The sequence below is a fragment of the Chitinophaga niabensis genome (assembly GCF_900129465.1).
Taxonomy (GTDB): Bacteria; Bacteroidota; Bacteroidia; order Chitinophagales; family Chitinophagaceae; genus Chitinophaga; species Chitinophaga niabensis.
Genome location: NZ_FSRA01000001.1, coordinates 2,385,852 through 2,501,194 on the forward strand (window position 1 = coordinate 2,385,852; position 115,343 = coordinate 2,501,194).

General features: G+C 46.9%; 102 protein-coding genes and 1 tRNA gene (2 of these 103 cut by a window edge). 39 read left to right on the forward strand and 64 right to left on the reverse strand.

Features of this window, described 5'->3' with window-relative positions; all coding sequences use genetic code 11:
- The 3 genes in view from BUR42_RS09205 to BUR42_RS09215 are tightly spaced (at most 22 nt apart) and all read left to right on the forward strand, a layout consistent with a single transcriptional unit that may run on beyond the window.
- Positions 1-1,785, forward strand: partial view of a SusC/RagA family TonB-linked outer membrane protein gene (locus tag BUR42_RS09205; RefSeq protein ID WP_200798239.1) — the 3' portion only. Its footprint begins 1,563 nt before the window's first position; the window shows 1,785 of its 3,348 coding nt (coding positions 1,564-3,348); its start codon lies off the left edge, out of view; its stop codon occupies positions 1,783-1,785.
- A gap of 22 nt (positions 1,786-1,807) precedes the next feature.
- Positions 1,808-3,343, forward strand: coding sequence for a SusD/RagB family nutrient-binding outer membrane lipoprotein (locus BUR42_RS09210; RefSeq protein ID WP_074238947.1), 1,536 nt, complete (start codon positions 1,808-1,810; stop codon positions 3,341-3,343).
- Between the two features lie 10 nt (positions 3,344-3,353).
- The gene (locus BUR42_RS09215; RefSeq protein WP_074238948.1) at positions 3,354-5,231 is read left to right on the forward strand and encodes a metallophosphoesterase; all 1,878 of its coding nucleotides are present in this window, start codon (positions 3,354-3,356) and stop codon (positions 5,229-5,231) included.
- 77 nt (positions 5,232-5,308) lie between these two features.
- Here the strand turns inward: BUR42_RS09215 and BUR42_RS09220 are convergent, their stop codons facing one another.
- A complete protein-coding gene (locus BUR42_RS09220; RefSeq protein WP_200798240.1) occupies positions 5,309-5,488 on the reverse strand; it encodes a hypothetical protein in 180 nt (59 codons plus the stop codon).
- Positions 5,489-5,629: 141 nt separating this feature from the next.
- Between BUR42_RS09220 and BUR42_RS09225 the strand changes: the two genes are divergently transcribed.
- Together BUR42_RS09225 and BUR42_RS09230 are read left to right on the forward strand one after the other, a co-directional pair.
- Positions 5,630-6,004 (forward strand): helix-turn-helix domain-containing protein, encoded by a 375-nt coding sequence (locus tag BUR42_RS09225; RefSeq protein ID WP_074238949.1) that lies wholly within the window; start codon positions 5,630-5,632, stop codon positions 6,002-6,004.
- A gap of 88 nt (positions 6,005-6,092) precedes the next feature.
- Positions 6,093-6,848: an SDR family oxidoreductase gene (locus BUR42_RS09230; RefSeq protein ID WP_074238950.1), complete on the forward strand. Its 756-nt coding sequence runs from the start codon at positions 6,093-6,095 to the stop codon at positions 6,846-6,848.
- 313 nt (positions 6,849-7,161) lie between these two features.
- Here BUR42_RS09230 and BUR42_RS09235 read toward each other — a convergent pair whose 3' ends face one another.
- Positions 7,162-7,653 carry a thioredoxin family protein gene (locus tag BUR42_RS09235; RefSeq protein WP_074238951.1) on the reverse strand — a complete coding sequence of 164 codons (492 nt, stop codon included), beginning with the start codon at positions 7,651-7,653 and terminating at the stop codon, positions 7,162-7,164.
- A gap of 62 nt (positions 7,654-7,715) precedes the next feature.
- Between BUR42_RS09235 and BUR42_RS09240 the strand changes: the two genes are divergently transcribed.
- Entirely contained in the window at positions 7,716-8,207 is a 492-nt protein-coding gene (locus tag BUR42_RS09240; protein ID WP_074238952.1) for a hypothetical protein, read from the forward strand.
- Between the two features lie 23 nt (positions 8,208-8,230).
- On the opposite strand, the gene BUR42_RS09245 is transcribed toward BUR42_RS09240, so the two are convergent.
- A complete protein-coding gene (locus BUR42_RS09245) occupies positions 8,231-8,662 on the reverse strand; it encodes a DUF1801 domain-containing protein (protein ID WP_074238953.1) in 432 nt (143 codons plus the stop codon).
- Between the two features lie 218 nt (positions 8,663-8,880).
- Between BUR42_RS09245 and BUR42_RS09250 the strand changes: the two genes are divergently transcribed.
- Positions 8,881-10,455, forward strand: a complete 1,575-nt coding sequence (locus tag BUR42_RS09250) for an ABC-F family ATP-binding cassette domain-containing protein (protein ID WP_200798241.1) — start codon at positions 8,881-8,883, stop codon at positions 10,453-10,455.
- On the opposite strand, the gene BUR42_RS09255 is transcribed toward BUR42_RS09250, so the two are convergent.
- The 7 genes from BUR42_RS09255 to BUR42_RS09285 form a co-directional block, all read right to left on the reverse strand.
- Entirely contained in the window at positions 10,388-11,071 is a 684-nt protein-coding gene (locus tag BUR42_RS09255; protein ID WP_074238955.1) for a GNAT family N-acetyltransferase, read from the reverse strand. The genes BUR42_RS09250 and BUR42_RS09255 overlap by 68 nt on opposite strands.
- 55 nt (positions 11,072-11,126) lie before the next feature.
- Positions 11,127-11,855 carry a bacillithiol biosynthesis deacetylase BshB1 gene (gene bshB1, locus BUR42_RS09260; RefSeq protein ID WP_074238956.1) on the reverse strand — a complete coding sequence of 243 codons (729 nt, stop codon included), beginning with the start codon at positions 11,853-11,855 and terminating at the stop codon, positions 11,127-11,129.
- Positions 11,856-12,304: 449 nt separating this feature from the next.
- Positions 12,305-14,383: a sensor histidine kinase gene (locus BUR42_RS09265; RefSeq protein ID WP_074238957.1), complete on the reverse strand. Its 2,079-nt coding sequence runs from the start codon at positions 14,381-14,383 to the stop codon at positions 12,305-12,307.
- A 145-nt stretch (positions 14,384-14,528) separates the two neighbouring features.
- A complete protein-coding gene (locus BUR42_RS09270; protein WP_234979635.1) occupies positions 14,529-15,128 on the reverse strand; it encodes a DUF4294 domain-containing protein in 600 nt (199 codons plus the stop codon).
- A gap of 38 nt (positions 15,129-15,166) precedes the next feature.
- Entirely contained in the window at positions 15,167-16,165 is a 999-nt protein-coding gene (locus tag BUR42_RS09275; RefSeq protein ID WP_074238959.1) for an alpha/beta hydrolase, read from the reverse strand.
- A 68-nt stretch (positions 16,166-16,233) separates the two neighbouring features.
- Entirely contained in the window at positions 16,234-18,726 is a 2,493-nt protein-coding gene (ccsA, locus tag BUR42_RS09280) for a cytochrome c biogenesis protein CcsA (RefSeq protein ID WP_234979640.1), read from the reverse strand.
- A gap of 65 nt (positions 18,727-18,791) precedes the next feature.
- Entirely contained in the window at positions 18,792-19,193 is a 402-nt protein-coding gene (locus BUR42_RS09285; RefSeq protein WP_074238960.1) for a cytochrome c maturation protein CcmE domain-containing protein, read from the reverse strand.
- Positions 19,194-19,327: 134 nt separating this feature from the next.
- On the opposite strand from BUR42_RS09285, the gene BUR42_RS09290 reads away from it, so the two are divergent.
- Genes BUR42_RS09290 through BUR42_RS09300 form a run of 3 tightly spaced genes read left to right on the forward strand, consistent with a single transcriptional unit; the run spans position 19,328 to position 22,252 of the window.
- Positions 19,328-20,362, forward strand: coding sequence for an agmatinase family protein (locus tag BUR42_RS09290; RefSeq protein ID WP_074238961.1), 1,035 nt, complete (start codon positions 19,328-19,330; stop codon positions 20,360-20,362).
- Positions 20,363-20,364: 2 nt separating this feature from the next.
- Positions 20,365-20,955 carry a hypothetical protein gene (locus BUR42_RS09295; protein WP_074238962.1) on the forward strand — a complete coding sequence of 197 codons (591 nt, stop codon included), beginning with the start codon at positions 20,365-20,367 and terminating at the stop codon, positions 20,953-20,955.
- Position 20,956: 1 nt separating this feature from the next.
- Positions 20,957-22,252, forward strand: a complete 1,296-nt coding sequence (locus BUR42_RS09300; protein ID WP_074238963.1) for a radical SAM family protein — start codon at positions 20,957-20,959, stop codon at positions 22,250-22,252.
- Positions 22,253-22,254: 2 nt separating this feature from the next.
- On the opposite strand, the gene BUR42_RS09305 is transcribed toward BUR42_RS09300, so the two are convergent.
- Entirely contained in the window at positions 22,255-23,490 is a 1,236-nt protein-coding gene (locus BUR42_RS09305; RefSeq protein ID WP_074238964.1) for an MFS transporter, read from the reverse strand.
- A 132-nt stretch (positions 23,491-23,622) separates the two neighbouring features.
- On the opposite strand from BUR42_RS09305, the gene BUR42_RS09310 reads away from it, so the two are divergent.
- The 3 genes from BUR42_RS09310 (at position 23,623) to BUR42_RS09320 (ending at position 27,371) form a co-directional block, all read left to right on the forward strand.
- Positions 23,623-24,510 carry an energy transducer TonB family protein gene (locus tag BUR42_RS09310; RefSeq protein WP_074238965.1) on the forward strand — a complete coding sequence of 296 codons (888 nt, stop codon included), beginning with the start codon at positions 23,623-23,625 and terminating at the stop codon, positions 24,508-24,510.
- Positions 24,511-24,582: 72 nt separating this feature from the next.
- On the forward strand, positions 24,583-26,073 hold the full coding sequence (locus BUR42_RS09315) for a DUF5723 family protein (RefSeq protein WP_074238966.1): 1,491 nt from the start codon (positions 24,583-24,585) through the stop codon (positions 26,071-26,073).
- An 8-nt stretch (positions 26,074-26,081) separates the two neighbouring features.
- Positions 26,082-27,371 (forward strand): bifunctional folylpolyglutamate synthase/dihydrofolate synthase, encoded by a 1,290-nt coding sequence (locus tag BUR42_RS09320; RefSeq protein WP_074238967.1) that lies wholly within the window; start codon positions 26,082-26,084, stop codon positions 27,369-27,371.
- Positions 27,372-27,391: 20 nt separating this feature from the next.
- On the opposite strand, the gene BUR42_RS09325 is transcribed toward BUR42_RS09320, so the two are convergent.
- The 5 genes from BUR42_RS09325 to fbp all read right to left on the reverse strand — a co-directional run bounded on the left by BUR42_RS09325 (position 27,392) and on the right by fbp (position 30,947).
- The gene (locus BUR42_RS09325) at positions 27,392-27,955 is read right to left on the reverse strand and encodes an NUDIX hydrolase (RefSeq protein ID WP_074238968.1); all 564 of its coding nucleotides are present in this window, start codon (positions 27,953-27,955) and stop codon (positions 27,392-27,394) included.
- 14 nt (positions 27,956-27,969) lie between these two features.
- Entirely contained in the window at positions 27,970-28,500 is a 531-nt protein-coding gene (locus tag BUR42_RS09330) for a YfiT family bacillithiol transferase (protein ID WP_074238969.1), read from the reverse strand.
- A gap of 5 nt (positions 28,501-28,505) precedes the next feature.
- Positions 28,506-29,273, reverse strand: a complete 768-nt coding sequence (locus BUR42_RS09335) for an ABC transporter ATP-binding protein (RefSeq protein WP_074238970.1) — start codon at positions 29,271-29,273, stop codon at positions 28,506-28,508.
- A gap of 77 nt (positions 29,274-29,350) precedes the next feature.
- A complete protein-coding gene (locus BUR42_RS09340; protein WP_074238971.1) occupies positions 29,351-29,878 on the reverse strand; it encodes a CAP domain-containing protein in 528 nt (175 codons plus the stop codon).
- A gap of 61 nt (positions 29,879-29,939) precedes the next feature.
- The gene (gene fbp, locus BUR42_RS09345) at positions 29,940-30,947 is read right to left on the reverse strand and encodes a class 1 fructose-bisphosphatase (RefSeq protein ID WP_234979642.1); all 1,008 of its coding nucleotides are present in this window, start codon (positions 30,945-30,947) and stop codon (positions 29,940-29,942) included.
- A 145-nt stretch (positions 30,948-31,092) separates the two neighbouring features.
- Between fbp and BUR42_RS09350 the strand changes: the two genes are divergently transcribed.
- Positions 31,093-32,358 carry an aspartate kinase gene (locus tag BUR42_RS09350; RefSeq protein ID WP_074238972.1) on the forward strand — a complete coding sequence of 422 codons (1,266 nt, stop codon included), beginning with the start codon at positions 31,093-31,095 and terminating at the stop codon, positions 32,356-32,358.
- 401 nt (positions 32,359-32,759) lie between these two features.
- Here BUR42_RS09350 and BUR42_RS09355 read toward each other — a convergent pair whose 3' ends face one another.
- The 33 genes from BUR42_RS09355 to BUR42_RS09520 form a co-directional block, all read right to left on the reverse strand.
- The gene (locus tag BUR42_RS09355) at positions 32,760-33,476 is read right to left on the reverse strand and encodes a LytR/AlgR family response regulator transcription factor (protein WP_074238973.1); all 717 of its coding nucleotides are present in this window, start codon (positions 33,474-33,476) and stop codon (positions 32,760-32,762) included.
- Entirely contained in the window at positions 33,463-34,518 is a 1,056-nt protein-coding gene (locus BUR42_RS09360; RefSeq protein WP_074238974.1) for a sensor histidine kinase, read from the reverse strand. Before BUR42_RS09360 ends, BUR42_RS09355 begins: the two co-directional genes overlap by 14 nt.
- Before the next feature lie 256 nt (positions 34,519-34,774).
- Positions 34,775-38,026 carry a S41 family peptidase gene (locus tag BUR42_RS09365; protein ID WP_074238975.1) on the reverse strand — a complete coding sequence of 1,084 codons (3,252 nt, stop codon included), beginning with the start codon at positions 38,024-38,026 and terminating at the stop codon, positions 34,775-34,777.
- Positions 38,027-38,180: 154 nt separating this feature from the next.
- On the reverse strand, positions 38,181-39,023 hold the full coding sequence (locus BUR42_RS09370) for a ferritin-like domain-containing protein (RefSeq protein WP_074238976.1): 843 nt from the start codon (positions 39,021-39,023) through the stop codon (positions 38,181-38,183).
- A gap of 15 nt (positions 39,024-39,038) precedes the next feature.
- Entirely contained in the window at positions 39,039-39,737 is a 699-nt protein-coding gene (locus BUR42_RS09375) for a ferritin-like domain-containing protein (protein WP_074238977.1), read from the reverse strand.
- Positions 39,738-39,905: 168 nt separating this feature from the next.
- A complete protein-coding gene (locus BUR42_RS09380) occupies positions 39,906-41,480 on the reverse strand; it encodes a RagB/SusD family nutrient uptake outer membrane protein (RefSeq protein ID WP_074238978.1) in 1,575 nt (524 codons plus the stop codon).
- A gap of 9 nt (positions 41,481-41,489) precedes the next feature.
- Positions 41,490-44,837: a SusC/RagA family TonB-linked outer membrane protein gene (locus BUR42_RS09385; RefSeq protein ID WP_084185476.1), complete on the reverse strand. Its 3,348-nt coding sequence runs from the start codon at positions 44,835-44,837 to the stop codon at positions 41,490-41,492.
- A 135-nt stretch (positions 44,838-44,972) separates the two neighbouring features.
- On the reverse strand, positions 44,973-46,127 hold the full coding sequence (locus BUR42_RS09390) for a FecR family protein (protein ID WP_074238980.1): 1,155 nt from the start codon (positions 46,125-46,127) through the stop codon (positions 44,973-44,975).
- 41 nt (positions 46,128-46,168) lie between these two features.
- Complete coding sequence (locus tag BUR42_RS09395) at positions 46,169-46,771, reverse strand: RNA polymerase sigma factor (protein WP_074238981.1); 603 nt, start codon at positions 46,769-46,771, stop codon at positions 46,169-46,171.
- Positions 46,772-46,845: 74 nt separating this feature from the next.
- The gene (locus tag BUR42_RS09400; protein ID WP_074238982.1) at positions 46,846-48,285 is read right to left on the reverse strand and encodes an NADH-quinone oxidoreductase subunit N; all 1,440 of its coding nucleotides are present in this window, start codon (positions 48,283-48,285) and stop codon (positions 46,846-46,848) included.
- A gap of 7 nt (positions 48,286-48,292) precedes the next feature.
- A complete protein-coding gene (gene nuoM, locus BUR42_RS09405) occupies positions 48,293-49,804 on the reverse strand; it encodes an NADH-quinone oxidoreductase subunit M (protein ID WP_074238983.1) in 1,512 nt (503 codons plus the stop codon).
- Between the two features lie 19 nt (positions 49,805-49,823).
- Entirely contained in the window at positions 49,824-51,686 is a 1,863-nt protein-coding gene (gene nuoL / locus BUR42_RS09410) for an NADH-quinone oxidoreductase subunit L (RefSeq protein WP_074238984.1), read from the reverse strand.
- Positions 51,687-51,704: 18 nt separating this feature from the next.
- Positions 51,705-52,010, reverse strand: coding sequence for an NADH-quinone oxidoreductase subunit NuoK (gene nuoK / locus BUR42_RS09415; RefSeq protein ID WP_074238985.1), 306 nt, complete (start codon positions 52,008-52,010; stop codon positions 51,705-51,707).
- Positions 52,007-52,534 (reverse strand): NADH-quinone oxidoreductase subunit J, encoded by a 528-nt coding sequence (gene nuoJ, locus BUR42_RS09420; RefSeq protein ID WP_074238986.1) that lies wholly within the window; start codon positions 52,532-52,534, stop codon positions 52,007-52,009. The genes nuoK and nuoJ overlap by 4 nt, the downstream gene beginning before the upstream one ends.
- 10 nt (positions 52,535-52,544) lie before the next feature.
- The gene (gene nuoI, locus BUR42_RS09425; RefSeq protein ID WP_074238987.1) at positions 52,545-53,060 is read right to left on the reverse strand and encodes an NADH-quinone oxidoreductase subunit NuoI; all 516 of its coding nucleotides are present in this window, start codon (positions 53,058-53,060) and stop codon (positions 52,545-52,547) included.
- A gap of 11 nt (positions 53,061-53,071) precedes the next feature.
- Entirely contained in the window at positions 53,072-54,037 is a 966-nt protein-coding gene (nuoH, locus tag BUR42_RS09430; RefSeq protein ID WP_074238988.1) for an NADH-quinone oxidoreductase subunit NuoH, read from the reverse strand.
- Positions 54,038-54,039: 2 nt separating this feature from the next.
- Positions 54,040-56,754, reverse strand: a complete 2,715-nt coding sequence (gene nuoG, locus BUR42_RS09435; protein ID WP_074238989.1) for an NADH-quinone oxidoreductase subunit NuoG — start codon at positions 56,752-56,754, stop codon at positions 54,040-54,042.
- A 12-nt stretch (positions 56,755-56,766) separates the two neighbouring features.
- The gene (nuoF, locus tag BUR42_RS09440; protein WP_074238990.1) at positions 56,767-58,032 is read right to left on the reverse strand and encodes an NADH-quinone oxidoreductase subunit NuoF; all 1,266 of its coding nucleotides are present in this window, start codon (positions 58,030-58,032) and stop codon (positions 56,767-56,769) included.
- A gap of 1 nt (position 58,033) precedes the next feature.
- Positions 58,034-58,498, reverse strand: coding sequence for an NADH-quinone oxidoreductase subunit NuoE (gene nuoE / locus BUR42_RS09445; protein ID WP_074238991.1), 465 nt, complete (start codon positions 58,496-58,498; stop codon positions 58,034-58,036).
- A gap of 14 nt (positions 58,499-58,512) precedes the next feature.
- A complete protein-coding gene (gene nuoC, locus BUR42_RS09450) occupies positions 58,513-60,252 on the reverse strand; it encodes an NADH-quinone oxidoreductase subunit C/D (RefSeq protein ID WP_074238992.1) in 1,740 nt (579 codons plus the stop codon).
- 85 nt (positions 60,253-60,337) lie between these two features.
- Complete coding sequence (locus BUR42_RS09455) at positions 60,338-61,123, reverse strand: MBL fold metallo-hydrolase (RefSeq protein WP_074238993.1); 786 nt, start codon at positions 61,121-61,123, stop codon at positions 60,338-60,340.
- Complete coding sequence (locus BUR42_RS09460) at positions 61,120-61,758, reverse strand: NADH-quinone oxidoreductase subunit B (RefSeq protein WP_074238994.1); 639 nt, start codon at positions 61,756-61,758, stop codon at positions 61,120-61,122. Before BUR42_RS09460 ends, BUR42_RS09455 begins: the two co-directional genes overlap by 4 nt.
- Positions 61,739-62,185 (reverse strand): NADH-quinone oxidoreductase subunit A, encoded by a 447-nt coding sequence (locus BUR42_RS09465; protein ID WP_074238995.1) that lies wholly within the window; start codon positions 62,183-62,185, stop codon positions 61,739-61,741. The genes BUR42_RS09460 and BUR42_RS09465 overlap by 20 nt, the downstream gene beginning before the upstream one ends.
- A gap of 197 nt (positions 62,186-62,382) precedes the next feature.
- The gene (locus BUR42_RS09470; RefSeq protein ID WP_234979644.1) at positions 62,383-62,799 is read right to left on the reverse strand and encodes a CBS domain-containing protein; all 417 of its coding nucleotides are present in this window, start codon (positions 62,797-62,799) and stop codon (positions 62,383-62,385) included.
- A gap of 171 nt (positions 62,800-62,970) precedes the next feature.
- Positions 62,971-64,785 carry a glycoside hydrolase family 35 protein gene (locus BUR42_RS09475; RefSeq protein WP_074238997.1) on the reverse strand — a complete coding sequence of 605 codons (1,815 nt, stop codon included), beginning with the start codon at positions 64,783-64,785 and terminating at the stop codon, positions 62,971-62,973.
- 33 nt (positions 64,786-64,818) lie between these two features.
- Entirely contained in the window at positions 64,819-66,519 is a 1,701-nt protein-coding gene (locus BUR42_RS09480; protein WP_074238998.1) for a GMC oxidoreductase, read from the reverse strand.
- Between the two features lie 83 nt (positions 66,520-66,602).
- Positions 66,603-68,297 carry a GMC oxidoreductase gene (locus BUR42_RS09485; protein ID WP_074238999.1) on the reverse strand — a complete coding sequence of 565 codons (1,695 nt, stop codon included), beginning with the start codon at positions 68,295-68,297 and terminating at the stop codon, positions 66,603-66,605.
- Positions 68,298-68,328: 31 nt separating this feature from the next.
- The gene (locus BUR42_RS09490; protein ID WP_074239000.1) at positions 68,329-68,901 is read right to left on the reverse strand and encodes a gluconate 2-dehydrogenase subunit 3 family protein; all 573 of its coding nucleotides are present in this window, start codon (positions 68,899-68,901) and stop codon (positions 68,329-68,331) included.
- A 309-nt stretch (positions 68,902-69,210) separates the two neighbouring features.
- On the reverse strand, positions 69,211-70,017 hold the full coding sequence (locus tag BUR42_RS09495) for a L,D-transpeptidase family protein (protein WP_074239001.1): 807 nt from the start codon (positions 70,015-70,017) through the stop codon (positions 69,211-69,213).
- A gap of 339 nt (positions 70,018-70,356) precedes the next feature.
- The gene (locus BUR42_RS09505; protein ID WP_084185479.1) at positions 70,357-70,926 is read right to left on the reverse strand and encodes an ORF6N domain-containing protein; all 570 of its coding nucleotides are present in this window, start codon (positions 70,924-70,926) and stop codon (positions 70,357-70,359) included.
- A gap of 128 nt (positions 70,927-71,054) precedes the next feature.
- A complete protein-coding gene (gene hppD, locus BUR42_RS09510) occupies positions 71,055-72,185 on the reverse strand; it encodes a 4-hydroxyphenylpyruvate dioxygenase (protein WP_074239003.1) in 1,131 nt (376 codons plus the stop codon).
- A gap of 31 nt (positions 72,186-72,216) precedes the next feature.
- Positions 72,217-73,209, reverse strand: a complete 993-nt coding sequence (locus BUR42_RS09515; RefSeq protein ID WP_074239004.1) for an aldo/keto reductase — start codon at positions 73,207-73,209, stop codon at positions 72,217-72,219.
- A gap of 16 nt (positions 73,210-73,225) precedes the next feature.
- Positions 73,226-74,383, reverse strand: coding sequence for a homogentisate 1,2-dioxygenase (locus tag BUR42_RS09520; RefSeq protein ID WP_074239005.1), 1,158 nt, complete (start codon positions 74,381-74,383; stop codon positions 73,226-73,228).
- Positions 74,384-74,999: 616 nt separating this feature from the next.
- Here BUR42_RS09520 and thrA point away from each other — a divergent pair.
- Genes thrA through rpe form a run of 5 tightly spaced genes read left to right on the forward strand, consistent with a single transcriptional unit; the run spans position 75,000 to position 81,207 of the window.
- Complete coding sequence (thrA, locus tag BUR42_RS09525) at positions 75,000-77,441, forward strand: bifunctional aspartate kinase/homoserine dehydrogenase I (RefSeq protein WP_074240518.1); 2,442 nt, start codon at positions 75,000-75,002, stop codon at positions 77,439-77,441.
- Between the two features lie 6 nt (positions 77,442-77,447).
- Positions 77,448-78,386, forward strand: a complete 939-nt coding sequence (locus tag BUR42_RS09530) for a homoserine kinase (protein ID WP_074239006.1) — start codon at positions 77,448-77,450, stop codon at positions 78,384-78,386.
- Between the two features lie 6 nt (positions 78,387-78,392).
- Positions 78,393-79,688: a threonine synthase gene (gene thrC, locus BUR42_RS09535; RefSeq protein ID WP_074239007.1), complete on the forward strand. Its 1,296-nt coding sequence runs from the start codon at positions 78,393-78,395 to the stop codon at positions 79,686-79,688.
- A 19-nt stretch (positions 79,689-79,707) separates the two neighbouring features.
- Positions 79,708-80,523, forward strand: coding sequence for a tetratricopeptide repeat protein (locus tag BUR42_RS09540; RefSeq protein WP_143197396.1), 816 nt, complete (start codon positions 79,708-79,710; stop codon positions 80,521-80,523).
- Positions 80,524-80,550: 27 nt separating this feature from the next.
- Positions 80,551-81,207: a ribulose-phosphate 3-epimerase gene (rpe, locus tag BUR42_RS09545; RefSeq protein ID WP_074239009.1), complete on the forward strand. Its 657-nt coding sequence runs from the start codon at positions 80,551-80,553 to the stop codon at positions 81,205-81,207.
- Here rpe and BUR42_RS09550 read toward each other — a convergent pair whose 3' ends face one another.
- Together BUR42_RS09550 and BUR42_RS09555 are read right to left on the reverse strand one after the other, a co-directional pair.
- On the reverse strand, positions 81,208-81,600 hold the full coding sequence (locus tag BUR42_RS09550) for a response regulator (RefSeq protein ID WP_074239010.1): 393 nt from the start codon (positions 81,598-81,600) through the stop codon (positions 81,208-81,210).
- A gap of 7 nt (positions 81,601-81,607) precedes the next feature.
- The gene (locus tag BUR42_RS09555) at positions 81,608-84,208 is read right to left on the reverse strand and encodes a PAS domain-containing protein (protein WP_074239011.1); all 2,601 of its coding nucleotides are present in this window, start codon (positions 84,206-84,208) and stop codon (positions 81,608-81,610) included.
- A 227-nt stretch (positions 84,209-84,435) separates the two neighbouring features.
- Between BUR42_RS09555 and purE the strand changes: the two genes are divergently transcribed.
- The 5 genes from purE to BUR42_RS09580 all read left to right on the forward strand — a co-directional run bounded on the left by purE (position 84,436) and on the right by BUR42_RS09580 (position 87,666).
- Positions 84,436-84,891, forward strand: a complete 456-nt coding sequence (gene purE, locus BUR42_RS09560; RefSeq protein ID WP_074239012.1) for a 5-(carboxyamino)imidazole ribonucleotide mutase — start codon at positions 84,436-84,438, stop codon at positions 84,889-84,891.
- 100 nt (positions 84,892-84,991) lie between these two features.
- Entirely contained in the window at positions 84,992-85,954 is a 963-nt protein-coding gene (locus tag BUR42_RS09565) for a PhoH family protein (RefSeq protein WP_074239013.1), read from the forward strand.
- 90 nt (positions 85,955-86,044) lie between these two features.
- Complete coding sequence (locus BUR42_RS09570) at positions 86,045-86,506, forward strand: nuclear transport factor 2 family protein (RefSeq protein WP_084185480.1); 462 nt, start codon at positions 86,045-86,047, stop codon at positions 86,504-86,506.
- Positions 86,507-86,745: 239 nt separating this feature from the next.
- Entirely contained in the window at positions 86,746-87,285 is a 540-nt protein-coding gene (locus BUR42_RS09575; RefSeq protein ID WP_074239015.1) for an inorganic diphosphatase, read from the forward strand.
- A 6-nt stretch (positions 87,286-87,291) separates the two neighbouring features.
- A complete protein-coding gene (locus tag BUR42_RS09580; RefSeq protein ID WP_074239016.1) occupies positions 87,292-87,666 on the forward strand; it encodes a sulfite exporter TauE/SafE family protein in 375 nt (124 codons plus the stop codon).
- 58 nt (positions 87,667-87,724) lie between these two features.
- Here the strand turns inward: BUR42_RS09580 and BUR42_RS09585 are convergent, their stop codons facing one another.
- Complete coding sequence (locus tag BUR42_RS09585) at positions 87,725-88,486, reverse strand: C40 family peptidase (RefSeq protein ID WP_074239017.1); 762 nt, start codon at positions 88,484-88,486, stop codon at positions 87,725-87,727.
- A 72-nt stretch (positions 88,487-88,558) separates the two neighbouring features.
- Between BUR42_RS09585 and BUR42_RS09590 the strand changes: the two genes are divergently transcribed.
- The 4 genes from BUR42_RS09590 (at position 88,559) to BUR42_RS09605 (ending at position 91,186) form a co-directional block, all read left to right on the forward strand.
- Positions 88,559-89,113: an RNA polymerase sigma factor gene (locus BUR42_RS09590; RefSeq protein WP_074239018.1), complete on the forward strand. Its 555-nt coding sequence runs from the start codon at positions 88,559-88,561 to the stop codon at positions 89,111-89,113.
- Complete coding sequence (locus BUR42_RS09595) at positions 89,106-90,173, forward strand: tetratricopeptide repeat protein (protein ID WP_074239019.1); 1,068 nt, start codon at positions 89,106-89,108, stop codon at positions 90,171-90,173. The genes BUR42_RS09590 and BUR42_RS09595 overlap by 8 nt, the downstream gene beginning before the upstream one ends.
- A gap of 69 nt (positions 90,174-90,242) precedes the next feature.
- Positions 90,243-90,812: an RNA polymerase sigma factor gene (locus BUR42_RS09600; RefSeq protein WP_074239020.1), complete on the forward strand. Its 570-nt coding sequence runs from the start codon at positions 90,243-90,245 to the stop codon at positions 90,810-90,812.
- A 23-nt stretch (positions 90,813-90,835) separates the two neighbouring features.
- The gene (locus BUR42_RS09605; RefSeq protein ID WP_074239021.1) at positions 90,836-91,186 is read left to right on the forward strand and encodes an anti-sigma factor family protein; all 351 of its coding nucleotides are present in this window, start codon (positions 90,836-90,838) and stop codon (positions 91,184-91,186) included.
- Positions 91,187-91,188: 2 nt separating this feature from the next.
- Here BUR42_RS09605 and BUR42_RS09610 read toward each other — a convergent pair whose 3' ends face one another.
- On the reverse strand, positions 91,189-91,674 hold the full coding sequence (locus tag BUR42_RS09610; RefSeq protein WP_074239022.1) for a nucleoside deaminase: 486 nt from the start codon (positions 91,672-91,674) through the stop codon (positions 91,189-91,191).
- A 475-nt stretch (positions 91,675-92,149) separates the two neighbouring features.
- Positions 92,150-94,750 carry an ATP-dependent chaperone ClpB gene (gene clpB / locus BUR42_RS09615; RefSeq protein WP_074239023.1) on the reverse strand — a complete coding sequence of 867 codons (2,601 nt, stop codon included), beginning with the start codon at positions 94,748-94,750 and terminating at the stop codon, positions 92,150-92,152.
- Positions 94,751-95,004: 254 nt separating this feature from the next.
- Here clpB and BUR42_RS09620 point away from each other — a divergent pair, with 254 nt between their 5' ends.
- Positions 95,005-96,270, forward strand: a complete 1,266-nt coding sequence (locus tag BUR42_RS09620; RefSeq protein ID WP_074239024.1) for an OmpA family protein — start codon at positions 95,005-95,007, stop codon at positions 96,268-96,270.
- A gap of 110 nt (positions 96,271-96,380) precedes the next feature.
- Here BUR42_RS09620 and BUR42_RS09625 read toward each other — a convergent pair whose 3' ends face one another.
- Positions 96,381-98,285, reverse strand: coding sequence for a DUF3857 domain-containing protein (locus BUR42_RS09625; RefSeq protein ID WP_074239025.1), 1,905 nt, complete (start codon positions 98,283-98,285; stop codon positions 96,381-96,383).
- A 2-nt stretch (positions 98,286-98,287) separates the two neighbouring features.
- Entirely contained in the window at positions 98,288-100,318 is a 2,031-nt protein-coding gene (locus tag BUR42_RS09630) for a DUF3857 domain-containing transglutaminase family protein (protein WP_084185481.1), read from the reverse strand.
- A gap of 102 nt (positions 100,319-100,420) precedes the next feature.
- Here BUR42_RS09630 and queG point away from each other — a divergent pair, with 102 nt between their 5' ends.
- Together queG and BUR42_RS09640 are read left to right on the forward strand one after the other, a co-directional pair.
- A complete protein-coding gene (gene queG / locus BUR42_RS09635; RefSeq protein WP_234979645.1) occupies positions 100,421-101,320 on the forward strand; it encodes a tRNA epoxyqueuosine(34) reductase QueG in 900 nt (299 codons plus the stop codon).
- Between the two features lie 13 nt (positions 101,321-101,333).
- A complete protein-coding gene (locus tag BUR42_RS09640) occupies positions 101,334-101,855 on the forward strand; it encodes a hypothetical protein (protein ID WP_074239028.1) in 522 nt (173 codons plus the stop codon).
- Here BUR42_RS09640 and BUR42_RS09645 read toward each other — a convergent pair.
- The gene (locus tag BUR42_RS09645) at positions 101,852-104,296 is read right to left on the reverse strand and encodes an ABC transporter permease (RefSeq protein ID WP_074239029.1); all 2,445 of its coding nucleotides are present in this window, start codon (positions 104,294-104,296) and stop codon (positions 101,852-101,854) included. The two genes, BUR42_RS09640 and BUR42_RS09645, sit on opposite strands and share 4 nt — an antisense overlap.
- A 234-nt stretch (positions 104,297-104,530) precedes the next feature.
- Between BUR42_RS09645 and BUR42_RS09650 the strand changes: the two genes are divergently transcribed.
- Positions 104,531-104,604 (forward strand) — tRNA-Pro (locus tag BUR42_RS09650).
- 492 nt (positions 104,605-105,096) lie between these two features.
- Here the strand turns inward: BUR42_RS09650 and BUR42_RS09655 are convergent.
- The 4 genes from BUR42_RS09655 to BUR42_RS09670 all read right to left on the reverse strand — a co-directional run bounded on the left by BUR42_RS09655 (position 105,097) and on the right by BUR42_RS09670 (position 108,249).
- The gene (locus BUR42_RS09655) at positions 105,097-105,450 is read right to left on the reverse strand and encodes a toxin-antitoxin system YwqK family antitoxin (protein ID WP_074240519.1); all 354 of its coding nucleotides are present in this window, start codon (positions 105,448-105,450) and stop codon (positions 105,097-105,099) included.
- A 42-nt stretch (positions 105,451-105,492) separates the two neighbouring features.
- Complete coding sequence (locus tag BUR42_RS09660) at positions 105,493-106,431, reverse strand: BT4734/BF3469 family protein (RefSeq protein ID WP_143197397.1); 939 nt, start codon at positions 106,429-106,431, stop codon at positions 105,493-105,495.
- Positions 106,432-106,574: 143 nt separating this feature from the next.
- Positions 106,575-107,273 (reverse strand): DUF1826 domain-containing protein, encoded by a 699-nt coding sequence (locus tag BUR42_RS09665; RefSeq protein ID WP_074239031.1) that lies wholly within the window; start codon positions 107,271-107,273, stop codon positions 106,575-106,577.
- 82 nt (positions 107,274-107,355) lie between these two features.
- A complete protein-coding gene (locus tag BUR42_RS09670; protein WP_074239032.1) occupies positions 107,356-108,249 on the reverse strand; it encodes a DUF2268 domain-containing putative Zn-dependent protease in 894 nt (297 codons plus the stop codon).
- Positions 108,250-108,420: 171 nt separating this feature from the next.
- Here BUR42_RS09670 and BUR42_RS09675 point away from each other — a divergent pair, with 171 nt between their 5' ends.
- Both BUR42_RS09675 and BUR42_RS09680 read left to right on the forward strand, forming a co-directional pair.
- Positions 108,421-109,326, forward strand: coding sequence for an SDR family oxidoreductase (locus BUR42_RS09675; protein ID WP_074239033.1), 906 nt, complete (start codon positions 108,421-108,423; stop codon positions 109,324-109,326).
- Complete coding sequence (locus tag BUR42_RS09680) at positions 109,313-110,233, forward strand: helix-turn-helix domain-containing protein (RefSeq protein WP_074239034.1); 921 nt, start codon at positions 109,313-109,315, stop codon at positions 110,231-110,233. Before BUR42_RS09675 ends, BUR42_RS09680 begins: the two co-directional genes overlap by 14 nt.
- Before the next feature lies 1 nt (position 110,234).
- Here BUR42_RS09680 and gap read toward each other — a convergent pair whose 3' ends face one another.
- Positions 110,235-111,245, reverse strand: coding sequence for a type I glyceraldehyde-3-phosphate dehydrogenase (gap, locus tag BUR42_RS09685; RefSeq protein ID WP_074239035.1), 1,011 nt, complete (start codon positions 111,243-111,245; stop codon positions 110,235-110,237).
- A 16-nt stretch (positions 111,246-111,261) separates the two neighbouring features.
- Positions 111,262-112,254: a GlxA family transcriptional regulator gene (locus BUR42_RS09690; RefSeq protein WP_074239036.1), complete on the reverse strand. Its 993-nt coding sequence runs from the start codon at positions 112,252-112,254 to the stop codon at positions 111,262-111,264.
- 154 nt (positions 112,255-112,408) lie between these two features.
- Between BUR42_RS09690 and BUR42_RS09695 the strand changes: the two genes are divergently transcribed.
- From BUR42_RS09695 to BUR42_RS09710, 4 genes are read left to right on the forward strand one after another with little or no spacing between them, the layout of a single operon-like run.
- Positions 112,409-112,786 (forward strand): DoxX family membrane protein, encoded by a 378-nt coding sequence (locus BUR42_RS09695; RefSeq protein WP_074239037.1) that lies wholly within the window; start codon positions 112,409-112,411, stop codon positions 112,784-112,786.
- 7 nt (positions 112,787-112,793) lie between these two features.
- Positions 112,794-113,111: an ArsR/SmtB family transcription factor gene (locus BUR42_RS09700; protein WP_074239038.1), complete on the forward strand. Its 318-nt coding sequence runs from the start codon at positions 112,794-112,796 to the stop codon at positions 113,109-113,111.
- Complete coding sequence (locus tag BUR42_RS09705) at positions 113,111-113,614, forward strand: SRPBCC family protein (protein WP_074239039.1); 504 nt, start codon at positions 113,111-113,113, stop codon at positions 113,612-113,614. Before BUR42_RS09700 ends, BUR42_RS09705 begins: the two co-directional genes overlap by 1 nt.
- Positions 113,615-113,619: 5 nt before the next feature.
- Positions 113,620-114,033, forward strand: coding sequence for an SRPBCC family protein (locus BUR42_RS09710; RefSeq protein ID WP_074239040.1), 414 nt, complete (start codon positions 113,620-113,622; stop codon positions 114,031-114,033).
- 32 nt (positions 114,034-114,065) lie between these two features.
- On the opposite strand, the gene BUR42_RS09715 is transcribed toward BUR42_RS09710, so the two are convergent.
- On the reverse strand, positions 114,066-114,686 hold the full coding sequence (locus BUR42_RS09715; RefSeq protein WP_074239041.1) for a hypothetical protein: 621 nt from the start codon (positions 114,684-114,686) through the stop codon (positions 114,066-114,068).
- 272 nt (positions 114,687-114,958) lie between these two features.
- Between BUR42_RS09715 and BUR42_RS09720 the strand changes: the two genes are divergently transcribed.
- On the forward strand, positions 114,959-115,343 hold the 5' end (the start) of the coding sequence (locus BUR42_RS09720) for a hypothetical protein (RefSeq protein WP_074239042.1). It continues 575 nt past the right edge of the window; the window shows 385 of its 960 coding nt (coding positions 1-385); its start codon is at positions 114,959-114,961; its stop codon lies beyond the right edge, outside the window.

Genomic DNA, 115,343 nt, shown 5'->3' on the forward strand with positions numbered 1-115,343 from the left:
TATAAAACATGGTATGATAACCCTTACCTGATCGCCTATGAAAAATTGAATGCGATAGACCAGAATACTTACAATGCCAGTCTTTCTGCAGGCTATACTTTATTCTCCGGCGCACGCCTGCAATTCAGGAGTGGCATGGATTATTATGGCAATGAAGATACCAAACGCAATCCCATCAATATTAACTCTACCCGTGGCGGATATGAGTCCAAAGGACTGTATATGCTGAGCCAGCTGACTGGTTTCAGTATCAACAACGACCTGCTTTTCACCATCAATAAAAAAGCAGGCAACCTGGGCATTGACGGGCTCGCGGGCGGAACTATCTATTATTTCAGGAACAATGTATTGACGGGTAAAACAAGGGGCGGGCTGTCCATTCCCGGACTTTACTCCCTGGCCTCCTCTGTTGAACGGCCTGATGTAATTGCCGGCCAATCTGCCAAACAGGTGAACAGCCTGTTCGGCAAACTCACCCTTTCCTGGAAGAGTGCGTTCTTTGTGGATGTAACAGGCAGGAATGACTGGAGCTCTACCCTGCCCAAAGCCAGCCGTTCTTATTTCTACCCTTCCGTGGGCGCCAGCACCGTATTATCGGAGCTGTTCAAAATGCCAAAGTGGATGGACTTCTGGAAAGTGCGCGGATCCTGGGCTTTGTCTAAAGGCGACCTGGGCATCTATGCCACCAACAGGACCTATGCTACTGCTTTAGGTGTTTGGGAAGGGCTTAATACCGGTAGTTATCCTACCAATATCTTCGATGGCAGTATCAATCCCAAAACTGCCCGCACCTGGGAAGTGGGTACGATGGCCTATTTCCTGAAGAACCGCCTGCAGGCAGATATTACTTATTACAACAAGTACAGTTATAACCAGCAGACCAATGCGGAGATCTCTTCCGCCTCCGGTTTTACCACTACCCTGGTGAATACCAATGAATCCTATGTACGCCGCGGCGTGGAGATCACCATCGGTGGTACACCTATTGCCAACAGTGTATTGCGCTGGGATGCCATGTTCAACTGGTCCGCCTCACATGAATATTACAAAACACTGGACAAAGATTATTCCTCTGATAACCTGTGGACGAAAGTGGGTGAACGCCGGGATGCTTACGTAACAGAGCCATGGGAAAAAGACCCGCAGGGTAATGTGGTACACCAGGATAACGGCCTGCCACTGATGAGCAAATACCCTGCCCGCATTGGCTACATGGATCCCAGCTGGATCTGGGGCTTTACCAACAGCTTTGCCTACCGCAATTTCATCTTCAGCTTCAGTTTCGACGGCAGAGTAGGCGGCCTGATGTATGAATACATGAATAACAAGATGTGGGATACCGGGGCACATCCAGAGAGCGACAACCAGTATCGTTATGATGAAGTGGTGAACCATAAGATCACCTATATAGGCAATGGAGTGAAAGTACTTTCCGGGGAAATGAAACAGGATAAATATGGCCGGATCATAGAAGATACCCGCGTGTTTGCGAAGAATGATATTCCCGTTTCCTATGAAGCATACTCCCGCGAATTTGCAGATGGTACACCGGGCGGCGCCCTTGACCCTACCTTCCTGAAATTGCGTGAAGTATCCCTTCAATACAACCTCCCCGTGAATGTATTCAGGAAAATAGGTGCGAGTGCTGCTTCCGTTGCTTTAACCGGGCAGAATGTACTGATCTGGCGGAAACAATTCAAGTATGCGGACCCGGACAAAGGCAAGGATGACCTGAACTCTCCTTCCAACCGCTACGTGGGCATGAACATCAAGCTTACATTCTGATCAAAAGACAAACAAGGTAATTATGTACAAGCAATATATAACGATATTATTAGCGGCCATCCTGCTCAGCGGCTGCTCAAAATTTGACGCGATCAATACAGATCCGAACAAAACAACTATAGTGACAGCTGAAATGCTGGCCACTACCCTGCTGCTGGACGTCACCAAAACTACTTTTAAATCAGGTACTGATTTCATGCGCCCACACATGCTGGGCAAATATACCTGCTGGTCTTCCAGCGCAAACGAGGAACAATACAACCGCCTGGGCCGTACGGAGTTCTTCGACCGTTTGGTGGTATTGAACAATATCGAAAAAATGATATCGCTCGCTACCAGTCCTGAACTAAAGAACTCCTATACTGCCCTGGGCCATACTCTCCGGGCCTGGCGCTTCTTTGAACTCACCATGCAGGTGGGAGACATTCCTTATTCACAGGCACTGAAAGGTGAGGCAGAGGGCATTATCAAACCAGGTTATGATCAGCAAAAAGATGTGTTCCTGGGCATTCTGCAGGAGCTGGACAAAGCAGACAGCCTGTTTGCCAAAGGCGTTAATTTCGGCGGAGACCCTGTTTACGGCGGTAATACACTGAAGTGGCGGAAACTGGTGAATACCTTCCAGCTGAAGGTACTGATCAACCTTTTCCGCAAAACAGCGGATACAGATCTGAAAGTGATCTCCCGTTTCCAGAAGATCATGAACGGACTGCCGCTCTTTGAAGGGAATGAAGATAATTTCCAGCTGAAATTCTTCGACAAGTCCGGTGAGAAGTATCCTTTTTATAAGGAAGGCAACCAGTCCTATGTATACATCATGCTGAGCAGTGTGATCATAGACTCCTTAAAATCTTTGCAGGACCGCCGTCTTTTCTACTACACCAATCCTTCCCCGGTAAAGATAGAACAGGGTATGGCCGTGAATAACTGGAACGCCTATATTGGTCTTGATCCTTCCATGTTATATTCCAGTCTTACACAGATCGCGGGATCGCGGGACTACTCCACTATTAACGACCGCTACCTGGAATTAGCAACCGGAGAGCCTATTTACCTGTTGAGCTATGCAGAGCTAAAGTTCATGCAGGCAGAAGCAGCAGTAAGAGGCTGGATCACCGGCGATGCGGCCACTTATTACAACGCAGGCATAACGGCGGCGATGAAGTTTGTAACCGATAACACACCGGATGAAGTGCGGTATCATCACAATATGCAGATCACAAATGATTACGTGCAGAACATCTATTTAAAACAGCCTGCCGTTACATTCTCTGCGCTGCCTGAACAACAACTCAAACAGATCTTCCAGCAAAAATACATTTCCACTTATCTGCAAGACCCCGGCCATGCATTTTATGAATACAGGCGCACAGGCTATCCTGTATTCCCGGTGAATCCGGCCTCTAATATGAATATCCCTTCAGACAAAATTCCCAATCGCTGGATGTACCCGCAAAAGGAACTGGATTTTAACAGCACACATCTCTCGGAGGCTGTACAGCGCCAGTATGGGAACGACGATGTGAATGGGCTGATGTGGTTACTGAAGGCAAACTAAAAGTTATTTTATGCAAAGGATATTGATATTATTGGTATTCTTCCTGGGCAGCAGTGCGTTCAGGGAGAAACCCTACTTCGTTATAAAACCATACGTGCAACTGGCAACGCAGCAAAGCATACGGATACTCTGGGAAACATCTGAGCCAGGCGTATCCTGGGTAGAGTACGGCCCTGCATTATACGGTGTGGAACAGCCGGTACTTACTTTAAAGGCTGCAGCTGCTGATGTAACGGCCATGCACGAGATAACACTAAAAGAACTAACGGCGGAAACCGATTGTTTCTACCGTACGGTCACCGTACTCCGGGGAGGTGATACATTGATCAGTGAGGCCTCCCCCTTTAAAACTGCCGTGAAGGAAAATACACCTATCGGGTTTGCGGTGTTCAGCGATTCCCAGAAGAATGCGCCTGTTTGGGGGAAACTGACCACCCTGGCAGCAAAAGAGCGCCCGAACTTCGCTATTCATGGCGGAGACCTGGTAGATTACGGTTATGTAAAACGCAATTGGGTGGAAGAGTTCTTTGCGCCCTCTTATAACTTCATGCGCAGCTATCCGATCTATACCATTATGGGTAATCATGAACATGGAGCGCCCTATTATTACCAGTACCTCAGCAATCCCGATCCTGAGTACTATTATACTTTCCAATACGGGAACACCCAGTTCTTCCTCTTTGATACAGATCACGATGTGAAGCCAGGCACGGAAGTATATGAATGGCTGGAAAGGGAACTGGCGCGTTCTACCGCTACCTGGAAGATTGCCATGCATCACCATCCGCCTTTTTCATCCGACACGGATGATTTTGGAGAAACTGCGAAGGGTGGCCGTTCTACGCTGGGCGATCCTGACCTGAAGGACCTGCCGCCATTGTATGAAAAGTATGGCGTAGATATAGTTTTCTATGGTCACATTCATACGTATGAACGTACATGGCCCGTCTTAAACGGGAAACCTCAAGGTGATAAAGGCGTACGGTACATTAATATCGGTGGCAGTGGCGGTGATGTGGAACATTCCGCACCTACCCGCTCCTGGTTCACCAATAAAGTGAAAACGGGGTTTCACTTCGGGTATGTAAGGATTGCAGAAAATGTACTGCAGTTCCAGGCGATCGATGAAGACGGGCATGTATTTGATGCTTTTGATCTCACGAAGGGAGCGCCCTGGCACGATGCCTCCTTAGCACGTAAAGTACCGCCTGCACCTATGTTCTCTTCTGCCGCCGATGTTTTCACAGATGAATTGAAAGTAACGCTGGAAGCGGCATTACCGGAGCTGGAGATCCGTTATACCACAGATGGTACCGAACCGGGGAAACGTTCTGCGCTGTATACTGCTCCATTTAATTTAAAGCAGAGCAGCACTTTAAAAGCGGTTGCTTTCAGTAAAGAAGGTGTTAGCCGTGTGGCGGAGAAAAAGTTTGTGAAGCAGGTGCCTTTTGCAGGTGTTGGCAGTGCCGCGTTTTCGCCCGGACTGTTGTACCGCTACGCAGAGGGTACCGTGAAGAGTAAAGCGGACTTTGAGCGGCTTTCTTTTAGCCAGCCGGCTGTAGTAAAAAGTTATGATCTTAAAGAGATCATACATCGCGGGGAAGAATGGGCGGTTGAATTTACGGGATATGTATATGTGGCAGAAGATGGAGTGTATAAATTTAGCGGCCATGCGGAGAACTGGTTGAAGTTCTATGTGCATGATCAGCAGCTGATCGAGGAATATGACCAGGATATTACCATGGGCGGAGAGATTGCTTTGAAGGCAGGATACCATCCTGTGAAGATCATTTACTATGATCTGCGGAGGCCACCTTCTATTGATCTGTACCTACAGCAAACAGGCGGAAAAGTGAGTCCTTTAGCGGATAGTGCTTTATTTCATTAATACAACAAAGGGAAAATGCAAAACGGGCTGTCTTGAATTAAGACAGCCCGTTTTTTTTTATTTCTGCGCTACAGGTTTCAACACTGAGGCGACCAATGTTTAAAGAACTGCAGCACCTTTTTACTGCTATGCCCCTTCCCTTCTTCCAGGTACTCTGAGTTCTGGGTGTGAATGCGCCGGCCTTTCCCGTCCAGGATCACAAACACGGGGAAGCCGAAACGTTCCGGATGGTCCAGGGAGGCAACAGCTTCCAGCATGCGGGCGCCCAAGCCCTGGTTGGCACAGGGATAATCCTATTTGAAAACGCCCTCACAAGCCCAAATGGAAAAATCAGAAAAGTTCACCATAAATAGTTTTTCAAAAAAACACATCTTTGCTATTATTTTTTAATAATACAAATGGACAAAGCAGGACAATTGATATTAAAAAGAAGTAAAGAAATTACCGAAAATTACTTTCAGTTCCTGGACAAACACATTGCTGAGGTTGTCTCTGGAGAAGTGAGCAATTTTATGAAAATAAACCAAATAGCAAGTGAACTATTTATTTCGCATAAACATTTAACCGATACCGTACAAAAAGAGACCGGAAACCACCCTTGCCATTTTTATGACCTCAAAATTATAGATGAAGCAAAAAAGATGCTTTCTGAAACGGATAAATCAGCATCAGAAATTGCAAAAATATTGACTTATGACCCCTCAAATTTTTCAAAATTCTTCAAAAAGTTTGTAGGACAAACACCTGAAAAATTCAGAAAAGCACATAAATAATAAAGTTCCGAAAAGTTCACCATGATATAAATATATAATCTTGTCACCTTTGTAGTATCATTTTTAAAACATTTAAAAATCATACAAAATGGCAAGAAACGATTTAGAAGGAAAAGTAGTATTAATTGCAGGTGGTGCTAAAAATTTGGGTGGTTTATTAAGCCGTAATTTTGCATCTAAAGGGGCGAAAGTAGCAATTCATTACAATAGTGAGAGCACAAAAGCAGATGCTGAAAAAACACTAGCGGATATCACAAATACTGGTGGAGAAGCATTTTTATTCCAGGCAGATTTGACTAAAGTTGAAAACATCGCCAGGTTGTTTAATGAAACAATTGCAAAATTCGGAGGAATTGATATTGCTATCAATACTGTAGGCAAAGTGTTAAAAAAACCTTTTGTTGATACAACCGAAGAAGAATACGACAGTATGAGCGACATCAATTCCAAAGTAGCATATTTCTTTATTCAGGAAGCAGGTAAAAAACTGAACGATAACGGAAAAATCAACACCATTGTCACTTCGTTACTTGCTGCGTTTACGGGATATTATTCAACTTATGCCGGAGCAAAAGCTCCAGTCGAACATTTTACAAGAGCAGCTTCAAAAGAATTTGGTTCACGTGGAATTTCCGTAACAGCAGTTGCTCCCGGACCGATGGATACTCCTTTCTTCTATGGACAAGAAAGTAACGATGCAGTAGCGTATCACAAACAAGCATCAGATTTAGGTGGGTTGACCGACATCAGGGACATTGCACCGCTTGTAGAGTTTTTAGTAACAGATGGTTGGTGGATAACAGGACAAACCATTTTTGCGAATGGTGGTTATACAACAAGATAATTTTTCACGCAAAAAAAAATAATTAAGACCTTCTTAAATTATCTTTTAAATCGAATAAATTTTAAGATCAACAGTATAAATAATAAAGTGAGAAGAAAGGTAGTGTGTGTGTATTTTTTGCTGAAGAAATATGATCAGCCATTCTTCTATGGCTATGGGAGGAAATTCCATTGCCCGGGTCAATGCTTTAATACAAAACGGGGCCGACTCAAAAGTAATTTTACCTGATTTTTATTCGGGTACCTGATGGAGAGAATTTTCGTGTATGCAATTCTCAAGCTCATCAAATTACTTTTGAGTCGCCCCGTTTTGTTTATTTCTGCGCAACAGGTTTCAACGCTGAGGGCGACCAATGTTTAAAGAACTGCAGTACCTTTTTACTGCTATGCCCCTTCCCTTCTTCCAGGTACTCTGAGTTCTGTGTATGGATGCGCTGGCCTTTCCCGTCCAGGATCACAAACACCGGGAAGCCGAAACGCTCCGGGTGACCCAGGGAGGCAAACACCGCTTCGTTCTTGTTCTCCTGGCTGTAATTCACATGTACTACTTCGTAGTTATCCGCCAGGTAGTTTTTCAGGGTATCATTGGATTTAACCAGTTTATCGAAAGCAATGCACCAGCCACACCAGTTTCCACCCATCTGGAGGAAAACGTGTTTGCCGGAGGCTGCTGCCTTCTTTACCGCAGTGGCGATATCCTCTTTTGCATTCGCAGCCGGATCGTAGAGTTTGGGCTGACTGGTGGTTTGAGCAAAGCCTGCAGCAAATATCAGCAGGCAGCTGAGCAGGAGCGTGATCTTTTTCATGTTGGTTTTGATTATGCTTAAAAGTAAGGAAAAAATAGCCTTAATTGCTTATTTTCATATGCATGAACAAGCTAGTATTAGCCCTATTCTTCTCTTTGCCGGCATCCGGGCAGGAGACAATAGTTTTCAAACCAGCTGAAAACTTAACGGTATCCAATGTAAGCGCGATCAAACTCTACGCTTATGATATCAACAAAGGTTGTGACCGGGCCACTCCTGTATCTCTTATCGATAATGACAAAGTAACCCCCTGCTCCCGTTATGTAAAAACCTTTGAAAAGGAAAAAGTAAAACAGATCATCAAATTACTGCGATCTGAAGCAACCTATGGCGGAGAGCCGGCTGCATGTTTTGAAACTAACTATTCGCTGATGATGTTAGATAAAGCAAATGTGGTAATTGGTTATGTGGACATCAGTTTATTCTGTAACCGGCTTATCGCCAATCCACTTATACCTGAAACAGGTAAGAAAAACGGGTTTTCGAAAAAAGGAAAAGAGCTTTTACTGCATACATTAGAACTCGTCAGTGAAGAGGACATCGTAGCGCCCTGAAGAGTAGTGTTCCAGTTTGAAAATTAATTTTCACCCGTAACCTCAACCCCGTACCGTATTGCAGCTTCAAGTACATCCATGTTTATATCTTTCAGCGTTTTGAACTTAATGCAATATCCGGTCACGCTTGCCTTACCTATTTCTTTTCCAAATGTTTGGACTAAGTAAGTTTTATCCCTGATACCAAGGATATAAACAGAGATCCCGGTTTTGTTTGCACTCAAACCAATTTGAAAAAAATCCCTGGTCTTTCCATCAGCATATTTAATAGTATGAAATCCATAGCCAATAGTAGGGTTGCTCACCGTTTTATTTTCACTGTTTTGACCATTGTCGAACCATAATTTACAACCTGGTAAAATCTGAAGGGTGAGATCGTGCAACGCCTGCATATCGCTACGCTTTAGTTCAGGCTGGCTGGAAATATACTTTTCGATCTGTTCCTGTATGTTCATATGGCGAGTTTACTTTGCCTTTTCAAATCTCGCTTTATTTTTAGAAATTTTGAATTATATAAAATAATCCTTTAACTTTGTGGCCATCATGAAGTTATAATATCTCTCATATCGGCTGCCGTTCCGGCAATCCTCAGCGTCTCCTGCTGAATTCTAAACAATTTTCTATTGTACTTTTTTAAATACATCAACCCATGATGTTATTAAATGCTCAACATATGAGGTATTCCCTGCCATCAGGGAAAGTATTATTCCGTGACGTACACTTTTCCATATATAAAGGTGAAAGAATTGGTCTTGTTGGCGATAACGGCATAGGCAAATCCACCCTGCTGCAGATCATTGCGGAGCGTATTCCTGCGCAGGAAGGTCTGCTTATTCCTTCTGTAAAGCCATATTATATACCGCAGCATTTTGGCCAGTATGATCATCTTTCCATTGCTGATGTATTAAATATCAGTGAGCGCTGGCAAGCCTTACAGGCCATCCTGCAAGGCAGTTCAGAGATCGCACACTTTGAAGCGCTGGCAGACGACTGGACGCTGGAAGAGCGCTGCCGGCAGGCGCTGGATCAATGGGGGCTCCCGCATGTTAGCCTGGAAACTTCATTCACGCAACTGAGTGGCGGAGAGAAAACAAAACTCTTCCTCGCCGGTATTACGATCCATCAACCTGAACTGGTACTGCTGGATGAACCTACCAATCACCTGGATACACAGGGCAGGCAGCAGTTGTACGACTGGTTGCAAACCACAGATGCCGGTGTACTGATCGTGAGCCACGACAGAAGCCTGCTGGCGCGCTGTAATCCCATCTGGGAACTCTCTGCTACCGGCATACAGGTATACGGTGGCGATTATGCTTTTTATGAAGAAAGAAAGGCGGAAGAAGAAGCTGCCATCCTGCAAAAGCTGGACCATACAGAACGCAGCCTCCGTGATGCAGGAAGGAAACAGCGGGAAGCGATGGAACGCAAACAGAAAGAAGATGCGCAGGGCGCGCGAAAAAGGAAGAACGGCGGTATGGCAAAGATCATGCAGAACGTTAATCGCAATTGGGCAGAAGGTGCCACTACACGGTTAAAGGATGTGCATGAAGAAAAAGTAGCCCGCCTGCGTACAGAACTGGACCAGCTGCGGGAGCAGGAACCCTGGCATGGGGAAATGCAGACTAATTTCCAGGATGCACGGCTTCATACAGGTAAAATACTGGTGAAAGCTACGGGGTTGAATCATGCTTATAGGGCACAGGCTTTATGGCCTGAGCACCTGGATTTCGAGATCCGCAGCGGAGACCGTATATCCATTACCGGTGCCAATGGCAGTGGTAAATCCACACTCGTGCAACTGATGATGGGAACACTGGAACCTGCCACCGGTGAGCTATACCGTGCCCCTTTCAGTTCACTGCTGCTGGACCAGGAATATTCATTGATAGACAGAAAGCAAACAGTGATCGGGCAGATCGCTTCTTTTAATGAGCAGAAGTTGCAGGACCATGAGTTAAAGCTGCGGCTGAACCGTTTCCTCTTTGATCCGGAGAGCTGGGATAAATCCTGTGCGGTGCTGAGCGGTGGTGAAATGATGCGGCTTTCCCTTTGCTGTATGATGGTGAAGGATAATGCGCCGGATATGATCGTGCTGGATGAACCTACCAATAATCTTGATCTGCGGAATATTAAAATACTCACCCGTACTATGGCGGATTATGCAGGTACGCTCATCGTTATTTCGCATGACCGGATGTTCCTGGAGGAAGTGGGGATTGAAGGGGAGATAGGTCTTGGGGGATAACCACCGAAGTATATAAAGAAGATAATGCCCAGCCAAGCGTTTCATATAATGCTTTGCCTGCTTCCGTTGCCACCAGTACGCCATTTGTTCTGCCTTTTGAAAGGGCAATGTTTTCCAGTGTCTTTAAAACAATTGTTGCCAGTCCCTTGCGGCGGTGCAGCGCATCTGTTTCTATGCGGTCATAGATAACAAGGTCATCAACAAAGACCAGGCGTCCGATAGCAGCCGTGTTCCCGTTGCCGGTGAGTATTTTTGCTATAGAAACCGGCATCTCTTCTTTCACATCCAATGTGTATTCATTCGCCAAACTAATATTCTTTGATAACATAGGCTTAAAGCAGGTCATCATAAAAGCAGGAGGCTGCATCACCCAGCGGGAGGGTAAAAGATCTTTAAAGGCATCCGGGGAGCCACATACCTTAAGAAAGGTCCAGGGCTCGGTAATTGCATTCGCCAGATCCGTAATTTCATGGGTAAAATTTGGGAAAACATAACGGGCTTTTTGCTGAGGCCACCCTACCTCCACCCTGAATCCGCTGCCATACCTGGCAGGTAATGGCAGATCGCGTGATAAAGACCAGCCTTTAAGCCACTTTTCTACAATATTCGGGTCCATATATCATGATTTTAATAAAAAAGGCCATCAATGTATTGACGGCCTTAGCATAATATCAGGTATTCTCATTAATAAAGTCCTTCATACTCCTAACCCCCAGCATCTTTGCAGAAGTATAACCCTCTGCATAAGGCACACCTACCATTTTACCCAGCATTTTAGCCCTGTACAACACGCTTTCAAAGAATTCCGGGGAGGAGATGTACGTTTGCGGCTCATGGTCCTTAGCAGCCAGGAATTGCGTTTTAAAGCATTTGATGGCTTCTATCTTTTTATCGATCACCGGGGTGATGTCTATTACAAAATCCGGCTGATGGTAACGGTCCTGCAGGAAATGGAACACCTGTTTAGGGCGCCATGCTTCCTGGGGTACGCCGTTCTCTTCGGTTTCGATCTTGCGCAAGCCTGCGAGGAAACAACTGTCTGCAATGAGACGGCCGGCACGGCCATGATCAGGATGACGGTCGTCCATGGCATTGGCCAGTACAATATCCGGTTTAAATTTGCGGATAGCACGGATCACTTTTAACTGGTCTTCTTTTGAATTCTGGAAAAACCCGTCTGCGAGGCCCAGGTTCTCCCGCACGTCAAGGCCCATTAATTTACAGGCATCCTGTGCTTCTATTAAACGGCCTTCCGGGGTGCCCCTGGTGCCCAGTTCTCCCTGTGTAAGATCTACGATCCCTACTTTCATCCCCTGCAGCGCATGTACCATCAGGGTACCGGCGCAGGACAGTTCAACATCATCAGGGTGGGCCGCAATAGCGAGTATATCCAGTTTCATGGTCCTTATTTTGGAGGGCAAAGTTCGGGTTTATGATGGGATGTTCCAAATTGCGTGTAATAATGGGTATTGAGGGGAGATATCAGGGCAAGAAGGCTATTGTTACTATGTTTCGCTTATGCTATAGGGAAACAATATAGGATCTATAAGGGATTGCCAAGAGAATACCGGGAGAATGGTGGACTTGATGTGGAGAGGATGTGTACCAGGTGTGGAGACGATGTGGGCTTGAGGTTTTCTTAGCTAAGCGGGGTATTTTTGCAGCTAAGGTGAGTTTTTAGCTGCGGGTAAGAGGAGATAATATGACTGCTGTGTGTCATAGATACAAATATACTTGTCTTTTTTGAGTACCGGGCGTGCTTTGCCTGGCGGAAGTTAAAATGGTTGTAACAAACGGCCGCCGGAAGGCAGCCGTTAACAATAATGTCATATCATTAAAGAGATGGACCTTAAGCCGGCAATTTTACATAAAAAGCAGTACCGCCCTCTTCCCTGCTTTCAAACCAGATATTTCCCCCATGCGCCTCTACGATCTGTTTTGATATCGCAAGACCCAGGCCAAAAGGCTGCTCTCCGGCTGTACCTTTTCTTTTTGCTTCGGAGAACATATCGAAGATCTTATCCTTCAGGTTATCCGGTATACCTATGCCATCATCTTCCACAGTTATCACCGCTTCATCCGGCTCCATTTCCAGCCGGATGGTAATATCCTTTCCTACAGGACTGAACTTAATAGCATTGGCAATGAGGTTGCTGATCACCCGCCACATTTTTTCCCTGCTCAGCGACAGGATAACCGGCGCCGCCTGCAAATGTAAACGCTGCTTTTTAACCGCTGCTTTATGCTGTAACAGGTCCACACAATAATGCAGCAGCTGTTGCAGGTCCACCGGTTCTTTCTCGATCTTTTCCACATGTGAGTTGATCTGAAGCAGGTCCGCCACCATGTCCAGCGAGTTCTGCCCGGAAGTTTTGATCAGTTCCACCATCATCCTGTCTTCTTCATTGAGCTTGCTGAATTCCAGCAACATGGCCGCAATGGAGGTGATGGCGCCAACCGGGGAGCGCAGATCATGCGCTACCACTTTCATCATTTTCGTATTATCAGCCTGGCTTTGTTCCAAAGCGTTTAATGCCATTTGCAGATGTTCATTCTGCATATGGATCTCTTTGTTATTTTCACGGATACGGCTTAAGTGGCGCCATAGTATGAACAGGATACTCACGGCCATTAAAAGTCCTATGATCAGTGCAAGTAGAGAAATTGTCTTTAACTGATCTTCTTTTTTCAGCAGTTCCAGCTTCAACTGTTCCGCCGCATTCCTGAAACTCTCATCCATGTCCACATTGGATAAACCCAGGTTGACCAAAGCGATGGAATCCTTCAGACCATAATATAGTTTTGCATGATCATAGGCCTGCGGAATAGCGTGCATACTGTCGTAATACATCCATTTAAGGCGGTACCATTTTAAACGGATATCATCATAATCCGGATTCTTGCCTTCAAAATTCAGGAGATAATTTTCCTGCTGATCCAACAACTCCGCTGCCATGGGAAACTGCCCGAACCGTATATACAGGTCCGTGAGTTTGGCTATTGCAGTTTGCGCATCAGATATGGCATGACCCGCGCGGTTATTGATCTGGATACTTTCACTCAGATAGCGGACAGCTTCATTGTATTTATTCTGCCGGGCGTACAACCCGCCCAGGTTGCCCATCACCACTCCTCTTGCAGTGTTGGCGAACGCAGTATCTTCTTTATACAGGCGATCATACTCATTGATAAAGCCTAAAGCCTGCCGGTAATAAAAAATGGAACTGTCCAGCTGATCTGCTTTCTGGTAACAGAGGGCAATGGTGTTCAGGATAGACTGGGGTTGGATAAAACGGTCAAAATAACTGGCATTCGCAGGGCAATGGCTTAGCTCATCCAGCGCATCCCTGAGATAAGGGATCGCTGCCAGGTATTTGCCCTGTTTGTAGCGTACCATGCCAAGCTGGGAATTAAACGGTGCGAGCGCACAGCTATCCAGGTTCTTACGCGCGAATACCTGGCCATTGTAATAGTAATAAAATGCTTCTTCATATTTTCTTTCTGCTACCAGCAGCTTACCAAATGCAAATAATGTATTGGCGTATTCTACTTTGTACAGGTCCTCTTTGCCTTTCACCATCAGTAACATACTGTCTGAATAAAGGCGTGCTTTCAGGGTATCAAACTGGTAATAAATATAAAAGTTAAGCTTGAAGTTGTAATTCTTCCATAGGTCCACCGGGCCTGCATCCGGGAATTCACCATAAGCACTATCTATGTAATGGATCGCATAATTTACCTGCATGCCGCTCACGATGCTGTCCGCCGTGCCCATAATGCTGTCTGCAAGGAAAGGACGCGCCTGGCTCTGACTGGGCGGTTGTTTGCAGGCTACAATTAAAAGGCATAACAAAAAGAAGCCTGTATGCACATCGTGCAAGCGTGTTCTCAATTGCCAGACATGGTTAACCCTTTGATGTTCGTTCATTTACAATAATTTCACTGAGCAATAGTTGGAGAGAAAACTTTAGATGCCAGTATAGATGGGTTCTGCTTTATAATGATACGAAAAATACGGGTATGAAGCGTATTTTTTTCAGGAAGGAAAACCTGCAAATATCTTTGTGTAGCTGTTAGTTGAAGCGGTTGTACAACTGGATCTCCTGTACGATCATTTCAATGTCTTTGTCGTCCTGCGCATTGAATTCACTCTTCAGGTTTCCGCCAAAGAAGAAGGCTACGGTCTGATACATCCTTGCATTAAAACCACCTTTCAATTCTTTCACGATCTCATAACAGTTCTCCCCGGTTTCGCGGTGGATGAGTTTCATCAATACTTTGCCCTGGTATACGGAGAGGTTTTCCAGTTTATCGCCGAACTCTTTTTTCAGCATTTGTTCTTTGGAGGCGAGGAAGGCTTTACGTTGTTTTTTGCTGGTGAACCTGTTCAGTTCCTGGTTTACATCTTTCAATACCCTGCCGGCGGTGATGGCATAAGGGTACGTAACATACACGGCGTTACGGAGGCGCGTCCAGCGTTCCCTTTCTTTGCGGAGGCGTTTGGGGAGCCGGTCCACCACTTCAACGATCTGGAGGGTAATAGAGGGGATGGTATCATTTCCGACTACGATTGCACGTACCGCCACGGTGTCCGTTGCCGTCCGCTGCTGAGCGGAGGCGCTGCCTGCCAGGCAAAGGAGGCACATACCAGCGATGATCAGAATACGATGCAAAACGAATGACGGTTTAAATATCGATGTCAAGTTACGAATTAGTTATGATTCCTCAGTATCTGCAGCCACCACTGCGTGATAGCGCTTTCCACGGCAGGCACATCTTTGGATACAATACTGGAGCCGATTACATGGGCCCCGGCATTGGGAATGGCCACTGCGCGCTTCAGGCTGTCCGGCGTTCCCAGTTCTTTGTGCATTTCAAGGATGGCGCTCACTTTCACTGTAGGGTCCTGCTCCTTTTCGTTCTTATAGTAGTAAAGGTCCAGCACGGGCTGATGGATGCGGGCAAATACTTCCGGTTTCATGGTATTGTCCACCAGGTTCTGTAACTGCACCACAGCTTCCAAACGGTATTTTGAGTACCAATATTTTGCACGGTCTGCATTATCCGGTTTATTTTCCACGTAATCCCCTCCTTTCACCAGGCGGGCAATCTCCAGGCCCCAGGGTTTATCCAGCATCCATACCATGAACTCGTTGATAGCGATGTTGGGGGACATATTGATCACGGCTGTTACATCCTCCGGGTATTCCGAAGCCAGCAGCAGGGCCAGCGTGCCACCGGTGGAAGTACCGATCACAATCACCTTGTCTCCCAGCATTTTACCAATGGCCAGGGCCTCTTTGGCATCCCGCCATAAGCCTTCTCCGGTCATGCCCACCAGGGCATCCGGGGTATCCATGCCGTGTTCATCGAGCCTTGATAAGTAAAGATTGTATCCGAAACGGCGGGCAAAGTTCACATGTACGGGATCTCCCTCCTTTTCACTGGCGGAAAAACCATGCAGGTAGATCACGCTGTAAGGCGTTTTACGGTGCAGGGAATCCTGCCAGAGGATCCTGGCCTCATTATCCGGTTTAAGGCGGAATTGGGCTTCTTTTTTGGCAACGTATTGTTCAAGCGCTACGGGGGTAGCAGGGACGGCTGGTAAACGGCCCCCGGCGATCACCGGAGGAGCGGGTTTAGGGCCCAGGAAGTACACGATCACCAATAGGGCGATCGTGATCAGAACGATCCGGATAGTGCGGCGCATAGGTACTGAGCGTTTGTTGGCCCCAAGATAATAAAAAAGGGCGGCCTTTGCAGACCGCCCTGTGTTACTTATTTCCTAAGCCGTTGCCGGATACTCATTAAAAATCCAACGATCATCACCAATATACCAATCCATAATACATTGATATACGGGAAGATAAGGGCTTTCATCACTACGTAATCCATGGGATCACGGCTTTCCTTCAACTCCAGTTCCACCTTGTTTTCATTCGGTAATATTTTGGTGAACCGCACAGCGAGGGATAAGGGAGCAATCGTGTCCGGAATATTACTCTGGAAACTGCTGTCCCGGATAAAATACACGGGCTGCATGGTGAAATCCCCGTTGCTGCGGGTATGTACATCCAGCTGTGCCCCAACGGCTATATCTCCCGGTTCTGCATGGTAGTTCTTTTGCACCGGCCCCGTTTTAAGGGCAGTGAGTACCATAAAGCCTTTGGAGAAGAAGATGGTATCGCCCTGGGCAATGGTATGCGGCGTATATGGCAGGGTATCCGTTACCACATCTTTGCGGGGTACGGCGGTGATATAGGTAAAGATGTCCCTGGTGAGGTAATGTTTGGAATCCGGGTTAGGTGTGATACCATCCTGGCCCCTAACGGAAAGATAGGCATCCGGGTAGAGCGTAAAACGTTCTTTGGCTACATCTTCCAGTTTATCCTTCTTTTCATAGTCGATGATGAAGAAGGTTTTGGCTTTATCTGCCGTGCCAATGGAATCTCCCTTGTAAGTCACGAAATAAGGACCCATTTGTACGGGTAAACCTTTGGGCAGCATGATGTTCTCTTTGGAATCCTGGCCGCTTTCCTTTGTGAAATAACCGGCGAGCATACCCATGCTGTCTATAGACAGCACCTGTTTTTTGGAAGAAGAAATGAGGATCCCCAGCAGTGCCAGGCCAAAACCAATATGCGCTACGGAAGCGCCTGCTGCTTTGGCTTTTCCTTTCAGTACGCCGAAGATATAGAAGAGGTTGGCCACAATAGCATAGACACTGGCAAACAGCATCAGGTAGATGGCCACCAGGAAACCTGCCCCGTAATTCACATAATCGATCTTGCCGAACCAGCCGATCATTACTGTGGCTAACACTGCTACCAGCGTAGGCCAGGCCAGTTTCTTCATCACGGTGTTCTTCGGCGTATCCTTATATTTCAGGAATTGAATGATAGCAGTCAGGAGACCGATCACCGTAGCCAGCCAGATCTGGATCTGGTTATAGTGGAACACCACATCGGTAGGCGGCGCAAAGTCTTCCAGGTTGAAGAGCTTCTTCAGTCCTAATCCGTCCAGCACCTTGTTCCATACAGGGATGGAGGTGGTAAAGGTGATCTGTATAGCTGCCACCATCAGGATGAGGGCACCTACAAATAACCAGAACTCACGGGAATAGGTACTTTCTTCCTTTTTCACAGACGGGATCTCCTTATTCCGCCAGATCAGCAGGAAAAGGGAAGGAATAGCGAATACAGCCATGGATACCAGCAGCTGTGCTGTCAGCCCCAGGTCTGTAAAGGAGTGTACGGAAGTTTGCCCCAGTACGCCGCTTTTGGTGAGGAAAGAAGAATATAAAATGAGGGTATAAGAAATGATCACGAAAAAGAAAGAGGAACGCAGGGCATGACCGGAACTGCGGAACGCCAGCATGGTATGAATGCCTGCGATCATGGTCAGCCAGGGTACCAGGGAGGCATTCTCTACGGGGTCCCAAGCCCAGTAACCACCAAACGTGAGGGATTCGTAAGCCCAGGCGGCTCCCATCATGATACCCGTGCCCAGCATCATAGCGGAAAACAGGGTCCAGGGTAAAGCCGGTTTGATCCATTCTCCGAACTGGCGGGTCCATAGGCCGGCTACACCGTATGCAAAAGGAATGATCACGGAAGCAAAACCCAGGAACAATACCGGCGGGTGGATCACCATCCAGTAGTTCTTCAGCAGTTCATTCAACCCGTTACCTTCTACAAACTGCTTAAACTGCAGGTAGTTAGGGTTCTGGAAAACGGGGGAATCCGGCGCATCCTGGCGCATGAGAATGAAAGGATTGCTGCCTAAACGGTATTCAATACCGGGAACATAGATCCCCAGGATCATACTGCCCATCAGCAATTGGGAAAGGGCCATCACGGTCATAACCGGGGCTTCCCACTTCTTGCTGGTGAAGATCAGCACACAGCCCAGGAGGCTTTGCCATACGCTCCAAAGCAGGAAGCTGCCCTCCTGCCCTTCCCAGAAGCAGCTAAACAGGTATTTCACCTCCAGGTCGCGGGAAGAGTGCTGCCAGGCATATTTGTATTCAAAAAGGTGATTGGCAATGATGTAGTAAAGGATGCTGAATACAGCAATGATGGAAGCCGTTTGCACAAAAAAGGCCCAGCGGCCGAGTTTGAGCCAGGAGGTCTTTTTTAATTCATCCGTAGCCCTTGTACTGTTGAAGAACGACACCAAAGCAACGAAAGACGCTACAAACGCCACTATGCTGAAGAAATGGCCTAACTGGCCGGGTAGCAGATGCTCCCCTATATATTTTATATTTTCCAAGATACTACCGTAAGATGTTATAAAAAAGGTGGGAAAATGGTAACGACGATATACAGTTGTTTTCCTTAAATTTCTTTAGAAGCGCTATAGGCAGTTTGTTCCTCCTTGTATTTGGAAGGACATTTCATTAAGATCTTACTGCAATGGAACTCATTACCCATCATCTTGCCGGTGAGTACCAGTTCTGTGGATTTTTCGAAGTCGGTAGGACGGGTGCCGTTGAAGACCACCTTGGTGATCTCACCGCTTTTGTCCTTCATATAAAAACTGAAATAATTGGCATCTTTGGCAGGATCATAAACCACTGCCTTGGCAGTGTCCAGGGCCCCGATCACGTGGATCTCCTTTCCTTCTTTCTTTTTGGCCGTAGCGAAGGTTTCATAGGTACTGAAATCCCCTACCAGCATTACCATGCCGGCAACGCACACCGCTATTACGATCAGTAAAATTAAACTTGTCTTCTTCATCCTTACCAGATTATTAATAAACAAAGATAGCCAAAAACCTGAATGCCTATGGCTGATATTCGTCAGGTTTCCTCCCCCCGGAACCAATTTTTACCTTTACCTTTGCGGCGAAATAAGCAAAGTACTGATTTATCATGGCTGATCTATCGAATTTTGATCCCAACGCCCCGGGGCTGCTGTCTAACAACATATTCGGGCTGCCCTTCAGCGAAGATGAAGCACGGCTGGTGCTGTTGCCGGTGCCCTGGGAAGTGACAGTGTCCTACAACAATGGAACAGCCCGCGGGCCGGAACGTATTTTCAAGGCCTCCCACCAGGTGGACCTCTACGATGCGGATGTAAAAGATGGCTGGAAACAGGGCTTCTTTATGCGGGAAAGCGACCGGCAGCTGTTGCTCCGCAGCGATTACCTCCGCAAAGAAGCAGAATTGTACCTCAAATTCCTCGCTGAAGGCGGGGATGTGAAGGAAAACGACTTTCTCCGCAGGTCCCTCGAAGATGTGAACCGTGGTACGCAAAAGATGAACGACTGGGTATATGCCCAAACCCGGGAACTGCTGCAAAAAGGCAAACTGGTAGGGCTGATCGGCGGGGACCACAGTACACCCCTGGGATATTACAAAGCCATTGGAGAGCATAAAGGTGATTTTGGTATTTTGCAGATAGATGCCCATTGCGATCTGCGCGACAGTTACGAAGGATTCAAATACTCACATGCTTCCATCATGTACAACGCGCTGCAGGAAGTACCCCAGCTCAAAAAACTGGTACAGGTGGGTATCCGCGATTATTGCGAGGAAGAACTGGAATATATCCGCAAGAGCGAAGGCAAAGTGTATACCTTCTTTGACCAGGAAATGAAAGAAAGGCTGTTTGAAGGAGAAAGCTGGAAGAATATTTGTGACAATATCGTAGCGCAATTGCCCGAACAGGTATATATCAGCTTTGACATTGATGGCCTCGATCCCAAGCTGTGCCCGCATACCGGCACACCCGTAGCCGGAGGGCTGGAAGGGCCACAGGTGTTCTACCTCTTCAGGAAAGTGCTGGAAAGCGGCCGCAAACTGATAGGGTTCGATCTGAATGAAGTGAGTGCAGGGCATGACGACTGGGATGCCAATGTAGGCGCCCGCATGCTTTTTAAATTGTGTAACCTGATCGTTAAATAAAAATGTACAAACTCAGAATACTACATCCCAATGCTATGACACGCCTGCGTTTGCAGCCGGTAATGCATGGCATGGCGGGTATCCTTTTCCTTTTTAATGTGATCGGCATCTATAAAATGGATGATCCCAACTGGCTGATTGCGGCGCTTTTTGTGATCATGGGGCTGGCCAGCATCTTCTTCCCTTTTATTATGAAGAACATCCGCAAATTCGGCGAAGCAAACTCGCTGATGCGCATGCTGCAGGCCTTTACGCTCATGAGCGGATGTTTATACTTCCTCTCCCACCTGCAACCCATTGTGGGCTTCACGATGCTGCTGGCAGGATTAGGAATGGCCTATATCGGTTATGCGGAGTTTAAGATACTGCAACCCTCTTTCATTGAGATTGATACCACGGGCATTACGCTCCCCGGCATCTTTTCCAACCGCCGGACCGGATGGAACGAAATGAAAAACGTAATTTTGCGGAATGACCTGCTCACGCTGGACTTTAAGAACAATAAGATCCTGCAGCTGGAAGTACTCGATGAAATATCGCCACTGAAAACAGCAGAGATGAATACTTTTTTTGAAAAACGGACCCAATCATAACATGAACGTATCGCCATATATATTGTATTCAGACGGGAAGGGAAATATCTTTGAAGATACGTCTCTCTACGTAGTAGGCCGCAGTGGCTGGGATGCTGTACCTATCCCCGAAGATGAATGGATAGAATTGCCGCAGGGCGGACAGTTGTATGAACTGCCCGGACGCCGTGGTATTGGTATAGATGTGGAAACCGGCGATATGCGGCTCTGCGAAAAAGGCTGGGCCGTAGCGGCGTTCATTCCTCCTGCACATACCGCCTTTTACATCGCGGCATATGAAACAGCACCGGATGCTCCTACCCTGCCGCTGTTCTGTTATGTAGCAGCCGGATGGCACAACGATAAGTTCTATGTACCCGCCATGCGGATAGAAAATGATATCCGCCAGGAAGCAGCGGGCTTTGATGATAAAAAAGTACACAGTGGCGTTGAGCAGATGATGGAAGCATACCCGCACAACAGGCTGGTACAACACCTCGCCAATAATTGCGCGTTAACCTATCACTGCCCTGCCGCCAGGAATTATTTCATCGGCAGATGGGAATGCCCTATCCCCACTTCTCCTGCCTGTAATGCCAATTGCCTGGGCTGCATTTCCTTTCAGCCGGAAGATGAAACCATCGTATCCCCGCAGGACCGGCTCACCTTCAAACCCACGGCAGCAGAGATCGTGGAGTTCACGGTGCCGCATCTTGAAACAGCACCTTTCCCGATTGTAAGTTATGGACAGGGATGTGAAGGAGAACCTTTGCTGATGTGGGAAACCATCCGCGAATCCATTATCGAAATAAGGAAACATACCCCCAAGGGAAGTATCAATATCAATACGAACGGCAGTAAACCAAATGCAGTAAGGGAACTATGTAAAGTTGGCCTGAACAGCATCCGCGTAAGCCTGAACTCTGTTCGTGAACACATCTACACACCTTACTACCGCCCCAATAACTACACTTTCAGAGACATCGTGGAAAGCATTAAAGTAGTGCGTGAACACGGTGGCTGGGCCTCCATCAATTACTTCGTATTCCCCGGTATGACGGATAGCGTGGAAGAATATGAAGCACTAAGGGAACTGATCCGCGAAACAGGATTAAGCATGATCCAGTGGCGCAGTTTCAACATTGATCCGGATTGGTACCTGGGCAAGATCGGCGTTACAGAAACCGGCGAGTGCCTGGGTATGAAACAAATGATCGAATTGATCCGGGAAGAATTCCCCGATCTCAAATTCGGCTATTTCAACCCGCCCATAGAAAGGATCAATGGGAACTATGAGATGGACTTTGCACACGCTTAGGATCAGTGAGGTTCACCCTGGATGTTTTGTACATTTTGCACACGCTTAGGCAGCAATAACCTGAATCCAAAAAATGTGAGTACGCAGATGGCTGCCACTGTATACCACCAGTTCGTATAACCCAGGTGACGTACCACGTATGCCCCTAAAGTAGGCGCTACGATCGTGGATACACAATAGGCCACGGTATACAGGCCGGCATATTCCCCGCGGTTATGGTCCTGGCTCCGGTGGATCCAGAAGTTATTCATAAAAGGCATCGTGAGCATTTCCGCAAGTGTGAAGGACAGTGCGTAAATAAATGCCACAAACACATAAGGCGGAAAGATATTAAACAACAGGTAAGAGAAACCCATCATGATCACACCATAACCAATGTACAATACATCCGGCCGCTTGTTCTCCAGCTTATACACCAGGATCATTTCAAACAACGCGATCGCCACACCGTTCACAGACATACTCAGCCCTATCATAGCTTCAGACATGAGGAATTTTTCCTTGAAGAATACAGGAACGATATTGAACATCTGGAACAGGCAGACCCCGTTCAGCATTACCAGGATGATAAAGAAAATATAACGCCCGTCCCGGTAAGCAGAACCATTGCCCTTCACCACTTCTTTTTTCACTTCCTTTTTTACAGGGCCGTGTACAGGCTTCAGCACAGCACGTAGTAATAATGCCGCAGCGATACAGGTAAGGCCATCTGCCCAGAATAATAACCTGTAATTGAAACTGGCCAGCAAACCACCTACAGCAGGGCCCACTGCCCAGCCCATATTCACCGCCAGGCGGATGAGGGAATAGGAACGCAGCCTGCTGGATTCATCGCTGTAGTGTACCACTGCCGCAGCGTTGGCAGGTCTGAAACCTTCTCCCACCATACCCAGTATAAAGATGGTAACCACAAACTGCGGAAAAGTACGCATCTGGCCCAGTACAATGAACATAACCCCATTGAGCACCAGGCTCCAGAACTGGATGGGATAAAAACCCAGCTTATCAGATAATTTTCCTCCCAGCACAGCCCCTGCTATAGCACCAATGCCATATACGGTAATGGTAAATCCTGCCTGTTCCAGCGGAAAATGCAATTCAAACGTGAGGTAAACCGTTAAGAAAGGAATTACCATGGTGCCGCTACGATTGATCAGCAGCACAGATGCCAGCCACCATATGGGTTTTGAGATACCACCATAGGCACTTTTATAGAGCGATAGTGTTTGGTTGAACATAATTTATTATGGAATCGAAGCTAAACATCCATCTATCAACTACCAAATGGAAAGTGATCAATAAGATTTAACATATTATCACTGAAGGATAAAGAATAACCCGTAACAAAAAAATATTAACTTTGGAACAAGATGGCAGATCAAAAACAAGGAAAGAATCTTAAAGCACTGGGTATAACCATTGGAGTACATGCGTTATTGTTAGTAGCGTTGTTCCTGATCGGCTTTTCCGCGCCTCCTCCATTGCCTGATCAGGACCTGGGCATGGAAGTGAACCTGGGTACATCTGATGACGGTATGGGAGATGAACAGCCGCTCAATCCTAATCCGCCTGCTGCCAGCCAGCCGGTGCCATCTGCTCCGCAAAACTCACCTGCGCCGGACAAAACGGAAGGTAATACGGAAGAATTAGCCACACAGAATGAAGAAGAAGCGCCGGAAGTGGCCAAACCCGTTAAACCTGCCCCTAAACCAAAAGAGATTGCCAAAACTTTAGATATAAAACCGGAAAAAACACCTAAGCCCAAAGCCGTACAACCACCTGCCCCTACTCCTCCTGCACCGAAACCAAAGCCTAAAGCGGTATTCACCGGCGGTACTTCCAATAGTGCCAACAGCGGAAACAGCGCCAATGGCAGTAACAACTCAACAGGAGAAGGTAATACAGGCCGCCCGGGAGACCGTGGCGTGATAGGGGGAGATCCTAATGCAACAGGTTATACCGGAACACCTGGTGCAGGAAGAGGCGCTTCTGACTTCAACATGAGGGGCAGAAGCCTGGTGAACCGCCCTGCTGTTAGCTGGGATGGGAACGAAACCGGCTATGTAGCTGTAAACATCAAAGTTGACAGGGATGGAAATGTGACCAATGCAACCTATACCATAAGAAATTCCACCATCAACAACCCACAGGCGATCCGTATCGCCATTGATGCCGCAAAACGTCTGAAGTACAATGCCAGCCCGGATGCACCGGAAGAACAATTCGGTCCCATCCGTTTTTATTTCAAAGCTCAATAATAAGATAACAGGCCGTACAGAATATTCCGTGCGGATTCCCGTTATTATTTATCATTCCCAGGACTTAAATCTATGGTGCAACAGCGATACAGTTTGTTACTGCTGATAGTGGGATTATTAACTGCGGCCTCTTTACAGGCGCAGACATTTCCCGGTTATCACACCAGCCAATACGCCGGTATACATGCCGTTCCTTTCAACCCTGCCAGTGCAGCCGGCAGCAGGTACCGCTGGGATGTGAACATCGTTGGCGCGGATGCCAAAGCAGGCAACACTTACATCAAATTCAACAAAGCCTCCCTCCTTTCCGGCGATTCCCTGAAAAGGTTTGTGGACTGGTTCCCGGATACACTTTCCAAAAATCTGCAACATGCCTGGGGCAGTGTGGATATTATGATGCCCTCCGCCCTTTATTCCATCAATGAAAGCCAGTCTATTGCTTTCACATGGAGGGTACGGGCTTCTTTCAACGGCGGGAATATGCATACGTCCACTGCTAATTTCTTCAGCCTGAACTACCCTAATCCACGTATGTACAACCGTACAATAGCGGAAGAATATAGCGGTTTTTACGGCCAGGCATGGAATGAATTCGGCTTTACCTATGCGAAAGTGTTTAAAGATGTAGGAGATCACCGCTGGAAAGGCGGCATCACCTTAAAATACCTGGGCGGGCAGGCTGCAGGATATGCTGTAGGCCGCGACGGGTCTTTTGTTTTTGAGAGCAGAAGCCGGGTAGATATCAATAGCGGAAAACTGAACTACGCTTACAATGCTGAAATGGATGCCTGGGATGGCAGTTTTGGCACCCTCTACAGCCCTTTTCAAAACCCCGGCATTGGCGCGGATATTGGCGTGATCTACGAATGGCGCCCTGATTCTGATGGTTTTGGCAGTTATTACGAAGACGATACCTGGAACCCCGATGCCGATACATGGAAAGCAAGGATAGGCGTTTCCATTGTAGACATTGGCGGTATCAGCTATACCAAATCCCTTTACGCAGCCAACCTGGACCTGCGGGTACAGGATTATGATGCCTACCTGCTGGAAAAAAGGAAAGGTGAAAGCATTTCCCAATACGCCAGGCGCATGAGCACACAGTTTGCACATGTGGATTCGGATGCAGGAGATAAATTCTACATGAACCTCCCCACCTCCCTGAACTTAATGGGAGATTATAATATCGACGGCCGCTTTTTTGTAAGCGCCAGCGCTACGATCGGTTTATTGGGCGGCCAGAAGGACGATCATAAAACGAATGCGCTGACACAACTGCTGGTAACACCCCGTTATGAAACGCAGCACCTGGGGGTTTATCTGCCCTTTTCCGTGAACCGTTACGGGCAGGCAGATGCAGGGTTTGGATTACGTGCCGGCCCATTGGTGATAGGCTCTGCCAGTTTGTTTTCAAACCTTGCACGCAGCACCGTGAATCATGCGGATGTATTCGTAGCTTTGCGCATAATTCCCATCCGCTTTAACAGAGGCAGCTGGGATAAAGGCGGCGGAGGCATCTTCCGTAAACGGAGGAACAACCTTGGTTGTCCGAGTGTACCATAGCAAGGCATATGAACTATCAGCAAACCATCGATTACCTGTACGGGCAGTTACCCATGTTCAGCAAAGTGGGCGCTTCCGCATTAAAGAACGACCTGCTCAATATCCGCGAATTATGCGGCATACTGGAACATCCTGAAACAAAATTCCCATCCGTACATATAGCAGGCACCAATGGCAAAGGCTCTACCAGCCATATGCTCAGCGCCATCTTTCAACAGGCCGGATATAAAACGGGCCTGTACACCTCCCCTCACCTCCATGATTTCCGGGAACGCATCCGCATCAATGGCGTAATGATACCGGAAGAAGATGTGATACAATTTGTAGCGCGCATGCGGTCGTCCATGAACACCATCCAGCCTTCCTTCTTTGAAGTAACGGTAGCCATGGCCTTTGAATACTTTGCACAGCAGAAGGTGGACATTGCTATTATAGAAACCGGGCTGGGCGGCCGTTTGGACAGTACCAACATCATCACCCCCATCCTCTCCCTGATCACCAATATCAGTTATGATCACATGAACATATTGGGCGACACCCTGCCTTTGATCGCCGCTGAAAAAGCAGGCATCATCAAACCGGATGTTCCCGTAGTGATCAGTGAAACGCAGGAAGAAGTAGTGCAGGTATTTAAAGGAACAGCAGACCTCCGCCATTCACCGATCCGTTTTGCGGACCAGGACTGGCGCATCACAGCACATGAACCTTCCACAACGCTTTTAAAGATCACAGTAGAAGATGTGTTAAATAAAAAATCCTATCCCCTCGTATTAGATCTCCCCGGCCATTACCAGGAGAAGAATATATTAGGTGTACTCAGCGCCGTGCAGATCCTGCAGCAGGCTGGCTGGAAGATCAGCACCACAGACCTCACTATTGCTTTATCCAAAGTTAAACAGCTTACAGGGCTGGGAGGCAGATGGCAAGTGGTGAAAGAACATCCTTATACCGTATTGGATGTGGGGCATAACGAAGCCGGCATCAGGGCCATACTGGAACAACTGAGCTTAGTGTCCTACAAACGCCTGCATATTGTAATAGGGTTTGTAAAAGATAAAGATGTGGAAGCGGCATTAAAACAGCTTCCTGCTGATGCTATCTACTATTTCACCAAAGCACAGATCCCCCGTGCCATGCAGGAAACAGACCTCATACAGATAGCACATGCGGTAGGTTTACAGGGTAATGCTTATGCTGATGTTCCAGCAGCTTATAAAGCTGCGCAGGAACATGCTTCGCAGGATGATATGGTGCTGGTATGCGGGAGCGTGTTTATTGTGGGAGAAGTGCCGCTTTAAGCTCCCTGTACGGGCATATATTATCCCGGCAGTACTACTGCTTTAAGCTCCCTGTACTTCTGCAGCGCATAGAACAGGCAGGACACATGAAGGCTTTGCAGGAACTGGTGATCCTTCAGCAACTGTTCCACTTCCGCTACATCCACCAGGATCACTTCAATCTCTTCATTATGATCTAACTGCTGCTCCTGCACTTTTTTACCGCCCAATGCAAGGAACATATGTGTGAGATTGGTATTAACGGAAGGGTTCGGTGATACAGCACCAAGGCTGTGTACCTCCGAAAAAGCATACCCCGTTTCTTCCAGCAGCTCCCGCTTCATCGCTGTTTCAGGGGAAGCATCTGTTGCATCTATCACACCCCCTGGTATTTCAAGCAGTACCTTACCCACAGCATGCCGGTATTGCCGGATCAGGATCACTTTATTATCTTCTGTTACGGCCATTGCATTGGCCCAGTCCGGATACTCCAATACATAATAAGGATCAACAATTCTGCCATCTGCCAAAACACATTTGTCCCTCCTTACGGTTAACCAGGGTTCTTTATGCAGGTATTCTGATGATAATAATTTCCATTCCATATAATTCGAATTAACTACTTCCAGCCTTCGCGTTCTTTCAGGCGCTCAATATGAGCAAGATGATGTAAACCATGCCAGGAGTAATTGGCTAAATGCGTTGAAAGATCGTAAGAGGCATTATTACCGGGATGAAAGAAGGTACGGTCCCAGTCTTTTGCCTCCATATGTTCCAGCACGGACACCCAGCGTGCATGTAATGCATGCAGTAAAGTGATGGACACGTTGATGGGTGTATACTGCACATCTGCCAGTTCCGCCCAGGCTTCCTGGTCGTATGGTTTGATAGTAGGATTATCTTCTGTAAGTGCCAGCTTAACCCGCGTAAAACCATTCATATGTGAGTCTGCAACATGGTGTACTACCTGTGCAACCGTCCAGCCACCGGGGCGGTAAGGGGTTTGCAGCTGATGGGCATCCAGTGTTTGGACTGCTATCTCCAGCAGCGAGGGCAGGTAACGGATATCGTTGATCAGTCTTTTGCGCATCTCTGCGTTCACCATAGCTGGTGCAACAAAGGGGCCGATGGGAAAGCGTAAATCTTCCATATATCTTATGAATTTTCGCGGAGATCTTTACCTGTGAGATGGATGAAAACATCTTCCAGGTTCGCCTGCTTCACTTCCTTCTTCCTTTCAAAACCACCTGCTACCAATTGATCGATCAAAGCGTCCGGGGAATCCAGGGCAATGATCTCTCCACTGTCTACAATAGCGCAACGGTCGCAGAGGAACTCTGCTTCATCCATATAATGTGTGGTGATCACTACCGTAGTGCCCTGGGCACGCACCTGCTGGATGAGTGTCCAGAGATTGCGGCGGGCCTGCGGGTCCAGCCCGGTGGTGGGCTCGTCCAGGAATATGATACGGGGTTTATTGATCAGGGTGGTAGCGATGGAAAAACGTTGTTTCTGGCCACCGGAGAGGGATTTGAACTTAGCCCCGGCCTTGTCTTCCAGGTTAAACTCCTTCAGTAAAGCGCGTGGTTCCACCTTCTTGTTATACAATCCGCCAAACATCTCTATCAGCTCTACCAGGTTGAGACCGGGGTAATAACCCGCAGTCTGTAACTGTACGCCAATGATCTTCTTGATCGCTTCCGGGTCTTCGTCCAGGTTGTATCCATCCACCATCACCGTGCCGGACGTTTTCTGCCGGAGGGTTTCAATGATCTCCAGAGTGGTGGACTTCCCGGCACCATTAGGCCCCAGCAGGCCGAACACCTCGTTCTCATACACATCAAAGCTGATCCCCTTCACGGCGGTGAAGTCGCCATACTGTTTTACCAGGTCCTTCACCTCGATGATCTTGCGTTTTTCCATGCCGCCAATTTACTATAAAAAGCGAAGAGACGCAATTACATGCGTCTCTTCTGCCTGAATAAATAGTTAGTAAGCTGTTATTTGGATGCCGTTCTGTCGGCGGGTTTGTTGATGAAGATCTGTGTAAAGTAAACGATATTTCCTTTACCTTTTGCTGTGCCAATACCTATCAGGTTAAAATTACCCAGCATGTTCTTCCGGTGGCCGGGGCTTTTGATCCAGCCATCCACAACTGCTTCCGCGCTTAAATTCCCGTAGGCAACATTTTCTGCTGCAGCGCTTACACGCCCCAGTTTTTTGGAAATGTCGTCTATACGTTGTTCAAATCCATCGTGCCCGAAGCCGGTGCGGCCGTTAGCCATTGATTTGCTGTGGCTGCGGGCTTCCAAGCTCAGTGTTTCGTTGAGGGATAAAGGGGCCAGACCTTTCGACTTACGAAATTTGTTCACATAGAACAGGATGTCTTGTTCTTCATCACCGCTATTCCTTACTGAACTGGCGGAGGAAGTGTTGCCGGAAACGGACTTGCTGCAAGCGCTTGCCTGTGAGGCAACAATCACCGCTGCAGAGAAAAAAAGGATCTTAAAAAAGTGCTGGTTCAACATAGTTTTCTATAAACGATTAACTAATAGAGAAAATTGTTTGATCCAATATCGCGCCAAAAGTTTAACGGATGATGGGAAGCACCTCTTCGATCAGCTTTTTAGATCCGATAAAGATGGGTATACGTTGATGCAGTTCAGTAGGTTTAATATCCAGTAAGCGTTGATTTCCATCTGAAAACGCCAGCCCGCCAGCCTTTTCCATCAAAAAGGACATGGGGTTACATTCATAACAGAGCCTCAAACGCCCCTGTGCATATTTGCCAAAGGCCGGGTACATAAAAATACCTCCCTGTACCAGGGTACGGTGTATTTCAGACACCATGCAGCCAATGAAACGGTGGCGGTAGACCTTTTCCGTAGCATCTTTTGCCATGAAATGGTCAATAGCCTTTTGCACCTTTTTCTCGTACAGGTGATAGTAACCAACGTTAATGGAAAAGATATCGCTTTCGTCCGGCACCTTCATATTGGGATGAGAGAGGCAGAACTCGCCTATGCTGGGGTCCAGCGTAAAGCCCTGTACACTTCTGCGGGTAGCATATACCAGCATGGTAGAAGAACCATAAATGATATAACCTGCCGCTATCTGCTGGCTGCCGGGCTGCAGGAAGTCTTCCAGCTCACAGGAGCTCCCATTGGGGGTTAAGCGGCGGTAAACAGAAAAGATAGTACCGATGGACACATTCACGTCTATATTACCGGAACCATCAAGCGGGTCCATTAACACTACGTATTTGGAGTTCCGGGAGAACTCATCGTCAAAGGAAATGAACTCTTCATTCTCTTCAGAAGCCACACCACAGCAATAGATACTGGTCTGGAGGGAGCTGATCAGCTGATCATTGGCAAACTCATCCAGCTTTTTAACAGATTCGCCCTGCACATTGGTTTTGCCCGCTTCTCCCAGGATATCCGCGATACCGGCCTTATTTACTTCAACGTTCACACGTTTAGCGGCCAGCCCTATATCCCGCAGGAGCCCGGAAAGCTGTCCGGTTGCGCCAGGGTAGTTCCGCAATTCCTGAATGGTAAACTCGTCCAAGGTCATCACTCGTTGGTTCATTTTCATATACGTGTTAGGTTTGGGTGCGCTAAATTAAGCTAAACGGTACGAATATTTAGCAAACTGTCATTTTTTAAGAAACAGATTTTTAAACAATTCTAAAGTTGCCGTACTTTGCCAAACAATTTTTTAACAGAACAGGATTCTCCTTATGAAGGTTTTCAAATTTGGCGGCGCAAGTTTAGAAACTATTGAGCGCATACAACAGGTAGGCAAGATCATCCAGGCTTACCCGGACGATAAACTGCTCATCGTGATATCAGCCATGGGTAAAACAACCAATGAGCTGGAAAATGTAGCGAAGAATTTCTTCATGCGTAAACGTGAGATAGCCTCCCAGCTGCTCTATAACATAGAACAACATCACCTGCAGGTGGCAGAAAGCCTTCTTGGCACAAAGGAGCATCCCCTCTTCACGCAATTGCAGCAGTTCTTCACGGAAGCTGAATGGACGCTGGGAGAAAAACCGCTCCGTAACTATGATTATTACTATGATCAGCTGGTGGGCCTCGGTGAATTGCTGAGCACTGCTATCGTAAGCGCCTACTTCAATCAGGTTGGCATCACTAACGTATGGCTGGATGTAAGGGATGTATTCCGTACGGACGATAACTTCCGCGATGCGAATATAGACTGGGAAGTAACGCAGCGCCAGGTGAATGAGAAGGTATTGCCTCTTTTCAATGCCGTAGACATTGTGATAGCACAGGGCTTCATTGGCAGTACAGACCAGAACGAAAGCGTTACCCTGGGCCGGGAAGGCAGTGATTATTCCGCCGCCGTTTTCGCCAACCTCCTCAACGCAGAAAGCCAGACCATCTGGAAAGATGTGGAGGGCCTGAAGAATGCAGACCCCAAGCTCTTCCCCAATACGGTGAATATACCGGAGATAGGGTTCAATGAAGTGATTGAAATGGCCTATTATGGTGCGCAGGTGATCCACCCTAAAACCATCAAACCGTTACAGAACAAACAAATACCCTTATACGTTAAATGTTTCCTGGATAAAGACCTCCCCGGCACTGTGATCAAAGGGGATGCAGACGGCCGCAAACTGCCTCCGCTCATCATCCTGAAAAAGAACCAGGTATTGATCACCATTACCTCCCGTGCATATGATTTTATCACTGAGGATAAGATCAGCGATATCTACGAGATCTTCCACGATAAAAAAGTAAAGATCAATCTGACACAGAACGCTGCCATCAGCTTCAGTTGCTGTATAGACAACAACCCGGAGAAGATAGAGTTACTGATCAAAGCATTACATGCAGGCTTCAAGATCTCTTATAACGAAGGGCTGGAACTGTTAACGGTAAGGCATTTCAAGAACGGGCTGCTGGAAGAGTTAACAAAAGGCCGGAAGATATTGCTGGAGCAACGTTCAGACAGTACTGTACAACTGATCATGAAATAACCTCACCGGCAAGGGACACACAAATGAATGGGGGAATAGCGCGAACATAATTTTCAACGACTTATGGAAAAAATACTCCTCTCTGAGCATCACGCCAAATCCATTGCGTATCCCTTACCGAAAAGGTTTTTCTGGCTAAATGGTTCACTGTTTAACGAAAAAGCATAAAAGGAGCGCTACAGACCAGGCACCCTTTTGGTGTCATCCACATGCCTCGCCGTAACGCTCCATGGTAAGTATTACTATCTCATAAGCATAATTTAATCCTGCACATAAATTTATCGTGTAACTGCTTACAGCATTTGCTTATTCTATGGGAAGTGCTTTCCCGCCAATTGATACCGCTTTGCTACAGTATTGCAGCATTCATGGGGAGATGTGTGTTATTGATAGGGAGGAAACTACGGGGTCTTATCCAGGATGCGGAGTACCAGTTCTTTATAACTTCTTCCTATAGGGATAGGTTTGCCATTTATCTCAATATCTGTGGCGGTGAAGGCATCGATCTTATCCTTAGCTACAATGAAAGACCTATGGATGCGCAGGAAATTATTCTTCGCCAGCAGGTCTTCTATCTCACCCAGCTGGAACTTGGTGAGGATGGTCTTCTGGCGGGTAGTAATGCCAATGTATTCCTTCAGGCTTTCTATATAGAGTATTTCATCCAGGTATACTTTCACTTTCTTCTTACTCACATTAAAGAACAGGTAAGCCCTTTCTGCGGGGCCGGTAGCCGGTAAATGCATCACAATTGGCTGTACCGCCTGCTGGCGCACTTTATTCACTGCCATCAGGAAGCGGCTGAATTCAATGGGTTTTAAGAGATAGTCCACTACATTCAGTTCATATCCTTCCAATGCATATTCCTGGTAAGCGGATGTAATGATGATCTGGGGCGGATTTTTCAGTGCTTTAATGAAAGCAAGCCCTTTGAGCTTAGGCAGGTGAATATCGAGGAATATGAGGTCTATATGCTCTCCCTGTAATACCTCCATGGCGTAGATGGCATCCATACAAACACCTTTCAGCTGCAGGAAAGGCACCTGCCGGATATAATCGCTGAGCACTTCTGCTGCCAGCGGTTCATCTTCCACTATGATGCAATTAAATTTTTGCATGACTATCCAGGTTAATGGTAAGCACTACTTTAAACACAGCCGGTTCATTGAACACCAGCAGCTGATGCTCCTTATACATCAGTTCCAGCTGCCGCCTTACATTCTCCAGCCCTATCTTGTCTTTACTGCCCGGCGATTCATTTTCCTTATTATTCTCTATGATAAATGTAAGTAAACCCTGGTGCAAACGGATCTCCATGTGAATGTAGGAATCGAAGCGGGTTTCACTCACCCCATGTTTAAAGGCATTTTCCACAAAAGGCAGTAACAAAAGCGGGGATACGGGATACTGCTCATTATCAATATCTTTCTTAAATACAATATTGAGGCGGTTATTGTACCGGATCTTTTCCAGTTCCAGGTAGTCGTCCATCATTTTCATTTCCTCTGCAAGGGTAATGCGCCCTTTACCGGATTCATATAACATGAACCGCAGTAATTTGGAGAGCTTCATCACTATCTCCGGCGTGAGGTCTGACTTCTTCCGGGCCAGTGCGTAAATGTTATTCAGCGTATTGAAAAGGAAATGCGGATTGGTTTGATTACGCAGGTATTTCAATTCTGTTTCCAGCTTTTCTTTCATCAGGTCCTTTTCCCTTTCTTTGGCAGAGAGCTGCATCCTGATCAGCTTAAAGGCCACCGCCGTGGCACTTACAAACCCAACGTCCATCACGCCCAGCAGCAGGCGGCTTAGTTTGAACAAGGGGGCTGTTTTAATGGTATTGTTATAGATAACAGTAAAGATGTAGTAATTGAAGACCAGCCTGTACAATACAAGTGTGATGCATAACATGATGGCCGTTTTTACAACGATCCATACCATATTACGTCCTTTTAATACCTGTGGAATAACGGCGTACAGGACATAATACGTTAAGATCAGCTTAGGTAAAGTGGCCACTACTGCCGCATGTATGGCCATGAGAAAACGGGCATTTTCCGTAAAGCCAGGCTGTTGGGAAGCTGTCCAGGTATATTCCATGAGTGCATCCTGCAGGGTATAGGCTACCCAAAACAATACATGTAACAGTACTCTCTTCATTGGCTTCAAAAATCGTTAAAAATGACATGAATGCTGTTAAAAACCTTTAAAGGGAGGTTTCCTTTGGCCATACAGCATGCTTAATGGTACTATATTAACCAATAAGGCCGACCGAAGGTGAACCGAACCTGAACCGAAGGAGAACCGAAGGTGAAGCCTATGTGAAGGGAGTGAAAATAGTATTATAACTATGGGAAGGTATACCCAAATATATGAAAAAGGGGCTGAACAATTGTTCAACCCCTTTATAAATAAACTATTTTATCCTCACCGGATCAGCCGGTTTAGGTACTGGTTTATAAGGGTTGGTCTTCAACTCTTCCAGCAATACCTGCACCCCTCTTTCGAGTTGCGGATCACGTCCTGCGATCACGTCAGCAGGTGTTTGCTCCACATCAATATCAGCAGTGGTACCTTCGTTTTCAATGATCCAGTTACCTTTTGTATCATAGATCCCGAAACTCGGGGAAGTAACAAAACCACCATCTATCAAAGTAGGATATCCGCTGATCCCCACCAGGATGCCCATCGTACGTTTACCGATCAGTTTACCCAGTTGTTTCTGCCGGAACATCCAGGGCATCATATCTCCGCCGGAACCTGCATATTCATTGATCAGCATGGCCTTTGGACCATAGATACCATTACCCGGAGTAGTGAAGCTCCTGCCGTCCCTTACACCCCAGTAGCTGAGTACTTTCCTGTCCAGCAGGTCTACCACGTAATCTGCTACGGAACCTCCGCCGTTGAAACGTTCATCGAGCAGTAAAGCATGTTTATCTGTTTGCGCAAAGTAATAACGGTTGAAGAAAGTATAACCTTCCTGCCCGGTGTTGAGCATATACACATATGCGATCTGGCCATTGCTCAGTTTGTCTACCTTTTTACGGTTACCTTCTATCCAGTCCATCTTACGCAATTCAGATTCTTTGCCTGCATCCACGGGCTCTACGATGATCTCCCAGGAACCGGTTTCAGAAGGTTTATCGTTCACCCTCAATACCACCTGGCGGTTCACGGTATTTTCCAGCAGGCTGTAGATGCTGATATCTCCATCCAGCGGGCGGCCATTCACGGAAAGGATGTACGCTCCTTCTTTCACGTTCAGGCCGGGAACGGACAGTGGAGCTTTCAGCTCAGGATTCCAGGAAAGTGTGCTGTAGATCTTTTTAATGCGGTATTTGTTTTCGCTGATCTCAAAATCTGCGCCTAACATACCTGTGGGCACTACAGGGCCGCCGGGCATATCCCCTGCCCCTACATAGTTATGCCCTACCACCATTTCGCTCATCATTTCATTCAACAGGTAGTTGAGGTCTGAGCGATGGCTAACATAAGGCAGTAGTGCGGCATAACGTTTTTTGTTTGCATCCCAGTCTACCCCGTGCATATTCTTTACATAGAAGAAGTCTTTTTCTATCTTATACACTTCATCAAAGATCTGCTTCCATTCTGCCACAGGATCCACCATCATGCTTACAGCGGAAACATCTACCTTTCCTTCTCCGGCAGATGGCTTACGGTCTGTACTCACAATATGGAACCCGTTATTTACTGCCAGCAGCATCTTTTTACCGTCAGCACTAATGATGAAACCATTGCCTTTTGCAAATGTTTCGCTCTTGCGTTCCTTCAGATCGTAGTAACGTACTTCATCACCGGAAATAAAGAACAGTTTGTCCTTTACCTTACCATTCAATGTTCTGTACTGGCCGCTGCCCAGGGGCAGTGCAATGATCCTGTTCTGAATACCATCCAGGTCTATCTGTGTAGTTTCTTCTTTAGCGGCAGCGGGCTTGGCGGCAGCTGTTTTTGCCGTATCCTTCTTTTCTTCCTTTACCGTTTCTTCATCGCTTTCCGGCGTGAAGATGGTAGGGGTATTTTTAGCCAGGAGCACCGCATACACATTGTTGGTAGAATTCCGGTCATATGTTTGCATATGCAGCCCGCTGAGACCCATACCTGCATTGGTGCTGGCCGGGAAGAAAATGTATTTACCATCTGCACTGAATGTAGGGTTGCCCGCATCACTCATACCATCTGTAACAGGAGTTGACCTACCTGATCCAAGGCTGTAGAGGTACACCGCATCATAACCATTCGCGCTGGTTTTGAGATAGGTGATCCATTTGGAATCCGGTGACCAGGCCGGTGCAAACACATTCGCGCTGCCATTCGGGATGGAACCATTACTGTTCGTATCTATATGTACGATCTTTTTGCTTTGCACATCTATGTAATAGAGATTGAAATGCGCATCGCTGTAGAAGATCTTTTTACTGTCAGGGCTCCAGGTGAGGCCAAAATAATAAACGGTTTTCCCCAGTTCTATTTCAACCGGTTTATCCATTGCTTTCTGATCGCGCAGTACCAGTTTATAGTTACCGTCTGCATCCGAAACATAAGAGATCCATTTACCATCAGGAGACCAGGCTGGTTCTCTTTCATGCGTACCAGGTGAATTGGAGATATTGCGTACATCCCCTTTTTCTTTTGGTACGGAGAAGATCTCTCCCCTGCCCTGCAGCAACAAACGCATACCGGTAGGAGAAATATTCACCTTCTCAAAGTTCGCTATCTTTTCCAGGTGCGGGCGTTTGTAAGGAAGGTCTGTACGGATGTTCACGGCTACATCGGTAACCTTGCCGGATGCAGCATCCAGCAGGTGAATGGTGGCACCTTGTTCAAAGGCGAGCGTTTTACCGTCTGTAGTGAGGGTCTTTACATCCTCATTATTATATTTTGTGATCTGCGTTACCTGTTTGGAATCTGTATCATACCGGAAGATGTTCATAGTATGGTTACGATCACTGAGGAAGTACACACTCTTTCCTACCCATACCGGGCGCACGTTATTGGAATTAGCCGCCGGGATCTCTTCTACCTGGTTAGTGGCGTGATTGAAGATCCAGATCTTAGGCATATATCCACCACGATATCTTTTAAAAGGGCGGTAAGTAGCACCCCCTTCTGTAGGATCGGGGTTCTTAATATAAGCGGTGAACTTACCGTCAGGAGAAACGGCCCCCTGTGTTGCTTCAGGTATTTTAGCATGTACCGTAGCGAGGCCGCCTTTGGTACTCACGGTATATAACTGGGTGGTTCTGCCGGTAGGAGATTCAGCACCGGAGGCATACAGGATATGCTCATTATCTACCCAGCCTCTTACCGCATCGCGGAAAGGATGCCAGGTGATGCGGCGGGGATCTCCGCCATCTACTGAGATAACGTATACATCGTTATTCCCGTCGTAGTTGCCGGTGAAGGCAATCCATTTGCCATCGGGAGAAAAGTACGGGTCCTGCTTAAAGGAAGGATTCACCGTTAATCTAACAGGGTTGGATCCATTCCGGTTAGCGATCCAGATATCGCCGGCATACATGAAAGCAATGTGCTTTTCACTGACTGCGGGGTTCCTTAAGAGTTTCGTCTCTGTCTGTGCCTGGGTGGTTATAGGGCCAAGGGCGAGGAAAGCGCCGATGGACAGGCGGATTATGCTATGTATCATAAGCGTTGCGGGTATATTTTGTTGTGCTGCAATGGGCAGTGTCGCAAAATATACCAAAAATCCTTAGCTACATGCACTTTGCCCGCCAATAAATTGACAGGCGGTGAAAAACAAAAATAAGAGGTCCCCGAAGGCCGGGGACCTCTTATTAAACTTAAACAATAAACGGGTCTACAATAGCCAGTACCTGGGCACTGGTCAAAGGTTCGTCAAAGGCCTCTGTTGCTGCATTCACACTAACAGCCTGCCCATTAATATTAACGATGTTGATCGTTGCCTGCGTGGTCAGTTCCTCTCCATCATAGCTTGCCTGCACTGCTGCTCCAATGCCGCCGGTATCTTTACCGGTGATCCAGGGTTTGATGGCGGGGTTACTGAGGTTCACCCTTCTCATACTGCGGATATGTGAAGCATGCCTTGCTTCCACAGAGTGGATGTTCAATGCAGCAGTCAATACATCATTGTTGGACATTAAATTAGCTGCCTGCCCTTTATAGGCCCTTACACCGGTGTCTTCAAAGGTTTGCGCTACTGCCAGGAACAATCCGTAATCAGTGAACACTGTTTTGAAAGGCCCGTTGCCACTACCATTACCGGCAGAGAAATCAAATGTAGGTTTAGCTACTGCCGTACCGCCCAATGCAACAATCGTATTTTTCAACAAAGTAACGTGTGCATTCTCATGATCACGGATAGTGGTGATAGCTCCCATGGGAGCGCCTGCCGGCACCAGGCCTGGCGCAGCTGCGCCCATCGTATAGAATTCAGCTTCCAGGTATTCCAGTGTTAATGCATAGTTCAGCACCCCAACTATAGTAGTGGCAGATTGACCATATGCTTTTTTAAACATGCTGCCCAGTGCGAACGGAAGTGCAGCCAGCGCCAGTTTACCGCCTATATTCGCAAAACTTTTCATCACGCCTCTTCTCGAATCCAGCCGCTCATATACTTCCGGGTCTGCTTTTTCCAATTCAGTTATAATGTGATGGATATTCATGATGGTGGATTTTAATTATGAAGTAGGAAGATTACTGCCGTTTATTTTTGATTTGAGGAAGCCGGATGCTGCGGCCAGTACGGCTGCGGGGGTATTGGCCTTATCAAGCCCGTTTGCATCTACAACGGTGTTATCAGCAAAAGATCCATTGCTGATAAGGTCTCTGATCAAAGCTGCATGACGTGCTTCCACAGATACGATCTTACCGGCGAGTGCTAAGTAAGCAGGGTCTGTAATGAGCTTACCTGCACCATTGTAAGCAGAAACACCAAGGTCCTCAAAGGTTTTTGCGGTGGCTAACACTACATCTCTTTTACTGAAATCGATAGCCGCGAAATTCACTTCCAGACCAGGTATTGCCTTAGCACCCAATGCATTTTTGAAGAACTCACGATGCGCTATTTCATGGTCCCTGATATCCGTTAACAGCGATAGCTCTGTTGCAGTAATACCGGTATACTGGCTCATGATCACCTTAGTATAAAAGGCTGCTTCCAGTTGTTCCAGTGCATAGGCATAGTTGAGGATCCCTATATCCCCACTGCCAAGATTGATACCATCGTTGTTATTACTATCTTTTGAACAACCGGCAATAACCGCTGCTGTGGCTGCTGTTCCGGCAAAGATGGTAAGGAATTTTCTACGCTGCAGCCCTTTGGGGGAAAGCATAGCATTGTCATCTTGTTCCTTTGGAACAATAATTTGATCAGCCATAAGGATTCGATTTTACGGGTTTAAAAGAAGTGTATTAAAATATGGTTGCATAGTCATGTACGTGAAAGCAGATCGCTTGGTTTTCAACAACTAAAAATATTTTATGGCTGTTATAAAAAAAAGAGGCCGGATAAATATCCGGCCTTCCAGGGGTTTCATAAGCATAACTCAGGGTCTGCCCCACCATAGGCGGGTACCTCCATTATCAGCTCCATTCAATAAAGCGGCCGCTTTTGTAACTTCATCTTTGTTGTTCTTATATTCATCCGGGGGGAATGGTAAACGATTAATAAAACCGGGAATACTGCCTCCGCTGTAATTTACCACCACTGGAAATAATTTAGGATAACCTGTTCTCCTGAACTCGGCCCAAGCTTCTTCTCCATCAGGATAAAGGCTGATCCACTTCTGTGTAATGATACGTTCCAGCTTTGTTTCGAAATTATCTGCATCCTGCCAGCGGATCGTAATAGTACTGAGATAAGGTGCATTCGCTGCTACATTGTTCAATGCATTCACCGGATCTGTATATGCAGCAGGTTTGCTGGCTGCATCATTGAGATAATTGCCTGCATCACCAAGGTCGTATTGTGCAAAGGAAGTACGGATACCTTCTTCATACAAAGCTTTTGCATCCCCTTTCATATTCCAGCCTCTTACAGCACCTTCTGCACGGAGGAAATAAGTTTCAGATGCAGCCAGCACACGGATAGGTGTACTCCTTTCTATGTTCAATGAAGAGAACTTCTCATAATCCGGTTTGGCTTTGATATCAATACCATTCCGGATCCCGCGGAACCCTCCGCCCGGCATACCGCTTGCACGGAAGTAAGCACTCAGCCGCGGATCGTTGTATCCTTTCAGGAAAGATTCCATGGATGCGCCCATGCGGATGTCGTTATATTCCTGGCTGATCACATACAGGGAATTACTTACCGTAACGCCGCTGCCGGAACGCACCATGGCGCTCTTCTTATTATCTGTTATCACACCGTACTCATTGTTCACCGCTGCTTCCGCCTGTTGCTTCGCCAATGTTTCATTCACAAAGGAGATGCGCATGGCGAGGCGTAGTTTCAGCGAATTGGCAAACCGGATCCAATCCCCATACTCCCCGCCGAAGAGGAGATCAAAGGGTTTCAGCTGCGCTTTGCCGGCGGGATTGGTTTTATCAAAAGTGGTGAGGGATTGAATGGACTGGTCCAGTTCTGCAAAGAAAGCTTTGTAAATACTTTCCTGGCTGTCGTATGGTGTGGAAAAACCTCCGGAGCCAAATTTCGAATAAGGGATAGGGCCAAACACATCCGTTACCCTGTGCATGGAAGCTACTTTGATAATGGTAGCTACCGCATAGAGGTCAGGGCGTGTTTTCTCTCCCCTGTCCTTCACCAGTTTCCAGCCACTCATTACATTATCAAAAGCCACTTTGAAAGGCCAGTTATTCCAATCCATCATAAAGTAATTGGAATTGTTCTTTCCGCTGTTAAAGGGTGTGGGAATACCCATAAAACCGGAATAGAGATCAGCATTCAGATTTTGTTGTAACTGGTATTGCCAGTCTACCGTACTATACAGGCTTGTGAGCATACCGGGAATAAATGCGCCCACGTATTTATAATCATATTTTAATAACGAATCTGTTAGCTCGTTAGGATTTGTATTGAAGCGGTCGAAGTTCTTGGTGCAGGATACCGGCAGTATAGCTGCTATGATCAATATCCCTATGTATAATTGCTTTTTCATGATCTTTAATTAAAAGGTGACTTTTAAGTTTAGGCCTATGTTCCTCAGACTGGGCATACCGAAATAATCATAACCCTGGAACTGGTTAGTGGTAAATGCCGTGATCTCCGGATCGTAAGGTGCCTTTTTATAGATCAGCCAAAGATTCCTTGCTACAAGGGATAATTGTATCTTCTGTAATTTATTATTGAGTGCGGCTGCAGGAATGGTGTAACCCAGGGATAGTTCCCTCAGTCTTACATTCGTAGCGCTGTAAGTATACAATGCCAGTGCGGAAGACGTTGCGCCGGTAAGGTTCTGATAATATCCTTTTGCATCCACCTTTGTTCCGTTCACCATCACACCACCATTATTCCTGGCTTCTTCTGTACGTTTGGATACGCCAAAATTATCCATGATCGCTTCCGTGGAAGATACTACTTCTCCACCCAGCCTTGCATCTACCAGGAAGTTCAGATTGAAGCGGCCATAAGTAAGCCCGTTGTTCCATCCCAGCAGATAACGGGGATTGGCATTACCTACCTTGATAAAATCCCCTACTTCCGGAAGCCCTTTATCATTCAGCACAATGGCACCTTTATCATCCCGTTTCACATCCTTTGCATAGATATCACCATAAGAACCACCTTTCTTTACGATCAAACGATAGCCTGCAAAATCGGATACGATAAACTCATCCTGCGTTCTGCGCTGCCCGGTGAAGGGATCTGTGTAATCCAGCATCTCCACCACCTTGTTGCGGTTGAGTGCAAAAGTGAGCGCAGGGGTCCAGTTTACATTCCCGATTCTGCCATTGTAACCAACGTTTGCTTCAATGCCCTGGTTCTGTATATTACCGGCATTGATGTAGTATGCATTATAACCAACAGATGGCGATACCTCTACCTTGAAGAACTGGTTCTTGGTATGGGTGTTATAATAAGTGGCGCTGACACTGAACTGATCATTAAAGAAACGAAGATCTATGCCCGCTTCAAAAGAGCTTGTTCTTTCCGGTTTCATTTCCTGGAAAGGTTTGGCATGAATAGCCTGTATAGCACCGCCGTTAGGGATTGGAATAGTAGGCATAGAAATGTAAAGCGGAATGGCATTGGCCACTTCGCTATAGGCTGCTCTTACCTTTGCGAAAGTGATCGCCTGCGGCAATTGCGCCATTTCACTGATGATACCTGTGAGCCCTACAGAGGGATAAAAATAAGATTTGCTTTGCGTGAAGGATAAAGCAGAAGACCATTCATTCCTTGCAGATGCTTCCAGGTACAACATCTCCCTGTACCCCAGCTGCGCAGTGGCAAACACGGCCTGTGTCTGCATCCGGTCGTTGCGGTCATAAGGTGTAAAGCGGGTGAAATCCACATTCGCAAAAGTGAACATGTTGGCAAACTGGGATAAATATCCGTTGCTCCATCCTGTTGTATTATCCTGCACATCCTGTATGCTTGCCCCTGCGTTTACATTCAGCGCAAAGTCGTTCATCTTCCTGTTCCAGGTTAAGATCAGGTCTGCATAAGATTGCCTTCCAAAAGATTTTGAGTTATCATACTTGCCGTTCACGCCACCCAGGAATGCTACGGTAGATGCGTAGTTCTTTGCATTCCACTGATCGTTCACCCTGTCCTGCTTCACACGGCCGGTGAGGCTCAAAGATGGGCTGATCGTGTATTTTGCTGCTACGGAAGCAATCAGCCTGTCCCGTTTCAGCATATTGGTATTCCTGTTCACAACCCAGTAGGGGTTTTGCAACATCATACCTAAATCGCCGTAAGGCCAGTTCTGCACTGCAAAGTTCCGGTTGGGATCATATTGTTCAAAGTTCTTAAAACTACCGAAGTTGTGTGAGCGGGGGAAAAGATAAACGCCTACCAATGCGTTATAGTACTGCCCCTGCACAGGTATATTATCCTGCTGCTGGCTGATATATTGTGCATTCACATCCAGGCTCAGTTTATCATCCAGTAATGTGCTGGTATTCCTGATGCTGAAGTTATAACGGTCGAAGGTATTGTGTGGAATGATGCCTGTAGCATTCACTGCCGCAGCAGAAAAGTAGGTTTGATTGCGCTCTGTGCCGGTGGATACATTGAGGGCATGTGTATAGCTCTGCCCTGTCTGGAAGAAATCCTTTGTATCCGCATTGGCAGCTTGTTTGGCGCCCCAGCTCTGGAAAGCGGGAGCAGGATCTGCACCATAGGTCTGCTGAAATTCCGGTAACAGTAATGGCCTGCTGAAGTTGGCGTTGAGGGAATAATTGATGATGGTCTTACCTGCCTTTCCTTTTTTGGTGGTGAGCAGTATCACACCATTTGCTGCCTGGCTGCCATACAAAGCTGCTGCAGATGCACCGGTTAAAGCAGTAATGCTTTCAATATCATCCGGGTTGATGTTCGCGATACCATCGCTGCCGCCCGGTACGGAAAAGCCATCGGTGGAGGTTGTTTTTTGTGTAAAGAGATCAGGTAAAGGAATACCATCTACCACATACAGCGCATTGTTATTACCGTAAATAGATTTATTCCCTCTCATGACCACCTTGGTGGCACCACCGGGACCAGAAGAACTTGTATTCACCGTCATACCGGCTATTTTACCGGTGAGGCTGTTCACCAGGCTGGGATCTTTTACGTTGTTCACCTCACTGCCGGAAATGGTCTGTACATTATAGGTAACAGACTTGGCGGCCTTCCTGATCCCCAGAGCGGTCACTACGATCAGCTCCTTCAGGTTATTGATACTGGTTTTAAGGGAGAGCTGTACGGTAACCATCTGATCGGTTACCGTAACAGTTTCTTCCCGGGCTTCAAATCCAATGGATGTAACATTCAGCGTGTACTTGCCGGGGGGAACATTTGGCAGGGAGAATTTTCCCTGTACATCCGTGAGCGTTCCCCGCTTTAATTCTTTCAGGTAAACGGTAGCACCGATCACCGGTAATCCTTTCTCATCTGTTATTGCACCGCTGACTGTTTGTGGTGGCTGAACAGGTATAGCAGGTAATGTTTTTGTCCGGATCACGATCATTTTGTCCATGATCACATAGGATAAGGACAGTCCTTCCAGGCATTTGTCCAGCACCTCTTCCAGGCTGGCGTCCTTTACATCAATGTCCCTGTTCCCGGCGCTCCTGATCAGCTTGCTGTCATATAAAATAGAAAGGCCACTCTTTGCCTGTATGTCTGAAAAGATCTTACCAAGCGGCGCATTCTTGCGGGAAAGCGTGATCTTCTGGGCAAAACCGGCAGCGCTTACATGCAGCGCTGCAATGAGCATTAGAAAGGCTGTTAATTTCATAACCAGCAACAATTTAGCCGGCAAATGCCGATAACGTGGTACGGCTTTGCCATACGCAAGTAGTTTCATACTTTTGTACAGTTTAGGTTTGGTGAATAAATGTGGTTTAACGCGCTTTTAAGAGCCAGCCTGAACGAATTCACCGGGAGTGTTGCTGCACTCCTGGTTTCATTTTAAGCAGTCTGTACCTTCTCTGATTTTGGTTTAAGGTGTTACTACGAGTATATTTCCTGTTCTTTTAAAATTCACGCCATTGATCTGAAGGGCTTTCAACACATCCTGCAAATTCACGTCCCGGGAGATCTTACCGGCAAATTCACGCTCTGGTATCTTTCCTTCAAATTTCACTTCCAGGTTGTACCAGCGGGAGATCTGGCGCATCAGCTCCGGAAGGCCGATCCCATCAAATTGAAAGAAACCGTTCTTCCAGGCGATCGCCTGTTCTGTATCTGCGTTCGGTAATCTTGTGATTGTACCATTGCTCATCACTGCCTGCTGGCCTGGTTTCAGCAACATTGCTGCTGTTCCTTTATGCACTTTAACGGCCCCCTGCAGCAAGGTTGTTCTGGCCGCACTTTCATCAGCATAAGCATTGATATTGAAACTGGTACCCAGTACCTCCACTACACCTTCCCTGATCTTTACACGGAAAGGTTGGGCAGCATTGGCTGCTATTTCAAAATAGCCTTCTCCTTCCAGTTCCACCACCCGCTCCCCGCCTGCAAAGTAACTGGGGAAACGTAAAGACGAGGCCGCGTTCAGCCAGGCTTTAGAGCCATCCGGTAATTCTATCTGGTATTGACCGCCATTAGGTGTGGTGATGGTATTGAAAACGGGGACTGCATGTTCATCTCCTCCCTGGTAGGCCAGCTGGCCATTAGCCAGCTTGATGATACGGGTATTGCCCTGGCGGGTTAGTTCTCCTTCATTAGCGCTATCCAGCGCTATCACGGTACCATCTCCTAACTGCAATGTGGCCCTGTTACCACCGGGGTGAACATCCGGTTGCTGCTCCTGCTGTGCAAGCGTACGTGCCTGCGGTTCCCGGTTATAATAAAAAACGGCTGCGATCACCGCCAGCACTATAACAGAGGCGGCGGCCACCATACGGGTAAGCGTGAAGATCTTTGTTTTACCGGAACGTTCATCCAACCGCTGTTCTAACCGTTGGATAAATTCAGGGGAGGGAGATTGCCAGGCTTTAAAAGCAGCCGGGATATGAGAGGCCTCGTTCAGCAGGGACTGGAATTCCGCAGGGCTTACCTGTTCCATCCAGCTCCGGAAGTGCTGCTCTTCCTCAGCAGACAAGCTGCCGGCGGCATATTTTTCCATTAAGGATATAACTTCTTCCCGATTCATAACATAAAGACTGCTGAACCATAAAAAAGGATACCCTTTCCTCAAAATAAAAGTAAAATGATCATCCCAACTGTCCATTCCGCATGCAGGCGCAGATGCTCTTTAATGGTACGGACAGCAGCATAGAGATGTTTTTTAACGGCAGAACGGGATATTTTCAGTTCGGAGGCAATTTCGTCGAGCGACATATCTTCCTCCACACTCATCAGGAAAACGGTGCGTTTACGTTCGGGTAAATGGGTGATGGCTTCCATGGCCACCCGGTGATACTCCTTAAAGGTCACTTCATCCGTAGCATCGCTACCGGCCTGCATTTGCAAGGGCATCAGGCGGTGGATCATCTGTACTTTTGCCTTGTTCTTTTTTGCCAGGTCAAACAGTTTGTTCTTTGCCATCCGGAAGAGATAGTCTTCAAAAGAACGGATACGGGGCAGCGATTCTTTCTTATCCCATATTTTCAGGAACACGTCCTGTATGATCTCTTCCGTATCCTCACGGGACTGGTTAATGAAAAAAACAAAACGGTAAAGACGGGGGAAGTAATACGTATACAGGGTGGAAAATGCAATCCTGTCCCCTGCTGAAGCCTTTTTCAGAAGGGAACTTTCATTAATGTGCTCACTGTTAGCGGGACCGGACAACATGGAATTAAAATTAACCTGATTGCAAAATGAAGTTAATAATAATTTCATATTATGTACAAAAAGTTCTGAATCCCCTAGCCCATCGTTAACATCATCTCCCTGATCAGGGAGATCAGGGCGGAAGGATATACACCCAGCCAGATTAACAATCCCATTAAAGCACTTAACGCAAACACACCAAAGAAAGGTAAAGCCTGCCGGGTAAGTGTGGGTGTGTTATCTGTAAGGGGCTGGAACATTACGGCAATAATGCGGATGTAATAGAACAATCCTATGACACTGTTGACGATCAGTAAGATCAGCAACAGCCATAAACCGGCATCCACCCCCGCTGCGATAATATAGAACTTACCAATAAACCCGGCGGTAAGGGGAATGCCCGCAAGGGATAACAACATACCTGTAAACACAGTGGCCAGCCAGGGATGGCGCCAAAAAAGACCGGAAAAATCATCCAGCAATTCTGCATCCCTTATTTTATCGGAGAGGATGGCCAATACCCCAAATGCGCCAATGCTGGTGATCACATAAGCCACCAGGTAAAAGATCACGGCCTCCTGCCCTGCCAGTTGCCCTGCCAGGAAAGCGATGAGGATATACCCCATGTGTGCGATGGAAGAATAAGCCAGCAGGCGTTTTACATTCTGCTGTAACAAGGCCAGCCAGTTGCCGACAAACATACTGGCCATGGCTATAATAGCAAATACCCACCAGAGGATGGTATATTCATATCCATCAATATCCCTGTAGAAACGCATGAGCAATACCAGCATGCTGCCTTTTGAAACAGTGGCGATGTAGGCCGCCACAGGCAAAGGGGCTCCTTCATAGATATCCGGCGTCCACATATGAAAAGGCACGATGCCGAGTTTAAACCCAACACCTATCACCATCAGGCCAAAGCCAGCTACTACCGTTACCGGTACCGTTCCGGCCTGTTTAAGATAAGCACCTATACCTTCAAATTCCATGGTACCGGTAAAAGCATATACCAGTGCCATTCCGAATAAAAGGAAGGCAGAAGAAAGTGCAGCTAATAAAAGGTATTTGATCCCTGCTTCGTCTGAACGCTCACGTGCGCGCAGGTAAGCGATCAGGCCATACAGGCTGATGCTCATGGTTTCCAGGCCAAGGAACAAGGAAATGAAATGCTGGCTGATCACCAATACCATTCCTCCTACTGTGGCGAGCAGTAACAGGATGTAGTATTCTTCTTTCCTTTCTTCCCTTTGTTCAAAATATTTAAATGAAAGGAATAACACACTCAATCCCGCTAACAATATCAGACCTGTATTAAACAGGGCAAATGCGTCCACCACAAACAAGGGAGCGATGATGTAAGGAACGGCATAGGGTTGTACAAACAGGGATAATAAGGCCGCCATAAATGCCAACACAGAAAAAGCATGCATGATGCGGTGATTCCTTTTAATGGCTACCAGCAACATGGCTATCACCGCCGATCCGCTGATGATCACCAAAGGCATTAAACTTAAAAGATCTGATGTTGACATACCTGTTTTATTTAGTTGGATGGATAGCAATAGGTACCGTTTGCGGAGGTGGCGCCTGCACAACCGCCGGGATCGTTGGCTTCACTGCATTGATCACAGGTTGCGGATATAAACCCAGCCAGATGATCACAATCACTAAGGGCGCCATCATCAGGCTTTCGCGGAGAGACAGGTCAGGCAGTTTGTATTCGCGCTGTGATGTACCAAAAAAGATCTTCTGCATGATCCGCAATGAATAAATTGTAGCTACTACCAAACCAATGGTGGCAGCGATGGTAAGCAAAGGCTGCGCCTGCCAGCTGCCTGCCAGTATCAGGAACTCTGCGATGAAATTCCCCAATCCCGGCAAGCCAAGAGATGCCATCACAAACACCATGGACACTACGCCCATCCTGGGTATTGCAGGCCATAAGCCACCCATCTTTCCCAACTCGCGTGTATGCAGTCTTTCATATAAAGAACCCGCAATCATAAATAATGCACCGGTACTGATCCCATGTGTGATCATCTGCATGACCACTCCCTGCCAGGCCAGTGCATTGAATGCAAAAGCCCCCAGCAATACAAAACCCATATGGCTTACACTGGTATATGCTACCAGCCGTTTGAGATCTGTTTGCGCGTATGCAAGCTTACCACCATAGAGGATACCAATGGCACCCAGCAGCATGATCCACGGTGCAAAAAAGTGACTTGCTTCCGGAAATAAAGGGATCACAAAACGGAGGATACCATATGCCCCGGTTTTCAGCAATAGCCCTGCCAGTATCACAGAACCCGCAGTTGGTGCTTCTGTATGTGCATCGGGTAACCAGGTATGGAACGGAAAAGCAGGCAGCTTAACAATGAAAGCTATGAGAAAGCCCAGCATCAGCCAGCGGCCTGCATGCTGTTCCATAGGTGTATCCAGCAGTTCAAAATAGGAGAAGGTAAATACGCCTGTACTATGCGCATGTACAAAATATAATCCCAGGATGGCGAGTAACATCAGCAAACCGCCGGCCTGTGTGAAGATGAAGAATTTAAACGCGGCATAGGTACGGTTGGCATGGCCCCAGATCCCTATCAGGAAGTACATGGGGATCAGCATCACTTCCCAGAAGAAATAGAAAAGGAAGAGGTCCATGGTGAGGAATACGCCGGTAATACCACCGAGTACAAACAAGAGATTAAAGTGGAAGAAACCACTGCGCTCCTTTATCTCATTCCATGATACCAGTACGGATAAAGTACCCAGGAAAAAAGTAAGTACCAGCATCAGCAGGCTTAAACCATCCATGGCTAATGAAAAACTGATACCAAAACGGGGCATCCAGGGGCGTTGAAAGGTATCTATCCACTGATCACTGCTCCAGCGGGTAACATCATCCAGCTGCCACCACAACGTTGCTGCCAGTGCCAGTTCAAAGAGCATCACCAGTAACGCTATCCAGCGGGGCAGGGCTTTGTTCCATGCTGCGGTTATCCAGGCCAGGAGCCCACCGGCAATTGGAATAAGTATGAAAAGGAACAGGATCATGCGTTATCGGGTTTATGGTTCAAACTGCATATTGTCTCCAGATGATCACACTCAATATCACTACTGCGCCCATCACAATCCCCATGATGTACCAGCGCAGGATACCACTTTGTGTGGCGGACATCATGCGGTGGAAAGAACGGGTGATCGTGGCCAGGCCGGTATATAGCTTATCGATGATATCCCTGCGGTTGATGCGGGCGAGGTATACAAAGGGCTTTACAAATACCCCGTTGTAGGCGGCATCAAATCCCCAGCCGTTCTTCCAGAACTGTTTCAATCCATCCGGGAAGGGTACAGGTAAAATGCGCCATACCAGGTAAATACCTCCGAAAGATAATAAGGCAGCAATGCCCTGGGAGACCCACTCCAGTGCAGTGCTGCCATGATGTACCGCTGCAGCGGGCAATACAGGTGCCAGGAAATCGCTGAGCAGCGTAAGATGTCCCAGTGTATGAGGTAGTTCAATAAAACCTGCCAGTGTTGATAATGCCGCCAGGATGTATAGCGGGATCATCATATTATTACCGGGGTGGTGATGTACATGTGTTTTCTCCGTTCCATAGAACACAAGGAAAACCATCCTGAAAGTATACATCGCGGTAATGAAAGCGCCGATGAGCGCAGCCAGCCAGTAAGCTTCGTGCCCCTGTGCGGAGGTCCATGCCAGCCATACTATCTGGTCTTTGCTGTAGAAGCCTGCCGTTACAAAGGGCAATGCTGCCAGTGAAGCGGAACCAATGAGGAATACAATGAACACACCCCGCAATGTTTTACGCAGCCCGCCCATCTTAAACATATCCTGCTCATGGTGCAATGCAACAATGATAGCGCCTGCGCTCATAAAGAGCAAAGCTTTGAAGAAAGCGTGTGTAATGAAATGGAAGATAGCGGCAGACCATGCGCCTACACCTAATGCGAGGAACATGTATCCTATCTGGCTGATGGTGGAATAAGCCAGCACTCTTTTGATATCTGTCTGCACAAACGCACTGCATCCTGCCAGCAATAAGGTAACCGCGCCTATGATGGCAACAGTGGCCTGTGCTGCCGGAGACAATGTGAACAATACATTGGTGCGGGCTATCAGGTATACGCCGGCAGTTACCATCGTTGCGGCATGGATCAATGCACTTACAGGTGTTGGGCCTGCCATGGCATCCGGCAACCAGGTTTGCAAAGGCAGCTGCGCCGATTTACCCACTGCGCCGCCCAGCAATAAAAATGCGATGATCACTACAGTGCTGTCACCTGTCGTCCAGAGTACGGAAGCTTTAGCTAATACAGTGCTGAGCTGCAAACTGCCGGTATGTTGTACCAGCATGAATAATGCAATGGCCATTGCGGTATCTCCTACCCTTGTTACAATAAAGGCTTTGCGGGCAGCGGCGCCATTGGCAGGGTCTTTATACCAGAACCCGATCAGGAGGTAACTGCAAAGGCCCACACCTTCCCATCCAAAATACAGGAGCAAAAGATTATCTGCCAGCACCAGCATGAGCATAGCGCCAACAAAGAGGTTCATACAGGCAAAGAAGCGGGAGAAATCCGGATCGTCTGCCATATAACCGGTGGAATATACATGAATGAGAAACCCTACAAAGGTGATCACAAAAGTGAAGGCAAGGGATAAAGGATCGAGGTTCAAAGTGATGCCTGCATGAAAATCTCCTATCTGCATCCAGTTCCACAAAGGCAGCACAAAGCTTTGCACATTTCCGGAAATGAACTGCACGCCTGCTATACAGGTGATCAATGCAGCCAGACCTATACTGCCGCATCCGATCAGCGATACGCCCATTTTACCGATCCTTCCTGAGAAGAGGATCAGGATCAATGCACCCAGGAAAGGGAGTGCCGGTATCAGGTAGATCCATTGCATAAAATACTTTTATATTGATTATCCTCTCATTTTACTGGCTTCGTCACTATCCAATGTTTTTAACTGGTGATATAACTGTAAGATCAGGGCCAGGCCAACAGATACTTCTGCTGCTGCCATGGCCAGGATGAACATGAACATGATCTGCCCGTCCGGCTGCCCCCAGCGTGCAGCAGCAACAATGAAGGCCAGCCCTGCAGCATTCAGCATGATCTCAACGGAGATCAGCATAAAGATGATATTGCGCCTTATCAGCATGCTGATAAGGCCCAGTACAAATAAAACGCCTGCAAGGATCAACCCTGCTGTAGTGGAGGTGATCATGATGATGTTCTTTCAAGGAACCTGTGAGTGATCTTTTTTCTTTGCCGGCCTAAATGATAGGCCCCTACGATCCCGGCCATCAGCAACATGCCCGCCAACTCCACCGCCAGAATGTAGGGACCGAACAAACTTTTGCCCACTGTTTTCGGGTCTACCACCACAATATCATCTGCCACCGAAGATTGCTGTACAATGAGGTACCCCAGCTCTGCCAGTAATACCAGGCAAAGGATGGATGGCCCTATCCAGATCCGCGGCGTTAGCCATAATTGTTCGTCCCCTGCCGTTTGCGGGCCAAGGTTCAGCATCATTACAAAAAATATAATGAGTACCATGATAGCACCTGCATAAACGATCACTTCCAGCGCAGCCATAAAAGGAGCGCCATACAAATAGAAGATCACTGCCACACTTAAGAAGGATACCACGAGGTACAACAAGGCATGCATGATGTTATACCGGGTGATCACCATCAGGGTGGATAATACTGCTATTGTGCCTGCGATATAGAATGCTGCTCCCATCTGATACGTTTTATGGTAATAAGCTTTTAACGTCTACCGGCGGTTCTTCTTTTGCGGCTTCCCCTTTATCTTTACCGCCGATAGCCATACCTGCTACTTTGTAATAATTATATCCGGGATATTTGCCCTGGCTGTTGATGAGCAGGTGTTCCTTTTCATATACCAGGTTCTGCCGGTTATATTCCGCCATCTCAAAATCAGGCAACAGCTGAATAGCATAGGTAGGGCATGCTTCCTCACAGAAACCGCAGAAGATGCAACGGGAAAAATTGATGCGGAAGAAGGCAGGATACCTTCTGCCATCAGGGTCTTCTGTAGCCTGCAGCGAAATGCAATCCACCGGGCAGGCAGCTGCGCAGAGATAACAACCCACGCAGCGTTCACCACCATCCGGATCGCGTGTAAGAGCTATGCGGCCCCGCCAGCGTGCCGGCAATGGAGCTTTTTCTTCCGGGTATTGATAGGTTTCCCTTTTATGGAACATATGTAGAAAAACCAGCCACATGCTTCTGATCAGACTGAACATGGTAATTAATTTTAAGCTTCCTTCATAATAAGTATAATAGCTGCTGTTACGAGCAGGTTGAGGAGCGATAGCGGAAACAATACTTTCCAGCCGTACTCCATTAACTGATCATACCTTGGCCGCGGCATGGCCGCACGCATGAGGATGAACAGGGAAATAAAAACAAATGTTTTAAGGATGAACCATACTACGCCGGGCAGAAAAGCCGGCCCCATCCAACCACCGAAGTACAGGGCCACCACCATGGCAGAAACGAGTGTTACACCCAGGTATTCCCCGATGAAGAACATACCGAACTTCATACCGGAATATTCCGCGTGAAAACCTGCCACCAGTTCACTTTCCGCTTCCGGTATATCAAAGGGCAGGCGGTGTGTTTCTGCCACACCTGCTATCAGGAAGATCACAAATCCCAGGAACTGCGGAACGATATTCCACATACCTTTCTGTGCCTCCACGATCTCCCGCAGGTTAAAACTGCCACTCAGCAATACCACTCCCATCAGCGCCAGCCCCATGAACACTTCATAACTGATCATCTGCGAAGCGCCGCGCATAGCACCCAGCAGTGCATATTTGTTGTTGGAGGCCCATCCCCCCAACACAATGCTGTACACTCCCAATGAAGACATGGCCAGGAAGAACAGCAAACCGATATTAAAATCTGCCACTAATATATTGGGCGCAAAAGGGATCACTGTAAAGCTCATCAGCACGCTGGCCACTACAATAGCCGGTGCAAATACAAACACTACCTTATCTGCAAACGGTGGTATCCAGTCTTCTTTAAAGAACAGCTTCAGTGTGTCCGCCAGCACAATAAATAATCCGAAAGGCCCCGCACGGTTAGGCCCGTAACGGTCCTGCCACAAAGCCAGCATTCTGCGTTCCAGCCATATCAGGCCTGCAGCGGTATTGAGTAATGTAAACAATACCCCGCCTATGACCCACCAGTAATTGATTGCAGTTGCTTGCATAACTATACGGTTGATGAATGAATGAAACGGATACATTGTGGAATATCCACCACCTCTGCTTTCGGCAGCCCTGCATTGATAGCGGCAATTCCTCTTGGCAACCAGTTATTGGGTGTTGCGTTCATCACATAGGAATGCCCATCTATTTCAAAGTTGAACCAGGCGCCCGGCTCTATATTCCATTCGTGCAGGTCTTCCGGGTTCATATAGATGCAGAAGAATTCAGCAGCGCTTTTTGCAATGCCACGTGTATGCATGCTTAATTCCTCTGAACCGAAAATCTGATAAATAGGCACCAGGTGCACATGCCCGGGAATCGGCACGTAAGGTTCAGGCGCTTCTGTAAAAAAATGAACAGCGGCATCTTTACGCGGTTCCAGTAAACGTTTTCCCGGATCTCCGCCATGCAGCGCACCACCTATTTCCGTCTGGTACTTATTGATAGCCTGCACCGAGTTCCAGCCGGGAGACCAGAAGAAAGGAATTAAAGGCGCAGGTGCTTCTCCCCTGAAACCTTCCATGGTGAAGGACAGTGGGGTATCTATATCTTCAGGCGGTTTGGGTTCACTTACGTTTTCATTGGCAGTCATGGCCGTACGCCCGCTATAGCGGTGTGGTTCACGCGGTACTTTCTGGCCTGCTATGCGGAAGTCTGCATGCGGCGCCAGTTGCTGCACTTTTTCCAGTGCAGGAACAGCTACGCACATAGCCCAGGTGATATCATCCAGGTTCACCAGTCCGTTGAGGCGGGCGATACCCGCTGCCTGTGCAATCTGCAAACACCAGCGCCAGCTTTCCTGGACCTCTCCCTTAGGCACAAATACCTGGTAATAACGTTGTGCACGGCCTTCGTTGTTTACGATGGTACCATCTGCTTCTGCAAAGGTGCCCGCAGGCAGGATCACGGTAGCGCGTTCCGCCGTTTGATTATACAGATGATCTATCAGGATCACTTCTTTTGCATGCCGGAACAGCTCGTCTATCACGTGTTTATCTGCCCTTCGGTACAGATCGTTCTCGAGGATCACGATCGTATCCGCATCTCCGTGCTGCAATACATCCAGTGCAGAATCCAGGCGATGACCGCCCAGCATTTCAAGCCCCAGGCTGTTGCATTCCGGAACAGTAAGGCTCAGCATCGGTTGCTTACCCTGTTTATGTAATGCCCAGCTGATATTGGCTGCTGCTTTCATAAAGGAATCATAACCGCTGCCAAAGCCACTGATGATCAAAGGATGTTCTGCTGCCAGTAAAGCTGCTGTTATTTCTTTCACCAATGCGGTTTCTGTTTCACTGAGGCCCGTCACCGCAGGTATGGACGCATCCAGTTCATGACTCACCGCAAATGCCAGGCGGGCAAGGTTATCCGGTGCCCCGCGCTGTACCTGCGTGGCCAGTTCGTCCAAAGGTGTAGGGAATGTGTGCAGGATGTAACAGGGGCCTTTCTTTTCCTGCACGGCTTCTCTTACGGCAGCATCCTGCCATGCAGCAATATGCACTTCGTTCATAGCATTATGCATGGGTTCCTGCCTTACTGCCTGCCGTACCGCCAGTGCCATCATCGGGGCGGTATTGGTTACATCTTCTCCCAGGATCAGCACCATATCTGCTTTCTCCATTTCATGCAGGGAAGGTGTGCGCACAGGGCCATCGCGCAGTATTTTAAGTGCCAGTGCGGTATGGTCATGATCAATATCAGACATACCCAGGTAAAAATGCTTTTCACCCACCAGCTGGCGCAATGCGAAATTAGATTCCAGGCTGGCGCGCGGAGAGCCAATGCCAATGGCCTTTCCGGAGCGGAGTTTATTGGCCACGTGGTTAACAATGTAATCCTTATCCGGCGTGCCGTTGTGATGCGGGCGTAATGCCGGATGATGGATGCGCTGCGAACTGTTCACAAATTCATAACCATAACGCCCCCTGTCGCACAGGAAGTAACCGTTCACTTCTCCATTGTAACGGTTGGTGATCTGGCGGATGGAACCATAACGTTCCCCGGCACTGATGTTACAACCAACGGAGCAGCCCTGGCAGATAGAGGGCGCATAGGTCATGTCCCATTTCCGGGTATAGTGGGATAAAAGGGTTTTATCGGTAAAAACCCCGGTAGGACAGACCTCAGCAAGGTTGCCACTAAATTCGCTTTCCAGCTTACCATCTTTCTGCCGGCCAAAGAACACTTTATTATTTGCTGCAAATACATTCAGGTCTTTTCCTCCGGCATAATCTTTATAGAATCTTACACAACGGTAACATTGGATACAACGGTTCATTTCGTGATTCAGGAAGGGGCCCAGATCCTGGTTGCGATGCGTACGTTTTGTAAAACGGTAATCACGGTAACTGTGTCCCGTCATCACCGTCATATCCTGTAAATGACAGGCACCGCCTTCGTCACATACGGCACAGTCGTGCGGATGGTTTGTCATCAGCAGGCCTATCACCTGGTTACGGAACTCCGTGGCTTCTATATCGCTTACGGATATACGCACATTATCTTTCACCGGCTCCATACAACTCATTACAATGCGGCCTTTCTTATCATCTTCATCCTTAAAGGTTTTAATGGCACATTGCCTGCATGCGCCTACTGACCCCATGGCAGGGTGCCAGCAGAAGTAAGGAAGGTCCAGCCCCAGCTGCAGGCAGGCCTCCAGGAGGTTCTTACTGTCCTTTACGTCAAAAGGTTTGTTGTCGATATATATAGTTGCCATAGTCTTTACGGATTAAGCATGATAAGGGCATCTCTTTTCCCTGATATGTTGTTCAAAATCATCCCTGAAATATCTGAGTGCGCTCTGCAATGGTTCCATGGCACCGGGCGCTAATGCGCAGAAGGTATTGCCGGGACCCATCATTTTGGTATGTGAGCTTAGGATGGCAAGGTCTTCTTCTCTTCCCTCTCCTCGCTCTATCGCCAGCAGCAGTTTCTCCGTCCATGGGAGGCCTTCCCGGCAGGGAGTACAGAAACCGCAGGATTCCTGTGCAAAGAAGTGTTCCAGGTTATGCACGAAACCAACGGGGCAGGTCCTGTCGTCCAGCACCACCATCGTACCCGTGCCTAAGCGGCTGCCTGCTGCGGCCACCCCGGCAAAATCCATTTTGATATCCAGGTGTTCTTCTACCAGGAAGTCCGTAGAGGCGCCGCCGGGTAATACACCCCGAAACCTGTAACCTTCCTGCATGCCGCCTGCATGTTCTTCAATTAATTCCCGCATGGTGATACCCATCGGTAGTTCCCAGGCACCCGGATTCTTTACACGCCCGCTGACGCCGTAGATCTTGGTGCCACCATCATTGGTGCGGCTCAATGACTGAAACCATGCAGCGCCGTTGTTGATGATGTGCGGGATGTAACAAAGTGTTTCCACATTATTCACGATAGTGGGCCTTCCAAATAAACCGCTCACCTGCGGGAAGGGCGGTTTGGAGCGTGGTGTGGCCCTCTTCCCTTCCAGGGAATTCAGCAGGGCTGTTTCTTCTCCGCACATGTATCTTCCCACGCCGGTATGCAAATGCATTTCCAGCGAAAAGTCTGAACCCATTATATTTTTGCCGAGATAACCGGCATCATAGGCTTCCCGGATTGCTTTGCGTATTTCTACCGCCGCCGTTTTATAGGCCCAGCGCAGGAATACGAAAGACTCCGTAGCCTGGATAGCATAAGCAGCCACGATCATACCTTCTATCAGCTGATGCGGGTTACCTTCCAGCAGCCAGCGGTCTTTAAAGGTACCCGGCTCCATTTCATCTGCATTTACCACCAGGTACTTGGGGCCACTTACATTCATCGGTACAAAGCTCCACTTCATGCCGGTGCTGAAACCTGCGCCTCCCCTTCCCTTCATATTCGATTCTTTCACCAGCGTGGTGATCTCCTGTGGTGCCAGGTCCTTCAGCACTTTCCGTACTGACTGATAACCACCCACGGCTTCATATGCACGAAGACCGAGCGGAGGAAAGGTGATATGTTGTGTTAAGGGACGTTCCATATCAGGTATATTTTGCCAGGATGTTTTCCAGTTCTTCTTTCTTCAGGTCGCGGTACAGATCATGGTCTACCATCAGCGCAGGTGCATGATCGCAGGTACCGAGGCAAGGATTGGGAAGTAATGTAAAACGTCCGTCCGGTGTGGTTTGACCGTATTGAATACCGAGTAATTGCACGATCTGCTGGTGCAGTTCTTTGTAGCCCATCACATAACAGCTGATGCTGTCGCAAAGCAGGATAATGTGGCGGCCAACGGGTTGACGAAAGATCAGGTTATAGAAAGTTGCGATGCTGTCCACTTCCTCCGCGCTCATTTCCAGGATATCTGCCACATCCTGGATACCTTCATCAGATACCCATCTGCGGTGGTCCTGTACAATCTTCAATGCTTCAATGCAGGCAGCCTTTTTAACCGGCACCTGCCGGATCTCCTTTTCGATCTGTTCCTTTTCAGAAGTAGTTAACATACGTCATACAAGTTTTAACGATCAATATCAGCCAGCACATAATCCATCGCGCCCAGGATAGATAACATATCCGCTACCGTATATCCGCGACTGATATAAGGCAGCATTTGCATATGCGCGAACGATGGTGTGCGCACCCTCACGCGGTAGGGTGATGTATTGCCGTCGCTCGTGAGATAATAACTGTTCCAGCCTTTGGTGGCCTCTGTAACGATCATGGCTTCGCCGGCTGGTATCACGGGGCCCCAGCTCACATTCAGGAAGTGGTGAATGAGTGTTTCAATATCCTGCATGGTGAACTGTTTGATGGGAGGTGTGGTTAAAGGATGATCTGATTTATACGGCCCTGCAGGCATATTTTCCAGGCATTGTTCTATGATGCGCAGGCTTTGCCACATTTCATTCACCCGCACCTGTGCCCGGTCGTAACAATCGCCGTTCTGCCCTGTGGGAATATCAAAATCGTATTTTTCATATCCGCTGTACGGGCGTTTTTTACGCATATCCCATTCCATGCCGCAAGCACGGAGATTAGGGCCTGTAGCGCCCCAGTCTATTGCTTCTTCCAGTGTGAACACACCAATACCAACCGTACGTGCTTTGAAGAGCGCATTGCGCATCACCATCTTGTCGTACTCCTTTAATTTCTTTGGAAAGTATTTAACGAAGCCGCGCACGAGTGTATCCCATCCGTTGGGCAGGTCCTGCGCCACACCACCGATACGGAACCAGTTGGGATGCATGCGTCCGCCGCAGATAGCTTCTATGATCTCAAAGATGCGTTCCCTGTCTGTGAACATATAGAACACGGGAGAGAGCTGCCCCACATCCTGCGCAAAGGTGCCATACCATACCAGGTGGCTGGCAATGCGGAAAAGTTCGCAGAGCATTACCCTGATCACCTCTGCGCGTTCAGGGATCTGTATCCCTGCGAGCTTTTCAACGGAGAGCAGGTAGGCGAGGTTATTATTCACACCACCCAGGTAATCTATCCTGTCTGTATAAGGAATGTAAGTATGCCAGGATTGCCGTTCTCCCATTTTCTCTGCGCCGCGGTGGTGAAAACCGATATCCGGCACGGCATCCACAATATCTTCTCCATCCAGTTGCAGGATGATGCGCAGTACACCGTGCGTTCCGGGGTGTTGCGGGCCGATGTTGAGGAACATGAAATCAGAATCTTCGCTTTGGCGTTTTAAGCCCCATTCTTCAGGATTAAACTGCAGGGCTGCCTGCTCCCTATCCTCTTTCTCATCAAAGAGGCGGAACGGGCCCATTTCCGTGGCGCGGGCGGGATGCTCCTTGCGGAGCGGATGCCCTTCCCAGGTGACAGGCATGAGGATGCGTTTCAGCAAGGGGTGGCCTTCAAACACAATACCGAACATATCAAACACTTCCCTTTCGTACCAGTTGGCGCAGGGCCAGAGATCTGTACAGCTGGGGTGTTTGGGGTGTTCGCCCCGCAACGCTACTTTTAAACGTACAAACGCATTGCGTTCAAAGGAGAAGAGATGATAAACGAGGGTAAAGTCCCCGGTGCCGTTGTATTTTGCTTTGATGGCACGCTCATCAATGGCAGTAAGGTCGTAGAACATGCGGTAGGGTTGCTCCACATCTGTGCGGAGGTATTCCAGTACGGCAATGATCTTCCCTTGTGGCGTCCAGATGGTGGGCGTCTCATCCCGGGTGAGCTGTTCGTGGAAAATGTTCTCACCGAACCGGGAGCAGAGGGTATTAAAGATGCTCGGGGGCATGATTACATGTTTAATTGAATCAATGCGCCATGCTGATTAGCTTAACCAAGCTTTGGTCCCTTGCTGCAATGAGCTTGTATCAGATTTATATTCTTTCTTCGGGTTCTTTTATTCTTATTACGGATTCTTCATCCAGCACAATGTATTGCGTTTGCCTGCTGATCTTCTGCGCATGTTTCATGAACTTATTCCTGAAACGTGCGGCTGCGGAATGACGGATGGTACCGCCATGACCAAAACACGCAATATCAAAATCAAAGGTGGCTAACTTTTCCAGGCTGTGCTTAGCCAGTTGAAAATCTTCATAGAAGATGGCATATCCCAGCCCCATGATATTGGCAGCTGTGTCTGCTGCAAAGAGTACATTCTTTTGCCCCGGCAGAAAAAAAGCAAGTTGCCCCGCACTGTGCCCGGGCACATGAATAGTATGTATTCCACCGGCAATGTGCAGCCAATCTCCATCATCTATGAGTTCGTCAACAGTAGCAGCGGCGATATCGCCGGAGGCGTTTTTAATGAACAGGTTGTACATCATCTTATTGATGAAACCTGTGAACACCGGCACATCCGGTTTAGGCACAAAACCATTCCTTACATGATCAGCCTCTGCTTCGTGCATATAGATCTTTGCATTGGTTTGTGCTTTCAGTTCAGCTGCCCCGCCGGCATGATCAGGATGACTGTGTGTAAGCAGGATGTGACGCAGATCTCCCGGATCGCGGCCAATGGACCGGATCGCATGCAGGATCTTCACAGCGCTGCCCGGAGTACCGGTATCGATCAATGTCAGTTCTTCATCCTCTATGAGGAAAGCATTGACAGTACCTAAGGGTATCTCATATACGTTTGCAGTGATCCTTTTCAATTTCATATTTCGTCTGTTGTTTTGAAATCTGTCATTTGTTCCCTTTTTTCACGATGCTCTTCCCGCATGGAGATCTTTTCCGGTTTGATCACGCCCTGTTCTCCTATCACCCAGCTGAGCGGGCGTTTTTCTTTTCCTACGGACTGCTGTAACAATACCAGGCCATGCATAAAGGCATCCGGCCTTGGCGGGCAACCCGGCACATACACATCTACGGGTAAGAACTTATCTACGCCCTGCACCACACTGTAAATATCGTACATGCCGCCGGAATTTGCACAGGAACCCATAGAGATCACCCAGCGGGGTTCCATCATCTGTTCGTACAACCGTTTGATGATAGGCGCCATTTTGATGAACACCGTGCCGGCAATGATCATTACATCCGCTTCCCTGGGCGTTCCGCGGATCACTTCCGCTCCGAAACGGGCCAGGTCATATTTCGGCGTCATACCGGTAGCCATTTCCACAAAACAGCAGGACAATCCGAAATGGAAGGGCCACATGGAGTTCTTTCTGCCCCAGGCTACAAGGCTCTCAACAGATGTCAGCATCACACTCTGCCCGAGGGTTTCTTCCATGGAATAGTTACCGGCCTTGCTGGCCACGGCATCTTTAGGTTCAGTTAACCACCACTTCATCTGGAATTGTTTTAGGTGTAGTGTTTGATTGCTTCCGCATCTTCCAATATGCCTTCAGGATCTTCTTTCCATCCGGGCCAAAGTCCAGCGCACCATTGCGCCATTCATATATGAGTACGATCAGTAAAATAAAGATGAAAACAGACACACCGATGAAGCCGGCCCACCCCAGGTCATCAAATGCGATGGCCCATGAGATCACGAAAACGGTCTCAATATCAAAGATCACAAACAACATGGCCACTAAATAAAACTGGGAAGGAAAACGTAACCTGGCGGAACCGGTAGAGAGGATGCCCGATTCATATGCTTCTCCGGTGGCACGATCTTTATGTCGTTGCCCCAGTACGTAGGACAGGCCAAGGATGGCGAGTACCAATACCAATACAATACCTCCAAAAACGAGGAAGGGCCAGGAAGGGTTCATGGCATTTGTTTTATTGTTGTTACCTGTTTAATCCAGCTAATGATTACTCCGATCTGTTGTTTTATTGCAAGGCCATGCTGCTACGATCAGTTCTTCAGATGCAACAATAAAACAATTAGAGAACGCCATCTGCGTTCAAAGTTATCGGAAAGTGCCGGGGCAATGCTGATCATTGCTTACGTGGAAAAAAGGCCTGGCTAGTGGTGAGTGCCGTGTATATAACATTCGAGGTTTTCAATAATATTCTTTTGCTCATCCATGATGTACTTAACCACGTCACCTATGGATATTAAGCCTATCAGTCGACCATTATCGTCAACTACCGGTAAATGCCGTATCCTTTTATCGGTCATTTTACTCATGCAAACTTCTATAGTTTCATCTTCTGTAACAGTTATGGGGTGCTCCGTCATTATTTCACGGATGGTTGTTTCTTTGGAGGCGCGCCCTTTCAGGATCACCCTGCGCGCATAGTCGCGCTCGGAGAAGATACCGAGGAATTTATCTTTGTCTATTACAACTAATGCACCTACGTTTTTGTCTACAAGGACTTTTAGGGCTTCATAAACGGTACTGTCCGGATGCACGGAGTACACTGCATGTCCTTTGCCCACCAAGATGTTTCTGACTCTGCCCATGGTAAGCGGCTTTAGAAAGTGAGTAATTCAATTACGTGAAACTTACTTTAAGTTAATTTTTTTTATCCATAAAATCAAAAAGTAAAGGGGAAAAAGAAGCTACACCTCTCTTTCCCCTTACATGTAACGGTTTACATTTTACATTTTTTACTCCATTGTTCTGTGGCCGGAAATAGTAGCCGCGGTTGTCTGATGCAGGTCAAAAATGAGGACCTCATTCTCTCCGTTCTTCAGCCAGCTTGCAGGACAGTAGAGCCTTTTCTGCGGACCGATCTCCCAGAAACGGCCAAGATTATGACCATTTACCCATACAATTCCTTTCTTATATGCACTCACATCAATGAAAGTATCTCCTGTTTTTGCCAGTTGAAAGCTGCCTTTGAAATACTGACCAGGTTTATCTGCTGCTGCCTGGGATGCTTTCAATGTATGAATGAATGCATCATTCATAGGCAACCCATATACTTCCCAGTTCATCAGCGTCATACCATTCAATACCACACGGTCTGTGATCCCTTTACGATCTATGAGGTACTGTGCAAAATTGATACGCCCCATGCCCTCCACGAGGATCTCCAGCACAGGATCTTTTACATCGCTCTTCGGAATACTGATGGTGTTTTCGCCTAACCTTCGGTCCAGCTTACCAATGTATTTTCCGTTCAGATAAACAGTAGCGTAATCATGCAGATCTGTAATGGTGAGCTTTCCGCTCTTGTGACCAATGAGCTTAGTTTTATACACCATGAAACCATAATCCTGCCCGTATGCTTCAAATGTTTTAGGCTGTACGGATGGAATGGCCTGCGGCAGGTGTTCCCAGATACTGGTATAAGGTTGCAGCTGTACATCAGGGAAAGTGATGGTGGGTATAGCAGCGGGGATCTTAGGCAGCTTTTTTCCTTTTGGCAGGTAAGAACCGATCAGGTTACGCAGTGCATTATATTTAGCGGTGGTATCTCCATTCTCATTGATAGGTGCATCGTAATCATAGCTGGTAAGGTCCGGCTCGTAACCTTTACCACCTGAGTTAGCGCCGGCAGTAAAACCAAAGTTCGTTCCACCATGGATCACATAAAAGTTAAAGGACTTTTTATTATCCAGCAGGTATTTGATCTCTTTTACAATGCCATCAATACCCGGCCTTGCCCATTTTTCTCCCCAATGTGTTAACCATCCGGGATAAGATTCACTGCTGAAAGAAGGTACATCTGGGTTCTGGCGTGCTGCTGCTGCAAAGTCAGCATCAGAGCCGCCTGAGTCCAAACCTATTGCTGCGCCGGGAATAGAGCCGGCTTCCAGCATATAAGCAGTAGGCCCATCTGCGGTGTAATAAGGAACATTAATACCATTCTGGTCCCAGAGCTCTTTCAAACGAAGCAGGTAATTCTTATCATTCCCAAAGCTGCCGTATTCGTTTTCTACCTGTACCATTAAGATGGGACCACCATTTGTTACCTGCAGGCTTTTCACTTCATTCGCCAGTGCTTTCACATAACGCTCAACAGCTGCCATATAACGGGGATCAAGGCAACGCACCTTGATATCAGGGATACGCAGCAGGTAAGGCGGCAATCCGCCAAACTCCCATTCTGCGCATACATAAGGGCCGGGGCGGAATAACACCCACATGTTCTCCTCCTGGCAGATCTTTACAAATTCTGCAATGTTGCGGTTCTCTGTTTTAAAATCGAAAGTGCCTTCCGTGCTTTCATGATAGTTCCAGAAGATATAAGCGGCAATGGTATTACAGCCCATGGCCTTTGCCATCTGGATGCGGTGCCGCCAGTATTCTTTCGGAATGCGGGCAGGATGCATTTCTCCGCTGATCAGTTGATAAGGTTTACCATCCAGCAGGAAATCTGATTTACTTAAAGCAAATGTGTGCGGCTTTCGGTCAGCCTGTGCCTGTGCCATAAAGCAGGAGACTGCCAGGCAGGTAGTTAAGAGTAGCTTTTTCATTATTTATTACAACGGTATTGAGCCGTAAATCTATTAAATATTCCCCTTCTTTAATTCAGAAACCGCATGATCTGCCGCCCTGGCTGTTAATGCCATATAGGTGATAGAAGGGTTCTGGCAGGCAGAAGAAGCCATACAGGCACCATCAGAAATAAACACATTCTTTACGGCATGCACCTGGTTAAATCCGTTGAGTACAGAAGTTTTGGGATCGCGCCCCATCCTGGCAGTGCCCATTTCGTGGATACAATGGCCGGGAGGTGGCATTTCATCATTTCCTCCCACATTCTTCAGGCCTGCGGCTTCCAGCATTTCTTTTGCACTTTCCAGCATATCCTTGCGCATGGCCATTTCATTCTCCCTGAAGTTACAGTCAATATCCAAAGTGGGTAATCCCCATTTATCTTTCTTCTCTTTATTCAGGCGGACTGTGTTATCTGCATAAGGCAAATGTTCTCCCCATGCACCGATCCACATGCCCCAATGCCCTGGTTCCGTATTGGATTCTTTCAGGGTAACGCCAATACCGTCCATTTCACTGTGGCGGCCGCGGGAAGCGCCTCCCTGGTAGCCAAAACCGCGTACGTAATCATTACGTTTGGTAGCTTCGCTGATATTGCGGAAGCGGGGAATGTAAATGCCATTCGCTCTTCTGCCGTACAGGTATTGGTCTTCAAACCCTTCAAAAGTACCGCCTGCACCCACACCAAAGTGATGGTCCATCAGGTTGCGGCCTACCTGGTCGCTGTCGTTACCAAGGCCGGTGGGGAATCGTTTGGATACCGAATTAAGTAATATGGAAGCCGTGCCTAATGTGGAAGCATTCAGGAAAATGATCTTTGCGTAATACTCTATCACCTCTTTGGTTTCCGCATCCATGATCCTGACACCTTTTGCTTTCTGCGTGGCATCGTCAAAGATCACTTCCAGCACAATAGAGAATGGGCGCAGCGTCATATTACCCGTGGCCGCCGCTGCCGGCAGCGTGGATGCATTGCTGCTGAAATAAGCACCAAAGGGGCAGCCACGTGCGCAACGGTCCCTGTACTGGCAGGTACCACGGGTACTGCCTTCCAATGCCTTTGTAATATGCGCAACACGACCAATCGTCATGATCCTGTCCTTATATGTTTCTTTGATCCTGGCAGCCACGTGTTTTTCCAGGCAGTTCATTTCCATCGGCGGCAGGAACTCTCCATCCGGCAATTGCGGCAAACCTTCTGCCTGCCCGCTGATGCCGGCAAATTTTTCTACGTAACTGTACCAGGGTGCAATGTCTTTATAACGGATAGGCCAGTCTACACCATGACCATCTTTAGCATTCGCTTCAAAGTCAATATCGCTCCAGCGGTACACCTGGCGGCCCCACATCAGTGACCTTCCACCTACATGATTTCCGCGCAGCCAGTTAAAGGGTTTTACCTCATTGTAAGGATTCTCTTTATCGTTCACCCAGAAATCCTGTGTGGCTTCATCAAATGCATAACAACGGCTCTGGATAGGATGTTTATCCTTCATTTCGTTGGATTGCCAGCCGCCATGTTTAAAATCCCAGGGGTTCCAGTTGGCCGTTTTATAATCTTTGATGTGCTCTACATTACGGCCTCTTTCCAGTACAAGGGTCTTCAGCCCTTTTTCGCTCAGTTCTTTGGCAGCCCAGCCGCCGCTGATACCGGAGCCTACAACAATAGCGTCGTAGGTGTTTTCTTTTTCTGCTTTGATGTTCAGGTTCATGTAAACGTGGTTATAAAAATAAAGAGCCGCTTATAGGGCGGCTCTTTAAATAATTAAAGTATTTCCTTACCCCTGATACAGGATCAGATATTTCCTTTTTTCAGTTCTTTCACCGCATAGTCCGCTGCCCTGGCAGTTAAGGCCATGTAAGTGAGCGAAGGGTTCACACAGGAGGCAGAGGTCATAGCCGCGCCATCTGTTACGAACACGTTCTTCACGGAATGCACCTGGTTCCATTCATTGAGGATGGAAGTTTTAGGATCACGGCCCATCCGTGCGGTACCCATTTCATGGATAGCCATACCGGGATAAGACCCGTTATCATACCCCTTCACATTCTTAATGCCTGCAGCTTCCAACATTTCCACTGCGTCATTCATCATGTCCTTACGCATTTTCATTTCATTCTCTTTGAACTCTGCGTGGAAGCGCAATACTGGCTGGCCCCATGCATCTTTCTGAGAATTATCCAGTGCAACGTAGTTATCTTCATAAGGCAGGCATTCTCCGAAACCACCCATACCCATGCTCCATTGGCCTGGTTCGGTGAGCATTTCCTTGAAGTCTTTACCTACTCCCATTTCAGCAACGCCCCTGCTCCATCCGCCACGGTTAGCACCACCCTGGTAGCCAAAGCCGCGGATATAATCCCGTTTATCGCCATTGAGGTTACGGTAGCGCGGAATGTAGATACCATTCGGACGGCGGCCATAGAAGTATTTATCATCATATCCTTCCGCAATACCGGATGCACCTATCTTAAAGTGATGGTCCATCAGGTATTTACCCAATACACCACTATCATTACCCAGCCCGTTCGGGAAACGGCTGGAAATAGAGTTCATTAATACAAAAGTAGAGCCCAGCGTGGAACCATTCACAAAGATGATCTTTGCATAGAACTCCACCATTTCTTTGGTGTGTTTGTCGATCACCCTTACACCGGTTGCCTTCCCTGCTTTTTCATCATATATGATGGAGTTTACGATGGAATCAGGACGAAGCGTGAGGTTACCGGTTGCTACCGCAGCAGGCAGTGTAGAAGATTGCGTGCTGAAGTATCCACCAAACGGACAGCCTCTGCTGCAAAGGTTCCTGAACTGGCATTTGGTACGGCCGGGCAATGCTTCTGTGATATTGGCCACACGGCCCATGGTGATCTTGCGGTTCTTAAAGGCAGATTCCACTTTAGCCTTCACATCCTTTTCCACGCAGTTCATGGGCATGGCAGGCTGGAACTGGCCATCGGGTAATTGCGGTAAACCTTCCGCCTGGCCGCTGATACCCGCAAAACGTTCTACATAATCATACCAGGGAGCAATATCTTTATAACGGATAGGCCAGTCTACGGCAATACCGTCTTTGAGGTTTGCTTCAAAATCCATGTCGCTCAGGCGGTAGCTCTGGCGGCCCCACATGATGGATTTACCGCCTACGATGTCCGGGCGGTACCAGTCGAAGCGTTTGTCCTCCTTATAAGGGCTTTCGCTGTCGTTGATCCAGTATTTTTCGTTGTGTTCGCTATATGGATAATCGCGGATCAGTTTCTCGTGGGTTTTCTTTTGCTCCTGCGTGATCTTTCCGCGGTGCTCGAATTCCCAGGGATTTTTAGTAGCCGTTTCATATTTGCCGTGTTCCAGGTTCTTACCCCGGTCCAGCATTAAAACTTTCAATCCTTTTTCAGTGAGCTCTTTTGCAGCCCATCCGCCACTTACGCCTGAGCCAATTACGATGGCATCAAACGTATGCTGGTCCTGTGCTTTTATGTTCAGGTTCATTACGGTAATTGTTAGAAGAAATTAGAAAAAATTATGCCCAGGCCTTGTCGCCTTTCTTGTATGGCACACAGCCATCGTACCTTCCGGGAACGGCTACATAACGCAGTGCTTTGGTAACACCTGGTTCAGACGTAAAGTACCCCAGCAGCGTAAGCTCCTTCATGTACTGGAAGTAATGAACAGGGTCATCCTTCTTTTTGTCTTTGCGTTTGTTGTATTCCACTCTTTCCTTATCGATGGCGGTTAAAAGCTCAGTACGTTGTTTAGGCGTAATGTCCATGAAAGATTTAGAGAATTGCTTTTTGCTTTCCTCATTTACTTTGTTCAGGCCATCCGTGAATTCTTTCTGTGCTTTTTCGTCATAGCAGTCACCCACCATTACGAGGATAAAGTCTTCCACTTTTGCGGCTTTGGCGCCGGGGGTAGAAGTTTCGGGAATAATTGTTTCGGCAATCTCTGCCAGCAAGGCCTTGGTTTCCGGCGTTTGCAGGGTATAATTTTTGGGCCCGGAGCTGGTGCATCCCTCCAGAGCCGCTAACGTGGAAGCAGAAAGTGCTGTTCCCATGAGGATAGCAACATTCCTGATAGCATCTCTTCTGTTCATGATAGTAAATTGATTTGACCTTTATGACCGTCCGGTAAGTTTCGAAAAAAAATCGAGATTCCAAAATAAAATGGGACCTCCGGGAACAATAGTGTGTAATTTTAACACAAAGAGGAGAAAACAGGCCTTAAAACTGGTGTTGAAGTATAGCCCACCCGTACCAATCCCGTAGCAATCCCGTAGCAATCCCGTATCATTCCCGTATCCATCCCGTATCAAGGTGGGGTACCTGTCAAAAAAGCAGTTTCTTTCTGCCATAAAAAAAGAGGCTGATCCAGCCTCTTTATATAATTTCTGCAGATAGTTAGTTTAGTTACCTGAAGCGGTTTTCGTTTGTGCCAGGGACCCAGGAATAGCCTGGGTATTGGTGTGTACATATTTCCCCTGGCTGTTCACCAGGATCACCGGCAGTTTCCTGTTCTTTTCAAAGTAATCGTACGCTGCTTTCAGGTTCAGCCAGAATTTCTGTGAATCATTATCCGTCAGGGAAATGCTGCCCAGGTAGTCCATAGACCGGGCGTTGCCGAAACGCACGGGGAACACATGTACAGGAATGAAATCCTGCCCGCTGTTCTTAGCGTTAACGGCCATGATATATACTTCTTCAATGAATTCATCTGTTAAAGGGATACATCCGATGGTCAGACAGTTACCATGGATATAGATATCTCCACCGGGCTTTTTAGGGTCGCTGAGGATCCTGTCTGAGTAGTTCGGATAGTTGATACCCAAAGAGAGGTGAAAGCTGCTGTTGGGGTTAAAATCATTGATATAATAGAACCCTTCCGGCACCTGGCGGTCTCCTTCTTTACGTTTAGGCCCCATTTTACCGGAGAGGGTGCAAACACGGTAGGTTTTGAGCAGGCTGAAGGTGTCTGTTACATTGTTCCTTACCCAGATCTCCAGTTCACTGTCCAGCTTAAAGGAGCGGATATAGATCTGTTTAGCCGGGTAACTCAGGCCTTTTTTAGCGAACTCCTTTTTAATGGATTCTTCCTTCTCACGGAATGCCTCCCCTACTCTCGGGAACAGTTTCTGATTCTCGAGGAATGATTGTTGCGCCTGTACATTCGCAGCGCCCATCAGGATAATAATGCCAAATAAAATACGCTTCATATGTTTTAAGCTTTCCCAGGTCCTAAGCCAGGTAATAATACGCCAGGTAGAACAGTACAAATGCAAAAATAATATATATTATTGAACCAACCTTGCGGTTTGCAAAACGGAGTACGTAATGCCGTTGGCCCGCGAAGATCAGATAAGCGGTTAAAAGTTGTAAAAGCCCCGCTAAAATGAACAAATACCCGAATAAATCTCTTAAATCCATAGATATAAACGTTAAAATTAAGGATTTAGTGGCTAAAGTACTGTTAAATAAGGAAAAAATAAAAACCACAGAGCTGAAATGCCCTGTGGTTAAGTGTTTGGTTTGGTATCACAAATTGTGATACCAGATCAAACCCTCTGTGAGCCTGGTATTTCAAACCCTATTAATGTGCGGGTGGCCTGTGGTGGCCTGATTAACTGCTCCAGAGAATCAAAGATCTGATCAAATTTAGTATCGTACTCTGTTCTCATGGACCTCAGGATATCTAAGATATCATGGTAGTTAATGGCCATTTTTCGCAAGGCTACAAAAGCCCTCATAATAGCGATATTGGTCCCTATCGCCTTTTCACTTTTCAGAACGGAAGAAAGCATGGCCACGCCGGCTTCCGTAAATGCAAATGGAGCAGAACCACCCAATTGTTTCCTGTCCAATATTACATTTTGTGATACCAGCAGGTCCATGTCCGCGTCTGATAACTCGATCATAAAATCGTCAGGGAACCGGTCCAGGTTCCTGCGGACAGCTTGTTTCAGCACCCTGGTCTGTATACCATACAGTTCCGCAAGGTGTACATCCAGTAATACCCTTTGATTGCGCACGATCACAATGTGCTTCAGTATCTTTTCTTCCGGTATGAGTAATTGCTTCATACGCCTGGCACGAGCAGTGCCCCCTGCTGCAGTTTTCTTTGCCATAGGTTAACAAACATTTATTAAGGTTAAAAACAATGCCTGCAATGTAAAACTAAAATTGATCACAGACAAAAAGGGCCACCTTTTTACAGGTGGCCCGGCCGGGATTGATATTTGTTGTAACCCTGAAATTATAAGTTGCCTCTCAGCTCCTGTTCCCTTTCAATTGATTCGAAGAGTGCTTTGAAATTGCCTTTTCCAAAGGATTTGGCGCCCTTCCGCTGAATGATCTCGAAGAAAACAGTAGGCCTGTCCTGCAGGGGTTTGGTAAAGATCTGCAGCAGGTAGCCTTCATCATCCCTGTCTACCAGGATGCCCAGGTCCTGCAGTGGTTGCAGGTCTTCATCGATCTTACCTACCCTTTGCAGTAAGGTTTCATAATAAGATGAAGGAACACTCAGGAATTCTATTCCCCTTTTTTGCAGTTCGCTTACCGTATGCACGATATCATTTGTGGCAATAGCTACGTGCTGCACGCCGGGGCCGCCGTAGAAGTCCAGGTATTCTTCAATCTGTGATTTTTTCTTTCCTTCAGCAGGCTCATTGATAGGGAATTTAATACGGCCATTGCCGTTACTCATTACCTTACTCATCAATGCGGAATATTCCGTGGAGATATCTTTATCGTCAAAGGAAACGAGGTTATGAAAACCCATGGTCTTAGCATAGAAATCCACCCAGGTGTTCATTTCATTCCATCCTACATTTCCTACGCAATGGTCTACGTATTCCAGGCCCGTTGGTAAAGGCTGATAAGAACTTTGCCATGGCCTGAAACCAGGCAGGAAAGTACCCTGGTAGTTCTTACGTTCTATGAAGAGGTGAACGGTTTCTCCGTACGTATGAATACCGCTGCGCACCACTTCTCCAAATTCATCTTTTTCTACTACGGGTTCCAGGTATGGTTTCGCGCCACGTTTAACGGTTTCCTCAAATGCAGCGCGCGCATCATCCACCCAAATGGCCAGTACTTTTACACCATCCCCGTGCTCATCCACATGACGGGAAATTTCTGTTCCCTGGCGCAGGGAAGTAGTGAGTACAAAGCGAAGTTTATTTTGCACCAGCACATAGGAAACGCGGTCTTTCACGCCGGTTTCGGGGCCTGCGTAGGCCAATGACTGAAAGCCAAAAGCTGTTTTATAGAAATGAGCTGCCTGTTTTGCATTACCTACATAAAACTCTACGTAATCGGTTCCGTTGAGCGGTAGGAAATCTTCTTGGTTTTGCGCCTGTTTAGGAGATACTACTGCAGTGTTCATAATAAAAAGGATTGTTTTGGTGTTGATGTATTTATACTAAGGTTAAAGCATGTAAGTGCTTGTTGATAAAATCTATTTCTTCCGGTGCCAGTTTAATATCGATCGCCTTTGCATTCTGAACGGCCTGGCCTGCATCCCTTGCACCTACCAGCGCAACGGTGATGCCGGGGCGCTCAATCGTCCAGCGGATCACTAACTGGGCCAGCGTGGCATTCTTTGTTTCTGCCAGCGGTTTGATCAATCCCAGGAATGCATTGATCCGTGCAATGTTATCCGGCTGATAGAATTTAGTGCCGGGGCGGTGATCTCCTTCTCCAAACTGGTGACCAGGTTTGATCTTACCGGTTAAGATCCCGCGCTGCAGCGGGCTGTAAGCGAGTATGCCTTTTTTATTTTCGATGCAATAGGGCACCAGTTCCTTTTCTATAGTACGCTCTACCATACTGAAAGGCACCTGGTTGGAAGCGAGGGAAAGCACGCTTTCTGCCCGTTCCATCTGCGCAGCATTGTAGTTGCATACACCGGCAGCACGGATCTTTCCCTGCTCCTGCAAGCGTAATACCGCTTCAAAGGTTTCTTCAATAGGTGTTGTTTCATCTGCCCAGTGGATCTGGTACAGATCAATATAGTCCGTGCGAAGGCGGCGGAGACTGTCCTCACATTCTTTGATCACATGCTCTTTGCCGGCATACTTATAGATATCAATGTCCTTATTGCTGTTATCCTTACTCTTAAAGTAGAACTGCCCCTTGCTGCCTTCCCATGTAAGCCCGAATTTGGTCAGGACCTGTACCTTATCCCTGGCGATGCCTTCCAGCGCTTCTCCCACAATCTCTTCACTGGTACCCATGCCGTAGATGGGAGCGGTATCAATAGAAGTTACGCCCTGGTCGATGGAAGCCCTGATGGCTTCCCTGGCGTCTTTGCGCTCTGTGCCGCCCCACATCCATCCTCCAATGGCCCATGCGCCAAAAGTGATGGCGGAAACCTGGAGATCGCTTTGCCCGAGTTGTCTGTATTCCATGCTTAGATTTTTTATTTTATTCTGCCCAGCTCATTACGTATTGCTGGTCTTCAATGTCGAGTGCTTCTCTGGTGATCTGTAAAGGATGAAAAGTATCTACCATCACCGCCAGTTCTTTTGTTTCTTTTGCACCTATGCTTTTTTCCACCGCGCCCGGATGCGGACCATGCGGGATACCTGCCGGATGCAGGGTGATCATACCGCGGGTAACATGTTTACGGCTCATGAAATCACCATCTACATAATACAGTACTTCATCACTGTCTATATTACTGTGATTATAAGGGGCCGGAACAGCCAGCGGATGATAATCAAATAAACGCGGGCAGAAGGAGCATACCACAAAGTTGTTCCCCTCAAAGGTCTGATGCACCGGCGGCGGCTGATGCACGCGGCCTGTGATCGGCTCAAAATCGTGAATGGAAAAGGCATAAGGGTATTCACATCCATCCCATCCTACCACATCAAAAGGATGATGCCCGTAATGGATAGGATACATGATGCCTTTCTTTTTAATGAGGATGGTGAAATCCCCTGCCTGGTCTACTGTTTCCAGGTGTTGCGGCTGGCGGATATCCCGTTCGCAGAAAGGTGCGTTTTCCAGCAGCTGCCCGTAGTGGCTGAGGTAACGTTTGGGAAAACGGATGGGGCTGAAAGATTCCACAATGAACAAACGGTTATCTGTATTGAAGAATTCCAGCTGATAGATAGTACCGCGTGGGATCACGAGATAATCGCCATATCCGAATTCCAGCATGCCGTATTGGGAATGCAGGATGCCGCTGCCTTCATGAACGAACAGCAGTTCATCTGCATCTGCATTTTTATAAAAGTAATCTTTGGTGCTGTGCTGTGGCGCAGCGAGTGAAATATGTACATCATTATTCACCAGTACCGGCTTGCGGCTTTTCAGGTAATCGCTTTCCGGTTTTATGGAAAAGCCCTGGAAGCTGCGGTGTTTCAGCATTTTCTCTTCCGCTACATGCGGCATCACACTGTAAGGTTCATCTACCTTCACGATCTCCGTAGGCGGGTGGCAGTGATACAACAGGGAATAATGGGAAGAAAAGCCTTCCGTGGAAAAGAGCTGCTCGGAATACAATTTACCATCCGGTTTACGGAACTGCGTATGCCGCTTATGCGGGATCTGCCCAAGCTTGTGGTACTGTGGCATAATGGGTTTAATTAGCGTATTAATAATAAAGCCGGAACATCGGCAATACATTAATAACAGATTGAATTAAAAAAAGATGGAAAACAGAGAAGATTATAAGGACGAATCCATGGCCAGAGTAGCCATGAGGCAGCAGTAATTGCTTTGTGTACTATATGACAGCATTGAATGCATGAGGCCTTAAAATTACAGTTATTTTTTATAAAACAAGGAAAAGTTTTAAATGGGATGAGCGCCTTGCTTAAAGGTGAATTTGTCACAATATTGTCTGAATATACTTACATTCTTATCAGTGCAATTCCTGTAAAACGCTCTATCATAGCGTAAAAAGGGAGGAATCCATCTTTTTTAGATATTTTCTAAATCTGAAATAACCATTTGCATTTTCGGTTTAAATGCCACACCTTTGTAATGTAAAAGTCATAAAATAATAGTGTATTTATTCTCCTCACATATTATCCGTATCGCGCCACTCTCTTCGAGCGTGTACGGCACTATTATTACAACAACCACCACCACAACCCCATAGGGGGTTAATTATTACATATCGTCCATCGACCAGTTAATGGTACACCCAGGCAGGGATGCCCTATTTCTATTCATCAATATACTTTTCATGCAAGTTTTAAAATTCGGAGGTACTTCCGTAGGAAGCACCCAGGCAATAGAGCAGGTTTGCAGCATTGTAGCTGCGTATAAGCGTAAGGGTAATATGGCGATTGTTGTTTCAGCGATGAGCGGTATAACGGATAAGCTAATTCAATGTGGTCAGCTGGCCGGTCAGGGGCAGGAACAATACAAGGTCCTCCTGCAGGAAATTGAAGCCAAACACCTGGATACCATCCGTGGCTTATTCCCCATCACGGTACAAAGCGGGCTGCTCAGCCAGGTGAAGAAACAGCTTAATCAACTGGAATCTTTATGTGACGGTATCTTCCAGGTAGAAGAACTCAGCAAACGTTCTTTGGACAAGATCATGAGCTTTGGAGAACTCCTCTCCTCCTGGCTCGTAGCAGAAAAGCTCAAACATTCAGGGCTCTCTGCCACCTGGAAAGACAGTCGTGAGCTAATTGCCACAGATGCACAGTTCGGGCATGCGCTCGTTGATTTTGATATCACCGATCACCAGATCACCAGCTATTTCCAGCATCAGCAATCCGAATACGTGGTATTGCCGGGATTCATTTCCGCTACTATCGATAAAGAAACCACTACCCTTGGCCGTGGCGGCTCTGACTATACCGCTGCTATTGTAGCAGCGGCCATGGATGCCAATGTACTGGAAATATGGACGGATGTAAGCGGGATGATGACCGCCGATCCACGTCTCGTGCCGCAAGCCATTGCCATTCCCCGCATCTCTTATGAAGAAGCAATGGAACTTTCCCACTTCGGCGCCAAAGTGATCTACCCGCCCACCATTCAACCGGTAATGAACCGCCGTATCCCTATCTGGATAAAAAACACTTTTGCCCCGGATGATTATGGTACACTGATACAGGATAACGGAGAAAAAGCTTTCCCTGTAACCGGTATCTCCGGCATCCAGAAGATTGCCTTGCTCACCCTCGAAGGCAGCGGCATGGTAGGTATTCCCGGATTCTCCAAAAGGCTCTTCGATGCCTTGTTAAGAGAAAAGGTGAATGTGATCCTGATCACCCAGAGTTCGTCGGAACACTCCATTACTGTAGGCATACACGAAAGTGATATGCTCAAAGCAAAGGCAGTGGTAGACAGTGAATTTGCACAGGAGATCCACGACAAACGCATAGAACCGCTGATCGTGGAAAAGGACCTTTGCATTGTAGCCGTGGTAGGTGATAATATGAAGAACCACCATGGTATGAGTGGAAAATTCTTCGGGGCACTGGGCCGTAACGCTATTAATGTGCGGGCCATTGCACAAGGTTCTACCGAAAAGAACATCTCCGCTGTGATCAATAAGAGTGATGTAAGGAAAGCATTGAACGTGATGCACGAAGCCTTTTTTGAATCAGAGGCCAAACAGCTGAACGTTTTTGTGGCAGGCACAGGCAATGTAGGCGGCAAACTATTAGAGCAATTGCAATTACAGCAGCAATACCTCCTGGATGAGCTTGGCCTGCAGGTAAGGATCATCGCCATTTCCAACAGCCGGAAAATGCGCTTCTCCGAAAGCGGGCTCAACCTGCAGCACTGGAAAGAAGAACTGGCAGCCGGCGACAGTATGGACCTCGCCCGGTTTGCACAAAAGGTACAGGCCATGAACCTGCGGAACAGTGTTTTTGTGGATAATACGGCCAGCGATGAAGTAGCAGGCCTGTACGCAACCTTCCTCCAGCACGGTATCTCTGTTGTAACCTGCAACAAGATAGCCTGCTCTGCCGACTATGCTAATTACAAAAAGCTGAAAGACCTTGCCCGCAAGTTCAATGCGTCCTTCCTGTTCGAAACAAATGTGGGAGCCGGCTTACCGGTGATCAATACCCTGAACGACATGGTGCGCAGCGGGGACAAGATACAAACCATCCAGGCAGTGCTCAGCGGAAGCCTGAACTTCATCTTCAATCATTTTGTGAATGGCGCCAACTTCCGTGAGGTAGTAAAAGCCGCACAGGATGAAGGATACACAGAACCGGACCCGCGGATAGACCTGAGTGGTAAAGATGTGATGCGCAAGATCCTGATCCTGGCCAGGGAAAGCGGCGCTATATTGGAAATGGAAGACATCAGAAATAATTCCTTCCTGCCGGATGATTGCCTGAATGCCAAAGACGTTCCTGCATTCTACGAACAACTGGATGTACACGCGGCTCATTTTCAGCAGCTCTTACAGGCAGCAGCAGGCAAAGGAGAACGTTTAAAGTTCGTGGCGCAGTACGATAACGGGCTTGCCTCTGTAGGCCTGCAATCCATCGGCCCTGCACATCCTTTATATCACCTGGAAGGGAAGGACAATATTGTACTGTTCACTACCAACCGTTATTCCGCACAACCGCTGATCGTGAAAGGCGCCGGCGCAGGTGCAGATGTAACTGCCTCCGGCATATTTGCAGATATCATCAGAACCGTTAGATAAATATTTATGAACAAGCAAAATTTACAATCCGTTAAGGTATTTTCTCCGGCCACTGTAGCCAACGTGGCCTGCGGTTTTGATGTAATAGGTCTCGCACTGGATGCCCCGGGGGATGAAATGGAACTGCGGATCAGCCATACGCCCGGTGTAAAGATCACTGCTATTGAAGGCGCCAAACTTCCGCTGGAAGCAGCGCAGAACGTAGCCGGCGTAGCTTTGATGGCTATGTTGCAGGAATATGGCCAGCCAGACCTGGGCATTGAAGTAAGCATCAAAAAGAACATACAACCCGGCAGCGGCATAGGTTCCAGCGCAGCCAGCGCTGCAGGTGCCGTGGTTGGTGCCAATAAATTACTGAACGATCATTTCTCTCCGGAAGCCCTGGTGCGCTTTGCCATGGAAGGTGAACGGCTGGCCTCAGGCACCCCGCATGCGGATAACGTGGCACCCGCCATCATCGGTGGCTTTACACTGGTGAGGAGTTACCAGCCCCTGGACATCGTGCGCCTGCATACGCCGGATGATCTGTGGGTTACCGTTATCCATCCGCAGATAGAAGTGAAAACTTCAGATGCACGGGAGATCCTAAAACAAAAGGTGCTACTAAAGGATGCGATCCGTCAATGGGGTAATGTTGGCGCTTTAGTGGCCGGCCTTTACCAGGAAGACTATAACCTGATCAGCCGCTCACTGGAAGACGTGATCGTTGAGCCGATCCGCTCTATCCTCATCCCTGCATTCCATGATCTGAAGATACGTTGTAAAGAAGCCGGCGCATTAGGTGGTGGTATTTCCGGCAGCGGCCCTTCTGTGTTTATGCTGAGCAAAGGAGAAAGTAATGCCCGCTCCGTAGCGGATATGATGGAAAAGATCTACGCCCCGCTGGGTGTGGATTACAAAATTTATGTTTCCCGGATCAGCACTTCCGGCGTAAGAGTAATTTAAAATATTATGCAGTACTATAGCTTACAGAATCACCAGCACCGTGTTTCATTCCGGGAAGCGGTTATACAGGGACTTGCTCCTGATAAAGGATTGTATTTCCCTGCAGAGATCCCCAAACTGGAAAAAGATTTCATAGAGCGGCTGGAAGAATACGATCCGCTCTATATTGCACGTAAGGTGATCCAGCCTTTTGTGGGCGGGGATATCCCTGATAATTATTTAAAACAGATCATCCGCGATACCGTTACTTTCCCCTTCCCTTTAAGGGAAGTAGAAGAAAACGTGTATGCACTGGAGTTATTCCACGGCCCTACACTGGCCTTCAAAGATGTGGGTGCTAAGTTCATGGCAGGCTGCCTGGGTTATTTCCGCCGCGGAGACGATAAACCCGTCACTGTATTGGTAGCTACTTCCGGAGATACCGGGGGGGCTGTGGCTAACGGATTCTACAACGTTCCCGGTGTTCAGGTGGTGATCCTCTACCCTTCCGGCAAAGTGAGTGAATTGCAGGAAAAACAACTCACCACACTCGGCGGCAATATCAGTGCTTTAGAGATCAAAGGCTCCTTTGATGACTGCCAGCGGATGGTGAAAACTGCTTTCCTGGACCAGGAACTGCAGGCACACCGGCAGCTGACTTCCGCTAACTCCATCAATGTAGCCCGCTGGCTTCCGCAGATGTTCTATTACTTTATGGCTTACCGTAAAGTGAAACAATGGCGCAAAGATGCCGTTGTATCTGTTCCCAGCGGAAACTTCGGCAATATATGCGCGGGTATGATGGCTGCGGCAATGGGATTGCCCATCCTTCACTTCATTGCATCCACCAATGTAAACGATACGGTTCCCCGCTATCTCAAAAATGGCACCTACGAGCCACTGGCACCTGTTCCTACTATCTCCAACGCAATGGATGTAACAGACCCCAGTAATTTTGTACGCATCCTGCAATTATTTGCGCAGAACGAAAGAGGCCTGAAAGCCAGCCTTACTGCCTACCGTTTCACAGATGAAGAAACAGTGGCGGCGATGGAAGAAGTATGCAGCAAACACCAATACCTCATGGACCCTCACGGGGCAGTAGGATACCTGGGATTGAAAAAGTATATGCAGTCGCATCCCGGCCATACCGGCATCTTCCTGGAAACAGCCCATCCGGTAAAATTTGCGAACACAATGCCGGAAGATCTGCAAAAAGAAATAGACACGCCTGAGCGCGTTATGCAGCTCTTCGATAAACAGAAAGTATCCGTAAAAATGGACGCGGACTATGAGCAGATGAAGGCATGGTTAATGCAATAAAATCGCTTATGTTTGAACCATGAAGTTTTTACGTTTATTTTCTATGCTGATCATTTTTGCTGCCTGCCAGCCAGGCGGGCAGGAGCAAAAAACAGCGGTGATCACAGACTCCCTATCCATCGCTATCGCCAATATGCGCGTAGACCTGCAGGTAAACCCAACGAATGCAGAACTACGCAACACACTTGCCAATGCACTGATCGAAAACAATCAGCTGGAAGCGGCAGACAGCCAGGCTATTATCCTTGCAAAGGATACGCAGCACCTGGACAAAGCCTATTACATTAAAGCGCTGATAGCATTCAATAAAAAGGATGATACTGCCACGCTCGCCTACCTGGCCAAAGTGATTGCACTTAAAGGTAAGAACAGCGAATATGAAGCCGTGATGATGGCCGGCGATCTGCTGTTGGACCAGCATGCTCCGGATAAAGCCATTAACTATTATGCACTGGCCTGGGAAATAGATTCCACGCAGGCAGAACCTGTTTACGGCACGGCCGTATGTAATGAGCAAATGGGGAATGAAAAGCAGGCCAGGCTGCGGTATATGAAAGCAGTTGAATTAAATCCTGCATACAGCCCTGCTTATATTGGCCTCGGGAATATCATGGCAAGGCAGCGTAACTGGCAGGAAGCCTGGCGTTACTACAACCTGGCCGCAAAGGCAGATCCTACCGTTGCCCTTAACTTTTACAGCCGTGGCAGGGCATTCCTGATGCTGGGTAATAAACCAGCAGGGGTAGACGACCTTACCAAAGCGCTCTCTTTCAAAAAAGACTACCCGGAGGCAAAGGCCCTGCTCGATTCCGCATTAGCCAACAATTTTAAGTAGGTTTGTACATCTCAAAATCATCAGCCCTTGGAAAAGAAAACACCGCTCATCGCTCCTTCCCTGCTTGCCGCCAATTTCCTGGAAATAGGCAAGGAAGTGGAAATGGTCAATAATAGTGCAGCAGACTGGTTACACCTCGATGTAATGGATGGCCGTTTTGTGCCGAACATCAGCTTTGGATTCCCCGTTATAACACCGGTTACCAAACTGTCCAGGAAAGTGAATGATGTGCATTTAATGATAGAAGAACCGGAGAAATACGCGGAAGCTTTTGCCAAAGCAGGCGCACATATCCTCACCGTACATATAGAAGCCTGCCATCACCTGCACCGGAACATCCAGCAGATCAAAAGCTTAGGCATGAAAGCCGGCGTAGCACTGAACCCGCACACTTCCGTAAGCCTGCTGGAAAACATCATCACAGATGCAGATGTAATATTGATCATGAGCGTGAACCCCGGTTTCGGCGGGCAGCATTTCATTGAACAGACCTATACCAAGATCCGTAAATTAAGGGAGCTGATAGATGCGAGTGGTTCAAAAGCATTGATAGAAATAGACGGAGGGGTAACAGTGGATAATGCGAGAGGGATCCTTGATGCCGGTGCAGATGTACTGGTGGCCGGCAATACAGTATTCGCATCCCGCGATCCGCAGGCCACGATCCTGGCTTTAAAGCAATAATTACTTTCCTAAACTGAGGATCACATCGTTGGTCAGTGGCTTAGTGAGATAGCCTTCCACAAAGGTGAACTTACTCACCCTTTCTTTATCCTTTTCATCGATAGAGGACGTTAATACATATACCTTGATCTGTTTGATCAGGGAGGGGCGTACCTGTGAAAATGCTTCCAGGAATTCCCAGCCATCCATTACCGGCATGTTGAGATCAAGGAGGATCACGTCCGGCAATTCGCTTGCATTGCTGCACTGGGCGCGGATATGTTCCAACACATCCTGTGCATCAGAAAATTTGGTAACGGCATTAGAGATGCTCAAACGATCCAGCATGATCTCTGTGATCTGCTGATGAATGGGGTCATCATCTACTATAAAGATCGAATGTAACGGCTTCATAGAGGTTCTATTCGGGGCTGAAGGTAATGATAAATTTGGTTCCAACGCCAAGTTGGCTTTCGGCCTGTATACTTCCTCCCATCGCTTCTATCTGGCTTTTGGTGATAAACAGCCCTATTCCCTTGGCATCCTTATTCTTATGAAATGTTTTCCTGAATCCGAAGAGTTTTGCGCCATACCGTTCCATATCAATGCCCATACCATTATCTTCTGCCGTGAGTATCACGCCACCGTCTACCGTCCAGCTGCGCAGGTGCAGCGTAGGCGTACGGTCCTGGGACCGGTACTTGATAGCATTGGTAAGCAGGTTCTGCAGGATACTATCCAGGTAGATCCTTGGATATTCAATATCAGGCGCTTCTGCAAAGTCTGTTGTGAGGCGGATACCACTGGTTTCCATATCTACAAAAAGGATGTCCTTCACTTTCTGCAAACGTTCTGAAAACACCAGCCGTTCCCGTTCCACATTCAGGTCTTTACGGATCTGCACTACTTCTATCAGATCATTCAATGTTTCGTCAATGTTTTTGATCACCTCCTGGAACATGCTGCGGTACAGCTCTTTCTCCTGCTCTTCGTCTGTTTCGTTCATGATCTGCATCAGCGCTTTCAGGTTAGCGATGGGGGCCCGCAGGTTATGGGAGGTAATGTGGGCAAAGTCTTCCAGCTGTTTGTTCTGGTTCACCAGGTATTTATTCAGGGAAGACAGCTGGTCGTTGGCCTTCCGCAATTCCCGCTGCATCTTTTTACTGTCTGTAATGTTGCGGGTAAAGATAGAGATGCTGCCATCCTGCATGGGTGCCAGCAGGAACTCATACCATTTGTCCAGCTCCGGCCGGTAATTGGAAAAAGAAACCGGCGTCTGCTGGTTCATACATTGCTGCATCCTGGCGTGGAAGGTAGACCCTACCAGCATCGGGAACACTTCAAAGATATTGCGGCCTATCACTTTGCCATGATCTACGATCTCCTGCGCTTTGCGGTTAATGAAATTCACTTTACCCTCTTTATCCATCACGGCATATCCCATGTCTATGGTATCAAAGAAAAGGCGCATCAGCTCCGTGTTACGGGTAAGCTGGTCCCTGATCTTGAATTGTTCCGTTACATCCTGGATCACGCCGTAAATACGGATGAGGCGGCCATTCTTGTATTCCGGTTTCCCGATGGTCCTTGCCTGGATCACATTATTACGTGCAGTGTTCAGCGTTACCTGTATATCGTATGCCTTGCCCCTTTCCGTACAGGCAGCCATGGCATGCTCCACCCGCTTCAGGGATTCCGGGGTGTAAAAGGACAGGGCCTTTTCAATTGTCATGGCCGCATAAGGGGGCAGTTCATGGATCTTATATGTCTGTGCGCTCCAGCGTAACCGGTTGGTGATGATATCCAGCTCCCAGCCTCCTATCTTACCGATCTCCCCGGTTTGCATCAGGAAGTCCTGTGTTTTACTGTTCTCTATTTCCTGCCGTTTCTTATCCGTGATATCATTCACCAGTGCTACCACTATCTGGTCTTTATCCACCGGGTCTTCCACAGGGAACATGGTGAGGTCCAGGAAGAATTCACGCTGCATTTTCCCGATGGGGATATCCACTTTTTTCTCCATCCTGATCATCTTGCCTTTTTGCAGCACCTCCTGGAAGAGCTGGTCCAGTTCAAACAGGCGGGAGAAAGGATCACGCATCATAATACCATCCGGCTGCTCTTCAATACCTGTTTGGCTGAAGAACTTCCGTTGCGTTTGATTCACGCGGCGGATAAAGCCGTAGTGATCAAACTGGATATACCCTACCGGCAGGTTCTCCACAATGGTATGCAGGAGGCGTTCACTCTTTTCAAGGCTCAGTACGGCGAGTTTTTTCTCTGTGATCTCGCTGAGGATGAGGAACAGGTAGGCGATCTCCCCGTTGCGGTCCATCACCGGAAAGCCGGTGGCTTCATAATAAAGGGGCTGAATGCGGGTAACGGTACCTTCATGTTGTTCCGCATACTTCAGTAACATTTCCTTTTTAACAGGTCCCTTCCTGATCCTTACTTCTTCCAGCAGTCCGGTAAGGCCGGTACGGCGGTTGAAGGGGTCTTCCAGTACATTATAAGGTTGATTATTAACGGCAGGATGTGCGTCGCCCAGGATCTGGCGCTGTGCGTCGTTCATATTCCGGTGCCAGCCATCCGGGGTGAATTCATGCAGGCCTACCGGCAGGTTCTCCAGCACACTGCGGAAAAAACCTTCACTTTCCTGTGCCTGTGCCTCCTGGTGAATGTTCCGGGTGATCATGAGCACGCTGGTAACGCGTTTTTCTTCATCAAATAAGGGGCTGAACCTTATTTCGTATTGGCGGCCGGGATTCCCGAAAGACAATACAAAATTGAAACGCTCGCCGGCGAGGGCGCGCTTCCAGTTGTGCAGGGACTGCTGTGCGAGGTCCGGGTAGCCTTTGCATAAGATCTGCAGGCTATCCCCCTCTTTCAATTCAATGCCCAGGTGTTTTTTGTTATTCTCGACAAAGGCTTGATTCATTGCCAGTAACTGCAGGTTCGTGTCAAACACTGCGGCGGAATCCGGTAAAGCCTCCACCACCTGGTTCAGCAAGGCATAGTTCATGTACGCATTCAATTTGGCATAGGCGGTTGCGAAGCACCAAATGTACTCAATATATTATACAATTTAGTGCTATTATAATGGGATAAGGGTATCATTCTCTGTGTTTTCAAAAAATTCATACCCGTATTCGGGGTTGCGTGTAACTTTTAAATATCTTTGAAGCGATAAAACGAAATAGTCGTTTTAAACGTTTAAACATAAGCAAGTTAAAAAATCGAATTAGCAGGATGAAGGTATTAATTATCATGGGCTCCGAGAGTGATAAGCCCGTAATGCAGGAATCACAGACTTATTTACAGTTCTTTGGCATTGAAAGCGAACTGGTGGTGGCATCCGCTCACCGCAATCCCGAAAAAGTACGTGAAATTGTTGTTAACGCACAGCCGCAAGGTGTTGGTGTGATTATTGCTGCTGCTGGTATGGCTGCCGCCCTGCCAGGCGTGGTATCGGCCTACACTTCCTTACCTGTACTGGGTGTTCCCCTGGAAGGTGGTTTACCTGGTGGTGTAGACGCTTTATATTCTATTGTGCAGATGCCTGCAGGTTTGCCCGTAGGTACACTGGCGGTAGGTAAGGCCGGAGCAAGGAATGCCGGAATTATGGCTGCCCGTATCCTGGCTTTAAGTGATAAGAAAATAGCAGAGCGCGTAGAAGCGTTCAAACAAAACGGATACAGGATCTAGTGGAATGATTGTTCCGGATGGATGAAAGCTGACATCCTCTTCGTAACCGGTTGACAACGTTCAGATCCGAAATGCAGACTCACCTTAAATCGAACCGCACTTGACAGAATCGATCATTAATCTGGAAAATGTAAATCCCATTGAATTTTTCGGGGTCAACAACGGAAAACTGGACTTGTTAAAAAAGAAGTTCCCCCTGTTAAAGATCTTATCCCGCGGTACCCAGCTGAAACTTTCCGGATCTCCGGAGGAAGTGGCCACGGCCAAGGAAAAGATCGGACAGATTGTTAGCTACCTCGAACGTAACGGTCAACTCAGCGAAAATTATTTTGAGCAGATCCTTGGCGATGAAGAAAGCAACAACATAGATCACTTCAAAGACCACAATCCCAACGAAGTATTGGTATTTGGCCCCAATGGCCGGACGATCCGCGCCAAAACTGCCAACCAGAAAAGGATGGTAAGCCTGGCAGACAAGAACGATATCGTTTTTGCCATCGGGCCGGCCGGTACAGGTAAAACCTATACAGCAGTAGCCCTTGCCGTAAGGGCCTTGAAGAATAAGGCTGTACGGAAGATCATCCTCACCCGCCCTGCGGTGGAAGCCGGCGAAAGCCTTGGTTTCCTGCCCGGCGACCTGAAGGAAAAGATCGATCCCTACCTGCGCCCGCTGTATGATGCGCTGGACGATATGATCCCGGCAGATAAGCTCAGTTATTTCATGACCAACCGGATCATTGAAATCGCTCCGCTTGCTTATATGCGCGGCCGTACGCTGGACAACGCTTTCATCCTGCTGGATGAAGCACAGAACTGTACAGACCTTCAGATGAAAATGTTCCTTACCCGGATAGGTGCATCTGCCAAAGCCATCATTACGGGAGACAAAACCCAGATCGACCTGCCTAAAAATCAGAAAAGCGGCCTGGATAAAGCTACCCGCATATTGAGGAATATAGACGGTATCGGATACCTGGAACTGGATGAAGAGGATGTTGTTCGTCACCGCCTTGTGAAAGCCATCATCAAGGCCTATGATGCTGCAAAGGAGGATACTAATTAACAGTATCTTAACAGTCATTATTGTAAGTTGCGCAATTATTTGATTCCTGTTATTTTTGTTAATGAAATATAACTTTAACCTATCAACCACATGAGCTATTACAGGCGAATTGTTTTTTTGATGTGTGTATTGGGAGTGCTTTTTACCAGTTGTAAGAAACGCCCTGAACCACAGGAGGTAGCCATGGAATTTATGCACGCTTTTCAGGAATCAAACTTCGAACGTGCTAAAGAATTTGCTACCAAAGAATCGCAACAGGTTATATTGCTTTACTCCATTTTTGACGGCAAACGCAACGAGAATGAACGTGAAAAGATCAAAAATGCACAGTTGAAGATCGTTGATCATAAAGAGGATGGAGACAAAGCAACAGTTACCATCCTCAATTCTTCCGCCAACCAGCAGGAAACCCTGCAACTGGTAAAAGAGAACGGTCAATGGAAAATATCCCTGACACTTGAAAGCATCCTTCCTACATATGTGGCGCCAGGCTCAATGGACATGAACTCCATGACCACTCCCCCGGCTGCGGATTCTTCTAAAGCTAATTGATATTGGCCCGGCATTAGTCCACACTGCTGCCGGCCCTTTACACCTGTTATTTCCAATTTTTTACAGCTATTCCCGCTTTTGTTCCTTAATTTTGCGCCTTTATAGCAAACCAGCGCCTTTTTTTCCACCATCCCGTATATGAAGAACTGGTTGCCGCAGAACGGCTTTTAGAGCTGCTTTGGGCCTGTTAGAACTGTAAACGTGAATTGATATACTAATTTTAAAAGAAGCATTGAATTATGACAACAAATCCATGGCACAGCGTTAGTCCCGGGGATAAAGTACCTCATGTGGTAACAGGTATCATTGAAATTCCCAAAGGATCGCGTGCCAAATACGAACTGGACAAAGAAAGCGGTTTACTGAAACTGGACCGTGTATTATATTCTTCTGTGTACTACCCCGCCAACTACGGGTTCATTCCTAAAACATACTGCGATGATCATGATCCGCTGGACATCCTCATCCTTTCCCAGATAGATTGTGTGCCTTTATGCATGGTAGACGCGAAAGTGATCGGCGTAATGCAGATGATCGACGGCGGCGAAGCTGACGATAAGATCATTGCCGTTGCAGCCCATGACATGAGCGTGAACCATATCAACGACATCTCTGAACTGCCGCCGCACTTTATTGATGAAATGCGTCACTTCTTTGAAGAATACAAAAAGCTCGAGAACAAGACCGTAAAAGTGGAAGAGTTCCAGAACAAGGCAAAAGCAGAACAGATCATCCTCGAAAGCTTTGAACTGTACAATAAAACCTTCCCGCAAAAATAACCGCTTATGGCTTACCCACTCATCCTCGGTCTATTATTACTCGGCCTTGTAGCCGGTGTTTTCTCCGGAATTGTGGGTATAGGCGGCGGGATCATACTCGTACCGGCACTGGTGTACATCTTTGGCCTCAGCCAGCACCAGGCACAGGGCACTTCACTGGGCATGCTTATGCTGCCGGTAGGTATCCTGGCGGTGATGCAGTATTATAAGCAGGGATTTGTGGATTATAAGCTGGTAGCTTTTATTGCAATAGGTTTTGTAGCAGGTGGCTACTTAGGCGGGAAACTGGCCGTAAGTATCCCCGAAACACTCATCAAACGCATCTTCGCACTGTTCATGATAGCAGTGGCTGTGAAGATGCTGTTTTTTGACAAGAACTAGACCGGTATTATCGTTTTTTACAGGAAAGGCTGGCCATCTCCCGGTCAGCCTTTTTCATTCAGAATAAGCGGCGGATCAACCGCAGGTTATGGGTTCTCAGCCCCGTATCAGCATTCACGATACCCTGGTGGTCAATAGGATCTATCCGCACCTTTCCGGAGGAATGAATGATCTGCTGATCGTTCAGCATGATGCCCACATGCGTGATCTTACCCGCCTCGTTATCAAAAAAGGCCAGGTCCCCTCCTTTTGCTTCCTGGATCAGGGAAACAAGTTCTCCCTGTGTAGCCTGCTGGTAAGCATCCCGCAGGAGCGGTATGCCGAGGATTTTATACACAGATTGGGTAAATCCGGAACAGTCTATCCCAAACACCGATTTACCACCCCATAAATAGCCCGTATTGAGGAAAGAATGTGCAATAGTATGCCAGCTCGTTTTAGGAGAACGGGGTTGTTTATAGACTTCTATGCCGGATTCCGGCACCACTTTAACATTGCCCCAAACGGGATTATCCAGCTTTAACATACAGCCATAAGGAATATACATCGGCTGATCATTCACAGACAAACGGGCCGCCCACTGGTTAGCAATATGCGTAAAGGGGGCATTGAACTCTTCCAAAGTAATGGTTTCCAGGTGAGCAGCTGTTACCCAGCCCTCATAACCATCATACTGCATCCTTACCTTGATCCAACCTTCGTTGGTAAGTGGCTCTGTTTCAACACATTCTCCAAACAATGCCTGCGAAACCATTTCGCTTCTGTGGGAAGGCTCAGCACGCAGGGGCATAATGGGCACAATCGTGATTGCAAATGGCATGTTAATTGTTTAAATAATATGAACTGTGAATGAACTTTTACTACAAAACTGCGTAAATATAGTAATAAGCTTATGCACCTCCTGTTAAATAACTTAACTGACAAAGAATTGCTGCTCCGGATCAAAAAATTCCAGGACCGGGAGGCAGCAGGTGTTCTATTGGACCGGTACAGCCACCTGCTGGTAGCAGTGAGCCTGCCCAGGCTTACCAGTGAAAAAACAGCAGAAATTGCACTGCCGGAACTCACCAAACAGTTATACACCCGCGTTCAAACCGCCTTTGGTAAGTTAAACGAATCTGTTTACGCATTGGTTCAATCCTATTTCGGCAAAGGTACGAGCGTACCCGTTTTTTATCCCAACCAGGCATTATACCGCCTTGAAACGCGTATAGAACATGCAGGGAACAACCCTATTGCCAAGGAAGCTTTAATGACGCACCTGGAAAAAGCCCTTACCAAACTAAATGCAGAGGATCTTCAATTGATCACGCAATTCTACCTGGAGCAACAATCATTCAGCGACATCGCTAAAAAGCAGAATATTTCCAAAGATAAAGTTCGCCATACGTTGAAAGGAGTAAAGAAGAAACTAGCTACACATTTGATGGACCAGGCATATGAATAACGATTCTACAAGACCAGAAAGGATCTTCAAGATCTTCACCCCTGTGCGCTGTCTCAGCAGGGACCAGCTTCCCCGTTACCTTAACGGGAATATGACTGATTGGGAAAAACACCTGATAGAACAACACCTGGTGGATTGCGATCTTTGCCACGATGCTATTGAGAGCCTGCAGCACACAAAAAACCAGGAGCCTTACGAACGTTTAAGCAAACAGTTAAGTCTTTACCTGCAAAGGGAATATGCGCCTGTTGAGCAGCAATCCCCGTTGAAAGCACGCCGTACGGTGCAGGGCAACAATACCAGGGAAAGCCTGCTGTCCTACTTCTGGGTGATCATGTTCCTCGCACTGGGCGGAGGAAGCATCTTCTTATTACAGCAGCATCTTAAGAACAGGCCTGTGCTGGCGGCCATTCCGGTTAAAACAACGGATGCCGTTATTCCACCACAGCAAAGTACGCCTGCTCCTTCCGTGGAGCTACTGGCGAATGAAACCAAAACGCCTGTTATCCAAACACAGTACAGCACCAGGCCAAAGGATAGCACTGCCACTGTTAAACTTAAACTGACAGCAAAGGATTCCGCGCTGTTAGCCGCCGCTGCAAAAAACGCTGCTAAAAAGCCAGCGGCCAAAGATACCATCAAAAAAGCACCTGTAACGGATACGAACACACGCACACAGCCTAAAGAACCTGAAGTAAAAGAACCGCCTAAGGAAGAAAAAACAGTAGCCGCCACACCACCGCCTGCACCTGCACCGAAAGAGAAAGAAAAAGAAAAGGATAAAGAGGAAGAGCCGGCCAGGCCTGTCACCACCGGCGACGAATCCCTGTTCCGCGCCGCGATGTTATACCAGCAGCAGGGCAATGTAAATGAAGCCATCGACCAATTCAGAAAACTCTCTACCAATTATAAGTTCTCCGAACGCGCCAAATATCAGCTGGCACTCTGCTACCGCACCAAAGGCCAGAACGGTAAAGCCCGCAGGCTCCTGCGGGAGATCGTTCGCATGGAAGGCCCTTTAAAAGCGCAGGCACAAACGGAATTGAATAACCTGAACTAAGTTTATTTTCTTCTCTTTTATGGATTATCCTTTCTTCTGCATCTTGATGGAGAAATCTATCTTTACACTGTGAATCAACCCAGCGATCATCTTACAGACCAGGAACTCTTGCAGCGGTATAAGACCGATGGCAACAGTGATTGGATAGGCATTTTGTTTGACCGGTATGCCATCCTTTTACTGGGTTTATGTATGAAATATCTTAAGAACGAGGAAGATGCACGGGATAGCGTGCAACAGATCTTCCTGAAGGTTTTATCCGATATCCATAAACATGATGTGATCTTTTTCAAAGCCTGGATCTACCAGGTGGCGCGCAATCATTGCCTGATGCAATTACGCCATCATAAAGACCTGGAGTTGAAGGAAGGCTATTTGCAGATGCCCGGCGCTGCAGAAGTGCCCGATGTGGCAGAACATGTACAGAAGGATATAATGCTGGAAAACATGGAGCATGCACTGGAGCTGCTGAATAAGGAACAAAGCACCTGCGTGCGGATGTTCTACCTGGAGAAGAAATCCTACCAGGAGATCACAGCGCAAACGGGATATAGCCTGCTACAGGTGAAAAGCTATATCCAGAACGGGAAAAGGAACCTGAAATTATTATTGGAAAAGTACAGTAAAAATAAACGCTAACTTGCATTAGCGAAAGCATTATTATGAACGATCATTTCACAGACATATTCACCGAAACTGCCTGTCCTACCCAGGATCAGTTACTGGCTTATGTGGAAAACAAGCTGAGTGCTGCCGAAAGGCATGAAGTGGAACGCCATATAGCAGACTGTGAACTATGCAGTGAAGCAGTGGAAGGGTTGGCAACCATCTCTCATAAAGAGCAGATCCCGGGCTGGTTAAGGCAGGCCAAGTGGGACCTGTTACAGAAGTTACGCAAAAAAACACGTAAGAAAAGGAAAGAACACTATTATCTCTATATTGCCATCATCTCCCTGCTGATACTGTTCCTGGCCATAGCGGTGTTCTGGTTATATCATTTTACCAGCAGATAAGATCAGTATAATTTTTTATCCCCTTTCTGATCCCAGAGGCGGAATACTTCCTGCGCCGCTTCATTGGGGAAAGGAATGAAAGGTATCTTCTTTTGCCGGTGCGGCACATTGATCTCGTTGTAAATAAAGGAATCATCAAAATTGATCAGGGCAGCTTCTTCCTTGGTATTGGCATAGAACACTCTCTGCGGGCGCGCCCAGTAAATAGCACCCAGGCACATGGGGCAGGGTTCGCAGGAGGTATAGATCTCACAGTCATTTAACTGAAAGGTCTGCAGTTTCGTACAGGCATCCCGGATAGCCACCACTTCAGCATGCGCAGTAGGATCGTTGTATTTCAATACCTGGTTCCAGCCCTCTCCCACCACTTCTTCTCCACGCACAACAATAGCACCAAAAGGCCCGCCATCTCCGTGCTGCATGCCCCGTTTGGAAAGCTCAACGGCTATGGCCATAAACTTCTTTTCTCTTTCGCCGATTTGATACATAGGGTTCAGTTTCCCTGCAAAGGTAAGGCTTTAGGCGCATCACCGTACAGGGGAAGGCGCAGAGCCAAACTCCACGCCCTTCCTGCAGGCCTTTTACCTCTCTTTATCATCCTAACACACACAACGTTTCACCGGCAGGCAAACTTTGCTTGTATCACGCCGATCTGAACAGGTAATTATCGTGTAGCACTGACCGTTAATCAATGCAAAAAAGAAGCGTTAATTGAGCATAAAACTGCCTGCTGACAGCAGCATGTTGTAGTTAAGGTTTTCAATAAATACGGTACTCAGCATACCGGGCATCTCCCGGCTTTCCCTGCTGCAATATAAGGGCTGAATCAGATTATACAAAATATTAATTTGTTGTATTTTGCAATCTATTGAGCGCTACCTGTTTGGGCATAAAAAAAACCGGGAGAAGAATCTCCCGGTTTGTTACCTGTAACTGTATATCGTCGTATATAGAATAGACTTGTTAATTATTCCTGATCACCACTACTCCGTCAAACACATCTACCAGGACTGGTTTGCTCCGGTCAATGTCTCCACCCAGTATCTTCTTACTCAGCAGGTTCACAATCTCCTTCTGGATCAGGCGTTTCAAAGGTCTTGCGCCGAATTGCGGATCATACCCCTGTTCTGCCAGGTATTCCAAAGCATAATCAGAGAATTCCAATATCATGCCATTTTTAGCTACCAGATCTTTTAGTTGTTGTAATTGTATGTTAATTATGCCTTTCACTTCTGAACGCATCAGCGGCTGGAACATGATCACTTCATCAACACGGTTCAGGAACTCAGGGCGGATAGTCTGTTTCAGCAGGTTCATCACTTCGTCTTTCGTTTTATCCACTACATCTTCCCTGTTGGCATCCGTGATCTTTTCGAAGTTCTCCTGTATGATATGGCTGCCCATATTGCTGGTCATAATGATGATGGTGTTCTTGAAATTCACCACGCGTCCCTTGTTATCGGTAAGGCGTCCGTCATCCAGCACCTGCAGCAGGATATTGAATACATCAGGATGGGCTTTTTCAATTTCATCCAGCAGTACCACAGAATATGGTTTTCTTCTCACCGCTTCTGTCAGCTGGCCACCTTCATCATATCCCACATAACCCGGAGGCGCTCCCACCAGTCTGCTCACGGCATGTTTCTCCTGGTACTCACTCATGTCTATCCGCGTCATCATGCTTTCATCATCAAACAGGTAGTCTGCCAATGCTTTGGCGAGCTCTGTTTTACCTACCCCGGTAGTACCCAGGAAGATGAAAGAACCGATGGGGCGTTTGGGATCATGCAAGCCGGCGCGGCTTCTGCGGATGGCATCCGCTACCGCTATGATGGCTTCATCCTGCCCTACTACCCTTTTATGCAGTTCATCTTCCAGGTGCAGTAATTTTTCTCTTTCACTTTGCAGCATACGCGTTACGGGGATGCCGGTTGCTTTGGCAACATTCTGCGCAATATCTTCCGCGTCTACTTCTTCTTTCAATAACCTTTTATGGTTGGTAGAAAGTGTGTTCAGTTCTGCGCTAAGGTCTTCCACCAGTTTTTCCTGTTCTTTGATCTTCCCGTAACGGATCTCAGCTACCCTTCCAAAATCACCATTCCGTTCTGCCTGTTCTGCTTCCAGCTTCAGGTTCTCGATACTGGCTTTCGCGTTCTGTACCTTATCTACCAGCTCTTTCTCCTGCTGCCATTTGGATTTGAAGGTGTTTCTTTCATCACTTAAGCGGGCAATCTCTGTTCCCAGTTCTTTCAGTTTATCTTCATCATTCTCCCGCTTGATCGCTTCTCTTTCAATTTCCAGCTGGCGGATCCTGCGTTCCAGTTCATCCAGTTCTTCCGGCATGGAGTTCATTTCAAGGCGTAATTTTGCAGCGCTCTCGTCTATGAGGTCAATAGCCTTGTCCGGCAGGAAACGGTCTGTAATATAGCGGTGTGAGAGTTCCACTGCAGCAATGATCGCTTCGTCTTTGATCAGTACATGATGGTGGTTCTCGTATCTTTCTTTCAGACCCCTTAAGATGGAAATAGCATCTTCCACACTCGGCTCATCTATGAGCACTTTCTGGAAGCGGCGTTCCAGGGCCTTGTCTTTTTCAAAGTATTTCTGGTATTCATTCAGCGTAGTGGCACCGATCGCACGCAGCTCCCCCCTGGCCAATGCAGGTTTGAGGATGTTGGCCGCGTCCATTGCGCCTTCCATGGCGCCAGCGCCAATGAGGGTATGGATCTCGTCTATAAAGAGGATGATACCGCCATTACTGTCTCCCACTTCTTTCACTACGGCTTTCAGGCGTTCTTCGAACTCACCACGGTATTTGGCACCGGCCATGAGCGCGCCCATATCCAGTGCATAGATGATCTTGTTATGCAGGTTATCCGGGATATCCCCGTTAATGATCCTGTGTGCAAGTCCTTCGGCAATGGCTGTTTTACCTACACCGGGCTCACCTACGAGGATGGGGTTGTTCTTGGAACGGCGGGATAAGATGTGCAGTGTTCTGCGGATCTCTTCATCACGCCCGATCACCGGGTCCAGTTTACCGGCACGTGCCAGTTCGTTGAGGTTCTTGGCGTATTTTTCCAGGCTGTTATATTGTGCATCGGCAGTTTGTGAATTAACGGTACCGCCCTTGCGTAATTCGCTGATGGCCGCTTTTAATCCTTTCTCTGTTAAACCTGCTGATTTCAGCAGCTTCGCGGTATCGTCACTTCCACCTAATAATCCTAAAAGGATGTGTTCCACACTAACGAATTCATCTTTGAACTCCTTAATGCTGGAACCTGCGCGGAGAACGGCATTGTTAGCCTCTCTGCTCAATACCTGCCCGCCCTCTCCGTTTGTGATCACAGCGTATTTCTGGATGGTCTCATTGAGTTTGGTATCCAGGAATGCCGTATTCACATCATTCTTCTTCAGCAGATATTCTATACTATTATCATCATCGGAAAGCAGGGCCTTCAGTATATGCCCCGTTTCGATCGCCGGGTTGCGGTGATCGAAGGCCAGCTGCTGTGCCTGCTGCAGTGTTTCCTGCGATTTAATAGTGAAGTTATTTAAGTTCATATTGTATGCTTTTGTCTCCTTTTAACTTTTCGTTGTTTAGGGTTCGCAAATGTTAGTCCAATCCCGAAAATCAGCAATTATGACAGGAATAGCTGTTTTCACCTGCATTAATTTCAGTTAATATATGTTACGCCTGCTATTTTAACAGTTTCCCTGTTAATTTTCCGCGTCATTAAACTGTCTTACCCTTATACCTGTTATAGAACAGTATTCGAGACATGCACATCATTTTTTAACCACCAAAACCTTTCATTATGGCATTCGACTTGCTCGACACCCTGAAGAATGTATTTAACAACGAATTCTCTAATAAAGCGGCCGCATCCCTTGGCGAAAGCGAATCCAATGTTCAGAAGGCCATCGGCGGCATTATCCCCACCGTATTAACGGGCCTGCTTAACAAAGCCGTTGCCCAGGGCGATGCAGGCGGTTTACTGGGCCTAGTTAAAGATGCCGCTTCCGGGGATTTCTCCCGGTTAGGCAGCCTGGCAGGGGCTATTCCGGCCGAATTACTGGCCAAAGGCTCCGAGATCCTCAAATCCCTCTTCGGCAATAAAGCCGCGGATATTACGGGCGCTATTGCCTCTTATGCGGGCATTAAAACCACTTCTGCAGAAACCTTATTACAATCAGCCGCCCCCGCCTCGCTGGGCATCATTGGCCAGCAGGCTGCCAGCCAGAACCTTAGCGCTTCCGGCCTTATGAGCCTTTTAAATAGCCAGAAGGACAAGATCCTGGCTGCCGTACCCTCCGGCCTCGGCCTGGCCGGTATACTGGGCCTGGGAAGCCTGGGAGATATCGGCAAAAAACTGGGAGGCGTGGTGAGCAGCATCGGCGGCAATGCCGGAAGAGCCATTGCCGGTGAAGCAAGGGCTGTTGAAAGCGCCGTAAGCTACCGCTGGTTATGGATGCTGATCTTATTACTGGCTATTATACTGCTGCTCTGGTATTTCATGAAAGGATGTAATAACCAGCATACCATGGCCCCTGCAGACTCCGTACAAACCAGCCACATGGAAGACTCCGCCATCTCTCATGTAACCCCGCCTGTTTCCCGCGAGTCCATTAAGGTAATGCTCCCGGACGGCGTAGAACTGGATGCCTACAAAGGCGGAATTGAAGATCAGCTGGTGAGTTTCCTGAAAGACCCTTCCACACAAGGCGGCAAGGATAAATGGTTCGATTTCGACAACCTGAACTTTAAAACAGGCAGCGCAGAATTAACAGAAGACAGTAAAGTACAGGTGCAAAACCTGGTTGCCATACTGAATGCATTCCCTAAACTGAAAATAAAGATCGGCGGTTATACAGATGCGAGAGGAGACAGCTCACTTAACCGGAAATTATCGCAGGAACGTGCAGATGCTGTGCATAGCGCTTTACAGGCACACCATGTGAAACCCGTTCAACTGCTGGGTGCGGAAGGATATGGTTCACAATTTGCCAAAGCCGCAGCGGATGCCCCTGATGAAGAAAGGGTAAAAGACAGGAGGATCTCTGTAGGCGTAAGGGAAAAATAAAGGATTGTGGCACTATAAAAACTATAAAAGAGAAGACGGGGAAGAGCCTGTGTAAAGGTATAACCTAAGGTAAAAAAGGGCCGTATCATGCTTTTGATACGGCCCTTTTTTTATTCTGCTTTCACAAGAATGATCCTGCTCCGGTCAGCTTTATATACTTTGTTGTAGAATTCTTCCAGTAAGGCAAAATCCTTTGCAGGGAACACTCCTGCCTTCTTTTCGTAACTACGGATATAAGTCACTTTCGTTCCTTCTACCTTTACTTTCGCTGTATACTTACCGAACTTGCTTTCATGTACCAGTTCCGGAAAAACAGCCTCAGGTTTATATCCCTCCGGAATAATAAGCTCTACAGTATCTGTATCCTTATCCGCTGTTTTCAGTTGGATATCCGATTGCCGTTCTCCTTCAGCAGAGAGCTTTGCGTTGCTTTTATTCAATACATTGGGCACAATGAATAAGCGTTTACCGCTTACAGAAGCATAACTGGGCACGGTGATATCCAGTACTTCCTCTACAGCCGGTACGGGCAAAGCATCCGCATATTCTTCATAATGGAACTTATTGATGTCGTAACTGGCAAGGTTCAGTTTGCCTTTCAGGATCTCCATTTGTTTTTCCGGCGATACATTATGGATAAAACCATGGTACCAGTCCTGCTGCATACCTGTATAACGCGTTTCTGCTTTTCCTCTCAGGTCTCCCGTAGCATTGATCGTTGCTGTAAGATGCCTGATCTGCAGGTTCTGGTCCATCGTATAAGTGGGCGTACGTACCAGCTTGCCGCCTGTTTCATCTATTACCAGTACCGTTCGGTTACTGGTGAAATCGCCCAGGTAACCGGTAGGGGCATCCTGGCTGGTACATTCCAGCCAGGTAGTGTCTTTGGCCATGGGTACGCAGAGGATGATGTGATTGAACTGGTCCACCGTGAAGTCTTCTATCAGGTCCGTTTCTCCCCTGCCGGCTTTTACCAAAGTATAATGAGAACGGACGCCAGCTTCCTTCAGTAAAGAATACATGTAGTTGGAAAGTGCTTTACAGTCCCCATATCCTTTTGTTGCCACATAAGTAGCATCAAAAGGTTGCCAGCCGCCGATCCCCAGCTGAATACTGATGTAGCGGGTATGCTGCTGCATGTATTGATACAATGCCTTTACTTTTTCTTTGGGATCTTTTAACCCATCCGTGAGTGCATGTACGGCCGCTTTTGTTTTTTCAGGCAACACATCCCTGCCGGCGTTGAGTGCCAGCTGGAACTTTCCGTAATCGTCCCAGGTGTTCATTTTACCGGTATAGTTGTCAAATGCAAATTCACTGGGAGACAGGTACACCATTACAGAGCGGTTCCGCCAGGGAACAGCCAGCGGCTCTTCAGGTAATGCGCTGATATCCTTCACTTCCCATACGAACGTTTTATCTCCTTTTTCCGTTGTTTTAACCGGTTCTCCCTGGTAACGGTAAGACCGATAGCGCAGGTCGTAGCTTTCCGGCACGGTTACAGATAAACGGCTGTGCTCCACGGCGTAGTTACTTTGCCCCTGCGGCACCCAGGTATCCATGCCTGCTGTCCTGCGATACCGGTATTCCACTTCATATTCTACCGTATACGGATATACCTTGTGGTAGAAATTATGGGATTTCATACGGCTGTCGTCCATGAGGTTATTATCGTTCACGGCACTTTCGTCCTTTACATCGCTGCTCTTTAGTTTACGCAGCTGTTTGCCGGAGGCATCGTATAATGTGCCGCGGATATCTTTTACTTCCCGGAATTTATCATACCAGGCGCCAAAGCCACTGTATTTATCGCCGTTCTCATTGAGGATGGTGATTACACAGCGGTGTGTAACGCGCATATCTTTCAGATCGATCAGCCTGATCGTTAGTTCTTCTCTTCGCTGCACCACGTCTGCATTCTTCAGCAATTGCGCGGGAATTGCGCTTACCGGGAATTGCGGATCACCTGCAAATGCAGCCGTACTTATCAGTAATAAGATGAAAATATTCCGCATACTTAAGATTTCTTCCTGATTACGATCTGCTCCGCCTGTTTCTTCACGATCATATCGAAGAACGAACGCAGGTGCTCATATTCCTCAGGCGCATATTGCGCGCGCCCTAATTTAACACGGCAACGGAGTTGCAGCATATTATCCTGCTTACCAATGATGTACTGGAAAACACCTTCCCCATCGTTATAGTTTACGATCGTGGATTTAGGCATATCTTCCACCGTATATCCCTCCGGTAATTGCATGCTCAGCGTATAGTTCACATCCGGCACATAGGGCATTTCCACAGGGTACTTCCGTTCAGCTGATTTGAAAGGATTAGCCTTCAGCGCTTGTGAGAACATGGGGTTCAGGTAGATCATCCCTCCTTCATCACTTTCATTCAGTGTAAAATCGTAGTCGATCACCACCGGTTTTGTGTAGTCCTGCAACTGGTCCAGCTTTCCGTTCTTCAGGTCTATGTCCGACAGGAAACCTTTGGCCACTTCCTTAAAGTATGCCTCCTCTCCTTTCTCTTTCACCTTTGAACGTAATTCGTAAGATTCGAAATAAGTAGCCTGCTGCTGAAAATGCCCGGTGAGCTTTCCTTTGTCGTTACCAGCAAGGAAAATGCCCGTAACACTTTGTTCCTTTAAAGAATCTGCCTCAAAAGACATAGCAGTAGCTGCTTCGTTTATTTTCCGGGCATGGCCGTTATAACTGGAAGTATGCAATTTGCCAAATCCCAGGAAAGGACGGGTAGCATCCATATTATATTCCTGCTCGTCGATCTTCAGGTTAACGATCGTATAGTTGAATTTGGAGCGGATAGGATATAAAGGATATACCTTACCATGACTGCGGGAACTCAGCAATACAGGCGTTGCATCCAGGCCGGCATGCCTGAGCATGGCTACCAGCAGCAGGTTCACCTCTGCCACGCTGCCACTTTTTTTGGTAAAAGTGGTTTTCAATGTCTGCTCCGCATAAAAAGCCGAATAATCCGTGCAGGTAAAATTATCTCTCACCCAGTTATAGATATTCACCGCTTTTTCTTTGAGATTAGTAGTGCCTTTCGTGAGTTCTTCCACCTTGTCTGACAAGAAATTATTGTTCTTACCCAATTGCCCGCCGTATTGCTCATCTTTCAGGAGGTCCTCCGTCATTTTGGGCCAGGTACTCATCACAGGCCTTACCGGGGAATTCGGGAAACGCAGGGCAGATAACTGGAATTCAATGTAATTGATGTGGTTGCCCAGCGTTGTTACAAAGTTTTCTTCTTTCAGCGGCGCTACATCCTTCACCACCCAGCGATGCCGGGTAATACCGGGTGTTACGGAAACAGCTTCAGTCCGTTGAGAGGCGCCACCATAAGCACCGGGAGAACTCATCCTGAAATTGAAGGTCTGCCTGCTGTTCTCACTGTCTTTGATATGAAATGGATTATATCCCTGGCTCAGGAAGATGTATTCATAGTACTCCGGCAGGGAGATCTCATATTCACTCCACAGCACGGGGAAACTCGCATCCTGGAAAGCCCATGGGCGGAGGCGGTAAGGAAATTCAGAATTGATGGTATAGGAATATTCGATGATAGAGCCTTCTTTCACCGCCGGAAGCGTGAACTTCTTGACAATGTTGTGCTTATCCAGCTTATCCGTGAAAACAGCCTTCGATTCCAGTTTGGTTTCCACCACTTTACCATTTTCCAGGTTATAGGTCACCGCTTTGAGGTTGCTCACCCTTTCTTCATCGTTGCCATCCATATACAGGTAAATGGATACATTGGCCTCATCGTACCCGCTCTTTTTAAGGATATGCACTCTTTTATAGTGCTTAAATACCTGGATAAACCATTCATTTCCGGATTCAAAGGCTGAGGAGCCTATATCCGCGATAATGGCCGCGCCGGCTGAAGTATCCAGCTCGTAACGGGTAGTTTTAAAATCTTCCGGAGAAACCTTTCCAAAACGGGCCGGGCTTTTATCCTGCCCCATCGTAAGGGCGCACACACACATGGTTCCGAATAACAGGGATACGGACTTTCTAAGCATTACAGGGTATTAGTTTAAGGTCAGGGATACTGATCAGGCAGTAAAAATATATATTTTCCGGTAACTTGCAGCCAGATGCAGATATTGGAGAAAAACACCCTGATGATCAAGCAAAAAGCCCGCGCGCTGGGCTTTGACCATTGTGGCATTGCGAAAGCGGAACAGCTCACAGACGATGCTTACCGCCTGGAGCAATGGCTCAATAAGGGCATGCATGGCTCCATGGGGTATATGGAGAATTACTTCGATAAACGCATAGACCCCAGGCTGCTTGTAGACGGCGCTCAGTCTGTGATCACCCTGCTGCTGAATTATTACCCCGCCGTTTCCCAGCAGCCGGATACACCTCATATCGCCAAATACGCATATGGCAAAGATTATCACGAGGTTATCAAAGCAAAACTGAACGAATTCCTCTTTGAACTCCGGGCTGAACTGGGAGATATACAGGGCCGGGGGTTCGTTGATTCCGCCCCGGTACTGGAGCGAAGCTGGGCGCAACGCAGCGGGCTGGGCTGGATCGGGAAGAACGGGAACCTGATCCATAAACAGGCAGGCTCTTTCTTCTTCATTGCCACCATGATCGTGGATATTCCCCTGGTATATGATTCCCCCGTTGGAGATTATTGCGGCTCCTGTACAAAATGCCTGGATGCCTGCCCTACACAGGCGCTGGTCTCTCCCACTGTTGTGGATGGTTCCCGCTGTATCTCCTACTATACTATTGAATTGAAGGACATGCTGATCCCCGCTGCCATGGAGGGCCAGTTCAATAACTGGATGTTCGGCTGTGATATCTGCCAGGATGTATGCCCCTGGAACCGGTTCGCTAAAGCCACTTCTGAGGCTGAATTTGCCCCGATCCCGGAGATATTGAACCTCACCTCTTCCCAATGGGAAGAATTAACGGAAGAGGAGTTTAAGAAGATATTCAGTAAGTCTCCCCTGAAACGGAGTAAATATGCAGGGATCAGGCGGAACCTGAAATTCCTGGGAAAATAGAAAATGGCAGATCATGACTAAAAAAAAGGGCGATTATACCGTTATATGCAGCGATGAATCTGCGGCGGCAGGAAAATACCTTTCCGCGTTCATATACTTCGTATTCTTTGCTATCCCGATAATATGGCTGATAGGCATGTGGAGCGAGTCTGGTTCTATATATGCAACAGACCGGCTGTCTCAGCTTTATGTTCCAGGGTTAGTGCTTTTTGCGATCGGCGCGTTATTTTTCCGGGGGTTCTTTTTTTCGATAATGTCTGTTATCTCTATTATAAAAGGGAAAGCGCAGATTACAGTAAATAACGATGGTATAAAAATATTTGAGGATAAATTCAGATACTGGGCAGATATTGAGCTGGTTCAACTGACAACCGATTTTGATCACAAATACATTGCTGTAAAATGTATCGATCCGCTTGAAAGTATGAACTATGCACTTTCACACCCCATGGATACTGCTGAATTTAAAGATTTCAATAAGCTGAAAGATATTTTAGACAATTTTACTGATAAGGTTAAAATATTAGAATTCTAAACTGTTCTCAACGATCTTACCGGGTTTGCCAATGCAGCCCTGATAGCCTGAAAACTTATGGTAAGCATGGCAATGATAACGGCCATCAACCCGGATAGCAAAAACATCCACCATTCGATCTTTACCCGGTATACAAAATCTTCCAGCCAGCGGTTCATTCCCCACCATGCAATCGGCGATGCAAGGAGCAATGCGATAAGGATCAGTTTAACAAAATCTGACATCAACATTTGTACTATACCGGTCACAGTTGCTCCCAGTACTTTCCGGATGCCGATTTCTTTCGTTCGCTGAAAAGCAATCAATACCGCAAGGCCAAACAAACCAAGGCAACTGATAATGACGGCGATAACAGTAGACAGGTTGATCAGCCTGGATTGGTTCCTTTCCTGCTTATACATGGCATCCAGCGTTTCATCATAGAATTTATATGCAAAGGTGCCTGCAGGGAAAAAGGTATTCCACTTTTGTTCAATCAACTTTAGCGTTTGCTGCCATTTATCCGGGTCAGCACTATTCAATTTAATATTAATGGTGCCTAAATTTCGCTTATCCGCCAATATTACCACCGGATCTATCGAGCTATGAAAATCACGCGTATGGAAATCCTTCACTACCCCTACCACCGGATACTGCTGCATAGACGTTTGTCCTATCAGCCTGCCTACGGCGTCTTGCGGTGAAGAAAAACCAAGCGCACGCATGGCCGTTTCGTTGATAAGATATTCATTAGTTGTGTCCGATGGGCGGATATTCCTTCCCGCGATCAGATGCATGTTATAAAAGCGGATATAAGCCGTATCTACCCATTTCTTGTAAAGCTGTAACCTGACAGGATCTTTTGCCTGTGTTCCTTTGTTTTCGAATAAGCTGGAAGAGTAACTTGCAGACATGGGTTCGCGGCCCAGGGAAACTGCCTGTATACCGGTCTCTCTCTTTAATTCTTCCGCTAATACAAAATATTTATCCCTGTTAACTGAATCCCGTTGCAGTTTCCATGGAACGTTCACCAGCACTACTGCATCCTTATCGAATCCCATATCCTTTTTCAGGGTATAGTTCAACTGGCTGCCCATAATAAACGCTCCGGCAATAAATACCTGGGCAATCACAAACTGAAATACAATCAGCACTTTTCGTAACCCTACTCGGCTTCCTTTATTGAGATGCAGGGTACCTGGCCCCTGAATAAGGCTGATAGGCTTAACTTTAGTGATCAGCCAGGCCGGGTAACTTCCGGAAAGTAATGTAACAACAACCAGCAAGGCTATGAGGAAATATACTATCCACCAACCGTTTGAGTACTCATGCATTCCATCGGGAATGATATCCCCAAGGAAGGAATACGCCAACTTTGTAAATATGAAGGAACAGGCAACCGCCAGCATTACCACCACAAAAGTTTCCGCCAGGATGTTTTTGATCAGGCTGCTACTATTGCCACCGAGGACTTTCCTCATCCCGATCTCCCTGCTCCGCTGGGGAATTAATGCAGTACTCAGATTAACGTAGTTGATGCAGGCCAGTACGATCAATAATATCCCAAGTCCGATAAGTCCTCTCATAACAGGCTTACTGGCCTTCCGCGTCTCCCATTCCCTGATAAAGGTGGAAAAATGAGAATCTTCCAGCGGCAGTAATATGTACCATCGTTTCATTACATCGGGCAGGTTTTTGTCGATTGCATTTTCGTCCCATTTCTGTTTTGCGATATTACTGATCTGTGCCAGTACCCGGGCAGTATCTGCACGGTCGTTAAGCTGGAGATATAGCAGGTCTGAGCCATTGGTATTCGTCCATTCAGCCAGCTCATACTGTTTAGGGGGAAGCACAAAGAACTCCTTTGCTGTAAACTCCGTGGGATAGTCCAGGTCTCTAACAATACCAGTGATGGTCTTTTGATCTTTCCCGTTATATACCAGTGCTCTTCCAATGAGTTCCCCCGGTTTAAGCACACCGAAATAACTTTTTGCGCGACTCTCTGTTAACACCACGTTCTCCGGTGCATTAAGTGCCGTAGCAGGATTGCCTGCCAGCCAGGTGTAAGGAACCATATCAAAATAAGAGGAGTCTGTAGCAACAACCCCTTTGAATTCCGTCATGTCTAACGGCCTTTGCCCCGGAACATTCACCGCATCGATCCACCGCTTAAAGACAGGAACAACTCTTTTCAGGCCCGGCACCTGTTCCCGGATACCCTGGTAAAGTGGTGCGGAAGCACCGCCATTATAGCTTTCTTTTCCATCAAAATTCAAACCGGTAACAAGGCGAAAGGTGTGTTCCTTTCGAGGCAACCTGTCATCAAAACTATATTCATAACTAACAATGCGATAAATAACCCAACAGGCACTAATGCTAACAGCCAGCCCTAATACATTTAACAGTGTAAACAGGCGCTGGCGCCAAAGATGACGGAATAACCTTTTAGTCTGAAGAATCATATACAAGTGATTATCAAGTATAGAGATGATGTAAACTCAGTTGTTTAGGGAATTTCATTCCAATTTGTCAGATAAATATTATTCAGCTTATTATTCATTAGTTAAACTTAAATATGTTCAATATCGAACATATTATGTTCAGATACGAACGTTGGCTATGTTCTGCAGGGGGGATTGGTTTCAGTATATTTTTTTTGATTTCTGATAGCAAGAATTAAATTTGCGCAATGTTTACGGGATGTAGCGCAGCCCGGTAGCGCGCTTCGTTCGGGACGAAGAGGCCGCTGGTTCGAATCCAGTCATCCCGACTGAGAAATTAAAAGCCCTTTAGATCCAATGATCTGAAGGGCTTTTAATTTCATGGCATCTATATCAGATGTAGATTTGTTAATGTCGGGCTAAAAGGAAAAGCACAGGTAATTCCAAGACCATAAGATAAAGCACCGTGGCGTCAAATTAAACAAGCATATGGCAATACGATAGTATAGCTGTCAGATCTAAAATCCGATATTGCCTGGAAGATCAGCGAAGATTTTGAAAATGATGGCACTCCCTGTTAGCTCCATCGTGGTATTTTTAGATGGGTAGTGAGTAAGCAAAGTAATAACGGGTTGTTGCTGGCGGTACAAAATACCAATTATACAATTCCGGTTTCCCGGTAGCGCTTCGTTTTACGGTCTTTTTTTTATTTTATCCATATCAATTTGCTACAAAGGATATCAAGTTTTCCAAGACCTATATAGCGACCTTATATTTAGAAAAACATCTGTAATATCTTGGTTTGAATCCTTCCTGTTGATCTAATACTTTTTAACTTTACCTTTTTTGCCTTCAACAAATATTGTTTCATCCATAAGGGCGCCTTCAACAGTATATCTAATCCAGGTTCCGGTTTTTACGTCATCTTCAAGCGTGCCTATTTGCAGAGGCTTCCCATTTTCCCGATACCATTTCCATTCTCCCGTCATTTTTCCTTTGACATATTTGCCAATAGCTTTTAATTGTCCATTTACAAAGAAATATTTCCATTCTCCTGTTTTTTCTCCATCCTTGAAACTGCCTTCACTTGAGAGAGAGCCACCCTTAAAATATTCTTTATGAACTCCTTGTTTAAGTTTTCCATCTTTATCAACCTTATTATTGTCTACTTTCATTCTATTTATTTTAGTTAAAACTTGTTCATGCATAGCTACCATCTACTTCTTAACTATAAAACCCTGCCTTTTTGCAAAATATAATAATGTACCCAACCCTACTTGATTTACTCTCCTATTCAGGTAACAATATTCCAAAAGGGCCATACTCCGTTCTTCATCATGTAGCTCCTGGTCCAACCGGCATAGCGCTAAAAAAAACTCCATTCCCACATCAATGGTAAATGTATTTGAAATTGCCAAAGCTACTTTAAACCAACTTTCGTATGTACCCGTTATGGAAAGTTCATGTTTTGTTAAATATTCAATCACCCGGGTAACCTGTTCCCGATCTCCAAATTTATTCCTACCGTAAGTTCCGAAAAGCAACGTCCTATCTGATCTTTTAAGCCGCAGGACTTTTAGATCCTTTATCGTTTGCGCCTGTACTTCAAACACTTTATAATCCTCTTTTAGCAACAGGTCCTTATCGCTGGAGGTAAAACACAAACGTGTGATATCACTTCCACTAAAGTCAATTTTATCAGCGTACTTCCTGAAATAAGCCACAACCTGGCCATAAGCATCCCTATGATTATCGGCCCCGCTTGTAACCTCTACCAAAAACTTCAACCCTCTTCCTGATGGAGATATCCAGATCGCAATAGTAAATGGATCACTAAATATAAGCGCTTTCATACCAAGCAGTTCCTCTTCGTCCATTCCATCGATGTCAATTACAATCAAATGGGAATACGCTATGAGGTATTGGGACTGCCTGGCTTCGCCGAAAGATGCACTGAAAGTAACGGCAGGTAAACTCTTCTTAGCCCAGGCGTATGCTTTCCTGTCTGTGAAATACATTTCACGTGCCCGGGTCACTGTTTGCTGAAACACACAATCTTTAATCGTCTGAAGCTCCTGCATTACGGTTACAAGGGTGGAAACAGCATCACCCAACGATTCATACCTGCTTATTATTGGCGATTTTATACTAAGCACTTTTATTTGAAAGATAAGCAATTCTGAGTTGAACTAAAACAGCAGGGTGCTTCGCCAGAACGAAGAGGCCGCTGGCTCGAATCCAGTCACCCTGACTAACAATAAACCCCGCAGCTTACGTTGCGGGGTTTATTGTTACAAGTTCAACAGATCATCAACAACCTATTCTCTCCGGATTTTTCCTTTGGCGCACGATGAAGACAAGGAGGAACCTGGCTTTCAGGATGATCAACCGCCAGCCTCCACAGGTTACCAAGCCCTAAGCTTATTGGACGCGCACCAGGCTCAGCCTGATAGTGCAGATCAAAGAAATGGTCACTTAAAAATAATTCAAAACCTTCATCAGCTCCATGATATAGTTTTTTGAGTTCATCACGTATTTCCGGGATAAGTACTTTCTTTTTTCCCTGAGAATTTGGCAATATTTCACTCGGCTCGCCATAGTAAGTGCATAAAAAGGTATCAGTAGGTACAGGCGAGCGATCTACATGAAACGAATAAACATCGGTCGGGAAGAACGGGTAGGTATCGTCCCGGTCATAATAGTTGATCACATTAAGGATTGGCGATGCGCCATGAGCCTTCAGAGCATTCAGGTCATTCAGAAGAATTTCACGGGCAAGCTGTCCTTGCTCACTCAGCTGAAGTTCACGAAGTTCCTCTTCTTCAATTACCGTTATATTTCCGCTTAGTTCCACCTTTCTAACAATCTCAGAAAAATCGCCTGTGAGGCTACGGGTCCAGCAAATCGAATTAATTATTCCGCTAAATGGCGTAGATACAAGGTCTTGAAAATTCGTGACATGGTGAATTTGATTCCCAGCAGGCGGTACATCTATCATAATAGCTAAAGATAACAACAAAAAGCTAACAGATAGTGTTCAGCCGGTGCAAATGCACAATAGCGGACAACCTTACAAAATTTTATTCCTTCAGGAATGCCCGTAAATAACCACTTTTCAACAAAAAGGCTTTGCAGTCCTTAATATCCAGGATCTCCTTTACAGCCTGCTTTTTATCCGCGGCCTTATTGAAGTATTCCTGCGTTATGTTATATCCTATCCAATACCCAAGGTCTTTGGGCCGGTCATCTTTTCCCGAAACACCGTATAGCCAGTCTTTATAGTCAGTACTATCCATCCTGGCTACAAATTCCCTGCATAATCTCGCTTCATTTTTATTCCCATAGTTCATGGCCTCTTTATTGATATTTTCACCGGATATCAATTCCCCCAGAAAATCGGCGCTGCCCTCAATAATGCTTTGTTCCAGGAGCGTTGGGTATTCCTTCCAGTTCTTCTGCTGAAAATGAATTAATTCATGCGCTACCAGGAAAGGGATGTTATTGATATCCGTTTGCATTTCAGCTCCGATGAATATGCCTTCTTCGTTAAATGTACCTCCTGAATTATAAGCACCGATCACAAAATAGACGGGAGGATACTGGGCTGCGGGGTACCAGTATTTTAATGCATAGAAAGCACTCCGGCATTGTTTCTCCTTTTTGCTCATCTGCAAAGTGACCGGCCTCACTTTCTCATAATCTGCATACCTTTTTTTCACCACTTTCATCAAATTCTCCGCGTTCCTGATCCGGTTTGGCGTAAAACCTTTAACACCCGCGCTGCCTATATCAAGATAAGCGCCGCCAAAGGGATTGGTAGCACTGTCCTTTTTAAACTGGTCGAAAGCCTTCCAGAAATTGTCGATGTCCTTGGTAAGAAAAACAGAGCTATCCGGGTTGTTGGAAAAAGCAAGCTGGGCATAGGTAGCATTAACAAAGAAAATAGTCAGCAATGTTAGGTAATACTTTGGCATCGGGTTAATTTGAATACGTTTAAAAATAAGCAAATTTCATCTGTACAAGAGACTGCTTGATAAGTATTAACAGAAAAGAAACAAATTCCACTTTTGGCTAAGACAAAGATAGATTCGGTTAACCCTGCTCCTTTCCGATCCCGGAGCTTTGCATCAACAAAAACATAAAAAATGAATATTGTATTAACGGGCTCCATCGGGAACATCGGGAAACCACTCACACAGGAGCTGGTACAAAAGGGACATTCAGTAACCGTTATCAGCAGCAATACAGAAAGGCAACCTGCTATTGAGGCCTTAGGTGCAAAAGCCGCTATCGGCAGTATGTTTGACGCAGATTTTCTTTCTCAAACGTTTAAAGGTGCAGACATCGTTTATCTGATGGAAACCATGGAAGCCGCCGGAGATATGTTTGATAAATCCGTGGATTTTATCGGTTCCATCAACAAGATCGGGTATAATTACAAAACAGCCGTTCAAAAAGCAGGCATTAAAAAAGTAGTACATTTAAGCAGTATAGGGGCGCATACCAACAAAGGAACAGGCATTCTTATTTTTCATCACAACGTAGAAAACATATTAAAACAGCTGGGTAACGACGTTTCTATTAAATTCATTCGTCCGGTTGCTATTTACTTCAATATGTTTTCTTTTGTGAACAGCATAAAAAATAAAGGAGAGATTGTTTCCAACTACGGTGGTGATCAAAAAGAACCATGGGTTTCACCCTTAGACATTGCCAGTGTAATTGCAGAAGAAATGGAAAAACCATTTGAAGGAAGGACGGTTCGGTATGTAGCAAGTGACGAAGTATCACCAAATGAAATTGCAGCGGCTTTGGGAAAAGCAATCGGGAAACCGGATCTTAAATGGAATGTAATTTCTGATGAAGAACTATTGAAAGGTTGGCTGAATATTGGCTTTAATGAACAGGTTGCCAGAGGGTTTATAGAATTTCAGATCAGTCAGCGCACTGGTGTATTTTATGAAGATTACAACCAGCACAAGCCCGTTCTTGGAAAAGTAAAACTCACTGATTTCGCTAAAGAATTTGCTAAAGTGTATGGAACAACGTAAGACCAAAAGAATAAAGACCATCACCGAATTTCATCGTTCGAGGGGATTGCCGCATCCTGAACATCCGCTTATCAGTGTAGTGGATTATAAAGCTGTTCAGCGCCCCGCAGATATAGGCGATGTGAACTGGGTGTTTGATTTCTACCAGATTGCCCTGAAAAGAGGCATGAATGGCAAATTGAAGTACGGGCAACAGGAATATGATTTTGACGAGGGCATTATGTTTTTCATTTCCCCTAACCAGGTTTTCCGTATTGAAGCAACATCCAACCCCGCAACGAAACAATCGGGTTGGATGCTGCTCATACATCCTGATTTTTTATGGAAAACAGCACTTGCCAAAACCATCAAACAATATGAGTTTTTTGGTTATTCCGTTAATGAGGCCCTGTTCCTCTCACAAAAAGAAGAGAAAACCATCAACGGTATTATTGCCAATATCAGGCAAGAGTACCATACCAATATGGATAAGTTTAGCCAGAATATTATTGTTTCGCACCTGGAAACGTTACTCAATTATTCAGAACGGTTCTATGAAAGGCAATTTATTACCAGGAAAATTACCAGCCATATTGTACTGAATCGTTTGGAGGAACTATTAAATGATTACTTTAACGACGAAGATCTAATCTCAAAAGGATTGCCTACCGTCCAGCTCTTTGCGAATGAACTGAATGTTTCCCCAAACTACCTCAGCAGACTGCTCAAAACACTTACGGGACAAAGTACCCAACAACTTATCCATGATAAATTGATTGACAAAGCCAAGGAAAGACTTTCTACAACGGAACTTTCTGTGAGTGAAATTGCCTATGAGCTAGGTTTTGAGCATCCGCAATCCTTTACAAAGCTGTTTAAGAGTAAAACAAACCTTTCACCGCTGGAGTTTCGGGCAAGCTTTAACTGACTCAGGCTTCTACAAGGTTATTCACTTTACGGGCCAGTTCAACCGTCATTTCGGCGAGCCTGTTTGAAATGCCTACTTCATTATCGTACCAGGATACGATTTTCACCAGTTTGTCAATAGAACGGGTTAAGGTACCATCAACGATAGAAGAGTGCGTATTGCCCAATATGTCAGCCGATACAAATGGCTCTTCAGTATACTCCAATACGCCTTTCAATGTTGTGGCAGCATGATGTTTCAGGAATTCATTGATCTCCTGGGCAGATGCGCGTTTCACCAGGTTCAGCGACATATCCGCTATTGAACCATCGATCACCGGTACACGGTAAGAAAAACCATCCATCTTTCCTTTCAGCCCGGGTAACACTTCCCCAATCGCTTTTGCGGCCCCGGTGGTAGTGGGGATGATGGATTGTGTGGCAGCCCTTGCTCTTCTGAAATCCTTATGCGGTCCATCCTGCAGCATCTGGTCCATGGTAAATGCGTGCACGGTGCTCATAAAGCCGGATTCAATGCCATATTCTTTATCGATCAGGTACAATACCGGTGCTATACAGTTGGTAGTACAGGAGGCGGTAGAAAGGATTTCGTCCTCTTCTGTGATCTGGTCGTTATTCACACCCATTACTATGGTTTTCACATTACCGGTGGCAGGTGCAGTGATCAGTACTTTTTTTGCTCCGGCGGTGATGTGTAATTGTGCGCCTTCCCGTTGTGTAAAACGGCCGGTTGATTCAATCACCACATCTACCTGCAGGTCCTTCCATGGTAACTTTTCCGGTGCGCGCTCACTCAGCAATAAGATCTTCTGGTCATTCACTGTAATATATTCATCCTGTAACGCTACGGTACCGGCAAACTTTCCGTGCGAGGTATCATATTTAAAGAGGTGCGTTAACAGTTTACTGTCTGTAAGGTCGTTGATGGCCACTACTTCTATACCTTTTTTGTTCAGCAAGGCTCTTAAGGTCATTCTGCCAATGCGTCCGAATCCATTAATAGCTACTTTCATAATAATATATTTTAGATTAATTCTCTACTGCATGTAATGAGGTTCTGAAAGAACGGCGGTAGTCGCTGGGAGACATATTCACGTGGCGCATGAATGTGCGCCGCATGGAGATCAATCCACCCAGTCCGCATTTTTCTGCGATCTGGTCTATACTCAGGTCACTATCTTCCAGGTACCGGCGTGCTGCTTCAACCCGCACTTTCTCTACAAATTTTGCAGGTGTAACACCTGTCTCTTTCAGGAATACCCGGGCGAAATTGCGCACGCTCATGTTGCTGTGCTGTGCCAGGTGTTCTATACTCAGGTCTTCTTCCAGGTGCCGGATCATCCAGGTATATAACTTTCCGCCCATGGAGCTTTCCTGCCGGTATATTTCAGGTAGTCTGCTGAACTGCGCCTGGTACCCCGGCCGTTTAAGGGGTAGTATCAGCTTGCGTGCAATATGCAATGCTGTTTCCCGGCCATGGTCTTCTTCCACCAAGGCAAGCGCCAGATCGATGCCGGAGGATACGCCCCCTGAAGTATATATATTGGTATCGCGGGTAAAGAAAGGATCGGTATCCACCTTCACGCCGGAATAACGCTGTTGAAACTGCTGACTGTATTCCCAGTGTGTGGTAGCCTGTTTTCCATCCAGGATGCCTGCTTCTGCCAGGGCATAAGCGCCTAAGCATACAGAACCGATGCGGTTCACCTTCGGATAGGTGTCTTTCAGCCATTTAAAAAAACGTTCTCCCCTTTCCAGCAATGGCATGGAAAAACCAGCTATGATCAGGGTATCGATTGGTTGCGTGATTGCCGTTACGGTAACGGCGCAGTGCAGCGCTATACTGCTTTTGGTGGGTATCTTTTTTGTATTGAGTGGTGATGCGAGCAGGATCTCGTATCCACCATTACCATCCAGTATTTTGTCTGCCGCAGCAAATACGTCGCAGGGGCCGGCTACATCAAGGAGGAAGATCCCCGGCATGGGAACAACAACGATCAGTTTCTTTTTTGTCCTTGCCATGATGCAAAAATACGATGAATCCCGGATGGCTCAAATGACATATTTTATACAATTTCGGCCAAATGCCACAAGTCCTTTGAAAAATAAATTTGATAAACCGAACAGTTGCACATATATTTGCAACCAATCGGTTTATCATTATAAAACACTAACTATGAAAAGTAAAATCATTTTTGCGTTATGCCTGCTGACAGGCCTGATGTTTATAAATGCAGGGCTGGATAAATTCTTTCATTATATGCCCATACCAGAGAATATGCCTGAAAAAATGGCGAAAGCAGGGATGGCATTTATGGAAATAGGCTGGCTCATGCCCCTGGTAGGCGCGATAGAGATCCTTGGCGGCTCCTTATTGATCTTCAAAAGGACCAGGGCACTCGGGGCTTTGGTTATTTTACCTGTCCTTACAGGTATCCTGCTTGCCAACATCAGCATGGCCCCCTCGGGCTTGCCCATTGTATTTGTATTGATCGCCATTGTTCTTTGGGTAATTATCGACAATAGAACAAAATACCTGCAAATCATAAAATAATACTGCTGTGAGAAGAGATATTTTCCAAGCCATTGCCGACCCCACACGCAGGGCTATTATTGCGCTGATAGCAATACAGGCAATGACACCCAGCGCCATCGCCGATCACTTTGACATGACAAGGCAGGCCATTTCAAAACATATGAGGATTTTAACTGAGTGTGAATTGGTGAAACAGGAATACCAGGGCCGGGAGATCTATTACCAGCTGGAGATTGACAAAATGAAAGAGATAGATAAATGGCTGGAACAATTCCGGAAGATCTGGGAAACGCGTTTTCAACAACTCGATCAACTTCTAGCAACAATAAAAAAGAAGAAATAATGAAACACAATTTGCTATTCGACTTCATTGCGGATAAGGCAAAAAATACGCTGACAGTAAGGCGTGAGTTTTTAGCCGGCCGGCAATTGGTATGGGATTGTTATACCAAAAGCGAACTGCTTAATCAATGGTTCGCCCCCGCTCCCCTGACCACTAAAACGAAATCCATGGACTTTCGCGAAGGCGGCCACTGGCATTATGCCATGGTGGACCCCAACGGAACAGAATACTGGGGCCTGACAAATTATTTGAAGATCCACCCAATTGATCACTACACTGCCTTAGATGCATTTAGTAATGCAGAAGGTGAAATAAATACGGACCTGCCCCGCGCTGAGTGGCTCGTAACTTTTACTGATAAGGGAGAAAATGCAGTAGTCGAAACGATCGTAACCTACAAATCCCTTTCAGACCTGGAACAGGTTGTTCAAATGGGCATGGAAGAAGGGATGACGGCAACGCTGCAAAAACTGGATGAACTATTATTAATATTAAAAAAGTAAAAAGAATGAATAACAAAATTGTGGTTAATGCTACTGTAAATGCAGACATCAAAAAAGCCTGGGACTATTACAACAATCCTGAACATATTACAAAATGGAACTTCGCAGATCCCTCCTGGCAATGTCCTTCCGCAACAAATGATATGCGGGCAGGAGGAAAATATTCAGCAAGGATGGAAGCCAAAGACGGAAGTTTCGGCTTTGACTTCGAAGCTATTTATGATGAAGTGATCCCTGGTGAAAGATTTACTTATACAATGCTGGACGGCAGGCAGGCAACTGTTGCCTTTTCGAAGAATGGCCCGCAAACCGAAGTTGCTGTAACATTTGACCCTGAAAGTGAAAATCCTGCGGAGATGCAAAAAGCAGGTTGGCAGGCAATACTTGACAACTTCAAAAGGTATGCAGAAGCAAACTAAATGTAATTTTAAAAGGCTGGATGTGTATGCATTCAGCCTTTTAAAAATAACCTGATATCTATTAAACATATCCAGAGGAGGAAAAGCAGAAAAGTTAATTTCTGAACTACCGGCAAATACATTTTAAGACCATCACCATAATATAAGATATTGTTTAGTGCTATCAATATCATGTTTAAAATACCCATCGTAAAAAGGCCGCTCCATTTCAACTTATACATACCGATGAATGTGCCTATGATAGCTATGAGGGCACAGATACCTGCAATATTTATAATACTGTCATGAAGATCCGTAAAAATGAACATCCCAACTAACATAGAAATAATTCCTGAAAGCTGAATGGCAATCCTCCAATTTCGGGAAAGGTTAACCTCACGGGGGAAAATATACCAAAAAGCAGCGAGTGATACACAAAGTACAAACATTGCCCCCATTGCAACCTGTCTTGCCGTATTATGCTCCCCATTCATCGCGGTTTCATTCAACAGGTTACACCAGTAGTTCTGAGTCCAGCTAAACCCCTTTTCGTATTTGTTTAACTGGTTGCCACCGGGGTACAAAAACGTAGCAATCAAATAAAGGCATACATAAACGGATAAACCGAATAAAGGTATAAGGATTCCAACAGGCTGTTTTTTCTTCAATGTCATGTTGCAGATGTTGATACTAAACATCAAATCCATACTTCGTTTTCAAGTAATCTTTTACTTCCCCGGTTGGTTCCTCTCCATAAACAGGAAGCCACTCTACCATGATCGATCTCTCCCGGAAGAAGCTTTAACTGATCCATATATTTAAACAAACATTTCGGGTGATCTAATATAGCAATTTCAAGTATAACATCCCTCACACAAACAACTAAGTGTGAAGGTATTTAAGAAAAATAGCAATATATTTATAACACCCTAATACTAAAACAAGCATGCTAAAGATCCAGGCAGAAACCGTTATCCTCAACCAGATCAAAAATTACCATGGAATAGCATTCCAGGAGTTTGGAGACCGTTTACTGAGCAAGTTATATCCTGACGAATATATTGCGGTGCGTGCCGGTGGCACCTGGGGCGATCTCAAAAACGACGGATACTGCCATATCAACAGAACATTTTTCCACTTTTATGCCACCTCACAACATAACGTAGCCGCTTTAAAAGCAAAGATCACAGCAGATATAAACGGTTGCCTCGAAAAACAGCAGCAGGTAGACCGTATTGTATTTGTGACCAATGATGCCAACCTTGGTGTGATCGAAGCTCATATAGATGACCTGCGGCTTAAGAATAACATATCCATAGATACCTGGGGAC

Bases quoted from the DNA above. Each gene is read 5' to 3' on its own strand.
- BUR42_RS09580 (WP_074239016.1), top strand. From the start codon at position 87,292: ATGGCTTACCCACTCATCCTCGGTCTATTATTACTCGGCCTTGTAGCC.
- BUR42_RS09675 (WP_074239033.1), top strand. From the start codon at position 108,421: ATGAATATTGTATTAACGGGCTCCATCGGGAACATCGGGAAACCACTC.
- BUR42_RS09630 (WP_084185481.1), bottom strand. From the start codon at position 100,318: ATGCTTAGAAAGTCCGTATCCCTGTTATTCGGAACCATGTGTGTGTGC.
- nuoK (WP_074238985.1), bottom strand. From the start codon at position 52,010: ATGATCACCTCCACTACAGCAGGGTTGATCCTTGCAGGCGTTTTATTT.
- BUR42_RS09640 (WP_074239028.1), top strand. From the start codon at position 101,334: ATGACTAAAAAAAAGGGCGATTATACCGTTATATGCAGCGATGAATCT.
- BUR42_RS09645 (WP_074239029.1), bottom strand. From the start codon at position 104,296: ATGATTCTTCAGACTAAAAGGTTATTCCGTCATCTTTGGCGCCAGCGC.
- BUR42_RS09530 (WP_074239006.1), top strand. From the start codon at position 77,448: ATGAACAAGCAAAATTTACAATCCGTTAAGGTATTTTCTCCGGCCACT.
- BUR42_RS09315 (WP_074238966.1), top strand. From the start codon at position 24,583: ATGGTGCAACAGCGATACAGTTTGTTACTGCTGATAGTGGGATTATTA.
- BUR42_RS09680 (WP_074239034.1), top strand. From the start codon at position 109,313: ATGGAACAACGTAAGACCAAAAGAATAAAGACCATCACCGAATTTCAT.
- BUR42_RS09610 (WP_074239022.1), bottom strand. From the start codon at position 91,674: ATGTATCAAATCGGCGAAAGAGAAAAGAAGTTTATGGCCATAGCCGTT.
- BUR42_RS09380 (WP_074238978.1), bottom strand. From the start codon at position 41,480: ATGAAAAAGCAATTATACATAGGGATATTGATCATAGCAGCTATACTG.
- nuoE (WP_074238991.1), bottom strand. From the start codon at position 58,498: ATGTTAACTACTTCTGAAAAGGAACAGATCGAAAAGGAGATCCGGCAG.
- BUR42_RS09225 (WP_074238949.1), top strand. From the start codon at position 5,630: ATGGACAAAGCAGGACAATTGATATTAAAAAGAAGTAAAGAAATTACC.
- nuoI (WP_074238987.1), bottom strand. From the start codon at position 53,060: ATGTTCAGTCTGATCAGAAGCATGTGGCTGGTTTTTCTACATATGTTC.
- gap (WP_074239035.1), bottom strand. From the start codon at position 111,245: ATGAAAGTAGCTATTAATGGATTCGGACGCATTGGCAGAATGACCTTA.
- BUR42_RS09350 (WP_074238972.1), top strand. From the start codon at position 31,093: ATGAAGGTTTTCAAATTTGGCGGCGCAAGTTTAGAAACTATTGAGCGC.
- BUR42_RS09710 (WP_074239040.1), top strand. From the start codon at position 113,620: ATGAATAACAAAATTGTGGTTAATGCTACTGTAAATGCAGACATCAAA.
- BUR42_RS09575 (WP_074239015.1), top strand. From the start codon at position 86,746: ATGACAACAAATCCATGGCACAGCGTTAGTCCCGGGGATAAAGTACCT.
- BUR42_RS09295 (WP_074238962.1), top strand. From the start codon at position 20,365: ATGTACAAACTCAGAATACTACATCCCAATGCTATGACACGCCTGCGT.
- BUR42_RS09385 (WP_084185476.1), bottom strand. From the start codon at position 44,837: ATGAAACTACTTGCGTATGGCAAAGCCGTACCACGTTATCGGCATTTG.
- BUR42_RS09240 (WP_074238952.1), top strand. From the start codon at position 7,716: ATGAACAAGCTAGTATTAGCCCTATTCTTCTCTTTGCCGGCATCCGGG.
- BUR42_RS09290 (WP_074238961.1), top strand. From the start codon at position 19,328: ATGGCTGATCTATCGAATTTTGATCCCAACGCCCCGGGGCTGCTGTCT.
- BUR42_RS09210 (WP_074238947.1), top strand. From the start codon at position 1,808: ATGTACAAGCAATATATAACGATATTATTAGCGGCCATCCTGCTCAGC.
- BUR42_RS09595 (WP_074239019.1), top strand. From the start codon at position 89,106: ATGAATAACGATTCTACAAGACCAGAAAGGATCTTCAAGATCTTCACC.
- BUR42_RS09230 (WP_074238950.1), top strand. From the start codon at position 6,093: ATGGCAAGAAACGATTTAGAAGGAAAAGTAGTATTAATTGCAGGTGGT.
- nuoH (WP_074238988.1), bottom strand. From the start codon at position 54,037: ATGCAAGCAACTGCAATCAATTACTGGTGGGTCATAGGCGGGGTATTG.
- BUR42_RS09540 (WP_143197396.1), top strand. From the start codon at position 79,708: ATGAAGTTTTTACGTTTATTTTCTATGCTGATCATTTTTGCTGCCTGC.
- BUR42_RS09670 (WP_074239032.1), bottom strand. From the start codon at position 108,249: ATGCCAAAGTATTACCTAACATTGCTGACTATTTTCTTTGTTAATGCT.
- BUR42_RS09235 (WP_074238951.1), bottom strand. From the start codon at position 7,653: ATGAAAAAGATCACGCTCCTGCTCAGCTGCCTGCTGATATTTGCTGCA.
- BUR42_RS09305 (WP_074238964.1), bottom strand. From the start codon at position 23,490: ATGTTCAACCAAACACTATCGCTCTATAAAAGTGCCTATGGTGGTATC.
- nuoC (WP_074238992.1), bottom strand. From the start codon at position 60,252: ATGCCCCCGAGCATCTTTAATACCCTCTGCTCCCGGTTCGGTGAGAAC.
- BUR42_RS09605 (WP_074239021.1), top strand. From the start codon at position 90,836: ATGAACGATCATTTCACAGACATATTCACCGAAACTGCCTGTCCTACC.
- nuoF (WP_074238990.1), bottom strand. From the start codon at position 58,032: ATGGAACGTCCCTTAACACAACATATCACCTTTCCTCCGCTCGGTCTT.
- queG (WP_234979645.1), top strand. From the start codon at position 100,421: ATGATCAAGCAAAAAGCCCGCGCGCTGGGCTTTGACCATTGTGGCATT.
- BUR42_RS09570 (WP_084185480.1), top strand. From the start codon at position 86,045: ATGAGCTATTACAGGCGAATTGTTTTTTTGATGTGTGTATTGGGAGTG.
- BUR42_RS09480 (WP_074238998.1), bottom strand. From the start codon at position 66,519: ATGAACCTGAACATCAAAGCAGAAAAAGAAAACACCTACGACGCTATT.
- BUR42_RS09590 (WP_074239018.1), top strand. From the start codon at position 88,559: ATGCACCTCCTGTTAAATAACTTAACTGACAAAGAATTGCTGCTCCGG.
- BUR42_RS09485 (WP_074238999.1), bottom strand. From the start codon at position 68,297: ATGAACCTGAACATAAAAGCACAGGACCAGCATACGTTTGATGCCATC.
- BUR42_RS09215 (WP_074238948.1), top strand. From the start codon at position 3,354: ATGCAAAGGATATTGATATTATTGGTATTCTTCCTGGGCAGCAGTGCG.
- BUR42_RS09390 (WP_074238980.1), bottom strand. From the start codon at position 46,127: ATGAATCGGGAAGAAGTTATATCCTTAATGGAAAAATATGCCGCCGGC.
- BUR42_RS09705 (WP_074239039.1), top strand. From the start codon at position 113,111: ATGAAACACAATTTGCTATTCGACTTCATTGCGGATAAGGCAAAAAAT.
- BUR42_RS09365 (WP_074238975.1), bottom strand. From the start codon at position 38,026: ATGATACATAGCATAATCCGCCTGTCCATCGGCGCTTTCCTCGCCCTT.
- hppD (WP_074239003.1), bottom strand. From the start codon at position 72,185: ATGAACACTGCAGTAGTATCTCCTAAACAGGCGCAAAACCAAGAAGAT.
- BUR42_RS09620 (WP_074239024.1), top strand. From the start codon at position 95,005: ATGGCATTCGACTTGCTCGACACCCTGAAGAATGTATTTAACAACGAA.
- BUR42_RS09355 (WP_074238973.1), bottom strand. From the start codon at position 33,476: ATGCAAAAATTTAATTGCATCATAGTGGAAGATGAACCGCTGGCAGCA.
- BUR42_RS09695 (WP_074239037.1), top strand. From the start codon at position 112,409: ATGAAAAGTAAAATCATTTTTGCGTTATGCCTGCTGACAGGCCTGATG.
- BUR42_RS09300 (WP_074238963.1), top strand. From the start codon at position 20,957: ATGAACGTATCGCCATATATATTGTATTCAGACGGGAAGGGAAATATC.
- BUR42_RS09340 (WP_074238971.1), bottom strand. From the start codon at position 29,878: ATGTTGAACCAGCACTTTTTTAAGATCCTTTTTTTCTCTGCAGCGGTG.
- nuoG (WP_074238989.1), bottom strand. From the start codon at position 56,754: ATGGCAACTATATATATCGACAACAAACCTTTTGACGTAAAGGACAGT.
- thrC (WP_074239007.1), top strand. From the start codon at position 78,393: ATGCAGTACTATAGCTTACAGAATCACCAGCACCGTGTTTCATTCCGG.
- BUR42_RS09505 (WP_084185479.1), bottom strand. From the start codon at position 70,926: ATGGCAAAGAAAACTGCAGCAGGGGGCACTGCTCGTGCCAGGCGTATG.
- BUR42_RS09665 (WP_074239031.1), bottom strand. From the start codon at position 107,273: ATGATAGATGTACCGCCTGCTGGGAATCAAATTCACCATGTCACGAAT.
- BUR42_RS09460 (WP_074238994.1), bottom strand. From the start codon at position 61,758: ATGAAGTGGTGGTTAACTGAACCTAAAGATGCCGTGGCCAGCAAGGCC.
- BUR42_RS09265 (WP_074238957.1), bottom strand. From the start codon at position 14,383: ATGAACGAACATCAAAGGGTTAACCATGTCTGGCAATTGAGAACACGC.
- BUR42_RS09325 (WP_074238968.1), bottom strand. From the start codon at position 27,955: ATGGAATGGAAATTATTATCATCAGAATACCTGCATAAAGAACCCTGG.
- BUR42_RS09465 (WP_074238995.1), bottom strand. From the start codon at position 62,185: ATGAACCCTTCCTGGCCCTTCCTCGTTTTTGGAGGTATTGTATTGGTA.
- BUR42_RS09455 (WP_074238993.1), bottom strand. From the start codon at position 61,123: ATGAAATTGAAAAGGATCACTGCAAACGTATATGAGATACCCTTAGGT.
- BUR42_RS09520 (WP_074239005.1), bottom strand. From the start codon at position 74,383: ATGCCACAGTACCACAAGCTTGGGCAGATCCCGCATAAGCGGCATACG.
- BUR42_RS09335 (WP_074238970.1), bottom strand. From the start codon at position 29,273: ATGGAAAAACGCAAGATCATCGAGGTGAAGGACCTGGTAAAACAGTAT.
- BUR42_RS09250 (WP_200798241.1), top strand. From the start codon at position 8,881: ATGAGGTATTCCCTGCCATCAGGGAAAGTATTATTCCGTGACGTACAC.
- BUR42_RS09375 (WP_074238977.1), bottom strand. From the start codon at position 39,737: ATGGCTGATCAAATTATTGTTCCAAAGGAACAAGATGACAATGCTATG.
- BUR42_RS09550 (WP_074239010.1), bottom strand. From the start codon at position 81,600: ATGAAGCCGTTACATTCGATCTTTATAGTAGATGATGACCCCATTCAT.
- BUR42_RS09360 (WP_074238974.1), bottom strand. From the start codon at position 34,518: ATGAAGAGAGTACTGTTACATGTATTGTTTTGGGTAGCCTATACCCTG.
- BUR42_RS09655 (WP_074240519.1), bottom strand. From the start codon at position 105,450: ATGAAAGTAGACAATAATAAGGTTGATAAAGATGGAAAACTTAAACAA.
- nuoM (WP_074238983.1), bottom strand. From the start codon at position 49,804: ATGATCCTGTTCCTTTTCATACTTATTCCAATTGCCGGTGGGCTCCTG.
- BUR42_RS09515 (WP_074239004.1), bottom strand. From the start codon at position 73,209: ATGGAATACAGACAACTCGGGCAAAGCGATCTCCAGGTTTCCGCCATC.
- BUR42_RS09475 (WP_074238997.1), bottom strand. From the start codon at position 64,785: ATGAAAAAGCTACTCTTAACTACCTGCCTGGCAGTCTCCTGCTTTATG.
- BUR42_RS09330 (WP_074238969.1), bottom strand. From the start codon at position 28,500: ATGGAAGATTTACGCTTTCCCATCGGCCCCTTTGTTGCACCAGCTATG.
- BUR42_RS09285 (WP_074238960.1), bottom strand. From the start codon at position 19,193: ATGAAGAAGACAAGTTTAATTTTACTGATCGTAATAGCGGTGTGCGTT.
- thrA (WP_074240518.1), top strand. From the start codon at position 75,000: ATGCAAGTTTTAAAATTCGGAGGTACTTCCGTAGGAAGCACCCAGGCA.
- BUR42_RS09395 (WP_074238981.1), bottom strand. From the start codon at position 46,771: ATGTTGTCCGGTCCCGCTAACAGTGAGCACATTAATGAAAGTTCCCTT.
- clpB (WP_074239023.1), bottom strand. From the start codon at position 94,750: ATGAACTTAAATAACTTCACTATTAAATCGCAGGAAACACTGCAGCAG.
- BUR42_RS09320 (WP_074238967.1), top strand. From the start codon at position 26,082: ATGAACTATCAGCAAACCATCGATTACCTGTACGGGCAGTTACCCATG.
- fbp (WP_234979642.1), bottom strand. From the start codon at position 30,947: ATGAAAATGAACCAACGAGTGATGACCTTGGACGAGTTTACCATTCAG.
- nuoJ (WP_074238986.1), bottom strand. From the start codon at position 52,534: ATGGGAGCAGCATTCTATATCGCAGGCACAATAGCAGTATTATCCACC.
- BUR42_RS09220 (WP_200798240.1), bottom strand. From the start codon at position 5,488: ATGCTGGAAGCTGTTGCCTCCCTGGACCATCCGGAACGTTTCGGCTTC.
- bshB1 (WP_074238956.1), bottom strand. From the start codon at position 11,855: ATGAAACTGGATATACTCGCTATTGCGGCCCACCCTGATGATGTTGAA.
- BUR42_RS09255 (WP_074238955.1), bottom strand. From the start codon at position 11,071: ATGGACCCGAATATTGTAGAAAAGTGGCTTAAAGGCTGGTCTTTATCA.
- BUR42_RS09715 (WP_074239041.1), bottom strand. From the start codon at position 114,686: ATGACATTGAAGAAAAAACAGCCTGTTGGAATCCTTATACCTTTATTC.
- BUR42_RS09585 (WP_074239017.1), bottom strand. From the start codon at position 88,486: ATGCCATTTGCAATCACGATTGTGCCCATTATGCCCCTGCGTGCTGAG.
- BUR42_RS09690 (WP_074239036.1), bottom strand. From the start codon at position 112,254: ATGGCAAGGACAAAAAAGAAACTGATCGTTGTTGTTCCCATGCCGGGG.
- BUR42_RS09275 (WP_074238959.1), bottom strand. From the start codon at position 16,165: ATGCGCCGCACTATCCGGATCGTTCTGATCACGATCGCCCTATTGGTG.
- purE (WP_074239012.1), top strand. From the start codon at position 84,436: ATGAAGGTATTAATTATCATGGGCTCCGAGAGTGATAAGCCCGTAATG.
- BUR42_RS09625 (WP_074239025.1), bottom strand. From the start codon at position 98,285: ATGCGGAATATTTTCATCTTATTACTGATAAGTACGGCTGCATTTGCA.
- BUR42_RS09490 (WP_074239000.1), bottom strand. From the start codon at position 68,901: ATGAACAGAAGAGATGCTATCAGGAATGTTGCTATCCTCATGGGAACA.
- BUR42_RS09495 (WP_074239001.1), bottom strand. From the start codon at position 70,017: ATGAAGCGTATTTTATTTGGCATTATTATCCTGATGGGCGCTGCGAAT.
- BUR42_RS09310 (WP_074238965.1), top strand. From the start codon at position 23,623: ATGGCAGATCAAAAACAAGGAAAGAATCTTAAAGCACTGGGTATAACC.
- BUR42_RS09370 (WP_074238976.1), bottom strand. From the start codon at position 39,023: ATGAATATCCATCACATTATAACTGAATTGGAAAAAGCAGACCCGGAA.
- BUR42_RS09555 (WP_074239011.1), bottom strand. From the start codon at position 84,208: ATGAACTATGCCTTGCTGAACCAGGTGGTGGAGGCTTTACCGGATTCC.
- nuoL (WP_074238984.1), bottom strand. From the start codon at position 51,686: ATGCAATGGATCTACCTGATACCGGCACTCCCTTTCCTGGGTGCATTG.
- BUR42_RS09400 (WP_074238982.1), bottom strand. From the start codon at position 48,285: ATGTCAACATCAGATCTTTTAAGTTTAATGCCTTTGGTGATCATCAGC.
- BUR42_RS09245 (WP_074238953.1), bottom strand. From the start codon at position 8,662: ATGAACATACAGGAACAGATCGAAAAGTATATTTCCAGCCAGCCTGAA.